Origin of the sequence: Caryophanon latum, from assembly GCF_001700325.1 — a bacterium.
GTDB lineage: Bacteria > Bacillota > Bacilli > Bacillales_A > Planococcaceae > Caryophanon > Caryophanon latum.
The window spans coordinates 1-115,343 of the sequence record NZ_MATO01000034.1 but is presented as its reverse complement, the minus strand read 5'-3'; the positions used below and the strand labels follow the sequence as shown (position 1 = coordinate 115,343).

Annotated in this window: 110 protein-coding genes, 2 pseudogenes, 2 riboswitches and 1 other annotated feature; of the genes and pseudogenes, 77 read left to right on the top strand and 35 right to left on the bottom strand. The window is 44.7% G+C overall.

All coding sequences use genetic code 11. The annotated features are described in order from the left end of the window. Window positions 1–90: 90 nt before the first annotated feature. Entirely contained in the window at window positions 91–510 is a 420-nt protein-coding gene (locus A6K76_RS08915; RefSeq protein ID WP_066464215.1) for a helix-turn-helix domain-containing protein, read from the bottom strand. Between the two features lie 280 nt (window positions 511–790). On the opposite strand from A6K76_RS08915, the gene A6K76_RS08910 reads away from it, so the two are divergent. The 6 genes from A6K76_RS08910 (at window position 791) to A6K76_RS08885 (ending at window position 5,253) form a co-directional block, all read left to right on the top strand. Beyond that, window positions 791–1,006 (top strand): helix-turn-helix domain-containing protein, encoded by a 216-nt coding sequence (locus A6K76_RS08910; RefSeq protein ID WP_066464213.1) that lies wholly within the window; start codon window positions 791–793, stop codon window positions 1,004–1,006. 94 nt (window positions 1,007–1,100) lie between these two features. Next, entirely contained in the window at window positions 1,101–1,943 is an 843-nt protein-coding gene (locus A6K76_RS08905; RefSeq protein WP_066464210.1) for a helix-turn-helix domain-containing protein, read from the top strand. After that, window positions 1,867–2,709, top strand: a complete 843-nt coding sequence (locus A6K76_RS08900) for an ATP-binding protein (protein ID WP_169818001.1) — start codon at window positions 1,867–1,869, stop codon at window positions 2,707–2,709. Before A6K76_RS08905 ends, A6K76_RS08900 begins: the two co-directional genes overlap by 77 nt. A 348-nt stretch (window positions 2,710–3,057) precedes the next feature. Next, the gene (locus A6K76_RS08895; RefSeq protein ID WP_066464209.1) at window positions 3,058–3,441 is read left to right on the top strand and encodes a hypothetical protein; all 384 of its coding nucleotides are present in this window, start codon (window positions 3,058–3,060) and stop codon (window positions 3,439–3,441) included. A 104-nt stretch (window positions 3,442–3,545) separates the two neighbouring features. After that, entirely contained in the window at window positions 3,546–4,331 is a 786-nt protein-coding gene (locus A6K76_RS08890) for an ImmA/IrrE family metallo-endopeptidase (RefSeq protein WP_066464208.1), read from the top strand. A 7-nt stretch (window positions 4,332–4,338) separates the two neighbouring features. Beyond that, on the top strand, window positions 4,339–5,253 hold the full coding sequence (locus A6K76_RS08885; protein ID WP_066464207.1) for a hypothetical protein: 915 nt from the start codon (window positions 4,339–4,341) through the stop codon (window positions 5,251–5,253). Between the two features lie 195 nt (window positions 5,254–5,448). On the opposite strand, the gene A6K76_RS08880 is transcribed toward A6K76_RS08885, so the two are convergent. Further along, window positions 5,449–7,053, bottom strand: a complete 1,605-nt coding sequence (locus A6K76_RS08880) for an ABC-F family ATP-binding cassette domain-containing protein (RefSeq protein ID WP_066464205.1) — start codon at window positions 7,051–7,053, stop codon at window positions 5,449–5,451. Between the two features lie 249 nt (window positions 7,054–7,302). Here A6K76_RS08880 and A6K76_RS08875 point away from each other — a divergent pair, with 249 nt between their 5' ends. Both A6K76_RS08875 and A6K76_RS08870 read left to right on the top strand, forming a co-directional pair. Further along, complete coding sequence (locus tag A6K76_RS08875) at window positions 7,303–8,304, top strand: SH3 domain-containing protein (protein ID WP_066464203.1); 1,002 nt, start codon at window positions 7,303–7,305, stop codon at window positions 8,302–8,304. Window positions 8,305–8,441: 137 nt separating this feature from the next. After that, a complete protein-coding gene (locus A6K76_RS08870; RefSeq protein ID WP_066464201.1) occupies window positions 8,442–9,611 on the top strand; it encodes an MFS transporter in 1,170 nt (389 codons plus the stop codon). Window positions 9,612–9,642: 31 nt separating this feature from the next. Here A6K76_RS08870 and A6K76_RS08865 read toward each other — a convergent pair whose 3' ends face one another. Next, complete coding sequence (locus tag A6K76_RS08865; protein ID WP_066464200.1) at window positions 9,643–10,191, bottom strand: hypothetical protein; 549 nt, start codon at window positions 10,189–10,191, stop codon at window positions 9,643–9,645. 137 nt (window positions 10,192–10,328) lie between these two features. Here A6K76_RS08865 and A6K76_RS08860 point away from each other — a divergent pair, with 137 nt between their 5' ends. After that, on the top strand, window positions 10,329–10,598 hold the full coding sequence (locus A6K76_RS08860) for a helix-turn-helix transcriptional regulator (protein ID WP_066464198.1): 270 nt from the start codon (window positions 10,329–10,331) through the stop codon (window positions 10,596–10,598). Here the strand turns inward: A6K76_RS08860 and A6K76_RS08855 are convergent. Beyond that, entirely contained in the window at window positions 10,595–11,392 is a 798-nt protein-coding gene (locus tag A6K76_RS08855; RefSeq protein ID WP_066464197.1) for a TIGR00266 family protein, read from the bottom strand. The two genes, A6K76_RS08860 and A6K76_RS08855, sit on opposite strands and share 4 nt — an antisense overlap. A gap of 97 nt (window positions 11,393–11,489) precedes the next feature. On the opposite strand from A6K76_RS08855, the gene A6K76_RS08850 reads away from it, so the two are divergent. Continuing rightward, window positions 11,490–12,044, top strand: a complete 555-nt coding sequence (locus A6K76_RS08850; RefSeq protein ID WP_245671972.1) for an NUDIX hydrolase — start codon at window positions 11,490–11,492, stop codon at window positions 12,042–12,044. 325 nt (window positions 12,045–12,369) lie between these two features. On the opposite strand, the gene msrA is transcribed toward A6K76_RS08850, so the two are convergent. Then, window positions 12,370–12,888 (bottom strand): peptide-methionine (S)-S-oxide reductase MsrA, encoded by a 519-nt coding sequence (gene msrA, locus A6K76_RS08845; protein WP_066464195.1) that lies wholly within the window; start codon window positions 12,886–12,888, stop codon window positions 12,370–12,372. A gap of 163 nt (window positions 12,889–13,051) precedes the next feature. Between msrA and A6K76_RS08840 the strand changes: the two genes are divergently transcribed. After that, entirely contained in the window at window positions 13,052–14,062 is a 1,011-nt protein-coding gene (locus tag A6K76_RS08840; RefSeq protein ID WP_245671971.1) for an LCP family protein, read from the top strand. Window positions 14,063–14,127: 65 nt separating this feature from the next. Continuing rightward, the gene (locus A6K76_RS08835) at window positions 14,128–15,372 is read left to right on the top strand and encodes an AI-2E family transporter (protein ID WP_066464194.1); all 1,245 of its coding nucleotides are present in this window, start codon (window positions 14,128–14,130) and stop codon (window positions 15,370–15,372) included. A gap of 53 nt (window positions 15,373–15,425) precedes the next feature. Here A6K76_RS08835 and A6K76_RS08830 read toward each other — a convergent pair whose 3' ends face one another. Then, window positions 15,426–15,755, bottom strand: coding sequence for a heme oxygenase (locus A6K76_RS08830; RefSeq protein WP_066464192.1), 330 nt, complete (start codon window positions 15,753–15,755; stop codon window positions 15,426–15,428). A 368-nt stretch (window positions 15,756–16,123) separates the two neighbouring features. Continuing rightward, complete coding sequence (locus A6K76_RS08825; protein WP_066464190.1) at window positions 16,124–17,281, bottom strand: aminotransferase class I/II-fold pyridoxal phosphate-dependent enzyme; 1,158 nt, start codon at window positions 17,279–17,281, stop codon at window positions 16,124–16,126. Window positions 17,282–17,631: 350 nt separating this feature from the next. Here A6K76_RS08825 and A6K76_RS08820 point away from each other — a divergent pair, with 350 nt between their 5' ends. Next, the gene (locus tag A6K76_RS08820; protein WP_066464188.1) at window positions 17,632–18,438 is read left to right on the top strand and encodes a nucleoside/nucleotide kinase family protein; all 807 of its coding nucleotides are present in this window, start codon (window positions 17,632–17,634) and stop codon (window positions 18,436–18,438) included. A 151-nt stretch (window positions 18,439–18,589) separates the two neighbouring features. Here the strand turns inward: A6K76_RS08820 and A6K76_RS08815 are convergent, their stop codons facing one another. Then, on the bottom strand, window positions 18,590–19,243 hold the full coding sequence (locus A6K76_RS08815; protein WP_066464186.1) for a hypothetical protein: 654 nt from the start codon (window positions 19,241–19,243) through the stop codon (window positions 18,590–18,592). A 137-nt stretch (window positions 19,244–19,380) separates the two neighbouring features. Then, entirely contained in the window at window positions 19,381–20,178 is a 798-nt protein-coding gene (locus A6K76_RS08810) for an enoyl-CoA hydratase/isomerase family protein (protein ID WP_066464184.1), read from the bottom strand. 413 nt (window positions 20,179–20,591) lie between these two features. On the opposite strand from A6K76_RS08810, the gene A6K76_RS08805 reads away from it, so the two are divergent. From A6K76_RS08805 to A6K76_RS08790, 4 genes are all read left to right on the top strand, one after another. Continuing rightward, the gene (locus tag A6K76_RS08805) at window positions 20,592–21,509 is read left to right on the top strand and encodes a tyrosine-type recombinase/integrase (RefSeq protein ID WP_066464183.1); all 918 of its coding nucleotides are present in this window, start codon (window positions 20,592–20,594) and stop codon (window positions 21,507–21,509) included. Between the two features lie 12 nt (window positions 21,510–21,521). Further along, window positions 21,522–21,713 (top strand): DUF4236 domain-containing protein, encoded by a 192-nt coding sequence (locus A6K76_RS08800; protein WP_066464182.1) that lies wholly within the window; start codon window positions 21,522–21,524, stop codon window positions 21,711–21,713. A gap of 125 nt (window positions 21,714–21,838) precedes the next feature. Beyond that, entirely contained in the window at window positions 21,839–22,879 is a 1,041-nt protein-coding gene (locus A6K76_RS08795) for a hypothetical protein (RefSeq protein WP_066464181.1), read from the top strand. Next, window positions 22,864–23,325, top strand: coding sequence for a ribbon-helix-helix domain-containing protein (locus A6K76_RS08790; RefSeq protein ID WP_066464180.1), 462 nt, complete (start codon window positions 22,864–22,866; stop codon window positions 23,323–23,325). The genes A6K76_RS08795 and A6K76_RS08790 overlap by 16 nt, the downstream gene beginning before the upstream one ends. Before the next feature lie 22 nt (window positions 23,326–23,347). Here A6K76_RS08790 and A6K76_RS08785 read toward each other — a convergent pair whose 3' ends face one another. Together A6K76_RS08785 and A6K76_RS08780 are read right to left on the bottom strand one after the other, a co-directional pair. After that, window positions 23,348–23,797 (bottom strand): DMT family transporter, encoded by a 450-nt coding sequence (locus tag A6K76_RS08785; RefSeq protein ID WP_066464179.1) that lies wholly within the window; start codon window positions 23,795–23,797, stop codon window positions 23,348–23,350. 15 nt (window positions 23,798–23,812) lie between these two features. Then, the gene (locus A6K76_RS08780; RefSeq protein WP_066464174.1) at window positions 23,813–24,238 is read right to left on the bottom strand and encodes a DMT family transporter; all 426 of its coding nucleotides are present in this window, start codon (window positions 24,236–24,238) and stop codon (window positions 23,813–23,815) included. A 191-nt stretch (window positions 24,239–24,429) separates the two neighbouring features. On the opposite strand from A6K76_RS08780, the gene A6K76_RS08775 reads away from it, so the two are divergent. Next, the gene (locus A6K76_RS08775) at window positions 24,430–25,242 is read left to right on the top strand and encodes an undecaprenyl-diphosphate phosphatase (protein WP_066464172.1); all 813 of its coding nucleotides are present in this window, start codon (window positions 24,430–24,432) and stop codon (window positions 25,240–25,242) included. Between the two features lie 89 nt (window positions 25,243–25,331). Here A6K76_RS08775 and A6K76_RS08770 read toward each other — a convergent pair whose 3' ends face one another. Then, on the bottom strand, window positions 25,332–25,676 hold the full coding sequence (locus tag A6K76_RS08770; protein WP_139108676.1) for a hypothetical protein: 345 nt from the start codon (window positions 25,674–25,676) through the stop codon (window positions 25,332–25,334). A gap of 529 nt (window positions 25,677–26,205) precedes the next feature. Between A6K76_RS08770 and A6K76_RS08765 the strand changes: the two genes are divergently transcribed. From A6K76_RS08765 to A6K76_RS08725, 9 genes are all read left to right on the top strand, one after another. Further along, window positions 26,206–27,201: a hypothetical protein gene (locus tag A6K76_RS08765; protein ID WP_066464167.1), complete on the top strand. Its 996-nt coding sequence runs from the start codon at window positions 26,206–26,208 to the stop codon at window positions 27,199–27,201. Between the two features lie 92 nt (window positions 27,202–27,293). Then, complete coding sequence (locus A6K76_RS08760; protein WP_066464165.1) at window positions 27,294–28,187, top strand: HNH endonuclease; 894 nt, start codon at window positions 27,294–27,296, stop codon at window positions 28,185–28,187. A 317-nt stretch (window positions 28,188–28,504) separates the two neighbouring features. Continuing rightward, complete coding sequence (locus tag A6K76_RS08755) at window positions 28,505–29,482, top strand: ring-cleaving dioxygenase (RefSeq protein ID WP_066464163.1); 978 nt, start codon at window positions 28,505–28,507, stop codon at window positions 29,480–29,482. A gap of 152 nt (window positions 29,483–29,634) precedes the next feature. Beyond that, complete coding sequence (locus A6K76_RS08750) at window positions 29,635–30,261, top strand: YczE/YyaS/YitT family protein (RefSeq protein WP_066464162.1); 627 nt, start codon at window positions 29,635–29,637, stop codon at window positions 30,259–30,261. A 111-nt stretch (window positions 30,262–30,372) separates the two neighbouring features. Next, window positions 30,373–30,804 (top strand): MarR family winged helix-turn-helix transcriptional regulator, encoded by a 432-nt coding sequence (locus A6K76_RS08745; RefSeq protein WP_066464160.1) that lies wholly within the window; start codon window positions 30,373–30,375, stop codon window positions 30,802–30,804. Window positions 30,805–30,825: 21 nt separating this feature from the next. Continuing rightward, complete coding sequence (locus tag A6K76_RS08740) at window positions 30,826–31,788, top strand: VOC family protein (protein ID WP_066464159.1); 963 nt, start codon at window positions 30,826–30,828, stop codon at window positions 31,786–31,788. After that, entirely contained in the window at window positions 31,769–32,380 is a 612-nt protein-coding gene (locus tag A6K76_RS08735) for a flavin reductase family protein (RefSeq protein WP_066464157.1), read from the top strand. The genes A6K76_RS08740 and A6K76_RS08735 overlap by 20 nt, the downstream gene beginning before the upstream one ends. Before the next feature lie 12 nt (window positions 32,381–32,392). Next, window positions 32,393–32,992, top strand: a complete 600-nt coding sequence (locus A6K76_RS08730) for an alpha/beta hydrolase (RefSeq protein WP_066464155.1) — start codon at window positions 32,393–32,395, stop codon at window positions 32,990–32,992. Window positions 32,993–33,231: 239 nt separating this feature from the next. After that, window positions 33,232–34,242, top strand: a complete 1,011-nt coding sequence (locus A6K76_RS08725) for a nucleoid-associated protein (RefSeq protein WP_066464153.1) — start codon at window positions 33,232–33,234, stop codon at window positions 34,240–34,242. A 161-nt stretch (window positions 34,243–34,403) separates the two neighbouring features. Here the strand turns inward: A6K76_RS08725 and A6K76_RS08720 are convergent, their stop codons facing one another. Together A6K76_RS08720 and A6K76_RS08715 are read right to left on the bottom strand one after the other, a co-directional pair. Next, entirely contained in the window at window positions 34,404–34,802 is a 399-nt protein-coding gene (locus tag A6K76_RS08720) for a pyrimidine dimer DNA glycosylase/endonuclease V (RefSeq protein ID WP_066464152.1), read from the bottom strand. Next, window positions 34,802–35,236 carry a GNAT family N-acetyltransferase gene (locus tag A6K76_RS08715; protein WP_066464150.1) on the bottom strand — a complete coding sequence of 145 codons (435 nt, stop codon included), beginning with the start codon at window positions 35,234–35,236 and terminating at the stop codon, window positions 34,802–34,804. The genes A6K76_RS08720 and A6K76_RS08715 overlap by 1 nt, the downstream gene beginning before the upstream one ends. A 57-nt stretch (window positions 35,237–35,293) precedes the next feature. Between A6K76_RS08715 and A6K76_RS08710 the strand changes: the two genes are divergently transcribed. The 20 genes from A6K76_RS08710 to A6K76_RS08620 all read left to right on the top strand — a co-directional run bounded on the left by A6K76_RS08710 (window position 35,294) and on the right by A6K76_RS08620 (window position 61,445). After that, window positions 35,294–35,869 (top strand): hypothetical protein, encoded by a 576-nt coding sequence (locus A6K76_RS08710; protein ID WP_066464148.1) that lies wholly within the window; start codon window positions 35,294–35,296, stop codon window positions 35,867–35,869. 32 nt (window positions 35,870–35,901) lie between these two features. After that, entirely contained in the window at window positions 35,902–36,033 is a 132-nt protein-coding gene (locus tag A6K76_RS17195; protein WP_281181441.1) for a hypothetical protein, read from the top strand. Between the two features lie 80 nt (window positions 36,034–36,113). Next, window positions 36,114–36,857, top strand: a complete 744-nt coding sequence (locus A6K76_RS08705) for a methionine ABC transporter ATP-binding protein (RefSeq protein ID WP_066464147.1) — start codon at window positions 36,114–36,116, stop codon at window positions 36,855–36,857. After that, window positions 36,850–37,512, top strand: coding sequence for a methionine ABC transporter permease (locus A6K76_RS08700; protein WP_066464145.1), 663 nt, complete (start codon window positions 36,850–36,852; stop codon window positions 37,510–37,512). The genes A6K76_RS08705 and A6K76_RS08700 overlap by 8 nt, the downstream gene beginning before the upstream one ends. 14 nt (window positions 37,513–37,526) lie before the next feature. Further along, complete coding sequence (locus tag A6K76_RS08695; RefSeq protein WP_066464142.1) at window positions 37,527–38,336, top strand: MetQ/NlpA family ABC transporter substrate-binding protein; 810 nt, start codon at window positions 37,527–37,529, stop codon at window positions 38,334–38,336. A 518-nt stretch (window positions 38,337–38,854) separates the two neighbouring features. Beyond that, the gene (acnA, locus tag A6K76_RS08690) at window positions 38,855–41,557 is read left to right on the top strand and encodes an aconitate hydratase AcnA (RefSeq protein ID WP_066464140.1); all 2,703 of its coding nucleotides are present in this window, start codon (window positions 38,855–38,857) and stop codon (window positions 41,555–41,557) included. Window positions 41,558–42,072: 515 nt separating this feature from the next. Then, window positions 42,073–44,475 (top strand): 5'-nucleotidase C-terminal domain-containing protein, encoded by a 2,403-nt coding sequence (locus A6K76_RS08685; protein ID WP_083995354.1) that lies wholly within the window; start codon window positions 42,073–42,075, stop codon window positions 44,473–44,475. A gap of 444 nt (window positions 44,476–44,919) precedes the next feature. After that, window positions 44,920–48,999, top strand: a complete 4,080-nt coding sequence (locus A6K76_RS16630; protein ID WP_139108675.1) for a 5'-nucleotidase C-terminal domain-containing protein — start codon at window positions 44,920–44,922, stop codon at window positions 48,997–48,999. A gap of 58 nt (window positions 49,000–49,057) precedes the next feature. Continuing rightward, entirely contained in the window at window positions 49,058–53,005 is a 3,948-nt protein-coding gene (locus A6K76_RS08675) for a chitobiase/beta-hexosaminidase C-terminal domain-containing protein (RefSeq protein WP_066464139.1), read from the top strand. Between the two features lie 389 nt (window positions 53,006–53,394). Then, complete coding sequence (locus A6K76_RS08670; RefSeq protein ID WP_139108674.1) at window positions 53,395–54,033, top strand: hypothetical protein; 639 nt, start codon at window positions 53,395–53,397, stop codon at window positions 54,031–54,033. Window positions 54,034–54,411: 378 nt separating this feature from the next. Continuing rightward, a complete protein-coding gene (locus tag A6K76_RS08665) occupies window positions 54,412–55,467 on the top strand; it encodes a 3'-5' exonuclease (protein ID WP_066464136.1) in 1,056 nt (351 codons plus the stop codon). 260 nt (window positions 55,468–55,727) lie between these two features. Further along, entirely contained in the window at window positions 55,728–56,432 is a 705-nt protein-coding gene (locus A6K76_RS08660; protein WP_066464135.1) for a hypothetical protein, read from the top strand. A gap of 97 nt (window positions 56,433–56,529) precedes the next feature. Next, window positions 56,530–57,180, top strand: a complete 651-nt coding sequence (locus A6K76_RS08655) for a lysophospholipid acyltransferase family protein (protein ID WP_066464134.1) — start codon at window positions 56,530–56,532, stop codon at window positions 57,178–57,180. Between the two features lie 635 nt (window positions 57,181–57,815). Then, window positions 57,816–57,998 (top strand): hypothetical protein, encoded by a 183-nt coding sequence (locus A6K76_RS08650; protein WP_066464133.1) that lies wholly within the window; start codon window positions 57,816–57,818, stop codon window positions 57,996–57,998. Window positions 57,999–58,152: 154 nt separating this feature from the next. Continuing rightward, window positions 58,153–58,686 carry a bifunctional adenosylcobinamide kinase/adenosylcobinamide-phosphate guanylyltransferase gene (locus A6K76_RS08645; RefSeq protein WP_066464129.1) on the top strand — a complete coding sequence of 178 codons (534 nt, stop codon included), beginning with the start codon at window positions 58,153–58,155 and terminating at the stop codon, window positions 58,684–58,686. Beyond that, the gene (locus tag A6K76_RS08640) at window positions 58,668–59,414 is read left to right on the top strand and encodes an adenosylcobinamide-GDP ribazoletransferase (protein WP_169818000.1); all 747 of its coding nucleotides are present in this window, start codon (window positions 58,668–58,670) and stop codon (window positions 59,412–59,414) included. The genes A6K76_RS08645 and A6K76_RS08640 overlap by 19 nt, the downstream gene beginning before the upstream one ends. Beyond that, complete coding sequence (locus A6K76_RS08635) at window positions 59,387–59,986, top strand: histidine phosphatase family protein (protein WP_066464125.1); 600 nt, start codon at window positions 59,387–59,389, stop codon at window positions 59,984–59,986. The genes A6K76_RS08640 and A6K76_RS08635 overlap by 28 nt, the downstream gene beginning before the upstream one ends. Next, entirely contained in the window at window positions 59,929–60,321 is a 393-nt protein-coding gene (locus A6K76_RS08630) for a bifunctional adenosylcobinamide kinase/adenosylcobinamide-phosphate guanylyltransferase (protein ID WP_066464123.1), read from the top strand. Before A6K76_RS08635 ends, A6K76_RS08630 begins: the two co-directional genes overlap by 58 nt. Beyond that, window positions 60,322–60,810 carry an ECF transporter S component gene (locus A6K76_RS08625; RefSeq protein WP_066464121.1) on the top strand — a complete coding sequence of 163 codons (489 nt, stop codon included), beginning with the start codon at window positions 60,322–60,324 and terminating at the stop codon, window positions 60,808–60,810. Beyond that, a complete protein-coding gene (locus A6K76_RS08620; RefSeq protein ID WP_066464120.1) occupies window positions 60,807–61,445 on the top strand; it encodes a hypothetical protein in 639 nt (212 codons plus the stop codon). The genes A6K76_RS08625 and A6K76_RS08620 overlap by 4 nt, the downstream gene beginning before the upstream one ends. 38 nt (window positions 61,446–61,483) lie before the next feature. Here the strand turns inward: A6K76_RS08620 and A6K76_RS08615 are convergent, their stop codons facing one another. Both A6K76_RS08615 and A6K76_RS08610 read right to left on the bottom strand, forming a co-directional pair. Next, window positions 61,484–62,824: a tetratricopeptide repeat protein gene (locus tag A6K76_RS08615; protein ID WP_139108672.1), complete on the bottom strand. Its 1,341-nt coding sequence runs from the start codon at window positions 62,822–62,824 to the stop codon at window positions 61,484–61,486. A 9-nt stretch (window positions 62,825–62,833) separates the two neighbouring features. After that, window positions 62,834–63,460: a hypothetical protein gene (locus A6K76_RS08610; RefSeq protein ID WP_066464116.1), complete on the bottom strand. Its 627-nt coding sequence runs from the start codon at window positions 63,458–63,460 to the stop codon at window positions 62,834–62,836. 143 nt (window positions 63,461–63,603) lie between these two features. Here A6K76_RS08610 and A6K76_RS08605 point away from each other — a divergent pair, with 143 nt between their 5' ends. From A6K76_RS08605 to A6K76_RS08595, 3 genes are all read left to right on the top strand, one after another. Beyond that, window positions 63,604–63,861: a YhdT family protein gene (locus A6K76_RS08605; RefSeq protein ID WP_066464114.1), complete on the top strand. Its 258-nt coding sequence runs from the start codon at window positions 63,604–63,606 to the stop codon at window positions 63,859–63,861. Further along, window positions 63,861–65,303 (top strand): sodium/pantothenate symporter, encoded by a 1,443-nt coding sequence (gene panF, locus A6K76_RS08600; protein ID WP_066464112.1) that lies wholly within the window; start codon window positions 63,861–63,863, stop codon window positions 65,301–65,303. Before A6K76_RS08605 ends, panF begins: the two co-directional genes overlap by 1 nt. A 125-nt stretch (window positions 65,304–65,428) precedes the next feature. Further along, window positions 65,429–66,751: a transglutaminase domain-containing protein gene (locus tag A6K76_RS08595; protein WP_066464108.1), complete on the top strand. Its 1,323-nt coding sequence runs from the start codon at window positions 65,429–65,431 to the stop codon at window positions 66,749–66,751. Window positions 66,752–66,951: 200 nt separating this feature from the next. On the opposite strand, the gene A6K76_RS08590 is transcribed toward A6K76_RS08595, so the two are convergent. Next, complete coding sequence (locus A6K76_RS08590; protein WP_066464107.1) at window positions 66,952–67,332, bottom strand: GIY-YIG nuclease family protein; 381 nt, start codon at window positions 67,330–67,332, stop codon at window positions 66,952–66,954. Window positions 67,333–67,517: 185 nt separating this feature from the next. Between A6K76_RS08590 and A6K76_RS08585 the strand changes: the two genes are divergently transcribed. The 5 genes from A6K76_RS08585 to A6K76_RS08570 all read left to right on the top strand — a co-directional run bounded on the left by A6K76_RS08585 (window position 67,518) and on the right by A6K76_RS08570 (window position 71,647). Next, the gene (locus A6K76_RS08585) at window positions 67,518–67,940 is read left to right on the top strand and encodes an acyl-CoA thioesterase (RefSeq protein WP_066464102.1); all 423 of its coding nucleotides are present in this window, start codon (window positions 67,518–67,520) and stop codon (window positions 67,938–67,940) included. A gap of 774 nt (window positions 67,941–68,714) precedes the next feature. Further along, window positions 68,715–68,804, top strand: a riboswitch (SAM riboswitch). A gap of 72 nt (window positions 68,805–68,876) precedes the next feature. After that, a complete protein-coding gene (gene metA, locus A6K76_RS08580) occupies window positions 68,877–69,815 on the top strand; it encodes a homoserine O-acetyltransferase MetA (RefSeq protein ID WP_066464101.1) in 939 nt (312 codons plus the stop codon). 110 nt (window positions 69,816–69,925) lie between these two features. Then, complete coding sequence (locus tag A6K76_RS16770; protein WP_169817998.1) at window positions 69,926–70,072, top strand: hypothetical protein; 147 nt, start codon at window positions 69,926–69,928, stop codon at window positions 70,070–70,072. Between the two features lie 12 nt (window positions 70,073–70,084). After that, window positions 70,085–70,708, top strand: a complete 624-nt coding sequence (locus tag A6K76_RS08575; protein ID WP_083995351.1) for a Bax inhibitor-1/YccA family protein — start codon at window positions 70,085–70,087, stop codon at window positions 70,706–70,708. 114 nt (window positions 70,709–70,822) lie between these two features. After that, the gene (locus tag A6K76_RS08570) at window positions 70,823–71,647 is read left to right on the top strand and encodes an undecaprenyl-diphosphate phosphatase (protein WP_066464100.1); all 825 of its coding nucleotides are present in this window, start codon (window positions 70,823–70,825) and stop codon (window positions 71,645–71,647) included. Window positions 71,648–71,908: 261 nt separating this feature from the next. Here A6K76_RS08570 and A6K76_RS08565 read toward each other — a convergent pair whose 3' ends face one another. Both A6K76_RS08565 and plsY read right to left on the bottom strand, forming a co-directional pair. Then, on the bottom strand, window positions 71,909–72,199 hold the full coding sequence (locus A6K76_RS08565) for a HesB/YadR/YfhF family protein (protein ID WP_066464098.1): 291 nt from the start codon (window positions 72,197–72,199) through the stop codon (window positions 71,909–71,911). Between the two features lie 77 nt (window positions 72,200–72,276). Then, the gene (plsY, locus tag A6K76_RS08560; RefSeq protein WP_066464094.1) at window positions 72,277–72,876 is read right to left on the bottom strand and encodes a glycerol-3-phosphate 1-O-acyltransferase PlsY; all 600 of its coding nucleotides are present in this window, start codon (window positions 72,874–72,876) and stop codon (window positions 72,277–72,279) included. A gap of 448 nt (window positions 72,877–73,324) precedes the next feature. Between plsY and parE the strand changes: the two genes are divergently transcribed. From parE to A6K76_RS08535, 6 genes and pseudogenes are all read left to right on the top strand, one after another. Further along, complete coding sequence (gene parE / locus A6K76_RS08555; RefSeq protein WP_066464093.1) at window positions 73,325–75,307, top strand: DNA topoisomerase IV subunit B; 1,983 nt, start codon at window positions 73,325–73,327, stop codon at window positions 75,305–75,307. After that, entirely contained in the window at window positions 75,307–77,724 is a 2,418-nt protein-coding gene (gene parC, locus A6K76_RS08550; RefSeq protein ID WP_066464092.1) for a DNA topoisomerase IV subunit A, read from the top strand. Before parE ends, parC begins: the two co-directional genes overlap by 1 nt. Window positions 77,725–77,829: 105 nt before the next feature. Then, window positions 77,830–78,390: pseudogene (locus A6K76_RS08545) on the top strand (DsbA family oxidoreductase); the annotation flags it as partial. A 603-nt stretch (window positions 78,391–78,993) separates the two neighbouring features. Next, window positions 78,994–79,896, top strand: coding sequence for a GGDEF domain-containing protein (locus A6K76_RS08540; RefSeq protein ID WP_066464091.1), 903 nt, complete (start codon window positions 78,994–78,996; stop codon window positions 79,894–79,896). Window positions 79,897–80,241: 345 nt separating this feature from the next. Continuing rightward, window positions 80,242–80,373 (top strand): hypothetical protein, encoded by a 132-nt coding sequence (locus A6K76_RS17190; protein WP_281181439.1) that lies wholly within the window; start codon window positions 80,242–80,244, stop codon window positions 80,371–80,373. Next, window positions 80,366–81,244 carry an S-layer homology domain-containing protein gene (locus A6K76_RS08535; RefSeq protein WP_066464090.1) on the top strand — a complete coding sequence of 293 codons (879 nt, stop codon included), beginning with the start codon at window positions 80,366–80,368 and terminating at the stop codon, window positions 81,242–81,244. The genes A6K76_RS17190 and A6K76_RS08535 overlap by 8 nt, the downstream gene beginning before the upstream one ends. A 48-nt stretch (window positions 81,245–81,292) precedes the next feature. Here A6K76_RS08535 and A6K76_RS08530 read toward each other — a convergent pair whose 3' ends face one another. Then, window positions 81,293–81,817 (bottom strand): tubby C-terminal domain-like protein, encoded by a 525-nt coding sequence (locus tag A6K76_RS08530; RefSeq protein WP_066464088.1) that lies wholly within the window; start codon window positions 81,815–81,817, stop codon window positions 81,293–81,295. 121 nt (window positions 81,818–81,938) lie between these two features. Between A6K76_RS08530 and A6K76_RS08525 the strand changes: the two genes are divergently transcribed. Beyond that, complete coding sequence (locus tag A6K76_RS08525; protein WP_066464087.1) at window positions 81,939–82,700, top strand: hypothetical protein; 762 nt, start codon at window positions 81,939–81,941, stop codon at window positions 82,698–82,700. Between the two features lie 21 nt (window positions 82,701–82,721). Continuing rightward, the gene (locus tag A6K76_RS08520; protein WP_066464086.1) at window positions 82,722–83,231 is read left to right on the top strand and encodes a hypothetical protein; all 510 of its coding nucleotides are present in this window, start codon (window positions 82,722–82,724) and stop codon (window positions 83,229–83,231) included. 212 nt (window positions 83,232–83,443) lie between these two features. On the opposite strand, the gene A6K76_RS08515 is transcribed toward A6K76_RS08520, so the two are convergent. Then, entirely contained in the window at window positions 83,444–84,949 is a 1,506-nt protein-coding gene (locus A6K76_RS08515; protein ID WP_066464085.1) for a hypothetical protein, read from the bottom strand. 182 nt (window positions 84,950–85,131) lie between these two features. Here A6K76_RS08515 and A6K76_RS08510 point away from each other — a divergent pair, with 182 nt between their 5' ends. Continuing rightward, complete coding sequence (locus A6K76_RS08510; RefSeq protein WP_066464084.1) at window positions 85,132–85,977, top strand: DegV family protein; 846 nt, start codon at window positions 85,132–85,134, stop codon at window positions 85,975–85,977. Between the two features lie 67 nt (window positions 85,978–86,044). Here A6K76_RS08510 and A6K76_RS08505 read toward each other — a convergent pair whose 3' ends face one another. After that, a complete protein-coding gene (locus A6K76_RS08505) occupies window positions 86,045–86,722 on the bottom strand; it encodes a type 1 glutamine amidotransferase (RefSeq protein WP_066464081.1) in 678 nt (225 codons plus the stop codon). A 160-nt stretch (window positions 86,723–86,882) separates the two neighbouring features. Between A6K76_RS08505 and A6K76_RS08500 the strand changes: the two genes are divergently transcribed. Beyond that, window positions 86,883–87,584, top strand: coding sequence for a YjjG family noncanonical pyrimidine nucleotidase (locus A6K76_RS08500; RefSeq protein WP_066464413.1), 702 nt, complete (start codon window positions 86,883–86,885; stop codon window positions 87,582–87,584). Window positions 87,585–87,807: 223 nt separating this feature from the next. Then, window positions 87,808–88,791, top strand: a complete 984-nt coding sequence (locus A6K76_RS08495; RefSeq protein WP_066464079.1) for a diaminopimelate dehydrogenase — start codon at window positions 87,808–87,810, stop codon at window positions 88,789–88,791. Between the two features lie 312 nt (window positions 88,792–89,103). Here the strand turns inward: A6K76_RS08495 and A6K76_RS08490 are convergent, their stop codons facing one another. From A6K76_RS08490 to A6K76_RS08480, 3 genes are all read right to left on the bottom strand, one after another. Then, entirely contained in the window at window positions 89,104–89,379 is a 276-nt protein-coding gene (locus A6K76_RS08490) for a GNAT family N-acetyltransferase (protein WP_066464077.1), read from the bottom strand. 62 nt (window positions 89,380–89,441) lie between these two features. Next, window positions 89,442–91,016, bottom strand: a complete 1,575-nt coding sequence (locus A6K76_RS08485) for a 2-isopropylmalate synthase (protein ID WP_066464075.1) — start codon at window positions 91,014–91,016, stop codon at window positions 89,442–89,444. Window positions 91,017–91,066: 50 nt separating this feature from the next. Then, window positions 91,067–91,278 (bottom strand) — a binding site (T-box leader). 58 nt (window positions 91,279–91,336) lie between these two features. After that, on the bottom strand, window positions 91,337–92,095 hold the full coding sequence (locus A6K76_RS08480; RefSeq protein WP_066464074.1) for an NRDE family protein: 759 nt from the start codon (window positions 92,093–92,095) through the stop codon (window positions 91,337–91,339). 687 nt (window positions 92,096–92,782) lie between these two features. Between A6K76_RS08480 and trhA the strand changes: the two genes are divergently transcribed. Then, window positions 92,783–93,424, top strand: coding sequence for a PAQR family membrane homeostasis protein TrhA (trhA, locus tag A6K76_RS08475; protein ID WP_066464072.1), 642 nt, complete (start codon window positions 92,783–92,785; stop codon window positions 93,422–93,424). Between the two features lie 67 nt (window positions 93,425–93,491). Here trhA and A6K76_RS08470 read toward each other — a convergent pair whose 3' ends face one another. Then, the gene (locus A6K76_RS08470) at window positions 93,492–94,883 is read right to left on the bottom strand and encodes a tetratricopeptide repeat-containing diguanylate cyclase (protein WP_066464070.1); all 1,392 of its coding nucleotides are present in this window, start codon (window positions 94,881–94,883) and stop codon (window positions 93,492–93,494) included. A gap of 228 nt (window positions 94,884–95,111) precedes the next feature. Here A6K76_RS08470 and A6K76_RS08465 point away from each other — a divergent pair, with 228 nt between their 5' ends. The 3 genes from A6K76_RS08465 to A6K76_RS08455 are packed head-to-tail and all read left to right on the top strand — an operon-like array spanning window position 95,112 to window position 97,505. Beyond that, entirely contained in the window at window positions 95,112–95,846 is a 735-nt protein-coding gene (locus A6K76_RS08465) for a GTP cyclohydrolase II (RefSeq protein ID WP_066464068.1), read from the top strand. 3 nt (window positions 95,847–95,849) lie between these two features. Continuing rightward, window positions 95,850–96,935, top strand: a complete 1,086-nt coding sequence (ribD, locus tag A6K76_RS08460; protein ID WP_066464066.1) for a bifunctional diaminohydroxyphosphoribosylaminopyrimidine deaminase/5-amino-6-(5-phosphoribosylamino)uracil reductase RibD — start codon at window positions 95,850–95,852, stop codon at window positions 96,933–96,935. After that, complete coding sequence (locus A6K76_RS08455; RefSeq protein ID WP_066464065.1) at window positions 96,936–97,505, top strand: 5' nucleotidase, NT5C type; 570 nt, start codon at window positions 96,936–96,938, stop codon at window positions 97,503–97,505. A 224-nt stretch (window positions 97,506–97,729) separates the two neighbouring features. Here the strand turns inward: A6K76_RS08455 and A6K76_RS08450 are convergent, their stop codons facing one another. Further along, window positions 97,730–98,722: an LLM class flavin-dependent oxidoreductase gene (locus A6K76_RS08450; protein WP_066464063.1), complete on the bottom strand. Its 993-nt coding sequence runs from the start codon at window positions 98,720–98,722 to the stop codon at window positions 97,730–97,732. 195 nt (window positions 98,723–98,917) lie between these two features. Between A6K76_RS08450 and A6K76_RS08445 the strand changes: the two genes are divergently transcribed. Then, window positions 98,918–99,448, top strand: a complete 531-nt coding sequence (locus tag A6K76_RS08445; protein ID WP_066464062.1) for a hypothetical protein — start codon at window positions 98,918–98,920, stop codon at window positions 99,446–99,448. Between the two features lie 48 nt (window positions 99,449–99,496). Here the strand turns inward: A6K76_RS08445 and A6K76_RS08440 are convergent, their stop codons facing one another. Continuing rightward, on the bottom strand, window positions 99,497–102,724 hold the full coding sequence (locus A6K76_RS08440; RefSeq protein ID WP_066464061.1) for an ATP-dependent helicase: 3,228 nt from the start codon (window positions 102,722–102,724) through the stop codon (window positions 99,497–99,499). Window positions 102,725–102,972: 248 nt separating this feature from the next. Continuing rightward, a riboswitch (cobalamin riboswitch) is annotated at window positions 102,973–103,160 on the top strand. A 153-nt stretch (window positions 103,161–103,313) separates the two neighbouring features. Between A6K76_RS08440 and A6K76_RS08435 the strand changes: the two genes are divergently transcribed. Both A6K76_RS08435 and A6K76_RS08430 read left to right on the top strand, forming a co-directional pair. After that, the gene (locus tag A6K76_RS08435) at window positions 103,314–103,514 is read left to right on the top strand and encodes a hypothetical protein (RefSeq protein WP_066464060.1); all 201 of its coding nucleotides are present in this window, start codon (window positions 103,314–103,316) and stop codon (window positions 103,512–103,514) included. A 711-nt stretch (window positions 103,515–104,225) separates the two neighbouring features. Further along, window positions 104,226–104,426 (top strand): cold-shock protein, encoded by a 201-nt coding sequence (locus A6K76_RS08430; RefSeq protein ID WP_066464059.1) that lies wholly within the window; start codon window positions 104,226–104,228, stop codon window positions 104,424–104,426. Window positions 104,427–104,728: 302 nt separating this feature from the next. Here A6K76_RS08430 and A6K76_RS08425 read toward each other — a convergent pair whose 3' ends face one another. The 4 genes and pseudogenes from A6K76_RS08425 to A6K76_RS08405 form a co-directional block, all read right to left on the bottom strand. After that, complete coding sequence (locus A6K76_RS08425; protein ID WP_066464058.1) at window positions 104,729–105,241, bottom strand: DUF1648 domain-containing protein; 513 nt, start codon at window positions 105,239–105,241, stop codon at window positions 104,729–104,731. 197 nt (window positions 105,242–105,438) lie between these two features. Further along, a complete protein-coding gene (locus A6K76_RS08415) occupies window positions 105,439–105,657 on the bottom strand; it encodes an ATP-binding cassette domain-containing protein (protein WP_066464056.1) in 219 nt (72 codons plus the stop codon). Between the two features lie 436 nt (window positions 105,658–106,093). Further along, a complete protein-coding gene (locus A6K76_RS08410) occupies window positions 106,094–106,450 on the bottom strand; it encodes an ATP-binding cassette domain-containing protein (RefSeq protein WP_066464054.1) in 357 nt (118 codons plus the stop codon). Between the two features lie 134 nt (window positions 106,451–106,584). Next, a pseudogene (locus A6K76_RS08405) lies at window positions 106,585–107,811 on the bottom strand (solute symporter family protein); the annotation flags it as partial. A gap of 44 nt (window positions 107,812–107,855) precedes the next feature. Here A6K76_RS08405 and A6K76_RS08400 point away from each other — a divergent pair. After that, window positions 107,856–108,380, top strand: a complete 525-nt coding sequence (locus A6K76_RS08400) for a hypothetical protein (protein WP_139108671.1) — start codon at window positions 107,856–107,858, stop codon at window positions 108,378–108,380. 211 nt (window positions 108,381–108,591) lie between these two features. Here the strand turns inward: A6K76_RS08400 and A6K76_RS08395 are convergent, their stop codons facing one another. The 3 genes from A6K76_RS08395 to A6K76_RS08385 form a co-directional block, all read right to left on the bottom strand. After that, window positions 108,592–109,296, bottom strand: a complete 705-nt coding sequence (locus A6K76_RS08395) for a hypothetical protein (RefSeq protein ID WP_066464050.1) — start codon at window positions 109,294–109,296, stop codon at window positions 108,592–108,594. After that, the gene (locus A6K76_RS08390; RefSeq protein WP_066464049.1) at window positions 109,289–111,004 is read right to left on the bottom strand and encodes a DEAD/DEAH box helicase; all 1,716 of its coding nucleotides are present in this window, start codon (window positions 111,002–111,004) and stop codon (window positions 109,289–109,291) included. The genes A6K76_RS08395 and A6K76_RS08390 overlap by 8 nt, the downstream gene beginning before the upstream one ends. A 104-nt stretch (window positions 111,005–111,108) precedes the next feature. Next, window positions 111,109–112,335, bottom strand: a complete 1,227-nt coding sequence (locus tag A6K76_RS08385; RefSeq protein WP_066464048.1) for a Fic family protein — start codon at window positions 112,333–112,335, stop codon at window positions 111,109–111,111. Between the two features lie 185 nt (window positions 112,336–112,520). On the opposite strand from A6K76_RS08385, the gene A6K76_RS08380 reads away from it, so the two are divergent. The 3 genes from A6K76_RS08380 to A6K76_RS08370 are packed head-to-tail and all read left to right on the top strand — an operon-like array spanning window position 112,521 to window position 115,184. Further along, entirely contained in the window at window positions 112,521–113,198 is a 678-nt protein-coding gene (locus tag A6K76_RS08380) for a LytR/AlgR family response regulator transcription factor (RefSeq protein ID WP_066464047.1), read from the top strand. After that, entirely contained in the window at window positions 113,195–114,487 is a 1,293-nt protein-coding gene (locus tag A6K76_RS08375) for a sensor histidine kinase (protein WP_066464046.1), read from the top strand. The genes A6K76_RS08380 and A6K76_RS08375 overlap by 4 nt, the downstream gene beginning before the upstream one ends. A gap of 55 nt (window positions 114,488–114,542) precedes the next feature. Next, window positions 114,543–115,184 carry a hypothetical protein gene (locus A6K76_RS08370; RefSeq protein ID WP_066464045.1) on the top strand — a complete coding sequence of 214 codons (642 nt, stop codon included), beginning with the start codon at window positions 114,543–114,545 and terminating at the stop codon, window positions 115,182–115,184. Window positions 115,185–115,343: the final 159 nt, after the last annotated feature.

Genomic DNA, 115,343 nt, shown 5'->3' with positions numbered 1-115,343 from the left:
TTTTGCTACTGAAAACAAGTAATTCAGCTGTATAAAAGTGGCTAATCAACAGACCTGATTTGTTGCACTAACTTTGAAAAAAATAAAAAGCTACAATTGCTTTTTCGCTTGCTGATCTTTATACAGCTTATAATACAACTCAAACTGTTCGAGCGCTGCTAGCATATCAGTTGGCTTGTCGTTGAACGCTGCATCGTCCAGTTTTAAAAAGAAATTCAGCACTTCCTGTTGTTGCTCGGATAAATTCGCTTGTGCCTCATTCGCAACACCTTCTTGCATCGTCGGCTTGTTCGAGCGTCCGAGAAGATAGTCAGCTGAAACGCGGTAATAGTCAGCGAACATGTTAATTTGCTCTGGTGTCGGTTTACTAGCGCCATTTTCATAACGAGATAGTTGATAGTTCGTTAATCCGAGAGCAGCACTAACTTCTTTTTGGTTTAATCGTTTCTGTTCGCGTAATTCCTTTAAACGTTCACCTAAAATATTTTCTTTCATTGTGAATGCCCCCATGATTCTTTCCTCCATTCTATCATTTTTGCACATGTTGCAAATTGTTTTCGCGGATAATGCAATAAATACATTGACTTTGCAAAAAACGCAAAATATAATCAATTTAGATTTATTGCAAAAAATGCAACTATGAATGCAGTCATCATCTTGATTTTTATGGAAATGCACAAAAATGTTTGTTTTGTAGTTGCGAAAAATGCGATTGTTAGTTGTCGATAGTATACGTCAATGAAGCGCTTTTGTTTATTCAATTTCAGCATACGAAAAGGAGGGAACGCGCATGTACGGCAAAATACTAAAAGCCGTTCGCAAGCAGGCGGGGCTGACGCAGGAGGAAATGGCGTGGCATTTGCATAGCAACCAAGCGTCAATTAGCAAATATGAAAATGATCGATTGCAGTTGGACGTGCAAAGCTTTGTGAAATGGATGCAAGTGACGAACGCAGAAGCAGTCGGAGCGGCGTTAATTTTTGGCGTGGAGCTGACGAGCGAATGAGGACAAATGACTAAAAAAAATTTTTATAAAAAGCACCCGAAGTCTGTCTTTTCCGCTATATAGGGGTGTAGGTGTAAACGAAGGAGGAATGATGATGAATCGAGGAGAACGTGATTTTAAAGGCGTATGGATTCCAAAAAATATTTGGTTAAATAATGAGCTTGGCTGGACGGAGAAAATGCTGCTCGTTGAAATTGAAAGCCTCGATAAAGAACAAGGGTGCTTTGCGAGAAATGAGCATTTTGCGTCGTTTTTTGGGCTGAGCAAAGATCGCATTTCGAAGCTAATTACGAGCTTGCACCGAAAAGGCTATATCGAAGTGACATTAATTTATAAAGAGGGGACAAAGGCGATTGAAAAACGCATTATTCGTGTCGTGAAAAACCGCTTTGGCACTATAGGCGAAAATGCCGAACCGTCTCGTTGTTCTCACCTAGACGGTATAGGTGAAAGTACAGACACCCCTATAGGTGAAAACGCCATCGTTAATAATACAAGTATTACGAATACAAGTAATAATACAAAAGAGAAGAACGTTGCCGACGCATCGCCAACGCCTGCAAAAAAGAGAAAGCGCACATATGAAGAGCATGAAGAGCCGCTAATCCTCGCGAAATATTTGTACGAGCTGATGAAGCGCAACAACCGTTATGCAAAAGCACCGAACTTTCAGGAATGGGCAAATTATATTCGGCTTATGCACGAGGTGGACGGCATTGAGTACAGCGTCGTTAAAAACTGTATAACGTGGTGTCAAAGTGATCCGTTTTGGTATAAACATATTTTGAGTACGAAAAAGCTACGCGAGAAATTCCAAACGCTTTATTTACAAGCGCAGCACAAAAAAGGAGGCAATGCATATGCAACAAATCGAAACGGTGTCAATGCCGGCGCAAATCCAACAAATCAAAGCTATGCTGATGGGCTCGACTTTTAGTACAAAGGTGTGTTCTGTGCATCATAAGCGACTGCAGCACGTAAACGGTGTCGACGTTTGTTGGCTATGCGAAGCGGACAAGCTAACAGCGGAAACGTCACGCCAAATGCATGAACAGCTCACGAAGCATCGCGCGAAAAAGCAGTACAACACGCTTTATCACGAGTCGGTGCTCACGGACGAAACGCTACGTCACGCAACGTTTGATACGTATACCGAAAACGTCTTCCAAGGCACTGAGGAGTTTATAAACAAGCAACAGGCAATGCAAGCGTGTGACGATTACCGACAAGGCGAAGTGTTTAATACATTTTTAACAGGTGACACCGGCGTTGGCAAGTCGCATTTAGCGATGGCGATGCTGCATGAGCTAAACGAAACGGACGGGCAGCACCGCTCATGTGTATTTATCGACATTGACGAGGCGCTGCGACGTGTTCGCGGCTCGTATAGCGATAAAGAAAGCACGTTTACTGAGCATTACGTCATTGATCTCATGAGCCGCGTCGATTTCCTCGTCATTGATGACATCGGGGCAGAAGTCGGTAACATTAAAACGGATAAAAGCGCGAGCGATTTCGTCAATCGTGTGCTGCGCGCCGTACTAAACGCACGACAAAACAAAAGCACGATCATTACGACGAATCTCACGCGCGCCCAGCTAGAAGCGATGTACGACAAGAAGCTCATCAGTCGCATGATGCGCAATGTGCAGTTAATTAAGTTTGAGCAGGCGAGCGATAAGCGAGTGCGGAGAAGGAAGTAGCGATGCTTCAAACAGTTACTAGCTCAAATGTTTCCTAAGTGTCATTTGGAACGTTATTTACTTTTTAAATGCAATTCTGCCAATTTTTTAGCGTATTAAGATGCTTGAATTAGCTTAACCCTTGTCATTGATGAGGTTGGGACAGCAGTCGGCAACATTAAAATGGCGAGTGATGGGAATTGTTTTTCTATTCATTATATAGTCTTTGATTTTGTACTATTTATGTAAATTTTAAGCGTTTTATAGATTTTTAGAAACATAATTCATCTTATAAGTATAAAATTTTAGACTTTATATTGTGTAATATGTTTCGAAGTCGCTATAATTATAGTAACTGGAGGTGTTTTAATGAATGAGTTTAATTTTGAAAAGATAGTTGCTAAAAATGTAAGGGATTATATAGAGGCAGTTGGGAAATCGCATAAATGGGTTTATGAACGTAGTGGTATACCTAAAGCGACATTCTACAATTTGCTTAAAGGAGAAGGGGATATTAACAAAAATATACCTAAATTGAATAAGTTATTTCGTATAGATGATCCATTTTACTTCTATAACGAAAATATTCAGTTACCTAGAACTTTAGACGAAATTGAATCAGACTCAATTGAAGTATATGCTGCGGCTAGCTTTGCAGGGAGTGATAGCAAAGAGTTTAAAGAGAGTATGCAAATATTAGAAGATGTCATTAATATGATTCATATTTTAAAAACAGCAAAAGAAATAGGTTAATCGATTCTTACACAACGTAATAAAAGAATATCGTTTATGTATCGTGAACGAGTGGAGACAATAATCAGATATGATTCTGATTGGTAGAAGGAAGTGATGCAAGTATGATTAACCGTAAAAATGTTAGAGACGTAATTAGCAAAAATGAGGAATTATTGCCACAGGTTCATAATTATGTTGAAAAGATACAGAACTTAGGCGTAGCTTTTCGCTATACACCGATTGACGCTATCAAAAATTATTTAGCAAAACATACAAATTTAATTATGTTCCCAAGTGATGAACTTGAATATGGTGGATTGGTGACATACCGAGACGGACGCTTTTACATTCATATCAATACAAGGCAGCCTAAGACGTATGAGAATTTTATATGGGCGCATGAGTTCTATCACTTTTATTTTGAAGCGGAACTTATAAAATCATCTAAGATTAATACATTTGTCGATGGGCGTGTTCCTAATGAGAGTGAGCGTTTAGCAAATCTTTTCGCGTCCGAACTATTAATCAATAGTATTTTGCTCAAGTCTCTATATAAGGATTTATTACAACATTATCAATATGATCGACTTGAAAATCACGTTATTCGATTGATTGAGGTATTCAAACTACCGTATAAATGCATTGTCATTAAGTTGGCACAAGATGGGCTAATTACAGTGGATGATGCTGTTGCAATTATTGATTATAAATATCAGGAAAATCTGCCAACGTATTTCGACCAATCGATATTACAGCCAAGCAATAGTATTCAATTTGATAGTGTTGGGGTTTTATTGGAGGATGCAACAGTTAAAAAAAATATTCGAGCCAGTGATTATGAAAGCATTAATACATTGTATTCAACGCACATGAGTAACTTTAAAATGCTCCGACATAAAGAGGAGTGAGGAAATATTGAGTTTAAGCATGGAACAAATCTATTCGCCTACAGTTAACATATACGTTACACAAGGAGCATTAAATGTTCCGAGTCATAAAGTATCTTTGATCGATACTAACGCATTAAGCGATTTAGCAGCTGCAAGCAAAAATCCAGCTATTTTTCAATATATTGTAGAACGTCTAAGTGATGAAGAGCAAGTGTTAGTTTTACCTGAAATCATTTTACGTGAGTGCGCAGGTAATGGTAGGCAGAATATGGACATAGATAAATTTCGCGATATATATAGTCCTTTATTAGCGCAATTATCACAGCGTATGCCGATATATACAGTTTCATTTTTGGATATTGAAACCATTATGTTATATAGCGCAGGAGGAAACAAAAGTGAAGTGTTAAGACGGGCGCTAATTATCGCTAGTGAGTTGTTTTCAAGTAATACAATGATTAAGAAAGCTTTGGAAGAAGTGAAGTCGTTTGGCGAGTTGGAAGCAGCTATAACATGCATATCAGAAGATGCAGGTGAGCGTGTTATCTTGTTTTTTACAATGATTTTTCTAAATGAGGCTTGGGACGTCGATGTAATCTCAAATGAAACGGCGGTCTTTACGGATCGCATTGTATTTGCACCGAAGGAAAGATTAAGGAGTGCATTAGGTAATCTATCAATCGATGCATATTATGAAGCGTTCGTTGTTCGATCTTATGACGTTCTATTATTTAGCGTTCTGATAGATAAAAAAGATATTTGGTCTAAAGAGGATATAATAACGTTCATTCAGCAAACTCGCAACAATAAAAGAAGGCGTTATTTGCGAATTATGTCAGATGCTGCTAAGTATGCAGAACAGTTTCATTGTGATAATAATGCGTCATTCATTCAGAAGTTTTACGAACTGGCAGAGAGTCGTATGGAGTTAGTTTTCTAAAGTAATATTCAATACAACGTAAAAAATTCAAACGATGCACTTGAATAACATCAAGTGGTTGTTTGAGTTTTTTTATTTCCTAGAATTCTGATATATATTTAAATAGGGACTAAGCACAGTTAACTATTTCACACACTATAGTACCTTAAAAAAGCACCGCTGCATTTACGCAACGGTGCTTCGGTTTTTTCTGTATTAGTCTAACCCTTGAGCGTCTTTCCACTCTAAGAATTCATCATACGTCGTTGATTTGTCTAAAATTGAGCCGTCTTCACGGATTTCGATGACACGGTTCGCAATTGTTTGGATGAACTGGTGGTCATGAGATGTGAACATCATTGCGCCTTTGAAGCGGATTAAGCCTTCATTTAGTGCTTGAATTGATTCAAGGTCTAAGTGGTTCGTTGGCTCGTCTAATAAGATGACGTTTGAGTTTGATAACATCATTTTAGATAGTAAGCAGCGAACTTTTTCTCCACCTGAAAGAACGGCAGGAGATTTTTTCACTTCTTCACCAGAGAATAACATACGACCTAAGAAGCCGCGTAGGAATGACTCTGTTTCGTCTTCTGGAGAGTATTGACGTAACCATTCGACTAATGTTTTTTCGCTACCTGTGAAGTATTTGTCGTGATCCATTTCGAAGTAGCCTTGAGAAGTCGTGACACCCCATTTGTATGTGCCAGCGTCTGCTTCTTTTGCACCCATTAATACGTCCATTAATAAAGATTTCGCGATTGGTGAACCTAAAAGGATGATTTTGTCCTCTTTGTTCATTGAGAAGCGGATGTCTTTAAACATTACTTGACCATCGTGAGAAGCTGTTAAGCCGTCTACTGTTAACACGTCGTTACCGATTTCGCGGTCGATGTTGAAGTTAATGAATGGGTATTTACGGCTTGATGGTTGGATGTCGTCAAGCTCGATTTTGTCTAACATTTTTTTACGAGACGTTGCTTGAGAAGATTTCGATGCGTTCGCAGAGAAGCGGGCGATGAATTCTTTTAACTCTTTAATTTTTTCTTCTTTTTTCGAGTTTTGGTCAGACATTAGCTTTTGTGCTAATTGAGAAGACTCGTACCAGAAGTCGTAGTTACCAACATATAATTTGATTTTTGAGAAGTCTAAATCAGCAATGTGCGTACATACTTTGTTTAAGAAGTGACGGTCATGCGATACAACGATTACTGTGTTTTCGAAGTTCATTAAGAAGTCTTCTAACCATTTGATCGCTTTTAAGTCTAAGTGGTTCGTAGGCTCGTCCAGTAATAGAACGTCCGGCTCACCGAATAACGCTTGCGCAAGTAATACTTTGACTTTGTCAGAACCTTCTAAGTCCGCCATTAACGTATAGTGTAGCTCGTCGCCAATACCTAAACCGTTTAATAACGTCGCAGCGTCAGATTCTGCTACCCAACCGTTCATTTCTGCGAATTCGCCTTCTAATTCAGCCGCGCGCATACCGTCTTCGTCAGACATTTCTGGTAACGCATAAATCGCGTCTTTTTCTGCTTTTACTTCCCAAAGACGTTTGTTACCCATAACAACTGTGTCTAATACTGTGTACTCATCGTATTCGAAGTGGTTTTGGCGTAAAACTGATAAACGCTCATCTTTACCCATTGATACGTGACCTTCTTGTGGCTCGATGTCACCTGCTAAAATTTTTAAGAACGTTGATTTACCAGCACCGTTTGCTCCGATTAGCCCGTAACAGTTACCTGGTGTGAATTTAATGTTTACATCTTCAAATAATTTACGATCGCCATAGCGAAGGCCTACACCTGAAACTTGAATCATGTAGAGATTCCTCCTTGAATTTTAAGGTTAATTTGTTTGGATTGTGAGTTGCGAAAACTTTTATGCACAATGCTTTATATTATAGCACATGTAGGCGCGACTTTTAAGCTAAATGTACGCAGTGACGAGCATACGCAATAATTGAAGGAGCGACGGAAAAGCTGTAACGAAAAAAACTTTTTTAAAAAGGAAAATACTACATATAATCTGATACGATAGAAGCATACAAATTGAAGGGGTGGAGAGAAGATGAAATACGGTCAAATTATACCATTTGCGCTTGCGGCGACGTTACTGACAGGCTGTGGGCAAGTGATGGAAAGTACGGCAAACTTAATCGACACAGCAGCGGAGAAAATTGAAAACAGCAATGACGACAATGCGCAAGCACCAGTTGTTGAAGTGGTGGAAGAGCCGCAAGTGGCAGAAGGTGTTGTGACGGAGGCGATCGAAGAGCCTGTGCAAACGGTAGCGCCAGTCGTGCAGCAACAAGCACCAGAACCAGCCGCGCCTGTGCAAAAGAAGCAACAAGCGGTGACGGAGAAGCATGATACGGTGATGGATTCAGTAATGATTACAGCAGATGAGGGGAATATACGTGCTGAGCCGTCGATTGATGCGAAAGTGGTCGCTTCTTCTACAAGTTTAGGCACAGGATATTTTGAATACTTAAAGGAGCGAGTAAAAACATCAGACGGTCGTACGTGGTATAAAGTCGATTACGGCAGTGGTACAGGCTATGTTAGTAGCGCAGTTGCCGAACTAACGATGTTTGGCGATCCACCACAAGTACCTGGGTTAGAAGCAGTGAAAATTACGGAAGCACAAGGCAATGTTCGCGAAGAGCCGTATTTGAATAGTGCTGTTATTTATACAGGGAAAAAGGGTGAACGTTTAGAAGCGACAAGTGCTACGTTTGATATGCCAGATGGACGTACATGGTATATGGTAAAAGTGAATGGGAAATATGGCTATATTAGCAATCGAGTAATCGAAGAAGTATATAGTAGCGAATGGACGGATGTTCAAGAAGCATTATCAGGTGGCGAAGTTTTTTATGTCACGAATGCAGAAGGTAACGTGCGCGCGAATGCGTCATTAAATAGTAGTGTCATTTACACAGCGAAAAAAGGAGCTAGTTTATTGTATATGGGCACGTACGAAAAAACATCGGACGGGCGCACGTGGTATAACGTAGAAGTAAACGGTCGTTATGGCTACATTAGCGGTGCAGTTGGCGAATTAAGATAATTGCACGTTAATGTAACGCGACATAGCAGAAAAATACTACAAACATACGTGAACTGGTTGTCAGACTTCTCGTTTTATGGTTTACTAAGTAGAAAATGCGCGGTGATTGTACATCGCATAAGTAAATGAGGTAAACGATGAAACAAAAAACAACATACGGTTTATTTGCGCTCGTGGCGATTTTTTTCGTATCGATTAACTTGCGACCTGCTGTGACGTCAGTAGGGCCGCTACTAAATACGATTGCGGACGATTTAGCGGTGACGAGCACGCAAATGAGCTTATTAACGTCCATTCCCGTCTTTTGTATGGGGCTATTCGCGTCACTGGCGATGCCGATGACGAAGCGTTTCGGTGACCGACTAGCAATTGCGCTGCTGATCGCATTAATCGGTGTCGCAACGATTGTGCGTATTTTCGTGCCAACGTACGGTGCACTGCTTGTAACGAGCTTTTTCGCAGGTGTCGGCATTGCGGCGATTGCACCGATTATGAGCGGTTTCATTAAAAAGCATTTCCCGCAAAAAACGGCGTCGGTGATCGGGCTGCATTCGTTTGGCATCGGCTTTGGTGCAACGATTTCAGCGGGCTTTACGACAGTATTTTATGATTGGTCGAACGGCTGGGCATTTGCGCTCGGCATTTGGGGTGTGCTCGCAGTCGTTGCGATTGTCATTTGGTTGATGGCGGTGAAAAAGGAGCCGTCGTTATCAGTTGTGCGACAAGCAGCAGGAGCGGTCGGACGCAATCCGTGGAAGACGAAGCGCGCATGGATATTACTGCTCTTTTTCGGTGTGCAAACGTCGCTCTTTTTCTCGATGACGACATGGCTTGCCCCGATTGCACAGGAGGCAGGCTTTAGCATCGCAGCAGCAGGGACGGTATTAACGGTTATGACGATTGTGCAGCTTGTCGGCAACTTAACGATTCCAGCGATGCTTGAAAAATACCCGAATCGTATGACGTGGATTGTGGGCTTAACGGCAGTTGCGTTTGTCGGTGGGGTGTTACTGCTCATTGGCGGCACGGCATTCATTTGGATTGGTGCGATGCTTATTGGGCTTGCGATGTCTGGTTTATTCCCGATCGGTATTTTATTGCCGCTTGATGAGGCACGTGACGACGAAGAGGCGAATACGTGGAGCTCGATGGTTATGTCAGGCGGCTTTATGATGAGTGCGATGATTCCGCTAGTCATCGGGGTGCTGTACGATGTAACGGGCACGCACACGACGTCTATTTGGATGATCGTGTTACAAATTGTATTGTTATTTGCATTAGTACCATCGATGAAGCAAAAAGGATAGAAAAAACGCGCAGCAATTGCTGTGCGTTTTTTTATTGCTCGCGTTTCTCGGTATACGGAATGTCATGCGAGCGGGCAGTGGCGTAAATGAAGCTTTTCGCCTCGTTTAATTGATTTGTGTTGGCGATTTGCACATCTAAGCCGTCGCTAAGTGTAAAAATGTATTGCTCACTACCGTCGTGTTCATTATACAACAGCGTAATACTCGTCATGTTTTGCCAGTAATACGTCTGTTCGTCAAAGGCGGTGCGCATAAACAGCTTATCCTCATCGATCGTCGTTAAGCCTAAAAACGACGAGTAGCCGAGAATGATGGCACTAACGGCGAGCAACGCAGCAACGATGTACGACGCGATGTGACGCACGAAGCCAAGTACGATGAGCGCTAGCACGATACAACCGAGTGCTGCGGCAAATAGCGCATAATTTTGAAACGGAATAAACCAATAGTCGACGTCGAGCCCGAAATATTTCGTCTCACCGTACGTTAACGGCACGAATAAGGCGAGCAGCGTAGAAATCATTGTAAACGCGATGGCGGCGATGAAGTAGCGCCCGCGAATCGATAATGTGCGATGCATGAAACATTCCCCCTTTCAGTTATTATACCGCAACGTAATATCATAACATGCCACGAAACGTAACATCGATGTTAGCGTTCGTTGGTAGATTTGCGCGTTACTGCTTGTTTATAATAGAGAAGGAGAGGATGAAAAGTATGATGAATATGAATTTATGCTCATTACGAAAACGACACAACTTAACGCAGGAGCAATTGGCGCACGAGTTAAACGTATCGCGCCAAGTCATTGCGAAATGGGAAAAAGGCGAATCGACACCCGACCTGCAACATAGTATGAACATTGCGAAGTTTTTTGATGTGACGCTCGATGCGTTAGTGCATCATAACGAAGAGGAAGCAGGCGTCGGCATTCCGCGAAAAGGGCACGGGAAGCATCCATCGCTTCTCGTGCCCTCATTGTATTAGCGGTTAAACATGTTGAACATACCACCAAGACCGCCTTCATCGCTGCTTTGGCCACCGCCACCTTGTGATACTGGTGCTGCTGCGAAGACGCGACTTGCTAAGCGGCTAAACGGCAATGATTGCACCCAAACGGTTCCTGGACCTTGTAGCGTTGCAAAAAACAGTCCTTCACCGCCAAATAGCGCCGTTTTCACACCGCTCACCATTTGAATATCATAATCAACGTTTGCGGTCATCGCCACTAAGCAGCCTGTGTCGATGCGCAGCTTTTCACCTGGTGCGAGCTCACGCTGACAAATCGTGCCGCCTGCGTGAATGAACGCCATGCCGTCTCCTTCGAGCTTTTGCATAATGAACCCTTCACCGCCGAAGAACCCTGCGCCGAGCTTGCGCTGAAACTCAATGCCCACCTCGACTCCTTTGGCCGCTGCTAAAAATGCATCCTTTTGACAAATGATTTTGCCGTTGAGCTCGCTTAAATCCATCGGCAAAATTTCACCAGGGTACGGTGAGGCGAAGTAGACGTGGCGTTTTTGATGCCCTTTGTTCGTAAACGTCGTCATAAATAAGCTTTCGCCTGTAATTAAACGCTTACCCGCACCGATTAAACGGCTCATAATGCCACCGCTGTCGTTTTTTGAGCCGTCTCCAAAAATCGTTTCCATTTCGATGTCGTCTTCCATCATCATGAGCGCGCCAGCTTCGGCAATGACCGTTTCGTTCGGATCAAGCTCCACCTCAACAAATTGCATGCTTTCGCCTAAAATTTGATAATCGATTTCGTGGTTGTTCATGTCATGCCCTCCTATTTTTGTCGTTAGTTATATATACGACGAAAATTGCACTTTGTTTCGTTTTATTTTAATGTAGTAGTGAAAAGGAAGTGGAAACATGATGGAACAATTCATTGCACAATATGAGCCGGCGAACGAGCAGGAGCGTGCCGATCAGCGCCAAATGCTCGCATGCATCGAGGCGTTTGACGATGTGCTCACGCGCAACAACACGATTGCGCACTTTACGTCGTCAGGTATGATTTTTAATGCGGCGCGCACGCACGTTTTAATGATTTATCATAACATTTACGATTCGTGGGGCTGGACGGGTGGTCACGCGGACGGGGAAGCAGACTTGCTTTCGGTTGCAACGCGCGAGGTGCTAGAGGAAACAGGCGTGCACGCAACGCCGATTACACGAGACATCATTTCGCTTGATGTGTTAAACGTCCCAGCACACGTCAAAAAAGGGCAGTTCATTTCGTCGCATTTACATTTGAACGTGACGTATGCGTTTGAGGCGGACGAAGCGGCGGCTGTGACGTTAAACGAGGAGGAGACGAGCGGTGTCGCGTGGCTAGCGATTGACGAGCTGCATGCGCACGTGAAAGAGGAGCATATGAAGCCGATTTACGATAAGCTCGTTGCCCGCGTGCGAGCGTTGTCATAACGTCTGAAATTCGTTCGCTTATCGAAGGCTACAAAAAGAAAATGCTATCAGGAAGTTTTCAGTCTCCTGATAGCATTTGTTTCATTTCATATTAGATGTGTTGATACGCTCTTTTATACCGCTAAATCGATTGTTTTGAGCAACAACCATGAAATACATGCAGCATCGTAAGGGCAGTGAACAGGCGGCGAGACTCCTTGGGGAAAAGCTCGTGTCTCAAGACCCCACAGCGTAGCGAGGAGGCTTGAGCCGAGCCCCAGGAAAGCGAGCCGCAACAAGTTCACTGCCTATTTACTGGTGTATCAACCTGCTTGATTTCATACGTTTACTTCTCCCAATGCGCCTCTAAAAACTCATCGCGCCCAGATTGCTTACGGTCTTGCTCGTAATGTGCTTTTTCACGCTTATAATAGTCTTGATGATACGCTTCTGCCTCATAAAACACGTCCGCCTCACGAATTTGTGTGACGATTGGCTTTTTGAAGCGCCCGCTCGCAGCTAGTGCGGCTTTTGAAGCTTCTGCTTGCTCGCGCTGCTGTTCGTCATGCACGAAAATGACCGTTTGATACGATTCGCCGCGGTCGTGAAATTGCCCGCCTGCATCGGTTGGATCGATTTGCATCCAGTAAATGTTGAGCAGCTCCTCGTACGAAAAGATTGTTTCATCAAACGTAATTTGCACAACTTCGACATGTCCAGACGTGCCAGACTTTACGTCCTCGTACGTCGGGTTTTGTAAATGCCCACCCATGTAGCCAGATACAACTTTTTCAATGCCGTCCCATTGATCGAATGGCTTGACCATACACCAAAAGCAGCCACCAGCAAATGTTGCGAATGCCATGTAAAACACCTCTATTACTATGTAAATTGTTTTTCATTGTAGCATGCTTTATGTGCGCTTACTAGTAAAATGATTTTTCAAATATACGAATAAACATGTATAATACAGCAAGGAACTCTTTTTGCCGCCGTGCGTCCTAGAACACAAGTAGGAGGATTTTTTTATGCCAGACAAATTATCTCGAACTGAGCGCTTAAAGAGTGAGCGCCAACAACGTATGAAACAAAAGGCGCCAACGCAAAAGCAGCCACCGAAAAAAAAGAATAACACATTCGTGTATCGTCGCCTCTTTTGGCTACTGCTGCTCATTATTTTCACAGTAGGAGGCTATTCATATTACCAATTCAAAGAAGGGCAAGGAATGGCGATTGAAGAGCGTGAATTAACAGAGGAAGAGCTGTTATTTACCGGCGCAAAAGTGACGAATAGAACCGAAAACTTTTTATTAATCGGAGTCGATAGCCGAGGCGAGGAGCAATCACGCTCAGACTCAATTATGGTCATTAGTTGGGATAAGGAAGCAAATAAGCTGCGCACCATTTCATTTATGCGCGACATTTATGCGGACATTCCAGGGCACGACCAGCAAAAGTTAAACGCTGCGTATTATCACGGGGGCGCACAGCTATTAGCAGATACGCTAGAGGAAATGTTTGAGTTACCAATTCACCATTACGCGATGATTGATTTTGTGTCATTTGAAAAAATGATTGATATAATCGCACCAGACGGCATTACAATTGATGTCGAAAAAGATATGTCTGAAAAAATTTATGTGCAGTTATACGAAGGTGTACATAACTTAAACGGTCAGGAGCTACTTGGCTATGCGAGATTCCGTGCCGATGCAGAAGGTGATTTCGGTCGCGTTCGTCGTCAGCAACAAGTCGTGACGGCGTTAAAAGAGCAATTGTTATCGACGACGACGTTAATGCAAGCACCGAAGCTTATTGGCGCAATGCAAGGCTACGTCAGCACAGACTTACAAACGTCGGAGCAAATTGGCTACTTAGTGAAGCTCATTACAGAAGGCTCGCTTGATGTGGAGGGCATGACTGTACCAGTAGAAGGCTCGTACGTCGATTACCGCGATCCAACATACGGCCTAGTACTTGACGTTAATGTCGATACAAATACACGAAAAATTAAAGAATTTATTGGAGCGTCTGAATAATGGCGCTCCTCTTTTCTTTCGTGATACACTAGCACTACTGTAATGTTTGAAAGGTGTTGATCAAGATGAAAGAAAATCCGCAAGAACCGCAAAAGCGGCAAGGGTTTTTAGAGACGAAATTCATTCGCTTTTTAGGCGGGCGCAACGTATTATTTACAGCGATTTTAATTTTATTATGCGGCTGTATTATTTTTATTTTTGATAAAATTTCATTTATTTTCCATCCGCTACAAGTGCTCGTAGAAGTCGTCATTTTACCTGGTGTGCTAGGTCTTATTTTGTACTACTTACTGCGACCGATTTTGCGCTTAATGATGAGATGGCGCATACCAAAAGGCTGGAGTATTTTAATCATCTTCATCGGAGGAATCGGGGCGCTTACGCTGCTCATTTTACTCGTATTCCCGTTTTTACGTGACCAGTTCACGGACTTAACGCAGGAGTTACCGAACTATTTAGGTAGCGTCATTAACAATACGGTCGACTACATAAAAAATTCGCGCTTTGATGAATATTTTGACCGCTATAATATCGACTATATGACGATTGCACAAGATATTTCAAACGACTTAATTACGACGGTGCGCGATACGTTCGCGTCACTTGCACAAAACTTAGCGTCCGGTATTACCGGCTTTGTCAGTGCGTTAACGGGCTTCGTTTTATCGCTTGTTATCGTGCCGTTTATTTTGTTTTATTTATTATGGGAAGGCGAGAAGTTGCCGAATTTCGTGCTGAACATTTTCCCAAAGCGTGGGCGTGAGGAAGTTGGCGAGATCATGTCTGACATGGACAAGCAAATTAGCTCATACGTCCAAGGACAAATTTTAGTAGCGATTTGTATCGGTGTGATGATTACGATTGGCTTTTTCATTATCGGCATGCCGTATGCGTTTTTACTCGGCTCGCTTGCGATGGTAACGTCTGTCGTACCATATTTAGGTCCGGTTATTGCGATTACGCCCGCGGTTATTATCGCGATCGTTTCGTCACCGTTCATGCTGATTAAATTAGCGATCGTGTGGACGATTGTGCAGCTCGTGGAAGGGAAGTTCATTTCACCACAAATTATGGGGCGCTCGTTAGCGATTCATCCAATTACGATTATTTTCGTGTTGTTAACAGCGGGCTCGCTATTTGGGGTACCAGGTGTTATTTTAGGTATTCCAGGATATGCGCTACTTAAAGTGCTCATTACGCATTTATTCCGCATGTTTAAAAAGCGATATAATCGTTTTGAAGATGAAGAGCAATATCGATACGAGCGACATGAAATTGAGACGCCGTTCGGTACAGAGGAAAATAACTAAAATGGAGCTGTGTTCAACGTCGACATCGACAACGAACACAGCTTTTTTTGAACTTAGTTCATTACTAATTCCGCTACAACGTCTGCATAAATGACAGTGTTGTCAATAATAGGTGACGCTTTTTTCGCTTCGCCGTCTTTTTGTTGCTCACGCTTATGTGAGTTTTTGAAGTGATCTGAGTTGTGCCATACGTCGAAGTCTTCGCGCGTATCCCAGTACATCATAACGTTCATTTCATCGTATTCTTCAAACTGCGTTGACACGTTAATTTCGATGCCGCGGAACCCTTTAAACTGCTCTAAGCCATTTTGTTGAACGAACGCAGGTGCCATGCGTGCTGCCATACCTTTTACTAATTTAAATCGATTTGTAACTGTCATCATAAGTAATCTAACTCCTTCAAATAGTAATGAGATTCATTTTCAATGATAATTGTTTTCAGTTAGAAAGCAATACTTTTGGCTCAAAATAAGGCGATAATACTTTTTTTAGACGCTTGTGTCGAATAAAAAGAGTGGATAATTAATAAAAAGTGGGCGAAATATCAATTTTTGAACGTTTTTTATATGTCGTGTAGTAAGAAGTAGTGAAATGCGCGGAACAATATTGGAAATGTTGCAGTGGCACATATTGGATAAAATTGTGTCATTGCTTGCGAATCGAGTTTGTATCGTTTATATTGAAAAAGAAGACGCATAAAGTAATAAAAAAGCACCTAGACCGGAATCTAGGTGCTTTTTGTTATTTACGGCTAAATCATTTTAAGACGTGCGACTGCTTCGTTTAGCTTCTCCTCGCTTTGTACGAGCGCTAAGCGTAAATAACCTTCTCCTGCTGTGCCAAACGCTGTGCCTGGTACCGTTACGACACCGACTTCGCGAATGCAGTGAAACGCCATTTCCTCGCTCGTGAAGCTTTGCGGATATTTCGCCCAGACGAACATGCCGCCGTTTGACGGAGCGACGTCCCAGCCAATTGCTTGCAAGCCGTTCATTAACGTACGATGACGCGCCGCAAACGTTTCGCGCAGTGACGCCGTAATGTCCTCGGCTAAATCAAGTGCTGTGACAGCAGCTGTTTGCACCGCCTCGAAAATACCGAAATCTAAGTTTGACTTTAATTGTTTTAATACGGCAATCATGTCCGCGTTGCCAGCGATGTACGCAATGCGTGTACCCGCTAAGCTAAAGCTTTTTGATAACGAGTTAATTTCAAGCCCGACTTCCATTGCACCAGGCGTTGATAAAAAGCTCAGCGGACGATCGCCCTCAAAATAAAACTCCGAATACGCCGCATCATGCAATACGATAATGTTGTGCTTTTTCGCAAATGCGACAACTTCTTCAAAATACGCCGTCGTCGGCATCGCAGGCACTGGGTTTCCTGGTAAGTTTAAAATGAGCAGGCGCGCTTTTTCTGCTACATCTTGTGGAATGGCCGATAAATCTGGCAAATAGTCATTTTCTTTCGTAAGTGGCATGTAGTAGCTCGTCGCACCAGCAAGCGCAATGCCGGCATCGTACGCGACATACGCAGGGTTCGTCGTTAGCACGATGTCACCTAGGTCACAAAATGCGACCGGTAAATGCACGAGCCCTTCTTGAGAGCCGATCGTTTGAATAATGTTCGTTGCTGGGTTTAGCTCGACATCGCTGCGGCGTTTATAGTAGCGTGCCACCGCTTCGTAAAAGTTCATCGTACCTGTTAATGTGTAGCCGTATGACGATGGCTTTGCGGCTTCCTCGCTTAGCACGCGGCGCACAGCCTCATGCGGTGGTAAATCAGGTGAGCCGAGGCTTAAATCGATAATCGTTTTACCTTGCTGCGTTGCTTCGATCGTTGCGGCTTTTAAATCACCGAAAATGGAATTTGGGAAACGCTGCATTTTTTTTGCAATATGAAAGTTCACGTGAAAACACTCCTAAGTAAGTTGTAAAACATACGTGTTAATTAGCCAGTTTATATAGCGAAATCGCTCGTTTACAAGAAGTAAATTAAAATAAACGTACTATCTGTAGTGGCAGATCGCATGCGACGAGACTCCTTTTAGAACAGCTTATGTGTCAAGGTCAATATCGTGTTCGCCGCCGAGCCCGAGGAACGCGAGCCGCCAACTTGTTAGCTAATCAATATGCTTGGTTGTAAAACATATTTTAGCACAAGCGGCGCACAATGCTTAGTTATTTTCTGAAAAAAGAGGGAGCTCTTATTTTTCAGTTAGTTCGTGGTATAATGTAGCATATTTAAGGGGTGAGAGGTTTGGACATTTATTCATTTACAGGACCAAGCGGCACAGGCAAAAGTACAGTAGCGCTTTACTTTGCAGATACATATAAAATTGATGCCATTATTGACGATGGGTTGCTGATCATTAATGGGCAAAAGCGTGCGGGCATTTCGGCGAAGTTTGAAAAAAATACGATGACGGCAGTGCACCGTGCGATTTTTAGTGACGATGCGCATTGTGAAAGCGTAAAAGCCGCCATTGCTGCTGCGCCGATTGAACGCATTATGCTCATTGGGACGAGCGATAAAATGACGCGAAAAATTGCGAAGCGGCTGGAGCTAGGGGATATTCAGCACTTCCATTACGTCAACGAGTTTCGTTCCGCAAACGAAATGGATTATGCGCGCTTTGTACGATTGACGGAAGGGCAGCACGTTATGCCAGTACCGCATGCGCAAGTGGAGCAAAACTTTTTTAAGCGACTTGTGAAAAAGGGCTGGGACATTATTTCACAGCGCGGCAAAATCGGGGAGACGACGATTGTACGACCGGATTTCCAACACGAGGTCATCGCCATTTCGCAAAAGGTGTATGAGGAGCTCATTCGTCATTCGTTTGAGCGATGTGACGCCATTGCGAAGGTAGAGCGCGTATTGAGCGATACGTCGTCGGTGCCGAAATTTACAGTCGTCGTAACGGTGCAATTTGATGGGCGCACGCATATTCCGAGCGCATTGTTAGATGTGCAGCGACGAGCGAGCGATGCATTTTTTACACATTTTACGTTTCGACCGGCAAACATACATATCGTAGTGCGCGACGTACGTTTTGCGGAATAGTTAGCTTTAACGAAAAAAGGAGCTGTCCGATAAGCCATTTTCGGGCAGCTTTTCTTTGTCTGTACACATCATATGTTGCGTATTATCCAAAGACTGTTGCAAAATGAAAGGGCTGTCCAAAAGTCGATTTCGACTTTTGAACAGCCCTTTTTTATAGTTTTGAAAATAGACGTTTAAAAAATCCTACTTCTACTTGTTGCTTTTGCTCTTCATGCTTTGCGATTTCTTGGTCGTGCAGCTGCGTATTGACGCGGTTTAATAAGTTCATAACGGCTGCGTTTTGTTGCTCTAAACGGTCGAGCTGACGCGTGTTTTTTTGCTGCTCGCCTTGGTCGCCAATCGAAGTTGATAATAGCTGAAGCTGTTGCTTTAAAATTTCGTTTTGCTCAAATAGCGCTTCTTGCTGTGTTTGCTGCGCTTCAATAATTTTAAGCAGCTGCTCGTTTTGAAGCTCTACTTTTGAAATATGTGTTGCCAGTAGCTCAATCGATTGAGATAAATGATGCACACTTTCGTCAGACTTCGGTAACGTTTGAAGACGTTTCTCAGGCTTTTCCAGCGTCGTTATATCAAATGTAGGTGACAATACAAGGCGAATTGCTTCGGTCGTTTGGAAACCATGCTCTCGCTCAAGCATTAAAACGGTTTGAAGAAATTTCACATCGTCAGCTGAAAACTGCTCGTTTTGCTCTGAATCAAAAAAAGTATAGCCTTGCTGTCGAACTAAATCGATATAATGAAGAATGGCTTGTTCTTCGATCTGAAGTAATGGCGCCAATTGATGTAGCGCATATGTAGCTGTCATTGCAAACGCTCCTTTTAAATTTTAGATGAAATGTTATATTTTAGTGTAGCATATTTTTAATACGTTGTCGTCGATTCGTAAACATAAACAAATGCCAGTGGGGAAGTATCCTACTGGCATTTGCTAATCATTATAAACTATAAACGTTGACGTGTAAACTGTGGCTGACGTTTTTCAACGAACGAGCGTACACCTTCAGGGAAATCAACAGCATCAACAAACGGCGTTGAGCCTTCCCATAAAGCTGGTGCTGAATCGATGCATTCGCGCACAGAGCGTTTTACCGCTGAGCAAGACGCTGGGCTCATGCCTGCAACGAGCTTACCCATGCGCAATGAGTAACGCGTTAAATCTTTTTCCGCCACTAAGTAGTTTAACATGCCTACTTTGAACGCTTCCTCGGCTTTGTACACGCGACCTGTAAATACGAAATCTTTCGTAGCAGATGGACCGACAAGATCGACTAAACGTTTTGCGAATTTATTGTTTAATGTAATGCCTAGCTTGCCGACTGGAATACCCATGCGCGCCTTTTCAGAGCCGATGCGAATATCGCAAGCGAGCGCTAATTCTAACCCAGCGCCCATCGCAGGTCCGTTAATGACACCAATCGTTGGAATCGGTAAGTTTTCGACAATTGAAATCGTACGCTCCATATGTAAAAATGCTTCCTCGGCTTTGTCTAATGAAATCGAGTTGAACTCTTTAATATCTGAGCCAGCTGTGAAGTTTTCGCCTGAGCCACGAATGATCAACACTTTGTTTTTCGGATTGTCTAACACTTGTGATGCGATGTTTGCGAGTTGCGTCCACATGTTCGCTGTTAACGCATTTTTTAGCTGTGGACGGTGAATTGTAATAATCGCAAGTCCTGCTGTTTCTTGATAAATGATTTTTGCTTCTTCTGCTTCAAGTCGCATTGTTTTTACTTGCATGTAGCCATCTCCCTTAATTATATCAATACGCTTATTATAGTACAGAAATGAATGACGGTCGCACGAAAAGGCAGAATTTTCTCGAAAGTTGAAGAAAGCGCGTCAAAAAAGTGATTAATATAGCGAAATATGCGCATGCAGTAAATAAAAAAACACGAAAATAGTTATTATCCGACCAAATTTGTTATAATACAGATACATCACCATAAGTGAAAGTCGCTTGAAACAACAAGCGGACTTCGCGGGGAAAAGTAACCGTAGCAGCGCGAGCCTCAAGACAATCGTAAGGAAGGTGATGGTCGCCACTACAAAAGTCCTCGCTTTTATGACGAACATCGTGTTAGTACCTGCGGAAAAGCGACTCGGCGTTATGGTGAAGAGCTATAAGAAAAAACGTAATAAGGAGAGATGCTATGCAAACGTTAACCGAAGCGTGGGCTGTTTTCATCATCCATTTACAAAAGATGGGGAAAGCACCGTTAACGCTTAAACAGTACAAAATCGACGGCAAGCAGTTCATTCAATATTGCTGGGATCAAGAGGAAGATTATTTGCGCGACGAAACGATTAAGCAGCTTGTGAAAGATTACCGCGAGCACGTGCAAGAGCGCTACGACAACACGCAAAGCATTAACCGAAAATTTGCCTCGCTGCGCACATTTTTACATTATGCGCATTTTCGCGAATGGATTCAAACGGTGCCAGAAGCATACGTTAAGCCGATTCCAAAAGTGCAAAAGGCGTTATCAGTGCTAAATGATGCCGATCGTGCGCAAGCAGTCGACGTATGGCTTCAAATTTACCGTGCGAGTGTAGAGGATGAATATCGCTGGATGGCGCTTCGGAACTTTTGTATTACGCGCCTCGTGTCAGAGCTTGCACTAAAGCCGTATGAAATTGTGAAAATGAAATGGTCACATATCGATTTTGACACGCGTATTGTGCGCATATTCGGTGCGAAAAGCTATCGTGATTTAGAGCTATCGGAATCGATGCTATCGTGGCTTGCGCTGTTTGAAAAGCGGACGCACGCATTATTCCCTGAGCTAGTCGAGGCGGAGCACATTTGGCTCGGCTTACATAACAAGCCAGGTCAGCCGATTACGGTGAAAACGATTGAGCGTTTAATGCTGCGAATTTCAAGCATCATCGGCAAAAAAGTAACGTGCACGAATTTACGCTACACGGCGATGCACAAAGAGCTGCTTGCAGAAGATCGTCAAAAGGTGAGAGAAATTTTTGATAAATACGGCTACGTCCATCATAATGTAATGGAGGAGCGTCGACGTAAAATTATCGAGGCACTCGCATTAAAGGAAAAAAACGACTAAGAGGTGATGAAGGTGAAATTTCATTTATCAAAAAGTAAAAAGATTTTGCCAGGCGTGACGGTGAACGTATCAACTGCTGGGCCGAGCGTGTCAATCGGTCCGCGTGCGGCGAAGTTGAAATTGTCTTCAAAAGGAATCGATGCGAGCATACGCATTCCGAAGCTCGGCTTGCACGTGTCAAAGCGTATTGTCGGTCGTAAATAACATAGTGGAGAACGGTGCAAGCGCGCTGTTCTCTTTTTATTTACAGAAATGTCGAAAAATTTAGCGAATATTACTGAAAAATATTGCTACGTTTTGTATACTAGAAGTAATAAGGGGGAATAGCGATGACGCATCACTTTATCAAAACGAAATGGTTATACGCTGCACTAGTTGTGTTGCTCGGTAATATGTGGCTGTATCATACATCAGCCGGTCAGCTTATTATTCCACATAATGATGCAGCAGGTGTCGTACTCGGCTCGCTCATTGATTTAGCGCTCGTTATACCGTTGCTAATCACGCTGCATGTGAAGGAGAAAAGCTGGAAGTTGTTTGCGCTGCTCATGATTTCAGGGCTTGTGCTTGCGCGCTTCGTCATTCCTGCACAGCTACTTACACCATTTAAAAGTATTACGAACGCTGCGTTAGTGGCAGAAGGTGTGCTCATTTTAATTGAGCTAAGTATTGTTGCGTATGCGTTATATTATGCACCGGCGATTTATCGCAAGCTAAAGGAGCGCATCGTACCGTTACCGTTTGCGCTAATCGAAGCGACGAATACATATATGAAAGAAAATGTATTACTCCACGCATTGCTGCAGGAAGTGCTCGTAATGTATTATGCATTGCTTGGGTGGAGAAAAAAGGCGCCAAGTGGTTACACTTTATATAAACAGTCGATGTATGTGCCGGTGATGATCATGATTTTACATGCCGTCGTGCTAGAGGCGGTCGCGTTCCATTGGCTGCTGCACGATTGGATGCCAATTGTTGCGTATATTTTGTTAGCGCTACATATTTATTCGGTTATTTTCGTGCTAGCCGATATGCAGGCGATGCGTTTGAATCCGACCGTGTATATGAATAATACGTGGTATGTGAGTTTCGGCTTGCTCAAGCGCATCGATATACATCGCGATAATATGAAGGCAATTCATGAAGGGATCACGGTCGACAAAGAGGACATCGTATATTTTGAAGCACCAACATTTGGCGAAGAAGCACCGCATTTCATCGTGGAGTTACATGAGCGACAGCCTGTGCAGTTCATGATGGGCATGAAAAAGACAGTACGCTATATCGGGATTCAAGCCGATGATGCATCGTTAAAAGAGGCGATGGAGCAAACTATTCAAAGGGGGAATATGGAATGTCAAAAGAATTAGCTTTTTATCAGGAACTCGTTGACTATATTATGCAAGAGCAAAACGGTGAGCTAAAAGGGATCAAGAAAAAGTTTGGTGTCTCAAAGAAAAAGGCACAGCAAGTATTAGAGGAGCAAGGCTATTCGTTTAACCAGCAAGTTGGCAAATGGACAGCTGCACATACAGAGCAATTTGTAGATGGCTTTTCCAATGCAGAAATCGATTTATTGCGCGAACTCATTTCAGACGTACAGCAAAAGAAAGATGCAGCAGCAAGCACGACAAAAAATACGTTAGATGAGCTGCTTCAAACGGTGGCAGACGATGCCGCACCGAAAGTTCGCCGCACGTTTACGGTAGACGAGCATATTATGCAGCAGTTCGATGAATTTTGCGAAGACAAAGGTTATACGAAAAGCCACATCATTACAATTGCATTAAAGCAGTTTTTAGATACGTATAAATAAACAAAAAGGAAACGTGCGCGTATTAAGCGTTCGTTTCCTTTTTTTGATAATTGAATAAATAAATACCGACAATCATAAGCAGTAAGCCAGCAATATGCGTCCACTCAAGCGTCACTTTTGGCAACACTAAAAAGCCAGTCATATCAAAAATCATCGACGTTGTAAGCTGTGCGATAACCCCGATGACGATCGTTTTCGTTGGACCGATTTTGCGCATCGCCGTCATCGTGCAAAAAATAACGCCAATGCCGACAAGCCCGAATAGCCAATACGCCGGCTTCATATCGCTAAAGTTAAAAATAGCGGTGCCGTCAAGCAGCAAGCCGACGACGAGCGAGGCAATGCTGCCGGTCGCTAAAATAAACGCGGTCGCAGCCCAACTACTCACCTTCATGTTCACATGGCGATTAAAAATACCTTGCACGCCGACAAATAACCCTGCGCACAAGGCGAATAAAATTCCTACAATCAAAATGTCGCGCTCCTTCTATAACGTAATTAACAATGCACCGACGACCATAACAGTAAGACCGAGCAGTTGATGACGTGCAATTGGCTGCTTTGGCATATCGAATAAGCCGAACATCTCAATAATAATGACTGTCGCAAGCTGAGCGAGCAGCATCGTCGCGTTCGTCATCGCAGCCCCGACGTACGTCACCGCAAAAACGCTCGTTGCGACGACGACCGCCCCGAACGAGCCCCCGAATAAATAACGTGTCTTCACTTGTTTAAGTGTGGAAAACGACGGCTCTCGAAACGCTACGTATAGCAGCAATGCTCCAGTAGCGCCGACCGCTTGTGTAATCATTGCTGTTGACCACGTGCTCACAACTGTACCGATTGTGGCGTTCAGGACGTTTTGTAATGAAATAAAAAAACCACTTAATATGGCAAATACGATTCCAGGCATAAAAACCTCTTTCTTATAATAAAATGATGTTGTCTTTATTTAACCATTTAAAGCGTGTATATAAAAGGAAATACGCTCGAAAAAAAGAAGAGTGCGCACTTTCTAATGTAGAAGATGATTTTAAACGAAACATATTGTATAATTGTTCGTCGTAGTACATGAAGTTTATTTGTAGATAGGGGACGAACAACTTGGATTTTGATATTTTATATACGTTAAAGCTGATCATCATTGGGCTTGTACAAGGGTTTACAGAGCCAATCCCAGTGTCATCAAGCGGGCACGTAATGATTGCGAGTGAAATTTTAGGTGTTGGAGAGCAAGGATTTACGTTTGCAATTTTAACGAATACGGCGTCGTTACTTGCCATTTTAATTATTTATCGCAACGATATTATTCGATTAGTGACGGGCTTTTTAAAGTACATACAGACGCGCGATCGTCGCTACAAAACAGACTTTAATTTCGCGTTATGCGTCATTATTGCGTCGATTCCAGCAGGTGTGCTAGGTGTGCTGTTAAGTGATGTCATTGCGGAATCTGTTAGTATGAACGTCATTGCGTCAATGTTAATTGTAACAGGTATCGCGCTTTGGTTAATTCGTAATTTAAAAGGACGCAAAACGGATAAAGACATTACGAAAAAAGATGCAATTTTAGTCGGTCTTGGGCAAGCGGTTGCGTTAACGCCGGGAATTAGCCGTTCAGGTGCGACCGTTATTACGGCAATTACGACGGGTATGCGTCAAGATACAGCGCTTCGTTTCTCCTTTATGATGTACATTCCCGTGAGCCTCGGTGGTGTTGTGCTCGGTTTATCAGACTTTTTAAATGAGCCAAATAAAGGTGACTTAGCAATTCCATACATCGCGGCATTTATTGCAACATTTGTGATGACGTACTTTGCGATGAAATGGTTCATGGGCATTATGCAAAAAGGAAAGCTCCACTTCTTTACGTATTACTGCTTTATCGTAGCTGCGTTATTATTTATTTTCTTCTAAACAGTAAGCTGTGCGACACGTCGTACAGCTTTTTTAATGCATCATAAAAAGAGTTGCTCGAGAACATGTCGAGCAACTCTTTTGTGCGTTTATCGTTTCGTTAATGCGTCGTCATCATCGTCATCGCCGGCGTAAAACTTCATGCCTTCAGGTGGTAGTGCAGCGTGGCGGTTTTTTAAATCGTCGACAGTTACTGTAAATTCAGATGTTACTTCCTCATCGATCGCGTCGACTACTTCACCGTGCATCATTTTATCTGTTGCAACGTCCTCATACATCGGTGCATCGTTCGGTGGTGCGTGCATATATGGCTCGTTCATTTTCATTTCAAAGTATTCGCCGGTCATGTTCACTTCATTTAAGCTTTTTGCTTCACAAATCGGGCAAGGCATCATCAGCATCGTCATTTCTCGTTTGCAAGTGTGACAGAACATATAGTAGACCCCCATTCGATTGAAGAAATTCATGTGTAGGCCGATTAGTCGGTGAAAATGAATGCGTTTCGTCTATTGCTAATCGCTACAGCTACTTTCTTATTTAAATAGTTCCCAGTTGTGCATTATTTAAAACGTCCGAAGCGGTGACGAAATCGTGAACGTTGATGAAAATGATGTATAGTATGTTGCGCATTGCAGTATGTTTGTTTTTACTAAGACGTGGCTAAAAACTTCAGAATTTCGTATACATAATAGCGAGAAATGAAATCGCGTTCTTTATCATAATAGGGGGTTGCTTTCCACGGGCTCGGCGGCGAACACGATGACTCGTGTAGTGGCGCTTATCGCCTTCCTTGAGCCTCCTCAACATTCGTTCCTCGTGTTTGCGGGGTTTTTCGACGCGAGCTATTCCCGCTGGAGTCCGCCTCTTGTTTCGAGCCTCGTTCGCATTCTACATTTCCATCACCTTGTATATAAAATATAACTTTCATGAAATTTAATTTTCGTATGAGTGATAGGCATATAAGTGGCGTGTTGTTACACTTTAAAAAAAGGGGGGATTTTCATCATAATCGAGGAAATTCAATCAACGTGGCAGCAGCGAGTAGAACGTCGCGCAAAGGAAATGCTGTCATTCATACAAGTAAAATACGGCACTTATTTTTTAACGGAAACGGTGAAGGAAATTGTCGATGATGATCATCCGTTTGACCGCAGTGGAACGTTAATCGATACAGGAGAGATTTATAAACATATATACAGTAGCTTTTTTCATTTTTTAGAGGAGGCACATAACGGTCAAACGAGTGCGACGTTTATTTCTGGCTGTGGCCTCCGCTATGATACGTATGTAGACGAAATAGAAGCATCGATTACGGATATGATTTTTTATGAGTTACATGAGACGGTAAAGCAATTTATCGCAACTGGCAAGCTAGAGAAAAGCCAACAAGAGGATGAATCAGACGTATTAGAGCGCGTAGATGATGAGAATGAGTTAGACATGCTTGTATGGGAGCTAGTGCATAATATAATGCATGAGTTAGAGCGTATTACGTTACATGAGGCGATTCATTTAGCGTATACGGAGATGAGCGAGGAACATCGAGCGCAATACGAACGTATACGAGATGCATATGCTCTCATGCAAGCGATTAAATCATTGCCGCAATTAAAAATCGTCACGATCCATTCATTGCAGCGAAAGCGTTTTGAAGTGAGTGCAGAAGGTGTCGTATATGGACAAATTAGAGCATCTCAATGGACGTTTCAAAAAGAGTTACTGGATGCATTATGTCAGCCGAATACAATAGTCATCGTCCGTAATGTGACGAACATAAAATATGATGAGCAGTTTATACACGTCATATACGGGTTTCGTAATGAGACAGGAATGTATGACTGTATTTCAAAAGAAACGGTACAAAGATCGTTTGACGAAATATTGCCAAACGAGCGGTTTAAGGAGCTACCGTTATCGACGTACCGTATGAAATTTCGTGAATGCTTTGTGAACGATTAAATGGAAATGTTTATTTTTTCGCTTACGTGGTATGGATATTCGCAAAGGTGAGCAAATTATGCTAATTTTAAAGAAAAGGGGAGGTATGTGAAATGGTATTAAAAAAAGTATTTCAAACAGCTTCAAATTTAACGGAATCAACCATTCATGCGGCTACGGACGTTGTGAGCTCGACAGTTGAAAAAGTAGGATTAAAAGGGGCAGCGACGTTTATTCGTGAAACAGGGGACATGACGAGCGAGGCGGCGAAAACGAGCATTCAGCTAACGTCGCACGTAGTAGACGGCACGACAAAAGCTGTACAAGGTACGATTCAAAAAGATGCGCAAAGTCGTCAAGAAGGTGTGGACGATTTAACGAAAACAGGCAAGTCGATTGTCACGAGCGTCAATGCGATGGTGAAGCACGGAGCGAGCAATACATACGAGGCAGTGGCAGGCGTCGTCGGTCGTGATCAACAGCGTGTCAAAGGGGCAGCGAAATCGCTTTTACAAACGCCGATCATCGGTAGTCGCGCGTTGAAGCTAAGCGACGTTATTGAAGCGGACGCAACGAACGTCGATACGATTCAGTCGATTAACGAGCTGTACGAAGGAACGGTGCATCCTGTGACAGGTGTTGCGTTTGAGCGCACAGAGTTGTTAGTTGGCGACGAAACGATTTCAGACGTATTCCCGGTATTCGAAGCGGCGTTTACTGCGCGCATCGAGCCAGAAGCGTATTTATTAACAGACGAAGAGCATCATGCGCTAGCGAACGAGCAACTATATAACGCGATTGAGCAGGACGCAGCGATTGGTGAAATTATCGGCTTGACGGACGAAGATCAAGCGGCGTTAAAGGACGGGCAAACGCCAGCAGGTTATACGTGGCATCACCATGAGCAGCCAGGTGTATTGCAGCTTGTGAACGCGCAAATTCACGCGCAAACGGAACATATCGGCGGACGCGTCATTTGGGGCGGCGGTTTGCAAAATCAATATTAATAGATGAAATGAGCGAGCTGTGCGATATGTCGAATGACAACGTCGCACAGCTTTTTTTATGCGATTTTATGAGAGGAAGGCATCGTTTTGACGTGTAAACGGCGACTTTTGCGGGACAAGCACGAGCCGAAAATCGAAGGAACAAAGGCTAAATTCGTCGCGTTTATACGACAACACCTCGTATCGCCCTTCAAAACAAGCGATTTTATTATTTTATCTCGAATTCGGAATAAAATGATTGACGGTGAAATAAGTCGTATGTTAAATTATATTTAATTCGAGATATTAGAAACTAAAATAAAGAGGAGCGAACAACTATGGTAGCAGTAAAAGGTATGCATCACGTAACAGCCATCACATCAAGCGCGGAGAAAAACTATGAATTTTTCACGTACACACTCGGCATGCGCCTTGTGAAAAAAACGGTGAACCAAGACGACATTCAAACGTATCATTTATTTTTCGCAGACGATCGCGGCAATGCAGGGACAGACATGACGTTTTTTGACTTCCCTGGCATTCCAAAAGGACAGCACGGCACAGATGAAATTTACCGTTCATCGTTCCGCGTACCGACGAACGAAGCATTAAACTATTGGGTAGCGCGCTTTGATCGCCTCGGCGTGAAGCATCACGGCATTACAGAGGAGTTCGGTGTGAAGACGCTTGCCTTTGAGGACTTTGATGAGCAGCAATACGCACTCGTTTCAGATGAAGGGCTAGACGGCATCGCAGCAGGAACGCCGTGGCAAGACGGTCCGATTCCGCTAGAGCATGCAATTACAGGGTTAGGTCCGATCACAATTCGCATTCAAGACTTCGATTACTTCAAAAAGGTGATGGAGCAGGCGATGTACTATACAGAAATCGCTGCTGAAGGCGCATTCCATTTATTCGAAGTTGGCGAAGGAGGCAACGGTGCGCGCGTCATCGTTGAGCATAACGACACGCTTCGTCCAGGGCGTCAAGGGTTCGGCACGATTCACCATGCGGCATTCCGCGTCAACAACCGCGAAGAAATCGAAGCGTGGAACGAGCATTTACGTCAAATTGGCTTTGGCACATCAGGCTTTGTTGACCGCTTCTTCTTCCAATCGCTTTATGCGCGCGTTGCAAACGGCATTTTATTTGAATGGGCGACGGACGGACCGGGTTTCATGGGCGATGAGCCGTACGAAACGCTTGGCGAGAAATTATCACTTCCGCCGTTTTTAGAGCCAAAGCGTGCACAAATCGAAGCGGCTGTTCGACCAATCGATACAGTACGCAGCACGAAAACATTAACGAAACAATAACACGAAGCGAGGCTGTTTGAATTGTCGACGATGACAATTCAAACAGCTTTTTCATTTCATTCATGATGTGAAATTTAAGTTTTCAGAAAAAAGAAGGTCATGCCATTTCGTTGCTATAATAAAGCTTTATGAAACAGCAAAGGACGAACAACATGACAGCAATGCAATTACGACTGCTCTTTTTTACAGCAGGTTTAACAATTTTAGCATTCGGCGTGACGCTGACGATTAAAGGAAGTGTTCTTGGCGTCGGCTCTTGGGATGTATTACATATCGGCTTAGCAAACTACGCGCTCACAATTGGGACGTGGTCGATCGTGACAGGATTTATTATTTTACTCATCGGCACATATTTCACAAAGCGCATGCCAAAGCTCGGCACGTGGGTCAATATGCTGTTTGTCGGCGTGCTCATTGACGTATTTAATGCGCTGCTGCCGAACGTGACGACGCAATCGATGCAAGTGCTATCTTTTGGCGTCGGCATCGTATTACTCGGCTTCGGCTGTGGCATGTACATCGTCGCAGATTTCGGTGCAGGGCCGCGCGATAGCTTAATGATGTTACTAACGGAGCGTCTCGGCTGGTCGGTTACCGCATCACGTACGACGATTGAAGTAACGGTTGCGTGCGTCGGCTTTATAATTGGTGGTCCAGTTGGCATCGGGACAGTATTCATGGCGTTTGGGCTCGGGCCAATCGTGAGCCGTTCATTGCAATTCAATCAAAAATTATTTCAGCAGCTATGTAAGGAAACGTACGCTGTGCAGTCGCATTAAAGCAAGGGAGCAATCACCTTGCTTTTTTATATGCATTCAGTTGCAAAATGATTGAAATGTGATACAATAAAATCAAATATCTCGAATTAAAGATAAAAGGAGGGGTGATCGATGGAACAGTTGAAGCTAAAGGCGATGATGACGATGCTGCGTGCGTCTCAACATATCGGGGAATATTCGCGCCAGCAAGTAAAAGCATATAACTTAAATATTACCGAGTTCGCGGTGCTTGAGCTACTTTATCATAAAGGAGAACAACCGATTCAAATGATCGGAAAAAAAATACTCATCGCAAGCAGCAGTATTACGTATGTCGTCGATAAGCTTGAGAAAAAAGGGTACGTGCAGCGCATTCATTGTCCGAGCGACCGCCGCGTCATTTATGCGTCGCTAACAGATGAAGGGCGTACGTTCATTGAAACGATTTTCCCACAGCACGCCGCTGCGATGACAGAGCTATTTGAAGGGCTAGATGAGGAACAGTTGCAGCAGCTCATCGACATTTCAAAGCAAGTCGGAAAAAAAGCAGAAGCGTCGTATTAATGATAGAAAGAAGGGCAAGCTATGCAATTTCAAGGGCATCATCACGTATCAATGGTCGTGAAAAATGCGAAGGCGACGGACGATTTTTATCGTCGCGTGTTAGGGTTACGCCGCGTGAAAAAAACGGTGAACCAAGATTCTCCATCGATGTATCATTTATTTTACGGTGACACGACCGGCACACCAGGAACGGAGCTCACATTTTTTGAAATTCCGATGGTCGGGCGCACGCATAAAGGAACAGATGCGATTACGAAAATTGCGCTCGTCGTACCGAACGTGGACGCGCTCGCATATTGGCAGCAGCGCTTTGAGCAATTTAACGTGCGTCACGATGCACAAACGACGTATGCAGACAAACCGGCGTTACCATTTTATGACCCGGACGGACTTGCGCTCGTGCTCGTAGCAGATGAAGCGTTCACACCGCCGAGCGCATGGAGTTATTGGGCGAAGTCGCCAGTGCCACAACACGTTGGCATTCAAGGCTTTGTGACGACGGAGCTAACGGTGGCGGACGTTGCGGAAATGGAGCGTATATTAACGGAGCTGTTTAGCTATACAGTTATTGCGCGCGACGACAACAGCATGCGCGTGCGTGGGGCAGGTGGCTTAGAAAGTGAGCTGTTCGTCGTAAAGCAAGACGGTGCGATCGAACGACCTGGTCGCGGCAGCATTCATCATATCGCACTGCGCGTAGCCGATGAATCGGAGCTGCGTGCGTGGCATGACAAAATTGTGCAATACGGACTTGTATCAAGCGGCATTGTCGACCGTTATTATTTTAAAAGTTTATACGTCAAGCTTGTCGGGCATATTATTTTCGAGCTTGCGACGGACGGGCCGGGCTTTTTGCGTGACGGCAACATTGAAACACTTGGACAAGCGCTTGATTTACCGGCATTTTTAGAGCCACACCGCGCAGACATTGAAGCGGATTTACACCCAATTGATGAGGAGGAAAATGATGATGAACCCAAATGAGCTAACGGAGCGCGAAAACTATAAATTATTAATTAGCACGATTATTCCACGACCGATTGCGTTTGTGACGACGGTAAACGAAGACGGGGTTGTGAATGCCGCACCGTTTTCATTTTTCAATATCGTATCATCCAACCCACCGATGATTAGCGTATCGGTGCAGCGTAAAGCGGGCGAGCAAAAAGATACAGCGCGTAATATCGTCACGAAGCAGCAATTCGTCGTCCATATTGTCGACGAACGCATCGTGGCAGAAGTGAACAAAACAGCGGCAAATTTAGCGCCAGATGAAAGTGAAATCGCGCTGACGAACTTCACGCTCGTCGACAGTGCCGTTGTAGACGTGCCAGCAGTTGCGGAGGCAAAAGTGCGCTTTGAATGTGAGCTCGTGCAGCACGTACCACTTGGTGGAGAAGACGGGCAATCGGGCTGTGATTTACTGATCGGTCGCGTCGTGCAATATTACGTGCAAGACGGGTTGCGCGATGAGGCAGGGCATATTGATCCGCATGAGCTAAACGCGATGAGCCGCCTAGCAGGAAATGATTATGCAAAAATTGGCGAGCTATTAACGATCGAGCGCCCACAATAAAGGAGGAATACGATGCAACACCTTTATAAACAAGGAACGAATGATTATACAATTTTATTGTTACACGGCACAGGTGGCGACGAAAATTCGCTGCTTCAACTAGCAAGCCTTGTCGATGAGCAGGCGAACGTGTTAAGCGTGCGCGGCAACGTACTTGAAAACGGCATGCCGCGATTTTTCAAACGTTTAGCAGAAGGAGTATTTGATTTTGAAGATTTAGCGCTGCGTACTGAGGAGCTGTATGCGTTTATCGGTGAGGCGAGTGAGCGTTATGCGTTTGACCGCACAAAAGTTATTGCACTCGGCTACTCAAACGGAGCAAACATTGCGGCGAACTTATTGTTTACGTACGCTGATGCATTAGCTGGTGCTGTGCTGCATCACCCGATGGTACCGCGCCGTGATGCAGACATGCCGAATTTACAAAACGTGCCGGTATTTATCGGAGCGGGAACGAACGACCCGTTATGTACGAAGGAAGAATCGGAAGAGCTAGCGGAACGTTTAATAGCAGCAGGTGCACAAGTGGACACGAGCTGGTTCCATTTCGGGCATCAGCTGACGATGGACGAGGTGCAAGCTGCAACAGCGTGGTATCAAAAGACGTTTTAATACAAAAAATCGGCTGTCGTACGAGACGAAGCCGATTTTTCTGTTTATACTGGAAGCAAATAAACAGGTCTGTTGATTAGCTATTTTTATACAGCTGAATTGCTTGAAGACGGAGATGAACGCTGCATTTTTGTGGCATGGAGCGGGTGGCGAGCCCCAGGAAAGCGAGCCACCATACGCGAAATGCCAGTTTAATGGCTAATCAACACGCTTGGCAAATAAAGAAACTAGGTGAAACAATGATTGAAGTAAGTGATAGTCAACTAAGCCGCTACGCCATCCACGTTGTCGGCAATGCAAACGAAGGAACGATGACGTTATCAAATGACGTGCTGCGCGCAACGACGCTTGAGCTAGAAGCGGCATGGACGGACGTCGCGTTTCAAAAGTTTGAGCAAATGGAGGAATACCGCTTCTTCCACGAAAGCAGTTTAACGCTGCACGACATGTATGCGTACGCGACCGAAATTTTCCGCAGCGAATCGGAATTTTTATTGCAGTCGCAGCTTATCGCGAAACATTTGCACAACGCCTCGACGCATCCGAACATTAAAGAAGGCGAGCTATTCGTCGGGCTGTTTGAAAACGTCGCTTGGGTCGATCGTGCTGTGCGCGTATTGGCGATTATGAAAATTGACGACAAGGAAACGTTCATTAACGTGTCGCAGCAAGACGGGCAACTGCACGTGAGCGACGTGGCGGGCATTAGTGTGAAGCGACCGAATAATACGGCGCTTATCGTACAGCTAGCAGAAGACGATGTGCGCGTATTCGTACGCACGCGCAAAAAGGACGAGACGCTATACTGGACGGAGCGCTTTTTGCAGGCGAAAATTGCGGACGAAAGCTACGCGAAAACGAACGAGGCGCTGAAGCTATGCAAAAAGCTCATTACGAAGGACGACACGTTTTCAAATACCGAAAAAATCGATTATTTAACGAAGACGCTTGATTATTTTTATGAATCGGAGCAGCTAAGCCCGACGAATTACGTGAATGCAGTGTTCGATGAGCCAGAAGACGTTTTGCGCGATACGGTCGTGACGATGTTAACACCGCTTGCAACACCGATTTCGTTAAGCGCGGTCGAAAAGGCAGAAAAAAGCTACAAGCGAAAAATTAAGCTGGACGAACACATTGAAATTCAAGTGACGATGAACAGTCAAGACGATGTGGCACACTTTATTGAAACGGGCATCGACGAGTCGGGGCGTAAGTATTACAAGCTATATTACAGCGAGGAATCGTAACGGCGATATTCGGCGAAGCTGCTGAAAAACTAAAAAAACGCGAAAATTCATGGTCATTACTTTTGAATTTCGCGTTTTTCTATGGAATAAAAGTCGATTCATACTAAAAATTTCGCGTGAATCGACTTTTTCAGTGCGCTCATATTCGGCAAGCCTCTTTTTTATAACGCCCCGCGCGCTGTAACGTACGCATGCAGCTGCTGAAACAATGCATCGTCGTAATCCTTTTGCCCGCGAATATATTTTTCGTATAAATTGTAATAACAAATGCGCAAATAGTCGTCGTCATGGTGCTTCGCGTACGGCTTACCGCTCGCCGCTTCGATCCCGTCAAAGTAGCGCTCCATTTTATCGAACGTGCGAATCGTATAGCCGCGGCTGCGCATTTGTGCAAGCACGCAATCTGTATACGTTTTGAGCTCTCGTTTATCGTATTCATAAATGTAATTAATGAGCACGTGCTTGTCTTCCTTCGCGAAAATGCTGTTGAGCTCACGCCACTGAGCGAGCAGCTGCGAGCGCGGTAAAAATGTGAGTATATCTACGTGCCATAAGCGCATTAGTGAAGCTCCTTCGTCATTTCAATGTGCGGAATGTTTTCCTCGATAAATTCTTCAGACGTCGCTACATAGCCAAGCTTTTCATAAAACGGCTTCGCGTGCATTTGGGCATGAAGCTTTAGCGTGTTATAGCCTTTATCGCGTGCTAGCTGCTCGATTGTTTCCATAATGATGTTACCGACACCTTGCCCACGCGCAGATTTTGCGACGCATACACGCTCCACTTTGCCCGCACCGTTTTTCATGCGGAAGCGCCCGGTGCCAACTGCTTCGTCACTGTTTAGTACAAGTATGTGCGTCGTTCCTTCACCAAGTGTATCGTACGCATCAATTTCTACTTCAGCTGGCACATTTTGCTCATGTACGAATACCGTCGTTCTCAGTGTAAGTGCTTGCTCAAGCTGTGTCTTTGTTGTAATTTCAATCGCTTTCATATGATCGCTCCTTTTTTCTTCTTATTGTAAAGCATTCATCATTCGTTTAAAAGAAATGTGCCACGTGACGATATTAACGGTAAAGGGGGCGTTCGTATCGTTTACACAGAGCAGTTAATCGAAGCAATACAAGCTTGGAGTAAGCAAGTAAATCATGACGTCGTAAAGGTGAACGCGATCGTCGGTTATTTAGCGATGACGATCGGTGGCGATATTTTTGCGCAAAATCCGTATGATGAGCTGATGAACCGCGTCGAGCGTCTCGTCGTATATGAGCGTGTGCGTGAAGAATTTTTAGTAGAAAGCTTGCTTATCGCCTTTACACATCGCATCGAGCAGTTAATTGACGGACATGCAGCACATCAAGCGCGGCTACAAGCACAGCTAGATGATGATACGCAGCAGTCATTTCACGCACATGCACGTACAGAGCTCGCCCGTTTAACGAGTGAGCAGCCAGCAATGCAAGCGCAAAAAACGATTTGGACAGCCGTATGCCAAGAGTACTTTGACGACGTTGCCCGCGTCGAGCTGCGCTTTAAACAGCTCGCGATGCTTCAGCCAGAAAACGAGGCGTATTATGAGCGCGCCATCGAGCAGCTAAAAAGCGGTAGTAACATACGCCATAAATAAGCTATACTAAATGAAGGAAGTAGGTGAACAATATGAAATGCAAATGGTTTATCGGTGCAATCGTCATCGCAGCGCTCGGCTTACTTGATTTAAAATGTAAAGGCACAGTGTACAAGCTATTACCAGAAGATGTGCAACAGCAAGTCGATCACTATTTACAGTAACGTCTCATGCATTTGAGGCGTTTTTTCTGTGCCAAACAAGCTATAATGAACAGTGTATCGGAAAAGGAGAGGGCGCATACATGATTACAGTTGCGCACGTATCGAAGCAATTTGCATCATTTGCGGCGTTACGTGATGTATCGTTATATATTGAAAAGGGCGCGATTCATGGCATTGTCGGTGCAAGCGGTGCAGGGAAGTCGACATTGTTGCGCATGATGAACTTGCTGGAGCGTCCGACGAGCGGTGACGTGCACGTAAATGGCGTCTGCTTAAGCGCCGCATCACCAAAAGCGTTGCGCGAAGCACGAAAATCAATCGGCATGATTTTTCAGCACTTTCATTTAGTGAGCAACAAAACGGTGTACGACAACATCGCCGTAGCACTACAGCTTGCGCGCATTCCGAAAAAGGAACATGCTGCACGCGTGCAAGAAGTGCTGCAATACGTCGGGCTTGAAGCGTACAAGGAGCAATACCCTGCGACGTTAAGCGGTGGGCAAAAGCAGCGCGTCGCCATTGCACGAGCACTTGTGACGAAGCCGAGCATATTGCTGTGCGATGAGCCGACGTCAGCGCTTGACCCGAACACGACGCTCGACATATTGCGCGTCCTTCAGCAAATTCATGCGGACTTTGGCGTCACGCTCGTCATCGTTAGCCACGAGCTGTCAGTCATTCAGCAAATTTGCACGAGCGCAACCGTCTTACAAGCAGGCGAAATTTACGACACGCTTACACTTGTGCCAACAGGTGTCCGAAGCGGCGAGCAAACAGCCGAAAGCTTCGTGCGTGCGTTAACAGGTGGTGATGCACATGCCTGATGTACTCGTGCAATACGAAGCGGAAATACTTCGCGCCATTTTGGAGACGCTGTACATGGTCGGTGCATCGATTGCAGCAGCGGTCATCGTCGGTTTACCAATTGGCACGCTGCTGTTTATGACGCAAAAGCATAAGCCGCTTGAGCAGCCGATTGTGTATCACGCGCTAAACTTCGTCGTCAACGTCGTGCGCTCGTTTCCATTTTTATTGCTCGTCGTCTTTTGCATTCCGTTAACGCGGCTCATCGTCGGCACCGCGATTGGTACGACAGCCGCGATCGTGCCACTCGCCATTATTGCAATTGCGCATTACGCACGGCTCGTCGAACAATCGCTACTCGACGTGCCACCAGGAATTATTGAAGCGGCGCAAGCGATGGGCGCATCAACGTACGAGCTCACGACGAAATTTTTATTTGTCGAAGCGCGCTCGACACTCATTCTTAGTTTAACGACGTCGATTGTTAGCTTCATTTCGTATTCAACGATTATGGGCGTCGTCGGTGGTGGTGGAATTGGAGACTTTGCGATTCGCTACGGCTACCAACAGTTTAAAACCGATTTAATGCTTTACATGATCATCATTATGATTGTGCTCGTGCAAGCGATTCAGCTGCTTGGCACATTCATCGCACGTTCACTCGACAAACGATAAAGGGGATATTACATATGAAAAAACGATTTTTAACAGTAGGGCTTGCGACGTTATTGCTTGCGGCATGCAGCGACGAACAGGCAACGACGAACGAAACGCCAGAAGCGACGACGTTAAAAGTAGCGTCACTCATTCCGCCGATGACTGAAATTTTAGAGCTTGTGGAGCCGACGCTTGAAGCAGAAGGAATTAATTTGGAAATCGTCGTGCTTGGCGATAACGTACAGCCAAACGCGGCGCTTGCAGCAAACGAAGTGGACGCAAACTTTTTCCAACATAAGCCGTACATGGAAGAATACAACCGCAACAACGACGCAAACTTAGTGCCGATTGAGGAGATTTATTTTGCAAACTACGGCGTGTACGCAAAAAACGTTGACACAATCGATGCATTGCCAGACGGTGCGACAGTGGCGATTGCAAACGACGTATCAAACATCGATCGTTCGCTTGCACTACTTGCACAGCATAACGTCATTACACTTGGTGACAAAAAGGACGTGTACTACACAGAGGCTGATATTACCGCTAATCCGAAAAATCTTCAGTTTGAAGCGGTCGATTTATTAATGCTTGCGCGTATGTACGACGATGCGGATGCGGTTGTCATGACGCCAGCATATGCATCACCACTTGGCTTAACACCAAAAAGCGATGCGCTGTTAACTGAAGGTATCGATAACGACTTTGCGATTACGCTTGTTGCGCGCGACGATAATAAGGACGACGGGGCAATTGAAGCGCTAGCAGAGGCGATGACGAGCGATGCGGTGCGCGAATTTTTAAAAACGAATTACGATGAAACAGCAATCGCTGCGTTTTAACAATTAAAAAATGAAGCTGTGCTACACGTTGAAACGAACGAGTAGCGCAGCTTTTTTTCGTGCGAATATGAAGGTAAAACGCACGTACGCTGCTTCTTTTTGTATAGAGCGTACACGAAATCGCATACGTACATCTGTTGAATGTTGAACATGTTCAGCTGTGCCAATTTTACATCATCGAAAACGTGGAAAAGCGATTGTATTTTTATTCATGAGAGCAATAAAAATAAATATTAAAATTATTTTGGAATAAAAAGAGCGAAATGATAGAACATTTTTATACAAAAACAAAAAATAAGCAGAAATATCGTTCGTTGCCGCGTTGAGAATGTTTTGCAATCGATGCCGTACAGTCCAACATTCGTAAACGCGATATCTTTTTTAAAAGGTGATAAGCAAAACTTATCAAGAAAGATAATATTAAAGTAATTTACTTATGTATAAAAGTAAGCTATCATTGGTGGTGGAGAAAAGCAGTACTAACTTGCCTTTCAGTTTAACTATATATTAGGGGGATTATGAACATGGCTAACTTACACAACAGCCGCGCGCAATTCGAAGTTAACGGCAAAACGTATAACTACTATCGTTTAGCTGCACTTGAAGAAGCGGGTATCGCAAAAGTATCAAACTTACCATATTCAATCAAAGTATTATTAGAATCAGTTTTACGTCAATATGACAACTACGTGATCAAAGAAGAGCACGTAAACGAATTAGCTAAATTCGGTTCTCACAACCCAGAAGCTGAAGTACCATTCAAGCCTTCACGCGTTGTATTACAAGACTTCACTGGTGTACCAGTAGTAGTAGACTTAGCTTCTTTACGTTCTGCAATGAAAGAAATGGGCGGTAACCCAGACAAAATCAACCCAGCTATCCCAGTTGATTTAGTAATCGACCACTCTGTAGTAGTAGACAAATACGGTAACGCAAACGCATTAAACGCTAACATGGACCTTGAGTTCGAGCGTAACGCTGAACGTTATAACTTCTTAAAATGGGCTCAAACTGCTTATGATAACTTCCGCGCTGTACCACCAGCAACTGGTATCGTACACCAAGTTAACTTAGAGTACTTAGCTCCAATCGTTCACGTTAACGAAACAGCTGACGGTTTAGTAGCATTCCCAGACTCAGTAGTTGGTACTGACTCACACACAACAATGATCAACGGTATCGGTGTTCTAGGTTGGGGTGTTGGTGGTATCGAAGCTGAAGCTGGTATGTTAGGTCAACCATCTTACTTCCCAATTCCTGATGTAATCGGTGTTAAATTAGTTGGCGAATTACCAAACGGTACGACTGCAACTGACTTAGCATTAAAAGTTACTCAAGTATTACGTGCTCGTGGCGTAGTAAACAAATTTGTAGAGTTCTTCGGTCCTGGTGTACAACAATTACCATTAGCTGACCGTGCTACAATTTCTAACATGGCTCCAGAATACGGTGCTACTTGTGGTTTCTTCGCAATCGACGAAGAATCAGTTAACTACATGCGTTTAACTGGTCGTGACGAAGAGCACATCGCTGTTGTAGAAGCTTACTTAAAAGCTAACGGCATGTGGTTCGATCCATCATTAGAGCCAGTTTACACTGACGTATTAGAAATCAACCTTTCAGATATCGAAGCAAACCTTTCTGGTCCTAAGCGTCCACAAGATTTAATTCCTTTAACTGAAATGAAAAAAGTTTACCGTGATTCTGTAGTAGCTCCTCAAGGTACTCAAGGTTTCGGTTTAACTGAAGCTGAATTCGACAAAACTTCTACAGCGGAATTCGCTGAAGGCGCTGTTGAAATTCCAGCAGGTGCTGTAGCAATCGCTGCAATCACTTCTTGTACAAACACATCTAACCCATACGTATTATTAGCTGCAGGTCTTGTTGCTAAAAAAGCGGTTGAGTTAGGTATTAAACCAGCGAAATGGGTTAAAACTTCTTTAGCTCCAGGTTCTAAAGTAGTAACAGGTTACTTAGAAGCTGCTGGCTTAGACAAATACTTCGATGCAATCGGATTCAACACAGTTGGTTACGGTTGTACAACATGTATCGGTAACTCTGGTCCATTATTACCAGAAATCGAAGACGCTATTAAACGTAACGACTTATTCGTAACATCTGTATTATCAGGTAACCGTAACTTCGAAGGTCGTGTACACCCATTAGTAAAAGCTAACTTCTTAGCTTCACCACCATTAGTTGTTGCTTACGCTTTAGCTGGTACTGTTGATATCGATCTTAAAACAGATGCGATCGCACAAACTCCAGACGGTAAAGATGTATTCTTCGCTGACATCTGGCCAACAACTGAAGAAGTTAACGAAGTATTAAACGCAGTAGTTACTCGTGAATTATTCCAAAAAGAATATGAAACAGTATTCACTGCTAACGAAAAATGGAATGCAATTGAAACTTCAACTGAATCTCTTTACACATTCGATGAAAAATCAACTTACATCCAAAACCCACCATTCTTCACTGGTCTTTCTAAAGATCCAGAGCCAATTAAAACGCTTGCAGGAATGCGCGTAATGGCGAAGTTCGGTGACTCAATTACAACTGACCACATTTCTCCAGCAGGTTCAATCGGTAAAGATACACCAGCTGCGAAATACTTAATCGAAAATGGCGTTGCAATTCGCGACTTCAACTCTTACGGATCTCGTCGTGGTAACCACGAAGTAATGATGCGCGGTACATTCGCTAACATCCGTATCCGTAACCAAATCGCTCCAGGTACAGAAGGTGGATTCACTACTTACTGGCCAACAGGCGAAGTTGAATACATTTACGATGCATGCATGAAGTACCAAGAAGCAGGCACTGGCTTAGTAGTATTAGCTGGTAACGACTACGGTATGGGTTCATCTCGTGACTGGGCTGCTAAAGGTACATTCTTACTAGGCGTTAAAACTGTAATCGCACAATCTTATGAGCGTATTCACCGTTCTAACTTAGTGATGATGGGTGTATTACCATTACAATATGTAGATGGTCAATCAGCAGAATCATTAGGCTTAAAAGGTGACGAAATCATCGACGTTAACTTAACTGACGATGTAAAACCACGCGACATCTTAACTGTTACTGCAACTTCTCCAGAAGGTAAAGTAACTGAGTTCAAAGCGTTAGCTCGTTTCGATTCAGAAGTAGAAGTAGACTACTACCGTCACGGTGGTATTTTACAAATGGTATTACGTGCGAAAGCTTTAGAAGCTTAATTCGTAAAGCCGAACAAGCTATAGGCAAATGCCTATAGCTTGTTTTTTTGTTTCCATATAGTCAAATAGGCGTCGCTAAGCGTCTTATAAATCCAAATCAATATAGATTAGATGGTGAAATGTATTTTCGGATTTTGTTAGTCGGCTCTAGACATCGAGGTGCATTTTTCACGAGCGTGGCGTATGTAATATCACGTTTATGCGATTACTCGTCGCACAGAACATTTTTCTTTTCTCGCTGGCGTCCGCATCTTGTTTCGAGATTCGTTCGCATGATACATTTCAATACTGCTCGATATATGTACTAAATTGTGAATACATTTGCTAGGACAATACTCATTTTGAACATTGTTTGAATTTTTTTCAATATCACGTTCTTTTTCCTACTAATCGCTTAATAGTTGTTTACATATAGGGCTAAAATCGTGATAATAGAGAACGGAAACACTTAATAGATTATACAATTACAAATTTATGTCATACAAATATATTTGTATGGTAGGAGGAAATTATTAATGAATCGTTCAATTTTTATAAAAGCAACAGCGGCAACAGCTGTATTAGCAGCAGTAGCAGCGCCAGTGCAAGCAGCAGATCAAGTAACATTTACAGACGTAAAAGAATCGTATACACATGCAGCAGCTGTTTATGAATTAGCAGAAGCAGGCATTATTTCAGGCTTTGGTGACGGTACATTCGGTCCTGGCCAAGACGTAACACGCGGACAAGTAGCAAAAATTATTGCGAACGCATTAGATTTAGATACGACAAACGTAGTAGACCCAGCGTTTACAGATGTGCCAGCAACGAACCAATATTACGGTGCAGTAGCAGCATTAAAAGCAGCAGGTATTATTTCAGGTTACGGTGACAATACATACGGTGTTGGCGATGCAGTAACACGTGGACAAATGGCGAAAATTTTAGCAACGGCATTTGACTTAACAGCAACAGGTGAAGCGGTGAACTTCACAGACGTAACGGCAACGAACCAATATAAAGAAGCGATCGATGCACTTTCAAGCAATGACGTAGCAGTTGGCTTTGAAGATGGCACATACGGCGTAGCGAAAAACGTAACACGCGGTCAGCTTGCATCATTCATTTCACGTGCGATGAAAGTAGAAGCGGTAGAAGAAGCACCAACAGTTGAAGAACCAACGACACCAGAAGTACCCGTAACACCAGAAGTGCCAGAAGAAACACCGGGCACAGAAGGAGAAGTAGCACCAGAAACGCCAGAAGAAACACCTGGTACAGAAGGAGAAGTAGCACCAGAAATGCCAGAAGAAACACCGGGTACAGAAGGAGAAGTAGCACCTGAAGCGCCAGAAGAAACACCAGAAGCAGCTGCATTTAACTTAACGGTTATGCACCAAAATGATATTCACGCAAACTTAGATAACATGCCAAAAACAGTAACAGCTGTTGAATCTGTGCGCGCTGAAAACGAAAACGCATTATTATTAAACGCAGGTGACTCGTTCAGTGGTACGTTATACTTCACTGAGTTTGAAGGGCAAGCGGATATCGCGATGTTAAACTTACTTGGCGTTGATGCGTTCACATTAGGTAACCATGAATTTGACTTAGGTGCATCTGAAAACGGTCACCAAGCGTTAGTGAACTTCATTAAAGCAGCGAACTTCCCAGTGTTAACGGCGAACATCGATTTCTCAAAAGATGCGAAATTTGACGGCTTATTTACAGATGGCGTAACAGAAAATGCAGAGAACGGTGAAATTTATAGCGCAATCGTAAAAGAAGTAGATGGCGAGAAAGTAGGTATTTTCGGCTTAACGACAGCGGAAACAGCAGACATTTCAAGCCCAGGCTCAATTGCGTTTGAAAACTACATCGAAGAAGCGCAAAAAGCAGTCGATGCATTAGAAGAGCAAGGCATTAATAAAATTATCGCATTAACGCACTTAGGTTATGACGATAACGCAACAGTGGATAATGATTTAGAGCTTGCAAAACACGTGGACGGCATCGACTTAATCGTTGGTGGTCACTCACATACACAATTAGATGAAGCGACAGTGATCGACACGAATGCAGCAGGCGAAGCGAAAGATGCAACGATCATTACGCAAGCTTACCAATACAATGAATTTTTAGGTACAGTGAACGTAGCGTTTGACGAAAACGGTGCTGTCATTGTTGAAGAAACATCTTCTGAACTGTTAAAAATTGCAGATTTCGAAGCGAACGAAGAAGCAGCGGCGATTTTAGCACCGTTTGCGGCGAAAATTGAAGAAATGCGCACGACATCAATCGGCGTAGAAACAACAGAAGCGTTAACGAACCCACGTTCATCAGATGAAGGGAACGAAGCAGGCATTTCAGTACGTAATAGCGAAACAGCGTTAGGTAACTACATTACAGAAGGGATGCTACAACGTGCTCAGCAATTAAATCAAAACGTTGTGATGGCATTCCAAAACGGTGGTGGTATCCGTGCTTCAATCGACGCGGGTGACGTAACAGTTGGTGAAGTGTTAACAGTATTACCATACGGCAACACGTTAGCGACGATGGACGTAACGGGCGAAGAGTTAAAGCTTGCATTCGAGCATAGCTTCAAAGAATACCCGAAAGAATCAGGTGGTTTTTTACACGTAGCGGGTGCACGCGTAACAGCAGATCCGGCACAGCCAGTTGGTGAGCGCATCGTATCAATCGAGTACAAAAATGCAGAGGGCGAATACGTAGCGATTACTGCTGAAGAAACGTATACAGTTGCAACGAACGCATTTACAGCTAAAGGTGGGGACGGCTTCGATATGTTCGCAACAGCATACGCAGAAGGTCGCGTAACGGATTTAGGTTTATCAGATTGGGAAAACTTCCGTGACTACTTACAGCAACAAACAGAAATTACGAACACACCAAAAGGCACAATCATTTTAAAGTAATGCATAACATAAACCCGTTTGAGGCATATTCGCTTCAAACGGGTTTTTTTGTAGTGAAATGGATGTGTTTGAGCAACTAAGCTGAAATGAAAGCTGTATATCAGTGGCATTTCCCGTGTCGCCACGGTTGAGGAAAAGCTCGTGCCTGCCGCGATGTAGGAGTGGTGCAGAGGCTTGAGGAAAGTAGTGAACGCCACGTCACCTTCAGAACAAACATCGTGTTTGCCCCTGAGCCCGAGGAACGCGAGCTGTCAGTTGAATGGCTAATGAACACGCTTGCCGCAATATAATATTAGAGAATAATATTGTATATTACTTCATAGTTCGTAATAATAAGAATAATGGGTGAAAACTTTTACAGAGCCTTTAAAGCATCTTTATATTCATTTGCTATGGTGAAAAGAGGTTGCATCACTCAATTCAAAATATGTAGGGGGTAGACAAGTGAAAAAACATCATCAATTGTTAACGGCGACATTTGCAGCTACGATTTTAGCGACAGCACCGATGCAAGTAACGACTGAGGCAGCTGTCGTCTTTCCAGATGTAAAGGCAAATAGCACGCATTTCGGTCCAGTTCATGCGCTTGCACAGGCAGGCATCGTATCGGGTTTTCCAGACGGTACATACCGACCGAGTGTAGCGGTAACGCGAGGACAAGCGGCGAAAATTTTAGCGGGCGTGCTACAGCTGAACACGCAAAATGTACAAAACCTACAATATACAGACGTAGCAACAACGAATGAATATTACGGTGCGATTGCAGCATTAACAGAAGCGGGCATTATTTCAGGCTTTGAAGATGGTACGTATCGCCCGAATGCGACGATTACGCGTGGGCATATGGCAAAAATGATTGTCGAAGGGCTGCGTTTACAATCGATAGGCGGGGAATCGAGCTTTACGGACGTGCCGGCGACGCATCAATATAAGGCGTATGTCGATGCATTGTTTGCGTACGGTATTACGAAAGGACAGCCAGATGGTTCGGCGACGTTTGGCGTGAACAATATGGTAACGCGCGGACAGCTTGCGACGTTTATTGCACGTGCAAAAGAGGCGATGGAGCAGCCACAACCAGAGCCGGAATCGTTTAGCTTAACGGTGCTTCATCAAAATGATCTTCATGCGAACTTAAACAATATTGCGCGTACGGTGACGGCTGTTAACGAGGAGCGTGCACAAAATGATAATACGCTGTTATTAAACGCAGGGGACGTATTTAGCGGCACGCTTTATTTTACCGAATATCGCGGGCAAGCGGATGTGACGTTTTTAAATATGATGGGCGTTGATGCGTTTACGTTCGGGAATCATGAGTTTGATTTAGGCTCGTCGTCTGATGGGCATCAAGCGTTAGCGGAGTTGATCGACAGTGCGCAATTTCCGATTGTAAGCAGCAACGTCGATTTCTCAAAGGACGAGGCGCTTGCGGATTTCCAAACGCGTACGATTTCCGATAATCCACAGGACGGTCGTGTATACGATGCGATCATTAAAACGATTGACGGTGAAAAAGTCGGAATTTTCGGATTAACGACAGCTGAAACAGTGGATATTTCAAGCCCAGGCTCTGTTGCGTTTGAAAATTATTTGCAAAAAGCAGAGGCGACGGTGAAGGCACTACAAGCACAAGGCATTAATAAAATTATTGCGCTGACGCATATTGGCTACGATGACAATCCAGCAGTAGATAACGATCAACAGTTGGCGATGCGCGTTGATGGCATCGATGTAATCGTCGGAGGACATTCGCATACGCAGCTTGATGAACCGGTAGTCATTGACGAGGACGAAGCGGGCGACGAAAAAGAGCCGACTGTAATTGTGCAAGCGTACCAATACAACGAATATTTAGGGAAGCTTAACGTATCGTTTGATGAAGACGGCGTTGTCGATACAGTGGCGGGCGAGCTGTTAGCGATTGCTGAGTACGACGAAGATGAAGAGGCGAAAGAAGCGCTTGCTGTATTTAAAGAGCGCATCGATGAAATTCAACAGCAACAAATTGGTGCAACGGCAACAGCAGCGTTTGTTAATCCGCGTACGTCCGATAGCGGTAATACAGCAGGAACGTCGGTGCGAAATAGCGAAACAGCGCTCGGCAACTTAATTACGGCTGGCATGCTTCAAAAGGCGAAGCAATTTGCGCCGAACGTTGTGATGGCACTGCAAAATGGTGGTGGTATTCGTCAACCGATTGATGCAGGGCCGATTACAGTCGGAGAAGTAATTAACGTGCTGCCGTTTGGGAATACGCTTGCGACGATGCAAGTAACAGGGGCAGAGTTGAAGGAAGCGTTTGAGCATAGCTTGAAGGAATACCCGAAAGAATCAGGTGGCTTTTTGCACGTAGCGGGTGGACGTATGACGGTTGATGTAGAAAAGCCAGTCGGAAGTCGCGTGCAAAAAATCGAGTATAACAATAACGGCACGTGGGTAGAAGTGCAGCCGAGCTCGACGTATACGATTGCGACGAATGCGTTTACGGCAAAAGGTGGAGACGGCTTTACGATGTTTGCAAAAGCGTATGAGGAAGGTCGCGTAACCGATTTAGGGTTATCGGACTGGGAGACGTTTGCGGAATATGTAGCGGCGCAAAAGACGGTGACGCCGACGTTGTACAATTATTATACGAAGCCACAGACGCAGCCAACACCAGTGCCAGTTCCACCCGTTACAGGTGGCGGTGGAGGGAATACGACACCACCAACGCCGACTGCAAAAGCGCTTGACGTGACGATCATGCACCAAAATGATACGCACGCACGACTCGATGCGGTAGCGAAAACGGTAACGACGGTGAAAGAAGTGCGCGCGGCGAAGAAAAATACGTTGCTATTACATGCAGGGGACGTCTTTAGCGGCACGTTGTATTTCAATGAATTTTACGGGCAGGCAGACGTGGCGTTTATGAATTTAATGGGCGTTGATGCGTTCGTGCTCGGAAACCATGAGTTTGACTTAGGCTCCTCGGCAACGGGGCATAAAGGGCTTGCGGACTTTTTAAAGGCGGCGAAATTTCCGACTGTTGCAGCAAACGTTGATGCATCAAAAGATGAGCATATCGCACCGCTTCAGTCACGCACAGTAAGCGCATCGCCGACAGATGGACGTATTTACGATGCGGTCATTCAAACAATCGGCAGCGAGAAAGTTGGCATTTTCGGCTTAACGACGGCGGAAACAGCAAACATTTCAAGCCCAGGATCGATTGCATTTGAAAACTACATCGAAGCGGCGAAAGCGACCGTGAAGAAGCTACAAGCACAAGGTGTGAACAAAATTATTGCGCTGACGCATATTGGCTACGATGACAATGCGAGCGTCGATAATGACCAGCAGCTCGCAAAGCTTGTCGCGGGCATCGATATTATCGTCGGTGGGCATACGCATACGCAGTTGGATGTGCCCGTTGCGGTGGCGGCTGAACATGATGCAGACGATGAGCCGACCATTATCGTGCAGGCGTATCAGCATAACGACTTTTTAGGCACGCTCGATGTGTCATTTGATGCAAAAGGTGTTATTACGAAGCATGACGGTCAGTTGCTGCCAATTGCCGAGCGCGCAGAAGATGAACAAGCGAAGGCGCTCCTTGAATCGTATCAAACACGCGTGAACGAAATTGCGAACGAGCCGATCGGAGTGACGCTTGCGAATGCGTTACCGAACCCGCGCTTATCGGACCCATCGCCTGAATCGGTACGCGCGAATGAAACGATTTTAGGGAACTTAATTACAGAAGGCATGCTGTTAAAGGCGCAATCGCTGAATCCAAATGTCGTGCTAGCATTCCAAAACGGTGGTGGTATTCGTCAACCGATTGATGCAGGCGAAGTAACGGTCGGTGAAGTCATTAGCGTGCTACCGTTTGGCAATACGCTTGCGTTTGCACAAGTAACCGGCACGGAGCTATATAAAACGTTTGAGCATGCATTAAAAGAAGTGCCGAAAGAGTCAGGAGGCTTCTTGCATGTTGCAGGTGGACGCGTGACGTACGATGCATCGAAGCCAGCCGGAAGCCGCGTCGTATCGATTGAGACGCTTGTAGACGGTGAATATGAGTTGCTACCAAATGGCGACGAAACATACATCGTAGCGACGAATGCATTTACGGCAAAAGGTGGAGACGGCTTTACCGATTTAGGTAATGTGTATGCGGACGGACGCGTGCAAGACCTCGGCTTATCGGATTGGGAAAACTTCCGCGATTACTTAGTACGCGAGAAAGACCGCATTCCGACTGAAGTACGTGGCACATTAGTTTCGGTAAAAGTCGTGACAGCAGAACAGCTCGCACAGCTTGGTGACTATAGCGGCGACGTCATTATTGAAGATACAGCGGCGGCTCTTGCGCAAATTGATGGGCTAACAGTTGATGGCAATGTGACGATTCGTACGACGACAGCAGGCAGCATGACGATCAATAACGCAACAATTAGCGGCGATTTGAATATTACAGCAGTTGACGGTGAAGTGACGTTAAACAACGTGGAAGTAGCAGGCGACACAATTCGATAATACGCTGTGCAATCCGTGCTTCGTCGCGGTTTGCATACAATAAAGGAGCTTGATCAGCATGGCGAACAACAGATGGCGCGTCGCAACAGCAGGCGCACTCGTATTGACGACCGTAACACCAGCAATGATTGCACAAGGCGCGACGATGTATATGGACGACGTAGTTATTTCGGAATATGTAGAAGGTTCAAGCAACAATAAAGCGCTTGAAATTTATAACGGCACAGGTGCGACGATTGATTTAAGCGCGTATACGATTGAGCTGTATGCGAATGAAAGGACGACGCCTGGCAATACGTTGTCGTTAAGCGGTACGTTAGCGCACGGTGAGACAAAAGTGTTTGTGCATGCAAGTGCAAACGATGTATTAAAGCCGCTCGGTGAAGTGGCATCGATTACGAACTTTAACGGCGACGATACGATTGTATTAAAAAAAGGTGATGCGATAATCGATTCGCTCGGTAAAATTGCCGCACAAGTCGATTATGCAAAAGATGTCACGTACGTGCGCAACGCCGACAATTTCGAGCGCGACACAGATCCGAACGATGCGGTTGATTTATCGGGCTGGACGAGCTACCCGACCGATACGTTTACCGATTTAGGCAAGCATGAGGCACATCACGGGCGCGACTTAGCGGAAGGCTCCGTATCGATTGCCGATGCGCTTGCGGCGGAAACCGATGCGTCGGTGCAAACGGAAGGGACGCTCATCGGCTTTACGAAAAATAGCGCGCACATTTACGACGGGGACAAAGCGATTACAATTTACCCAAAAAGTGCGCTCGCAGACGTTGCAGTTGGCTCGCACGTCGTCGTAGCAGGAAAGCGCGCAACGTTTAACGGCTTGCCACAGCTCTCAGGCGCGGAATTGATTCAATCAGAAGCGGGCGTAACGGTGAAGCCGAAAATCGTTGAGCTAACTGCGATCGGTGCGGACGTACTCGGGCAGCTCGTGACGATTGAAAACGTGACGATTGCAGAAGGTGCGACCGACGCAAACAAGGCGATTGACGGTGTGGACAATGTCGTCGTGCGCGATGAAATGAGCGTCGGCGTCACAGCAGGCACGACGTACGACAGCATGACAGGCATCGTCATCGTCTATAACGGTACGTATCAGCTCGTGCCACGCAGTAGCGAGGATATCGTTGCGAACGTGCCGCCACCAGTGCTCGAGACGATTACGATTGCACAAGCGCGCGAACAAAAGTCCGGCACGGCCCAAATTAAAGGGGTTGTGACAGCGGTCATCGGGCAAACAGTGCACATTCAAGACGACACAGCAGGCATCGTATTGTACGGCACACTACCGTTTACACCGACTGTAGGGCAGCAAGTCGAAGTGAGCGGCAACATTATCGAATATCGCAACTTGCTAGAGATGGACAGCATTAAGCTTGTGAACGACGGTGGCATGACGACTGTGCCAGCACCGAAAGTTGTTGACGCACTAGACGAATCGGTAGAAGGGCAGCTCGTTGAAATTCAAAACGTCGTCGTCGGTGAAGGAAGCAGTGGGAACTTTAACGCAATGATTGGCGACAAGGCGGTTGTTGTACGTGACTCAACGCAAGCAGGCATTGCAGCGAACAAAACGTACGACCGCATTATCGGTGTCGTGCAACAATATAACGACGCGTACCAAGTGATGCCGCGCAGTCGTGCTGACGTCATTGAAGATGCGTCGGTCGTGCAGCAAGTTGCAGCGTCTGCAAGCGGCTTAGTCACAAAAGGAACGGCTGTCACGCTTTCGACAACGACAGAAGGGGCAACGATTTATTACACAATCGATGGATCAGAGCCGACGACCGCGAGCACGCCATTTACAGCGCCGATTGTCGTCAATGACAACATGATGATTCGTGCGATTGCGGTGAAGGAAGGCTTGAGTGCGTCAGCGGTGAGCGACTTTACGTACGATGTGTTTGACGGGGCGCTTCAAATTCACCACATTCAAGGGCAGTCGCATACGTCACCGATGAAAGGACAGCAAGTGACGAACATCGAAGGCGTTGTAACGTATACGTTTAAAATCGGGAGCAGCCATTATGCGGTCATGCAAACACCTGACGACAAAGCGGACGACAACGTGAACACAGCGGAAGGGATTTTCGTTTATTTAGGCAACAATGTGCGCGGTGTGAAAGTAGGTGACCATTTACGCGTATCCGGTATCGTCGATGAATATAAAATCGAAGGCAATGAAGGCGATTTATTGTCGACGCAAATTAACGCAAGCAACGGTACAGTTGAAATAGTCGCAAGCGATGTCACGTTGCCAGCACCTGTTGCGGTAACGGAAGACAGCTTGCCACGCGACGTCATTGATAACGATAATTTTGCGAAATTTGACCCCGACGAAGATGCGATTGATTATTGGGAAAGCTTAGAAGGAATGCGCGTATCGTTTAGCGGCGTGAAGGCGACAGCACCGCAAGCGTACGGCGATATTTCGGGCGTGCTCGATACGCGTGTAACCGATACGGCAAACGGCGGCGTGCTCATTACAGCGAGCGATTACAACGCAGACCGCATTCATATAAAGGCGTTTAAAGCAAATGGCAACGCGGCGACCGATTTTGACGTTGCAACAGGGGATACGTTTAAAGGCGAGCTACCGCTAATTGGCATTGTCGGCTACGGCTTCTCGAACTACAAAGTGTATATGGACGAAGCGGATTTACGTGCTGTGTACAAATCAGGCGGCATCACACCGGAGAAGACGACGATTGTAAAGGACAACAACAAGCTGACGATTGCGAACTACAACATCGAAAACTTCTCAGCAAATGCGTCTGAAACGTCTGATGCGAAAGTGAAGCTCATTGCTGAAAGCTTCGTGAACAATATGGAATCACCAGACATTATTGGCATCGTGGAAATGCAAGATAACGACGGGGAGACGGCGAGCAATTCGGCAGCGGCAAACGAAAGTTACGCGCGTCTCATTGCGGCGATCGAAGCAGCAGGTGGACCGACATATGAATACGTCAACATCGACCCTGTATACAATCAAGACGGCGGCGCACCAGGAGCGAACATTCGCCCAGGTTTCTTATACAACTCTGAGCGCGTGACGTTGAAGGAAGGAACAGCAGGCGACGCGACGACAGCGGTTACGTATAAAGACGGCGAGCTATCGCACAATCCAGGGCTTGTCAATCCGACTGACCCGGCGTTTACCGCAAGTCGAAAGCCCATTGCGGCACAGTTTACGTTTAATGGAGAAGACGTGCTCGTAATCGGCAACCATTTCAATTCAAAAAGCGGTGATACGGCGCTGTTTAGTGGAACGCAGCCGCCAAACTTAGTGAGCGAGGCGCAGCGCATTGAAATTGCGAAACAGCTTGCTACGTTTGTGCAATCGGTGCAAGCGGACAATCCGAAAGCAAATATCGTCGCACTCGGTGACTTTAACGACTTTGAGTTTTCGGCGCCGCTTCAAGTGCTAGAAAAAGCAGGGCTTGTCAATATGATCAACGAGCTGCCACGTGCGGATCGTTACACGTATACGTATCAAGGTAACTCGCAAGTGCTTGACCACATTTTCGTGTCGGAGCATTTACGCAGTACAGCAAGCGTCGATGCATTACACATTAATGCTGATTATTCAAGCGTTTCTGGCAAGCGTGCGAGCGATCACGATCCGGTCATCGTACAGCTTGATTTACAAAACATCGTAAATATGCCGAAGCTAACACCATTTACACTAAACGGCAAGCAAACAGGCAAGCTCATCATTACGAAGCCGAACCAGCACGTACATGTGAGCGACGGCTTTACGATTAAACATGGCATCGTCGTCAAAGGCAACAAAGACGGCATGCACGTACGATTGACAGGGGCGTTGTCTACACAAACGATTACGCTTGAGGCGAAGTTCGATGCGCCGTTCGTTGTCGACTTTGCGAACGCCGCTGTAAAAGACGTAATCATTACAGGGGCTTATGCTGAGCGTGTAGAGCTACTGCGTCATAACAATGTTGTAAATGTACAGCGATAAGGAAGTAAACAGCATTCGGAATTAGTATGTTTCGAATGCTGTTTTTATTTTTTTGGCTCTTCACCATAACTTGGGGTTGCTTTTCACGTCGAGGCAGGTTTTCCGCGGACGCGGCTCAAGCAACTTTTATACGTCAACCCCAGCTTACAGTGATGAACCATTTTTTGGAAGGGATTTAGGTGGATGAAAAAACATTTACTTTTCGGTTGTATAGTCTTTTAGGCAGAACGATTTATCAAATGTACTATTAAACGATATATTCGTGCCATTTGGAGTATAGTATTGGTTATTTTTATATCGTATGACGCATTTTTGTAAATGGGTCGTTTTGTTCCTCAATTTTTCGTAGTATTTATGCGAGAATGAATGTAACGAGTTTAGAGGTGATAATGATGGTGGATTACACGTCAACATATGACGCAGAAATGAATACGTTGAATCAAAAAGAAGAAGCTTATCCGTTTCCAGTGCAATTCCCGAAAATTATGACGTATTCTAAAAGACAGCGTGAACAAATTTTACATGCCATATTATCGGAAGATCCGATGAGACAACAGGAGTTAACCGGATTGTTTAATGGACTGCGCTGGCTAAGTTACCGCGATCAATTGTTAGAGAAGTTTCAAATGGAAGAGCGCGAGTTAACGATGCCGCTGTCGACGATTGTGCAAGAACATAGCGCGATGTACGATTCATTAACGACGCTATTATCGTACCGTACGAATTTAGAATGTCCGCCAGAAGTGTATGACACGACAATGTATGAGGAATTATCGCCGCGAGCATACATGTTCTTTTTGCCGTCGATGATTGTCGCATGCTTGCAGCAAACAGAGCAATTGCCATCACCCCTTTTTGATAAAACGTTTGAGCGTCTTTGTACGTTAGATTCATTTCATGTAGAACGCTACGGTTATTGCTTTGATCGAACGTATATTAATGAATTTTTAAAGCTGTACAACAAAAATCCGTATTTTGAACGCTATCATCATTTAATTAGCTACAGTTTAACGAAATATTGGGATTAAGTATGTAGAAGGTGATTGAAATTTGTCATGTGAAAAGCTTGTCTCGATGTGGATAGCCGACTAACAAAACAGTAAAATAACTCACCGTCTATGTAGATGAAAGGCTGTGCTCCGCGTGAGTGCAGCCTTTTTTTGTTGCTATTATATTCGGTCTGTTGATTAGCGACTTTTATACAGCTGAATTAGTTGTTTTAAGTAGCAACGTTGAAATGAATGCAGCATGATCGTGGCAGGAACGCGAGCTGTAATGCGATTCTGCCAGTTCATTAACTAATCAATACGCTTGCTATTATATATCACTGTAAAATCAAAGATGTTCATTGCGAGCGACTTTCGTTATAATAAAAAGTATTACAGAGGAAGAAGCAGGTGCGCAGTATGAGACATACATATATTTTCGTAGACTTAGAGGCGACGAGCTTACGTGGTCGACATCACATTATTGAAATTGGAGCGGTTAAACTTTATCCAGATGGTCGCACGGAAAAGTTTACGCAGCTCGTAAAACCGTATTATTTCAAAAAGTTAAGCTATGGCATTGAGGCGCTAACAGGCATTACATCAGAGGACGTGCACGACGCACCGTTAATTTTGCATGGTCTGCAGCGATTTTTTGCATGGTGTGGACGCGATTATCATTTAGTGACGTACGGTAATTTAGATCGCAAAATGCTAGAGGAAGAATGCGAGGATAACAACATCGACCCAGCGTGCATTTATCCGCTCGTTGATTATCAGCAAAAATACATGATTGCGCACAATTTAAAGGAGCAGCCGAGTTTAGCGAAGTTGATGGAGGCGCACGACCTACAAGCGAGCATGGCACACCGCGCGCTAGCCGATGCCGATTCGCTGCGTCAAATTTTCGTTGCGAGTAACGGCGAACAGCTCATCGATGGACAGCGCGCGCGTTCATTTATCGGTATTTTTTCGGTGTATACGAAGCGCGAGCAAGATTTTTATGCGGAAGTGACGTTCGTCGAAGGGCATATTGCAAACGATGGTGTCGAATTACAGACGATCAAAACGGTGAAAAAAAGTTTATCGTTTCATGTAAAGGAAATCGAGCGCACGAAAAAAGACGGCGAGAAATATATCGAAAACGTCTACACTGTGCAGCAGGACGAGGAAATGCGCCAGTTTTTAACGATGATTGCGGCGAAAATGAACGGAGCCGTCGTCATTACGCGCATGAATTTACGCAACTTTATGCGCTTATGTCGCCTGCATAACGTCGTGACGTGCAAAGCGGAGACGATGAGCGTCGGGCAGCTGTATTCGGTTGAGCCTGCTGACTTATGGTATAGCTTAGAAGATGAAACAGAACAAGCACATCACGCACGTCTTGAGCAGCTGCTACAAGAGGCGGGGCATGCGATTACGCGCGAGTTTTATCGACGCGGCGTGCTAGATGAGACATGTATATTCGAATAAACGGGTATAGAGCGTCAAGGTGATTGTTTGCACATCTCGCTATGATATATTAGGATGAAGTATATATTTGGCGAAATATATAGATTGAACATTTGTATAGTACACGAAAAAAGTACCGTTTGGACGTGTCGGTGGCGATAGTTGCAAAATAGCGACGAGCCGAAAACGAAAGGACGGTTACGATTTTCCGTTCAATGTATATAGCATGTGACGCAAGCTTCATATATGAATCGAGAAATTGATGAAAGGGCGTGAGGAGTATGCAATTTCCAATTGTAAAAATTGATGAGCTGGAAGTATTTGAAACAGTAATTGGTCCTGGTGAGACGATGGGCACGTATAAAACAGAAGTCCACGTCGTATTTCAAAATTATTTAATTGTGAAAGGCACACACGACTTTGTACCGTCGCGTTACGAGCCTGTTCTCGTAACAGAAAAGTTTTCCACTGAAATTGATTTAATTGCATTAGAGCAACTCACGAAAAAGCTCGCGAATTATGTCGGGTTAAGCTTCCAATTTCGATTAGAAGAAGATTTACCATATGAGGATTATTTGCTAGAAGCGATTTTAGACGTCGCGTATTTTTATTATGCGTTTACCGGGCTGTTGCCGTACATGGAGGAGCAATTGGAGCATGAGGAAGCGGAGCACGAAAAAATTTATACGATTATGAATAGCGACGTGCCGCTCATTTGCTTTATGCGCGACGGTGACAACATGCTCGTGCGCTGTAGCAGCAGTGGCAGCAGCGGGCTATCGGGACAAATTTACTCGTTTGTGGAGCAATACATTTCGCAGTTTTCGCATTTTTTAACGGGTGAGGAGCTTATGCTGCTTGTATTTGAGGCAAAGCGAGGATTTCAAAAAAACTATTCTATTGATGAACTACAGCATGAAATGGTACGGCTTGTGTCGATTCCAATCACGTCGACTGGGGAAGAGCCACCCGCACAATGTCATTAAATATTGCATGCTTGTCCGAAAATTTTCGGGCAAGTTTTTTCAGTCAAATCGTGCTATGCTTAAAAGCAACATGCAGTTTTTAGAGGGGAGACAGCATATGGTTCGAGGAAGAAAAAATAGATGGACGCAGTTTCGCTTTCGTTTTTTGCAAAAGCAGCACGTACAAAAAACGTTTCAAGCGTTGTATGTGAAGTCCGGCTATATGCCAAATGAAGCAATTTTTATCGCGACGCATAGCAGCTGGTGGGATCCGCTTATTTTGTTTGAGCTAGAGCAAAAAAAGCAAACGCCGTCGATCTATACGATGATTAACGAAGCGTTATTTAAACAGTATAAAATATTTTCAAATAACGGCGCCTTTCCTGTGCAGCTAGCAAGTGATGACGAGGCGATTAAAGCGTTTCAATACGCGGACCTTTTATTAACGGAAGGGCAATCGGTAGCGCTTTTTCCACAAGGGCGCATTCAGCAGCAAGATGAGCGACCGATTACATTGCAGCCGTCACTACTGCGCTTATTGATGCTATGCCGCGACGTGCCGATCATTCCGACGACAATGTATTATACATACCGCGACAAACAAAAAGCAGAAGTTTGGGTATCGTTTGGCGATCCGATTTACCAGGAGCATACGCCCGTTCATAAGACGAGCATGCTTGAAAAAATTTTAACAGCACAGCTTGATGAACTGCGCTTAGACGCCATTCATAACGCAACAGACCGTTACAAAAATGTGCTGCACGTTTAATGCGAAAAAGCCTTTAGCGAAAATATTTCGTTAAAGGCTTTTTACGTTGGACGAAATTTGGCTCTTCACCATAACTTGGGGTTGCTTTTCACGTCGAGGCAGGCTTTCCGCGGGCGCGGCTCAAGCCTCCTCGTCGTTCGTGCCTCACGACTGCGGGGTCTTGAGGCTCGCGCTTTGGAGTCCGCCTCTCGTTTCAAGCAACTTTTATACGTCAACCCCAGTTTACGGTGATGAACCCGAAATTTGTTGGTTAGCCATTTATATACAGGGAAATCGGCTGTTTTTAGCAACCAATTGGAAATAAATGCTGCGTGTTAATGGCAGTAAGCGTGTTCGCCGCCGAGCCTCAGGAATGTATGTGCGACGAGTAATCGCAGAGACAAAGCGAGCCACCATACGCGAAATGCCAGTTTAATGGCTAATCAACACGTTTGTAAATTGTGTAAAGAAATGATTGTGTAATAACATAAAAATTCTATCATTGTAATGCATTTGAAACGAAAATGTAAAAATATGCTCGTTAACTTAACGATAAATTAACAAAAGTAAACGTATTTTTCTTTATAATATGGTAAAATTAAGTATATTTTCTTTTTCGCATGAACAAGCGTAAAAAATCGAAGGAGGTGGGAAAGATGTTCAACGTATACGTATTTAGCGCATTTATTTTACTCGTATTATTTACAGCATGGCTTTTATTCGTTCGTTACCCAGAGCGTTACAACAAGCACGTCGAAGCACCGGAGCGACGATATGAGCATAACGTACAGCTAGTGGAAAAGCATGTATTATTGCAGCAAACAAAACGAAGCGTATGAAAGGATCGTAACTGTACATGACTGAAGATGCCGTACACAAATAAGCTACGTAAACTACTCAGAGGAGTCGTTTACGTAGCTTATTTTTTATGGAATTTGTTCATGAACACGTGCTGCAAAATGTGATACACTAATGCAGTAAAGGAGGGAGCGTATGATTTTCATTACAGGTGGGGTGCGCAGTGGCAAAAGCGCGTTTGCCGAAAAAATAGCAATTGCGCGCGCGGAGCATATGAAACTGCCGCGTTTATATGCTGCGACATCTGTAGCATTTGATGCGGAAATGGCAAGTCGCATCGTGCATCATCAGCAAGACCGTGCAAACGATTGTTGGGAAACGATTGAAGTGCCGTACGATGTAACACCGCTATGTCATACAGAGCACGTCGTTTTATTCGAATGTGTGACGACGTGGTTAAATAATGTATTATATAAAGAGCCACAGCGCGTCGATGCGTACATTGCGACATTGAAGCGCATCGTACAATCGTTACGTGGACGCATCGTCATCGTGTCCAATGAAGTGTTGTATGAGCAGCTGTCACCGTACGAGGAGACCGAGCGTTACAAACGACTGTTAGGGGAGTTACACCAATGGCTCGTTGCGGAAAGTGAAGCGGCGTATGAATGTACGTTTTCACATGTGACGCAGTGGAAAGGAGCTTCAACGTGCAAGGATTTTTATTAGCGTTACAGTTTTTTACGATTGTGCCGATTACGCGGCAATTTGATTTACATACGAAAAATGCGACGATGATGTATAGCTGCTTTCCGGTGATCGGATTGCTCATTGGCTGTTTAGACGTAGCGTTTTTACAGCTGATGACGTATACGGAGTTTAGCGCGCTATTTGTCGCCATCTTCTTTATTTTACTGCATGCGACGTACACAGGTGGCTTACATATGGACGGCTTTGTCGATATGGGCGATGCATTTTTCTCGTACCGCGATATGGAAAAGCGCGTGGCCATTTTAGATGATCCGCGAGTTGGTGCATTCGGGGCAATGAGCTTAGTTGCGATTGTGCTCATGCAGCTAGCGATCGTACATGAGCTCGTGATCGGTGGGCAGTGGCTTGCACTCGTCATCGTTCCAATGCTCGTACGAATCGGGGCGCTTTATTGCTTTTCGGCGATGCCACTTGCGAAAGAAACAGGCATTGCGGCGTTTTTCCGCAAAGTTGTCGATGTGAAAAAGCTCGGTATTACAGTGGGCGTCATGGCGCTTCTAATCGTCGTGCTACTTTCGTTATGGCAGCTGGTGCTGTTAGCGGTGCCTGTTGTATTGTTAGTTGCAACGTTTGTGTATCGTGTATTTTGCGTGCGTAATTTCGGAGGGGTGTCAGGTGACTTAATCGGAGCGTACGTAACGAGTATGGAGGTGCTTTTATGGTTCGTCGTGTTGTTGTGCAATTAATGCGTCACGAAAAAACAGCAGGCAATGTGGAGCGAAAATACGTCGGGCAAACGGATGATCCGATTGTCCTGATCGATAGAGAACCGGTTACAGAAGCGGCGTTCACCGTATATGGCAGCACGCTACAGCGCTGTCGTCAAACGGCAAATCTTTATTTTCCGAACGCGGTGTACGTAGCCGATGCGCGTTTATGTGAGCTGCATTTTGGCGATTTTGAAATGAAGACGTATGAACAGTTAAAAGGTGATGCGTGCTACCGTGCGTGGATTGATGACCCGATGAACGTGACGCCGCCAAACGGAGAGCCATTTTCACAGTTTACAGCACGCGTTCGCCATGCAATATATGACATCGTGTCACAAAATGGGCAATACGTATTCGTCGTGCACGGTGGGGTCATTCGGTACATGCAGGAGCTTTGCGGCGTGGCGACGTTTCAGCAAGCAACGGCGACGCATAACACGCTGTACACATTTACGTGGGATACAATCGAACAGTTGAAGGAGGGAGCGCCATGCACTTCATTTTCGGAGGGGCGTATAACGGCAAAACAGCTTATGCAAAACAGCTAGCGCCAGATGCACGATTATTGACAGCGCATATTCCAGCTGTTGAAGAAGTGCGCGGGCAAACGATTATCGTTCGTCATATCGAGCAATGCGTGACGCTACAAGCAGATGAACGACTAGAGGCGATGCGTATCGTCGAGCAACTAGAGACGTTAGCAGCAGTTGCAAACGTCATCGTCATTGGCAACGACATATCAAGAGGGGTTGTGCCGCTACAAAAAGAGGCGCGTTTTCAGCGAGACTGTGCAGGACGACTGTATCAGCTACTCGTGCAGCGTGCAAAAAACGTCACGCAAATTTGGTACGGCTTGCCACAAACGATCAAAGGGGGAGAATAGATGCAACATACAAAACGATTAACATTAACAGCGATGGTCATGGCGCTTTGTGCAATTGGCGCGCTCATTAAAATTCCGGTATTTTCAACGACCGCTGCATTAGACGCAGCACCAGCGTTTATTAGTGCGGTGTTTTTACCGCCGCTTTACGCAGGAATTGCAGGGGGGATTGGGCATATGTTAACGGCGCTAACGTCGGGCATGCCGCTTGGACCGTTTCACTTCATTATTGCAGGTGCGATGTTTATCGTCGTATCGGTGTTTGCGCTGCTTCACCGTCGCGGACAGCATACGTTAAAATGGGTGTGGGCATTAATTAGTAACGGGATTTTATCGCCGCTTCCGTTTTATTTCCTCATTTCACCGGCATTTTACATTTCGGCTACACCAGGAATTGTGCTAGCGACTGTACTGAACTTAGTGCTAGCAGCGATCTTAATGCCGATTTTGCAAAAAGTATTTGCACGTAAAGGTGTGCATGCGGCGTGAGAAATGCGTACATTCAAAATGACCTTGTCGTAGCAGTCGATAACTCGGTTGCCATTGGGGAAAAGCCGCTTGATGTAGTGCGTGCACCAGACGCGTTAGTGGCGGCGTATACGATGCGCGTGCTGCTGCTTGAGCAAATGTGTGCCAATGCGCGCATTCAATGTATAACGGTCGGAAACGGCTCAGGGAAAGATGCGTTTACGCCGTACATCGAAGGCATTCGCAGCGTGTTTACCGAAGTTGAAGAAGCGATGCCACCGTACGTAGCGAGCACCGAGACGAACATGGAGACGCAGCAATCCGCGCTGACGATTACCGCAATTGGCACGCTGCAAGCACCGCGAACGCGTGGACAATATCGCTACGTCATCGGGCATCCACACGTCGGTCAAAGTATACTCGACCATCCGCATGAAGTGGCGCCGCTTGCTGGCATTTATGCGTTATGGCAGCAAGGTATCATTACGCACGTATGGCCGACTGGTTCAAAAGGGCTTGCGCACGAATGTCGCCGCTTCTTTCATGAAGTGCCAGCGCTTCCTGTTGCGCTCGACGTGACGTGTGGGCCTTCGTCTGTCGTATTAGTATGTGCAACGGAACGATTACAGCTAGACGTACCGCACTACAACGTATAAAAGGAGCTGCTCGAAAAATTTTCGGGCAACTCCTTTTTTTAATGAAATACGAGCTGATATAGCCTTGATTCCGTTAAATGATACATTTCTAAAAAGCTGTTCGAGCGGCTCGTTAACGTGCTCGTGTATGAAAAATAAAGCGGATAGTTTTGCGTTTTACCGAGCAGTTCCATCGACAACGTTTTTGGCAAATGTAAATGGGTTACATCAGCCGCGTCATATTCAAACAGCACAGCGAATTTATGCGGCGTTAAATGACAGCTAATGTAATGTTGCGTGTCAAATTGATGCATAAATTGGTCGAGTGCTTGCTGGAGCATATGAAACTGGAAATACGACCGTTTTTGCTCCGAGAAATCAGTTGTATCCATTTGGCATATTAATAGCAGCAGTGGCTTAGTTGCTAATTCAAATAGCGATTGCCCGCGGTCGAAAAATAGCGATTTTGGCAGCAACGTTTGCTCCTCGTGATCTTCGGATAAAAGCGTTTGCTGTTGCAAGGAAAACGCTTTTAAAATCGAGCGCGTTTCATTCGTGACGGCCAGCTGAAGCGTTTGCTCATAGTTTTCCCAAAAATCAAGCTCCTGTTGCAATGGGAGATGTTTAAGTGCATTTTTAATCGTCGGCACGAGCAGTTTCGCTACAACGTGATCATTTGTCGAAGCAACTGTTGCAATGAGCGTTTCGCGAAATGTTTGTGCCACGTCGAGCTGATTTGTTACGTATAAATAACGCATTTTTACGAATAAAAACTGTAAATAAAGCGTTTGGTGTTTGTCGAGCGTTTGCAACAGATCGATTGTGTCAATAATTTTGGCTGCTTGCTCAAAGGCATGGGCAGACGTCGCAATTTGCGCTAAACAAATTTCACATTGCAGCGTATAAAATGTTAAATTTGGGGCGAATGTGCGAATGTATGCTACACCTAACGTGCCGTAATCGAGCGCTTCATTATGCTGTTTTTTACGTGTATACAATGCGCCGATAAAGCAGTTCGCTAAGCCGACGATATGATGCGCCTGAATGGACGTGGCGATAGCGAGCGCTTTTTTCAGTGCATCAATGCCTGCATCGTATTGCTTCGTGACGTCATACAGCATGTACGACATGACGTAATGGTACATCACATCGGCGCGGTCGTTCGTCGTAATAAATAGTTTTTTATGTGCCTCGTATACTTGTAGTGCTTCCTCAAACAGCAGCTCGTTGAAGTAACAATAATACAAATCGACATACGCATCGAGCATATCGCGCACGTTCATATTCACTTTTGCTTTGACGAGCTGTGCTTGCGCGTGCTGAATCGCCTCTAAATATTTGCCATCTTGCTGCAATAAAAAGGCATCGGTTAACTTATCATTTTTGTGAACAATCATCATACGTGTCACCTACTTTCGTAATGATACATAATACTGTGTAAAGGATGCAATTGTTTGTAGCCGTTTTTGAAATTGCTGCTGTTGTTCGCGAATGGTCGAGCGAAATAAATTAGCGGTTACAGCCTGTGCTTTAGCTAGCTGCTTCGGATATGTATTTTGCAAGTCGCCTTGCTCGTCATATAAAAATAAAATGTCGAGCGACGGGAATTGGTTGATGAACGCAAAGCTTTCTTGAATGTGCGCTTCGGATTGATCCGTAACGAGCGTCGCAAGCTCCTCGTCAGCGGTCGTCGCAACGATAATCGCTATGAGCAACGATACGTGTGGCGTGCGTTTACAAATCGCTTGTAGCATTTGAAACTTTGGCAGCTGCGAAAGCTCGGTTACTAACGTGTAGCGCAGCACGTAAATCATGCTTAAATTCGGATTCGATAAAAATTGCTGCTCCGTGCGCAAGGCGAAATACAAATCACGAATTAAGTTCAGATGATGAATGCTATCTCGCAATGTTTCAGGTATTAAGTTTAAGTAATGTGGATATTGCTTACAGTCGTTAATAAAGCGTTCGTAATACGCATCCTCAACTAATAAAATACTCGTTTTCGTGTGCTGAATATAATGAAGCTGTTGAATCATATTAATCATCCTTTATTTTGTTTAAAATAAGTGGAATGTTGCAATGCATGTATATATAGTATACTACAGTGTACGTAGGAATGATGTGGAAAGTTTTAAGTGTTTCTTATACGTACAACAAATTAGAAAAAGGTGTGGTGAATATGGATTCACGGTTTAAAATTGCGCATAAGGAAGCATGGATTGGCGTCGGACTCGTCATCGTGAACTTTGCGCTTTGGTACGGCTTTGCGTATGGCTTAGGAAGCGGCGATCCGACACAGTATACATATGTATTCGGCTTCCCTGCATGGTTTTTTTATAGCTGTATTGTCACAACGATTGTAATGATTGTGTTAATTTGGCTTGTGATGAAGCTGTTCTTTACGGAAGTACCGCTAGATGGGGAGGATGAACAATAATGCATTGGCAAGTCATTTTACCACTCGTTGTATTTTTAGTGCTCATTTTTGGCATTGGCATTTGGGCGAACATGCGCGTGCGTCAATCGGAGTCGTTTTTATCGGAATATTTTTTAGGCGGGCGTGAGATGGGTGGCTTCCTGCTCGCAATGACGATGATGGCGACGTACGGCAGTGCCTCAAGCTTCATCGGTGGACCGGGCGTTGCATATAATACCGGACTTGGCTGGGTGCTACTTGCGATGGCTCAGCTACCAGCAGGTTATTTCGTCTTAATGATTTTAGGGAAAAAGTTTGCGATTATTTCGCGCAAATACGAAGCGATTACGCTCATCGACTTTTTAAAGGCGCGCTACAACTCGAATGCGATCGTGCTATTATCGGCGCTTGCAATTATGGTGTTTTTATTCGCAGCGATGACCGCACAATGGGTCGGTGGTGCGCGTTTAATTGAATCGTTAACAGGATTAAACTACCGTGCTGCGCTCATCATTTTCGCGGTGGCGGTGCTGTTATATGTCATTATCGGAGGCTTTGCGGCAGTTGCGCTAACGGATGCGCTGCAAGGAACGGTCATGGTCATCGGGACGGTCATTTTACTTGTGGCCGTTGTCATTGAAGGAGGCGGCGTGTCGGCCATTATGACGACGCTCGTTGCGGAAAACCCGCAGTTTGTGACACCGTTTGGGGCAGAAGGTAATTTAACGCCGCTTTACGTATCGACGTTTTGGATTTTAATCGGGATCGGGGTTATCGGGCTGCCGCAAATTGCAGTGCGTGCGATGAGCTACAAAGATTCAAAAGGGATGCACCGTGCGATTATTATTGGCACAATCGGCATTGCGACGGTTATGTTTGGCATGCACTTAATCGGTGTGTTCGGTCGTGCCGTCATGCCGGGCATTGAAATTGGCGATAAAGTCATGCCGACGTTAACGCTTGAAATTTTACCGCCGATTTTAGCAGGTATTGTGTTAGCTGCTCCAATGGCGGCCATTATGTCAACGGTGAACGCGCTCCTCATTTTAGTGAGCTCGACGGTCATTAAAGATGTGTACTTAAACTTCATTAAGCCGACTGCACAAGATGCGGAAATTAAACGTTTAAGCTTTATCGTGACGACGGTCGTTGGTGTATCGGTCGTATTATTTGCATTAAATCCACCAGAGTTTTTAATTTGGATTAACTTATTTGCGTTCGGTGGCTTAGAGGCCTCGTTTTTATGGGCAGTTGTGCTAGGACTTTATTGGAAGAAAGCAAATAAGTACGGCGCGTTTGCTTCGATGGCAACCGGCTTAGTGCTATACGTTTACATCGACCGCTTCCACCAGCACGTCTTTGGTATGCATACGGTGACGATTCCGGTTGTGGCATCATTTGTCATCTTCATTATCGTCAGCTTAATGACGCAAAAATATACGAAAAATGAGCAAGTATTTTAAGCTCGGGCGTGGTGTAGCACATACACCGCGCCTTTTTTCGTAAAGGTAATTGCTTTTAAAGTGCCATGCTTTTGCCTATAATAAGCTACAGAACTAAGAGTAAAGGCTGTGATTTTTTGAAACGAATGCTGTTATGCTTCGCGATGTTCGGCAGTTTGATGGCGCCGCACGCACAGGCGGAGGACATACAAGACCGCGATGGCAATGCGTACACGGTTATTGGCGGGCACGGTGAGCTGACGAATTTAATAACGCATCATTATAAACAAGGTATTTTTGAAACGCCGTACGCAGTGACGCTTCACGTAGACAATGCGGCACAGCTAACGGAGCGCGAAATTAACGAGGCGTTCCAAGGGTGGATCGACGGCTTTTACATGTCGTTTCAAACGAGCGGCGATTTAATTGGCGGTTACCCAGCGGAATACACGACGTATTACATTGACCAAAAAGAAAACGGCGAGTTCATTACGTACATGAACTTATTTGAGTTAAACGTCGATGTGCCGTATGAGGACGTCGAACAAGTATGGGCACTAGAAGATGACGTCGCGGCGCAAATTGCGAAAGTAGCGTATACCGATTTAGATAAAGTGCTGTACGTGACCGATTACGTGCAGCGATATTACGGCTATTCGTACGACACGATGACGACGCCGCACTCGCACGTTGCGTTTATGACGGATGGCTTCGGTGTATGTCAAGCGTATGCGCTCATGACCGGCGAGCTGCTAGAACGTCTTGGCATGAAAGTACATTACGTGCTTGGCTACATAACGCATGAAGACGGTACGACCGAGCAGCACGCTTGGAATTTAGTATACATGGACGGTGCGTGGGTCAACGTTGATACGACGTGGTCAGATCCGATCGAGCCGGTAAAAGGTGCCGCTTCGTACAATTACATGATGTCTGATGAGCTCATTCATGACGACCATGAGCGCGAAGCATACAGTTTACCGCAGGCGCACGGCATTAAATACGAGGTGCTTACAAGCTACAAAACGATGGCGCATGACGAACGCTACATTTATGCCGAGTCGCCAATTGGCACGATTCATCGCTTTTTAAAAAGCACGATGGAACAAGTCGATATGCCCGTTGACATTGCCGGGACGAATTTATATATGAGCGATGTTTATTTATATTACATCGATGCGGACACGGCCGCCGTAATGCGCTGGAACGTTACGACAAATGACGTCGAATATGTATTGCCAAACGTCACGAGCTTTTACGAGCAAAATGGTCATTTAGTGTACGAGCGCGATTTCGAGACGGGTGTGACGACGCATCCACTACAAAACGTGATCACGCCGTCATACAAGCGCATCGCCTTTTATTGGGATGCGCAACGAACAGAGCTTCAGCAGTTGCCAGTGACGATGCAAAACGTGCTCATGAGCAATTTAGCGACGAAGTATAACGGAAAGAAGTTTGTTAATTAGTCATTTGTATATAGCTGCATTGTTATGGCAAGGAGCGTGCGGCGAGTCACGATGGCGTATGAACATTAAAGTTTACAATGGGGAACAGGCGGACTTCAGCGGCGCATAAAATTTAAGCTCACGCCACGCCTGCCTCGATATGAAGAAATGATGAACGAAAAAAGCGCTAAAGGAATGAACTCCTCTAGCGCTTTTCAATATTATTCTGCTTCGAAAAATACTTTTTCTGTGTTGTATTTCGCACGGAATTTGTTGATCGCATACGTTTCGTAAATTTCGCGCTCCATTGGGTCTTCAATTTCGTACACTTCGATTTTGTGTACTTCGTGTTTATGGTTGTTTAACGGTGCTACGTTACCATCGAAATATTTTTTAATGCGCTGACGAACTTTGCGTGCTTTTCCTACGAATAATAATTCATTCGCTGCGTTGTATAGGAAAAATAAGCCGCCTTTTTCGCGCGTAATTTTATGGAAGTCGATAAATCCGTAATACGGTGGAATTTCTACATCGCCTGGTTTAATCACTTGCTCGCGTTGACGAATTACTACGTCTGGTTTTGGCATATCAATTTTAATCAAAACATTCACGTCCTCTTTTATAATCAACGTCCATCATACCATAGCTTCGAGCAAAAAAGAAGTAGCACGCCTATGAAAGTTTTCGTGTGTCGTGGCGCGAGAAAACGACCAATTTATGCGCGCTTTTACGAATCGTACTGCACGACGACGCAATTCGCGGTATGATACAGCAAGAGGTGAGGGAAATGGTAATAAACGAAACAACAATCGATGTGCGCTACGCTGAAACCGATCAAATGGGCGTCGTCTATCATGCAAATTACGTCATTTGGATGGAAGTAGGGCGCACGAAGCTAATCGAGCAGCTCGGCTATAAGTATGCCGATTTAGAAAAGGAAGGCTACTTATCGCCAGTACTCAACATTCACGTCGATTACAAAACGCCGGTGCGCTACGGACAAAAAGCGATCGTTCGTACGTGGGTGCAGGAGCATTCGCGCGTGCGCACAACATACGGCTACGAAATCGTGCACGAAGACGGCACAATTGCAGTAACAGGGCAATCTACGCACACCGTCGTGAAAAAAGATACGTTCCGCCCCGTCGCATTTTCAAAAATCGCACCGGAGTGGGATGCGCTGTATCATGAGATTAAAGCGGAGAAGTAAGCTTTAGAAACAGTAAATAATGAATATATACACAATGAACTTCACATGGTAACCGTTCTTTTGTTTCGGCGGACGCTTTTCGCGGGCGCTGCCTCAACTAATTTTTGTCGGACGAGCCGCCAAAAATGGATTTTCGGCTAGCGCTTGTCCCGCAGAAGTCGCCGCCTACACGTCAGAACGATACTGTCCTCATGTTATATTCAAGCGTTCAATTGCTATATTTATGAGTTAACTATTTGAATACTACGATACAGGTTGAATCATTAACGGATTTATTAATGGCTGGACGCGCGCGGCGAGACTCCTTGGGGAAAAGCTCGTGCCTCAAGACCCCGTAAGACACGACGTAGGAGCGGCGCGGAAGGCTTGAGGAAGGTGGAGAACGCCACGTCCATGTGGCACCCCTTCAGAACAAACATCGTGTTCGCCCCCGAGCCCCATGAAAGCGAGCCGCAATGCGCGGAAAGCCGATTACTACTGGACGACCTCCCCAAAGTGCTTATTTATTAGCTACTATATACAAGGTGATTGAAATTTAGAATGTGAACGAGGCTCGAAACGAGAGGCGGACTCCAGCGGGAAAAGCGTGAGACTTGAGACCCCGCAGTCGCGTATGCGGCGAGGAGGCTCAAGCCACGCCCGCGGAAAGCCTGCCTCGACGTGAAGAGCAACAGCAAGTTACTGAAAACGTTAGACTAATTTATTAGACAATTTTAAATGTTGTCAAAGTTGCATAAACATGATAGTATAAATGCATTATTATAAATAAATACGAGCTTATCAAGAGAAGTTGAGGGACTTGGCCCGGCGACGCTTCAGCAACCTCTACTATGTAGAAAGGTGCTAATTCCAGACAGATAAGAAAGAAGAAACGACCGCGTTCTTATCTTTCTTAGATAAGCGCTTTTTTTATTGTCATTTATGGGGGGAATTGTGATGCCAATTAATATTCCAAAGTCTTTGCCAGCAGGGGCTTTACTAAGAAAAGAGAAAATTTTCGTCATGGAGGAGGACCGTGCGAAAACACAACAAATTCGTCCTTTAAATATTTTAGTCGTGAACTTAATGCCCGAAAAGGAAAAGACGGAGCTACAGCTGCTTCGACTGCTCGGCAACACGCCGCTGCAAGTGAACGTGACGTTTTTAAACACGGCGACGTATCAATCAAAAAACGTTTCCAAAAACCATTTAGATGCGTTTTATAAAACGTTTGCGGACATTCGCACGCGTCGCTTTGACGGCATGATCGTCACAGGCGCACCAGTTGAAAAGTTGGAGTTTGAAGCGGTGAGCTATTGGCAGGAAATGACCGAAATTATGGATTGGGCGAAGGAAAATGTCACGTCGACGCTTTACATTTGTTGGGGCGCACAAGCAGCGCTACACTACCATTACGGCATCGGTAAGTACGAGCTACCGACGAAGTGCTCGGGCGTCTATTCGCACGTCATTACCGATTTAACGGTCGATTTAGTACGCGGCTTTAGCGATACGTACGTCGCACCGCATTCACGTCATACGTCGGTATCAATCGATGAAGTGCGCAATCATCCGTATTTAAACTTACTGTCGTATTCAGACGATGCAGGCGTATTTATCGTCATGTCAAAGGATACGCGCGACATTATGGTAACGGGGCATTTAGAATATGATGCGACGACGTTATCGGACGAATATTTCCGCGATATCGAAAAAGACCCGAACGTTGAAGTGCCGAAAAACTATTTCCCACAAGACGATCCGACGCAAGTGCCGCTCAACACATGGCGCGCGCATTCGCATTTATTATTTTCAAACTGGTTAAACTACTACGTATACCAAGAAACGCCGTACGAATGGGATTATGTAGACGAGCATGTCGAATATCATATTTAAATGTCGAAACTGTCCGAGCAACTAGCGGGCAGTTTTTTTGCGTAAATATGAAACTAACTGTCACATCGCCCGTATATAGTAGTACTTAATAAAAAGGGGAGTTATTACAGATGAAAGCAAAAACAATTATAGCGTATTCGGAAACGGGCTTTGACAAGAAAATGAATGAATTTTTATCGGACCCGTCGATTGAAGTAATGGAAATTCAATATAGTGCGACGATTTTGGCATTCACAGCACTCATTTTGTATAAATAAGGAGTGTTCGCGATGGAGCAACGGCAAAAACATATAATGCGCCGCGTCATGCGTACGTTTGCGCTCATGTGGGCATTAACGGCGGTCGGCTTATGGCTCGGCTCGATGTTGCCAGAGAGCGTGCGGTTACCTGTATCGATTGGTACGTTTATATTACTAATTATTATGATTTTTGTGCGAAAGGTGCGCATATTGAATGCGATGGCGTACGCAATACCGGTGTTAATTGGAATTACGCTATTTTGGACGACGCAGTTTTATATCGAGCAGCTAGGTACGCAGCTTGTGTTAACGGTGTTTGGCGCAACGATTGCGATGTTTGTGCTGCTTGGCGTTATCGGATGGGCGATGCCAGACATTCACCATATGGGGAGCTATTTATTTGCGGCGCTGCTTGTATTAATTGTTTTTATGTTTATTTTTATAAGCGTGCCAGTAAGCAATGTTGTTGCGCTCGGTTTTGCGTGTGCAGTCGTGTTATTGTTTGTGCTGTATACGATTTATGACTTTAATCAAATGCGCTACGGTCATATTGAAGAACAGGAAGTCGTCGTGCATGCATTAAACTTATATTTAGATTTCATTAATTTATTTGTGCGCGTATTAGAAATTGTTTGGCGCGCAAAAGATGCGTAACGAAATGGTGCTAAAGTGTAAATCTTTAGCGCTCTTTTTTTATATGTGCAACACTTTATGAACAGATGGCGTTATACTACATATGCACATATATAAAAGAAAGGAAGTAGCGTCATGGAGTGGTTTGAATTGTGGAAGGCGCTCATGCTTGGTATTGTTGAAGGACTAACCGAGTTTGCGCCTGTATCGTCAACAGGGCATATGATCATTTTTGATGATTTATGGCTAAAGACGGACGAATTTTTAGGTAGCTCGTCTGCTAATACGTTTAAAATTGTCATTCAGCTCGGCTCGATTTTAGCTGTTGTTGTCGTCATGTGGAAGCGTATTTTAAGCTTAATTGGATTGTATAAAATAGAGGGAGATTCGCCAACGAAATTTAACGTGCTGCACGTATTCGTCGGCATTTTACCGGCCGGTGTGTTCGGATTATTATTTGAGGATTTCATCGATACGCATTTATTTAGCATTGAAACGGTCATTATCGGCTTGCTTGTCGGAGCGGTATTAATGATCGTTGCGGATAAAATGGGTCCGAAAACACCTGCAGTTACGTCGCTAGATCATATTAGCTACATGAAGGCGTTAAAAATCGGTGCGATTCAATGCTTGTCGCTATGGCCAGGGTTTTCACGCTCAGGTGCGACGATTTCAGGTGGGGTACTGCTTGGGCTAGATCATAAAACGGCATCGGATTTCACGTTCATTATGGCAGTGCCGATTATGATGGGTGCTTCAGGTGTGTCGCTTCTTAAAAACTGGGAGCACATTTCGATGGATCATTTGTCGTTTTACGTTGTCGGCTTTGTGACAGCGTTTGTGTTCGCGCTCATTTCGATTAAGTTTTTCTTAAAGCTCATTTCGCGCATTAAGCTCGTGCCGTTTGCGATTTACCGCATCGTGCTTGCGCTTATATTAGCAGCGCTTGTGTTTTTATAAAAAAGAGTTTGGAATAGAAGTGAATTTTGAACGTTGAGCGGATGAAGTTCAGGGAAAGAATTTGATGACGTAGCGTGTGAAGCGGCGACTCCTATGGGAACAGAACGTGTCGAGAGACTTGCGCTAGCAAGGCTCGAGCCGTTCCTACAGAAATGCTGTCTCGAGTAATCGCAAAGACAAAGCGTCCGCGAAACGAAGCGTAGTCATAACGCAAACAAGTGCCATTAGGAAATTAATTGTTTCCTGATGACACTTGTTTTTTTATTTTTCGTAGCGGTACGTCAATTCGTCTAACTCGGCATCGACGGCGACGTGTAAATCATGGTCGTTAAAAAACCATTCGTCGCTTTTTTCGATAAAGAAATGAATGTTGTCACGCGTCGTTTGCACCCCGATTTCGTGCGGTGTTTCGCGGTTCATGCCGAGCGAAAAGCCTTCGTGAAACGGCGAGGAGCCACCGTATCGCGCGTAAAAGCGAATTGTATCGCCCGCTTCTACATCCATTTCGCGCACAAACCATGCAAATGCTTCGTCTGTTATAATGATGTTCATTCGCTCACCATCCTTTTCGTTTAAGCGTACGGAATTGCATGCAAAAAAGCAAGAGCGAGCTGCTCCTGCTTTGTGCGTTAAAAATTCACTTTTGATTCTGTGCCATTTTTAATGCGAGCGATGTTTTCGCGATGGCGATAAATGATGAACGTTGCTAGCACGGCAATCATGAGCATAAACACCCAATCGCCTGTGTAGAAGTACGAAATGACGCTATATACAAACGCGATGATTGCAATGCAAATCGATGTAAAGCTAACCATTTTGCTTAGCTTTAAAATGATTGCAAATGAAATGGCGAGTGAAATGAAAACGATCGGTGCGTAGCCTAGCACGACACCAGCACTCGTTGCGACCGCTTTACCACCGCGGAAGCTTGCGAAAATCGGGTACATATGACCGATAACAGCGACGATCCCGAGCAGTAGTGGATGAATGGCAACGTCTGCAAAAAACGGAATGAACACGAGTAGCACGGCGGCTGTCCCTTTTAAAATGTCCATGAGCATAACGACGATGCCGGGTTTTTTGCCTAAAACGCGGAACGTATTTGTCGTACCGAGGTTTCCGCTACCTTCTTGTCGAATATCTTTTTTGTAAAATAATTTGCCAATCCATAGCGCCGATGGAATGGAGCCGATTAAATACGCTGCAAGGAGTATGAGAAGTAACGTCATGTCTGCGAGCGCCTCACTTTCTTTGTGACTAGGTGCTAATAACTGATTATGTATAGTGTAACACTATCCGTATCATAGCACAATTTATTTTTCGAACAATGCAAAATGGAGAACTTTTTGCATGACGATACGTTTAACTAAAAAATGAACTGGAATGACGAATGAGAGAACCATTGCTTTTTTTTACGCGAGAACTTTGCTACAATGAGTTTTTGTTAACAATGACAGCTATGTGAAACATATAGTTGTATAAAAAAACACCGCTTGATACAGTATATGTGTAAAATAATTATCGAGAGCTACAGCTTGCTTGACAGTAGGGAACAAAACGAAGTAACGGTAATGCACCTAAACGTAACGAAAGAAATAGTCGACAATCGACATTGACAACGATGTTTCTGTTCGTATACGATAACAAAGATAGAACAGATGTTCGGAGGTTTTTAATTTGGCGAATAAACAAGTACAACATGCGTACAACGATGACGCAATACAAGTATTAGAAGGACTCGAGGCAGTTCGAAAACGCCCTGGGATGTATATTGGATCAACAGATGGGCGCGGCTTACATCACCTTGTGTATGAAATAGTCGATAACGCAGTCGATGAAGCATTAGCAGGCTACGGCACGCACATTATCGTCAAGCTGCATCGAGATAACAGTGTGAGCGTGCGCGATTTCGGTCGTGGTATGCCAACTGGAATGCATAAAATGGGCAAGCCGACGCCAGAAATTATTTTTACGGTGCTGCATGCAGGCGGTAAGTTCGGACAAGGCGGCTATAAAACGAGTGGCGGTTTACACGGAGTTGGTTCATCAGTTGTAAACGCGCTTTCGACATTTTTAGAAGTGACGATTTGTCGAGACGGCAAAAAGTTTCGTCAGCGCTTTGAAAATGGTGGTACGCCGGCAACGACGCTAGAGGAGCTAGGCAACACGCGCGAAACGGGCACAGAAGTACACTTTTTACCCGATGCGACAATTTTTTCGACGACGAAATACAATTTTGATACGTTAGCAGAGCGTCTGCGCGAATCCGCATTTTTATTAAAAGGCTTAAAAATTGAACTCATCGATGAGCGTCCAGAAGAACATGTGCATGAAACATACTTTTATGAAAATGGTATCGAGGCATTCGTTGAGTATTTAAACGAAGATAAAGATGTGTTACACCCGGTGAAATACGTAGAAGGTGTGCAAGATGATATCGAAGTAGAGTTTGCATTCCAGTTTAACGATGCGTATTCAGAGACGATTTTATCGTTCGTGAACAACGTGCGTACACGAGACGGCGGCACGCACGAAACAGGTGCAAAGGCAGCGATGACGCGCGTATTTAACGACTACGCACGCAAAACAGGCTTATTAAAAGACAAAGATAAAAATTTAGAAGGTACGGACATTCGTGAAGGATTGTCAGCGATTGTTTCGGTGCGCATTCCAGAGCACTTGCTTCAGTTTGAAGGGCAAACGAAAGGCAAGCTCGGCACATCTGAGGCGCGTTCAGCAGTGGACGGTGTCGTATCGGAAAAATTATTATATGTTTTAGAGGAAAACGCAGAGCTATCGGCAGGGCTTGTGCGTAAAGCAATTCGTGCGCAGCAAGTACGTGAAGCGGCGCGTAAAGCTCGTGAGGATGCGCGTAACGGCAAGAAAAACAAAAAATCGAGCACGTTGTTGTCAGGAAAGCTTACACCTGCACAGTCGCGCAACGCACAGAAAAATGAGCTATATTTAGTCGAAGGTGACTCAGCGGGCGGCTCGGCAAAGCAAGGGCGTGACCGTACGTTCCAAGCAATTTTGCCACTGCGCGGGAAAGTGTTAAATACCGAAAAAGCGAAACTGAGCGACATTATGAAAAACGAGGAAATCGCAACGATCATTCACGCAATTGGTGGTGGCGTCGGACCAGACTTCTCGGTTGCGGATGCGGCGTACGATAAAGTTGTCATTATGACCGATGCTGATACGGACGGTGCACATATTCAAGTGTTGCTGCTGACGTTCTTTTACCGCTACATGCGACCACTCATCGAAGCGGGCAAAGTGTACATTGCATTGCCACCGCTTTACAAAGTGTCAAAAGGTACCGGCAAAAAGCAAGTTGTCGAATATGCGTGGACGGAAAAAGAGCTGGATGAGACGATTAAAAAAGTCGGCAAAGGATACATGCTACAGCGCTATAAAGGGCTTGGTGAGATGAACGCCGATCAATTATGGGATACGACGATGAATCCTGAAACACGTACGCTCATTCGTGTGAAAATTGACGATGCGGTACGTGCAGAAAAAAGTATTAATACGTTAATGGGTGATAAAGTAGAGCCGCGACGTAAATGGATCGAAGCAAATGTCAACTTCAGCATGGAGGAAGATGCGAATATTTTAGACAACGACTATATTCACCATGACGAGGAGGAGACAAAGTAATGACAGCAGAAAAATTTCAAGATTTACCGTTAGAAGAAATTGTAGGCGACCGATTTGGACGCTACTCAAAATATATTATTCAAGACCGCGCATTGCCGGACGCTCGCGACGGATTAAAGCCGGTACAGCGCCGCATTTTGTACGCGATGTTTACAGAGGGCAACACGTTTGATAAGCCGTTTCGTAAGTCGGCAAAAACAGTCGGCCACGTTATCGGTAACTTCCATCCGCACGGCGATACGTCAGTGTATGAGGCAATGGTGCGCATGAGTCAAGATTGGAAGTCACGCCACGCGTTAATTGATATGCACGGCAATAACGGTTCGATTGACGGCGACCCAGCCGCTGCGATGCGTTACACAGAAGCGCGTTTATCAGGCATTGCCGCTGAGCTACTGCGCGACATTCAAAAGCAAACCGTTGACTTAGTGCCAAACTTTGATGACCAAGATATGGAGCCGACCGTATTACCAGCGCGGTTCCCGAACTTGCTTGTGAGCGGCTCGACAGGTATTTCAGCAGGGTATGCGACAGACATTCCACCACATAACTTAGCAGAAGTGCTTGACGGTGTACTGCATCGCTTAGACAACCCGGAGTCAACGGTTGATGAGCTCATGCAGTTTATTAAAGGACCGGATTTCCCGACTGGCTCGACGATTATGGGTGTAGATGGCATTAAAAAGGCATACGAAACAGGGCGCGGCAAAATTATTGTGCGTGCGAAAACGGCGATTGAGCCGTTAAAAGGTGGCAAGGAGCAAATCGTCATTACCGAAATTCCGTACGACGTCAACAAAGCGAACCTTGTGAAAAAAATGGACGAGCAGCGAAGCGACAAACGTTTAGAAGGTATTGCCGAAGTGCGCGATGAGTCTGACCGCGACGGCTTACGCATCGTTGTCGAGCTGAAAAAAGATGTAAACGCACAGGCGGTATTGCAATATTTACTCAAGGTGACGGATTTGCAAGTAGCATACAACTTTAACATGATTGCGATTCATAATCGCCGCCCGACGATGATGACGCTGCCGCTTATGCTAGATGCGTATATTGAGCATCAAAAGGAAGTTGTCACGCGTCGCTCGCAGTACGATTTACAACGTGCAAAGGACCGCATGCATATCGTCGAAGGGCTTGTGAAGGCGTTATCAGTGCTGGATCAACTCATTGAGACAATTCGTGCATCAAGCGATAAGCGCAGTGCAAAAGATAACATTATTGATAAGTTTGACTTTACAGAAGTGCAAGCAGAGGCGATCGTAAGTTTGCAGCTGTATCGTTTAACGAACACGGACATTACACAGCTAGAAGAAGAGCAAGAAGGGCTTCAGCAATTAATTGATAAGTTAGAAGGCATTTTAAGTAGCGACCGTCGTTTAACGAATGTATTAAAGGCGGAGTTAAAAGACGTGCGCAAGCGATTTGCGAAAGAGCGCGCATCGATCATTCAAGCTGAAATTGATGAAATTAAGCTGACGATGGACGTATTAATCCCGTCTGAGGAAACGATTGTTACTGTAACGAAGGACGGCTATGTGAAGCGCACGAGCCCACGCTCATACAACGCATCAAACGGTCAGGACTTTGCGATGAAGGAATCGGATTACTTATTACTTGAGGCGAACTTAAATACGCAGCACCATTTACTGTTATTTACGAGCAAAGGAAACTTCATATATCAGCCGGTATATGAGCTGCCAGACATTCGTTGGAAAGACTTAGGGCAGCACATTTCAAGCATTATCTCGCTCGACAAGGACGAGGAAATTATTCAAGCGATCGGGCTGCCGAACTTCGATGAAAAAGAGGCGTACGTTGTAACGGCGACGAAGCTTGGGCAAATGAAGCGCACAGCACTGAGTGAATACAAGCTTGCACGCTACAACAAGGCGGCAAAAACGATGAACGTCAAAGCAGGCGACGATATGATTTACGCAGCTGTTGTCGTTGAAGGGCAAGACATCGTACTATTTGCGAATACGAGCTATGCGATTCGCTTCCCGCTGTCAGAAATTCCGCCATCAGGGCTACGTACAGGCGGCGTGAAAGCATTTGCATTAAAAGAGGACGAATATATCGCATCGGTGCAAGCAGTCGATGCACAAAGCGACGAGGATATTGTTATCGTCACAAATCGTGGTCATGTAAAGCGCATGGCATTAACTGAAATTGAAGTCGGCTTACGTGCTAAGCGCGGCGTCGTGACGTTAAAAGAGTTAAAAGCAAACCCGCATCGTATTTTTGCGACGGTTATCGTACGTACAGGGCATACGATTGAGCTATGTACGACGAAAGGCATTAAAGAAACGATTAGTGTGATGAATTTAACGCGCACAGACCGTTACTCAAACGGCTCACCGAAAATCGATATTGCAACAGACGGCGAGCTCGTAACAGTGAAGCGATTATCATAAGAAAAAAGCGTGCGACGATCACCGTTGCACGCTTTTTTCATGCCGAGCGTGATTCGTCGCCATCACTTTATTTGTCGTATATAATAAGCGCGAAGGAGTGATGACATGATTACAGTACAAATTTGGTCTGACTACGTATGTCCGTTTTGCTATATCGGCAAACGTCAGCTAGAGCAGGCAATTGAGCAAACAGGATTAAGCGGCAACGTAAACGTACAGCTGCGCGCATTCGAGCTGGACGCAACGACACCGAAGGACGCGAACGAATCAACGTTTGAGACGCTATCTCGTAAGTACGGTACGAGCGTAGAAGAAGCGAAAAACATGACAGCCGGTGTAGCCGCACGTGCAGCAGAAGTCGGCTTAACGTATGATTTCGAATCAATGCGCACACAAAATACGCGCGATACACACCGCGTCATGAAGTTTGCCGAGACGAAGCAGCTTGACGGCGCACTTGGTGAGCGATTAATGAAGGCGTATTTCGTTGAAGGGCAATTGATCGGGCAGCGCGACGTATTAGCAACGCTTGCAGAAGAAGTGGGCTTAGTGCGCAGCGAAGTCGAAGCGGTCATTGATAATGAAGCACAATTTGTAGAGGAAGTCGAAAACGATCAATTAATGGCGCAGCAGCTACAAGTGCGCGGTGTTCCGTTTTTCGTTATCGACAACAAATACGGCATTGCCGGTGCGCAGCCACAGCAGCTATTTAACGACACGCTACAAAAAGCAGCAGCCGAAGCGGGCATTCGTCCAACGCTTCAGCAAGTAGGCGACAGCGGCAACGTTTGTGGCGACGACGGCTGTTCGATTTAACACGTTCACCGCCACAAGCTCATGTTGACACATATAGGTGGACTCCTGCGGGAAAAGCTTGTTTCGACGTGGGAAGCAACGTGAAGCGAACAAAAATGAAAACGCGACCATGAAACAGTGGTGGCGTTTTTTCGCGCTTTGTGAAGGAAATATGACTTTTTCAAAAACGGTAGAAGAAGCGGCGAATTATTCGTTATAATAAACGCACAGGCGTGTTGATTCGCGATTTGTAAACAGCACAATCGATGTGTTGTAACGTCTAAATAAAAAATATGCAGTATTCGATAGCTGAGCGTACGGCGAGACTCCTTGGGGAAAAGCGCGAGACTTGAGACCCCGCAACCGCTTGCGGTGAGGAGGCTCAAGCCGCGCCCCAGGAAAGCGAGCCGTAAAACGCGAACAGCCGTCGAAAATATAACATAAACGCATAACAGCAATGAGGGGGAACTTATTATGGGTAATACGAATGCAAACTTTTTACAGCATGAGCCGCATTTCCACATCATTGCGGAAAAAATTAAAGAAGCAATCATTATTGTGAACGAGCATCGTGAGCATTTATACATTTCGCCAGCGCTTTATACGACGTTTGGCTATGACGTGGAGCAAGTAAAGCGAGCGCGTGGCTTTAGCAACATTTACGAGGAAGATGCGGTCGTGTTTTCAAAATGGTTTGAAGCGACGATGGCAAGCGGGCAATCAAGCCAAGTGGAAGTGCGTTGTTTACATGCACAAAAAGGCTGGGTATGGACGCAATTCCACGGTACGCCGGTGTATGATGACAATCAGCAATTTTTACATATCGTGTTCGTCGTGCGCGACATTTCGGTTGAAAAAGAGCTAGAGGAGCAGCTATCACTTTACGCATACGTCGATCGTTTAAGCGCATTACCGAACCGCACTGCCTTGACGCAAGATTTAGACGTATTACTTGCGCGCAAAGAGGACGAGCGCGAGCCGTACGCTGTTTTAATGTTAAACATTGACGACTTTAAGCGCGTCAACGAAAAGTTCGGCTACACGTTCGGTGATGACGTCATTCGTTATGTCGGGGACGTGCTGCAATCGTTCGTAACAGCGGACGTAAAAGCATATCGTTTAGCAGGTGATGAGTTTGTTATTAAAGTCGCAAAGGCGAATGCACCAACTGTTCGTGATTTACTGCAGCGCATTACTGAAAAGCTCGAGCAGCCGGTAACGCTCGGTGACATTACGCTTACGATTCCAGCGAGCATGGGTGGCATCATTAGCCAGCATTACGATTATACGGTGACACAGCTACTGCTTGAAGTAGATGAAATGGTGCATAAAGTGAAGCTATCGAGCACGCATGAATATCAAATTGAGATGATTTAATCGAGCACACGAATGGTCGCGTACAGCCCATTCGTGTGTTTTTTAAGTCGCATTGCATAAGCTTTCATGTTTCAGTATACTTTTTTTAATGGATTTTTATAGGATCTTCACCATAACTTGGGGTTGCTTTCCACGTCGAGGCAGGCTTTCCGCGGGCGCGGCTCAAGCCTCCTCGTCGTTCGTGCCTCACGACTGCGGGGTCTCGAGGCTCGCGCTTTTCCCGCAGGAGTCCGCCTCTCGTTTCAAGCAACCTTTATGCGTCAACCCCAGCTTACGGTGATGAACCTTTTTATAGGAGCAAGTCATATGAAAAGCCCTTGCTACTTCAAACAAAGGGGGAAGAGGATGAAAAAAGTAATCGCGTTATTTGTTTGTATCATCGCATTCGTGGTGATGCCAAACAGCTCACAGGCATCTGCCTTTAACGATGTTTCCTACACGCATGCACAATATCCAGAAAATTATGTATTTGTATAAAAATAACGTGCTAGGCAACGATCGTTCTTCGTTTAATCCGAAACATGCGATGACGCGCCAAGATTTTGCGGTCATGATGGTGAAGGCGCTAGGGCATAGCGAAGTTGCACCGGTGAATACGCAATTTAAAGATGTGACAAAAAGCAATGCTTCATCTGGTTACATTCAAATTGCGGTAAACAAAGGGATTATTAAAGGATATGAGGATGGTACATTTCGTCCGAATACGACGTTAAACCGCGGGCATGCGGCGACGTTTTTAAGCCGCGCGTACAATTTTAAAGCAGGCTCGAAAACGTTTAAGGACGTTGGGAAATCACACACAGCATATAGTGCCGTTCAGCAGCTCGTGCAAGCGAACGTCGCAAACGGCTATGAGGACGGTACATTCCGCCCGAACAATACGTTAACACGCGCACATGCGGCGGCTTTTTTAGCGCGTACGATGAAATATTTTAGCGGCGAAAAATTCCCGTTAACAGAAGCGGACGTATTAAAGCGCTTGAAGCAAAAAGGGTATTGGCCAGACGGATTGTATGCGCATGTTGACGGTTGGCAAAGCGAAGGGGTATACCGTGTACAAGTGTATCAAGATACGCCATTTCAAACGTTTACGTACGATTGGTATGAAGTAGACCAACATACAGGCTTAATTGAGCCGATGTTTGGGGATAAAATTAAACACAATTTAACACAAGATCAAGCGCGTCGTTTATTATTCAACGAAGGGTATTTACCGAAAAACGCTACGTTAGATCAATCGTTCATCAGTGGAAGTAGCTATTTCTTCCGCTATTTTTTACCGCTACAACAAACGAGCATGACGTTCATCGTCGACCGTTATACGAGTGAAGTAGAGATGGATATGTAATGAAAAAACGTTAGAAAGAGCCGAAATGGTTCTCTCTAACGTTTTTCTTCACCCGCCGATAAAGAGCGTCGTTTGCGCAATGCCGATGTAGTGCGCATGTGTCATCATCGGGTGTTCCTTTACGATGTCGAGCGTCATATGAAACAGCTTCGATTCCTCGTCAAATTCGGCGTTCCAGCGCGCGTATTCCGTGTCGCCTTCTTTAAAAATCGACCAGTCGTCAATGTTTTTATGCAGCTCCATTTTTAAGCCGTCGTCGCGGTGAATGTGCAGCTCCGGAATCATGACGAACTGGCCGTCGTACGTAATCATAAAGTCGTGCGCCGCATCACTCGCCTTATACCAAATACGTCGTCTGCGCGCATATTTTTTAATTTGAAATAGCAGCTCACCGTTCATATCGTGTACGTGATATTCGACAAAATAGTGAAAGTCGAGCATCGCGTCAAAAAATTTTTTTAAGCGGTTGCTGTAGACGCGCGAAACCGTCAAGACGTTTTGTCCGTCACATACAATGGGTACAGGCTTTGTAGAATCAATTTCAGTCGTTTCGGTATACGTATAAATGGTCATGTTTTTCCCTCACTTTGAACATTTAGTATAGCAAAGAACGATTGCGTATGCACATGTGTAAATCGTGTATGCGCTCACTGAATGCGTTAAAGTGCAATTGAATTTGTGGAGGTTATGTAAAATGAAATGGTTTGAACAACAAACAGTGTTAGCGAATTTTTTTAGTGTGCTGTATAAAATCCCAACTGTGAAAATCGACCGCGATGCTTTTTTAGCGGAGCAGTTTGAAAAGTCGTCAATGAAGCATACGATCGTTGCGCAAGGTCCAATCGCAGCGGGCGTGACCGAGAAGGAATTAAACAAAATGGCAAAGCGTATCATTAATAAGCGCACGCGTCAGGCGACGACCGTTTCGTTTGCGGCAGGTTTACCAGGAGGCATTGCGATGGCGGCGACTGTGCCGACCGATACGATGCAATTTTTAGCAAACGCACTGAAAATGGCGCAGGAGCTTGCGTATTTGTACGGCTATCGCGATTTTTGGGCGCTGCAAGACGAGGCGCGAAAAAATGAGTTGCTTTTATTTTTAGGCACGATGCTTGAAGTAAAAGGTGGTGCGGCATCTATGCGCTTGTTGACGACGCAGCACGCAAATGACGTCGCGCAGCATATGTCGTTTTCGGAAGTGGAGCGCGCGATGTATTGGCCAATTTTAGGCGAAATTGCGACTGTCATCGTTGAAAAAATTACGAAAAAAACGATGGCAAGTGGCATTACGAAATTTATTCCGCTTGCAGGTGGCTTCATGTCAGGTGGCATTACGTATACGGCATTATCAAACATGGGCGAGCAACTGCATAACGCACTGCGCGACGGAATCGATTATACAGAAGGAAAAATGCAAGCGGACGTCGAATTAATTAAGCAAGCAATGCCGAAATGAACAGAAATGTAGGTGAATCGATTGGCTATTTTTTTAGCAGAAGCGGTCAAATTAAAAAGCATTTTATTAAAGAAGCAGCGTGATTTACAGTCGGAGCGTCATCGCGTCGCATTTAAAACGGTCGAAAAAGGCGAGCAACCAGTACGAGAAGGGCGCACGATGCAAGACGTTGAGCACGAGCTACAACTTGTGCGTGACGACATCCGCCTGCTCGATAAGCTCGTGTATGTCGCCAATACGGAAAATACCGTATCGTTTTTCGGCGAGGAGCTCATGCTTGTCGAGGCGATCGAGCTCGCAAAGCAAATGCGCGTCGAAGCGGAGACGTTGCGTGACTTTTCGATGCGCGACAAAGAGGAATTGCAGCACGGATTCGGGGAAACGCCGATGTATGAAGTGGCGCTATACGACCCACACGAATATTACGTGCGAGCAGAAGAAATGGAAAAGCGTGCGCATAAATTATCAAACGCCATTAACGCAAAAAACTTCCAAGTAACGGTCGATTTTGATGATTCGCGCTATATATAACCTAGGGCGGTGAGACTCCAAACTAGGCGTTTACAGCACACAAACTTTTCTAAACTACGACAAACCAATTTCTATTGACCATTTACACAGTGACCAATAACCAATGACCAACTATGGACAATGGACACTCTCAATTTAAAATGAGCAATACTTGCGTGGGCTGTAAACGAAAGGCTGTACGAACGTCGATTTGACGCGCGTACAGCCTTTTTTTACGCTAAATAACGATAATAAATTTCGTGTGCGATGCTGTCGACATTTTTCAGCTGCGTCACAAAGCACTTTTGCTTCGCTTGCTGGCGCTTTAAATAGTCGAACACGCGCTCATATAAGCTATGGTTGCAATAATGAATCGCTAAAATGACAACATCGTAATTGAGCAGCTTTTTCTCGTCGAAGTTCAGCTCATCTGGCCCGATAAACAAGCTAACAGATGGCAAACGTTTTTTCAGCTCTTGGTGGAAGTTTTGATGACCACCAACGACCGCGATTTTTAAATGAGCAAGGGCGTCGGCAATCGTTTGCTCCTGCTCTTCCTCCTCGGTCGTTTGGAGCTCGCGCTGCAGTTGCATCATCATCGTCTGCATGTTTTCAAGCAGCGTCAGCGCATTCGCATGAGGCTGTGTATTTTCGAGCAAAATGTCGCGCTCGAGCGTCAGTTCCTCGAGTTCGTTTTGTAGCTTCGATAACGCAAGCTTCGTATCCTTTACTTCCTTTTTCTCACGCGTTAACGCTTGTTCGAGCGATTCAATTTGCTTGGCGGCTTGTTGTAGCTGTTGCTTTAGTGCGGCAATTTCCTTCGGTGATTCCTTCATAGCAGGTGCGGCTTTTGCGGGCTTTTGTTTTTTCGGCTCCAGCTTTTGAGGGGCAGCTGCACGCATTTCGATTACCGGCATGTCCGCGCTCGCAAGCTGAAGCAGTGCCGCTTCGACGACGAGCTGCGCAAAATGCTGTGTGCCTTCATGCTCGCGAAGTGCTTGTGCCTCCTGTTCGCTCACATATGTCGTCGCAAGCAGCTGCTCAATGTGCATGCCGCTTTTACGAATGAGCTGAGCTGTTTCATTTGGGATGTCCGCGCTATCGCAAATCGTAATGAGTGCAACGTTTCGCTCATCAGCTGGCTGTTGTGCATCAAATTGCGTTAAGGCGATAAAGCGCTGCTGTAACGCCTGCTCCTCCTTTAACAGCGCGTTAATGCCGCGAATAGCGGTCAACGTTTCACCGTGTTGTGCAAGCGTAGCGAATGATTTTCCTCGGTCGAGTATGTAAATGAAATAATAAAGTAGCGCAATTTGCGTTTCCGTGTAGCGATTCCACGTCGGCAATAGCTCGCGTTCTTTTGCGAATTGAATCGCTTGCTCGCTCGATTCAATGCGGCGGTTTTTGCGCTCAATTTCTTTTGGGAACGATTTAAAGGCGTCGTTACATAATACGTTACGCAGCATGAATAAATAATTAGTCAGCGCCTTGTCGCGGTCGTGCATGGCGTAAAAACGTCGTAATAACAGCTCTAGCATCGTAAAGAGCGCTTTTCGTTTGCCAAGCCCGACTTGCAACGACTGAACGGCATATTGTACGTCAAGCGGCACAACGCCTTCCCCCGTATGCTCATATTTGCGCATTTGTTCGCGTATGTATTTTTCGGTATGTGGCATCGTGGCAGCTAAATACATACCTTGCTGAAGTGCGAGTAAAAAAAGATCTTGTTCGGTTTTCATAAAAAAATCCCCTTTATATAGAAAATTATGGATATAAATCTATTGTACGCGACGTCTATTCATTTGACAAACGATACAAAACAATGTAAAAATGAGTAGTTTTCGACAGTGTGCATATGACAAATATCAATTGTCGTTTTACAAAAAAGCGTTAAAATAAAACTGGAAGGGTGGAAATAACGATGAGAATTTTAACAGATAGTGCATGTGACTTACCATTAGCATATTTACAACAACACGAGGTGACATTTTTTTCATTGCGTGTCGAGCTAGACGGTCATGATTATGCCGACATTACAGACATTCAAGCCCCAAGCATTTACGAGGCGTTACGATTGGGGAAAGAGCCAAAAACTTCTCAAGTGTCACCAGATGCATTTTATGAAACGTTTGAACAAATGGCTAAAAATGGTGAAGAAGGCGTGTACATTGCTTTTTCATCTGCATTGTCAGGTACGTATGCGACAGCGGTCATGATGTATGAGCAAGTAAAAGAAAGCTATCCGCAATTTATTTTACATATAATTGATAGTAAAAGCGCTTCACTCGGACAAGGGCTTGTCGTGCAAGAGGCAGTGCGCGTGAAGGAAAGCGGTGCCACGTTAGACGAGCTTGTTGCGCACATAACAGCATTTGCGCCGCGTGTTGAGCACATTTTCGTTGTGGATGATTTGCAGCATTTAGCACGCGGTGGACGCATTTCAAAATCGACAGCGTTCGTCGGTGGCTTATTAAACATTAAGCCAATTTTAGAAATTTCAAAAGAAGGCAAAATCGAATCACTCGATAAAGCGCGTGGGCAAAAGCGTGCGATCAAGCAAATGATTGCGTACATGAAGGAGCGCGGCGTCAACTTACAGCAACAAATGATCGGCTTATTGCACTGTGCCGACGACGCGCTATTACAGGAGTTAAAACAAGCGATCGAAGCGGAGTTCCAGCCAAAAGGTTTCGTGGAATCAAACGTCGGTGCAGTCATTAGCTCACACGTTGGGCTTGGCACGTTTGCGGTATTTTTCCAAAGCTAAACAAAAGTGTAAGCTAAAGCGTTATTAGGAATGCATGTTCCCGATAACGCTTTATTTTGTGCCAATTTTACATAAATCGCAGTCGTGTTTGCAAGTGCCGCACGATGCGTTCAATTAAGGCGTGGTGGCTCGGATCAATCGGAGCGGCTGCAACTTGCTCCTTCGTCATCGTAAAGTAGCCGTCCACTGTGAAAAATGCGCCCTCGTGTTGAAGCAATGCATGACGTAGCGACTCGTCTAGCTCTAAATGAAACTGTAAGCCGATGACACGGTCTGTATGCAAAAACGCTTGTTGCTCGCAATAAACGGTGCGATAAAATACCATTGCCCCCGGAGGTAGCGTAAATGCTTGCTGATGGAAGTGAAACGGTCGAAGCGTCTCCGGGAATAACCCGAACGGAAGCGGCCGTATCGCAGGTTCAACAGGGAAGTAGCCAATTTCTTTACCGGCGTGATTTGGATAGACGATGCCACCGATAATGCTAGCGATGAGCTGTGCGCCGAGCCCGATTGCTAAAATCGGTCGCTTTGCATCGATCGCCTCTTTTAAAAATGCTTTTTCCCGATTGAGCCACGCTTCTTGCTCATTGGCGCTTTGTGGACCGCCGAGTACGATAATGAGCCCAACATCGTCTAAGTCAGGATAAATCGGATTGTCGTATGCATGAATGATGTCGCCATCGATGATCGTATGCAGTACACCGCCATGCCAATACGGTGCATGCTGTAAAAAAATTGTTTTCATTTTGTTCACCTCACAAGTAGTATAAAGGACGCGGAAATAAGGCGCTACTTTCATATGTTACGTATGATATACTACATAATTAGAAAAAGTATGTTAGCATAATGTTTACATGCTTTCTGAAAACGCCATATACAACATATTGAAAGAAGGAAATAACATGATGAAGCAATATACGACGCTTTTATTTGACGTCGATGATACGCTGCTAGACTTCGATGCAGCAGAGGCGGTTGCATTACCGCTCGTATGTAAGGAGTTTGGTTTAACGTATTCAGAGGAGGTGCGCAACTATTACCGCGCTGTAAACGATGAGCTTTGGCGTGCGCTAGAGCTCGGACATGTGACGCGCGATGAATTGCTCGGTACACGCTTTACGCGACTGTTTCAAGCGTTCGGGCATACAGTGGACGGCAGCGTAGTCGATGAGCGTTACCGCGATTATTTGGTCGTTGGTCAGCAATTCGTACCAGAGGCGGATGAAGTCATTCAAACGCTATCAAAGCAGCACGATTTATTTATCGTCACAAACGGCGTAACGATGACGCAGCATAAGCGATTAGAGCACGCGGGCATGAAGCATTTATTCCGCGACATTTTCGTGTCAGAAGAAACTGGTTCTCAAAAGCCGATGCGCGCATTTTTTGACTATGCTTTCACGCGCATTCCGCAATTTGATGCGACGAAAACGTTAATTGTTGGCGATTCGTTCGGCGCAGACATTGTCGGTGGCTACAACGCAGGCATCGATACGTGCTGGCTAAACGCAAAAGGAAAGCCAAAAACAGCGGACATTCCGGTGACATATGAAATTAAAGCGTTACGCGAGCTATATCGCATTTTAAATATTCCTCAAATCGTATAAATGTAAAATGAGTGACAGCTCGTCTGTCGCTCTTTTTTGTCGTTTTTGGCACGGTGCAATACGTTACAGTTATAATCGTTATATGTGCTATACATATTATTTATAGCACAAATCTTATTTTTTTGAAAAAAACAATTGTGGCTTTTTATACAAAAAGGTATGATAGAACATAAATTCGGTGTCAATTCAGAATTGAATGACAACTAACATGGAGGCATACATAATGACAAAAACACGTATTGGTATTATCGGCTACGGTAACTTAGGTCGCGGCGTTGAAGCAGCGATTACACAAAATGACGATATGGAGCTAGTGGCGGTATTTACTCGTCGTGCACCAGAGAGCGTTTCAATTCAAACAGCAGGCGTAAAAGTGGACCACGTTGATAACGCAGAAAGCTACAAAGATGCGATCGACGTAATGGTATTATGCGGCGGTTCAGCGACGGACTTACCAGAGCAAGTACCACACTTCGCACAATGGTTCAACACAGTCGATTCATTCGATACACACGCAAAAATCCCTGAATTTTTCGATGCAGCAGACGCAGTAGCATCTAAAAATGATACAGTCGCGATCATTTCAGTAGGTTGGGATCCAGGTTTATTCTCATTAAACCGCTTATTAGGTGAAACGGTATTACCAAAAGGCGAAACATACACGTTCTGGGGCGACGGCTTAAGCCAAGGTCACTCAGATGCCGTTCGTCGCATTGCAGGCGTGAAAAATGCAGTGCAATACACATTACCGATTACAGAAGCGGTTGATCGTGTACGCGCTGGTGAAAACCCACAATTAACAACTCGTGAAAAGCATGCGCGTGAATGCTTCGTCGTATTAGAAGAAGGCGCAGATGCAGCAGCGATCGAAAAAGAAATTAAAGAAATGCCAAACTACTTCGCAGACTACGACACGACTGTAAACTTCATTTCAGAAGACGAATTAAAAGCGAATCACTCTGGTATGCCACACGGTGGATTCGTCATCCGTTCAGGTGAATCAGGCGAGGGCGACAAACAAATTTTAGAGTTCTCGTTAAAATTAGAGTCAAACCCAATGTTTACATCAAGCGTATTAGTTGCATACGCTCGTGCAGCACACAAATTAGCAGCGAAAAAAGATTTCGGTGCAAAAACAGTATTCGACATTCCGTACGGCTTATTATCACCAAAATCAGCAGCGGAATTACGTAAAGAGTTACTATAAGACAAAAACGGTATCGGGGAATGGTCTCCGATGCCGTTTTTTCGTTATGGAGCTTCGCGCTTGCTTGCGGACGCTTTCCAGGGGGAACGGCTCGAGCCTTGTTAGCACAAGTCTCTCGGCACGTTCTTTTCCCCTAGGAGTCGCCGCTGCACGCGCTATGCTATTTTCGCTACTCAAATTGCGTATGGTGCTAGGGGAAATATTTTACGAGCGTATAAACTAGATGTAGAACATGCAACCATAAGCGATATGAATCATTTATAAAACGAAAAAGCGCTAGAGGACACAGTCACCTCTAACGCTTTTTGCTGTTTATACTTCTAAGTCGCTATATTTATCCGATGTGTTGAACTTTTTCACAACGTACGGGCATACGGCTTTCATTTTGTAACGATGCTCACGTGCGTATGTTGCCGCTTCGTCAAGTAGCTGCTCGCCCATATTTTGCCCGCGCAGTGAATCATCGACATATGTGCCGTTCATGATCATCACGTTATCGTCTAGTTGCCAAACGATGCGCCCAACTTGTTCACCGGCACTGTTTTTTACTTCAAAGCCGCGTTCGCTGTCCATTAATTGAATTGACATGCCAATTCCTCCTTCATATGTAATCACTCACATAATGATTACATTCCACGAAATGTGCTCGCTTAAACGTTCGTCGGCTGAAGCTGTGCGACGATAATGCTGTTAATGGCGTTAATGTAAGCAAGTGCAGAGGCGCGTAAAATGTCCGTATCGGCTGCTTTGCTCATATATTGTTCGCCGTTATGCTCTAATGTAATTTTTACTTTACCGAGCGCTTCCTTGCCACGCGAAACGCTTGAAATGTTGTACTCGACAAGCTTGACGTCAATTTTTGTGACGCTCGCAATGGCAGAGTATAGCGCATCGACTGGGCCTGTACCGCCAGCAGAAGCAGCAAACGTATCAGCACCGCGCTTCATGCGAACTGACGCAGAAGGGAACGTCGAGTTTGAAATGACTTGTAAATCGTCTAAATCGTAAAATGAATCGCTAAACTGTGTGCGTGACGTATTTTCCGCTTCATCTGTTGCCTCGTAGTAGCTCTCAACGATGACGTATAAGTCGTAATCGTACACTTCCTTTTTCGCGTCGGCAAGCTGTAAAAATCGCTCAAACACCGCTTCAAACTGCTCGTCCGTCTCTGGTAAAATGCCAAGCGTCGATAGCGCATTTTTCACCGCATGACGACCTGAGCGCGCCGTTAACACAAGCTCCATATCGTCTAAGCCGACATCTTCTGGGTGCACAATTTCGTACGCATCACGCGATTTTAATAAGCCATCTTGGTGAATGCCTGATGAGTGGGCGAATGCGTTGTCGCCAGTAATCGCCTTATTCACCTGCACGTCAAGCCCCATAAAGCTCGACACTAAGCGCGACGTATTCATAATTTCACGCGTGTTAATGTTCGTCGTCGCGTTAAACACATCTTGTCGCGTTTTCATCGCCATGACAACTTCCTCAAGTGCGGCGTTACCTGCACGCTCGCCAATACCGTTAATCGTCACCTCGACTTTGTCAGCACCGTTTTTCACAGCGGCAAGCGTGTTCGCCGTCGCCATGCCAAGGTCGTTATGGCAATGCACCGATAAAATAACGTCTGGGTTCGTATTTTTCATGCGGTCGTTGAGGCGGTAAATTAAATGTCCCCATTCGCCTGGGTCTGCGTAGCCAACTGTGTCTGGCACGTTGATCATCGTTGCGCCTGCTTTCATGACCGCTTCAATCGTTGACCATAAATATTCAAAGTCCGAGCGTGATGCGTCCTCCGTTGAATATTGAACTTGTGGGCAAAGCGTTTTTGCATATTTCACCGCGTCGACGCCGATTTGTAAAATTTGTTCCTTCGATTTACTGAATTTTTTCTCCACATGAATGTCAGACGTACCAAGCACCATATGGATCATTGGGTTTTGCGCATATTTCACCGCTTCGTACACGCGGTCGATGTCGTATTGCACCGCGCGAGCAAGTGCTGTAATCATGATGTCCGACGTGTTGCCGACGCGCTCCGCAACCGCTTTAACCGCCTCGAAATCACCTTGAGACGAAGCAGGGAAGCCAGCTTCAATAATATCGACGCCAAGCTTCTTTAACTGCTGCGCAATCTCTACTTTTTCATATAAATTGAGCTTTGCACCAGGCACTTGCTCACCGTCACGTAATGTCGTATCGAACACTAAAATATTTCTTGTCATTGGTCATTCCCCCTATAAAATAATAAAAAAAGCCCGCCGCTATCGATGACGATAGAGACGAGCTTGAACTCGCGGTACCACTCTATTTGAGCAAAATTGCTCCAACTTTGGCGTTTTGTAACGGGCACGACCCGATCGCCGCTATTTACTTCACGGCAATAGCTCCTGGACGAGTTCAAATTGTGTCACTGCTAGCTTCCACCAACCGCTAACTCTCTATAAGCTGACATGCAATTTTACTACTTCCAATCAACGCTTGTATATTTGTTCCTTAGTGTAGCCGATTGACTTTCAGTTTGTCAACAATATTTTGAAAATTTCTACAATAGGCACGTCGCAAAGAGTGTTTTTTCCTCTACATACGTCGTTGGCTGCCCGTTGTCGTACGTTTGCTCGATAAACGTAAAATGTTGTTCGTCACTTCGTATGTAAGTCGTGCAGCGCGTGCCATAACCTTCAAACGCAATGAAAATGGATGACAGCTTTTCTTCCATTTCAAGCGGAATACCAGTAGCAGGTAATTGGTCGATCGGTGCACGCTCAGGCTGCTGCATGAGGCGAATAAATGCTTCAGGTGCTGCGTCGCTTTTATATAGCGGAATGAACTGCTCACGGACGCGCACAACTTTTGGCCAAGGCGTGCCGAGCGTGTCGTTACAAAGCGTGTAATAGCCGGTCGCAAGCTTCGTCATATCGTTAAAAATATTATTGTAATGATAAAATTCGTCGCCATCAAACAGTAAAATGTTGAAGCCGCCGTACAGCTCGCGTTCTTCTTTTAACACGTCGATAAAGTCGCGAGCACGCACATCGCTCGTTAAAAACTTCGTCACGAGTTCACCGCGCGAACGGTCACCGAGTATGCGACTTTGCGGATGACGCACGTTCGTTACTGCAGCGAAGCGTCGATCTTTCGTTACGGCAAGCCACGCACCACCAGCTTGCGCGTCCTGACCGGCGAACAAGCCATTGTCCCAATAATGCGCCGCAATGGCAGGGCGATTCGTAAACTCGTCGCGGTTTGCGATCACCGTATAGCTTTTCGTCTCCTCGTGAAATGCTAGTTGAATTAAGCACATAAACATCCCTCCCTATAGTCATTATCGTAGCAAGTTGAACGCAAAAAAGCGAGCAGCTCCGTCTGAAAAATTCAGTGGAACGCTCGCTATATTAATGCACTATTGGACTGCACGTCACTTCCTCCTAGTAGTCGTTGTCGTCAAACTCTACGCCGAAATCTTCCTCTTCGTATAAGTATGCGTTGTCGTTGTCCTCGATTGCTTCGTACGTGTAAATAATGTTTGTCATGTTGTTTTGCCCCTCTCGTTTAAGTTAATTGTAGTGTAAGTTATTTTTAAGATTTTGTAAATGTCTAAATTGTTAGAAAAGTTTGAATAAGGAAAGTTTTGAAAACGTCACCATAGTTGATGCGACGCGAATGAAAGCGGTTGAAAACTTTTTGAAAATAATTTTTTAGCGATGTAGATTAGCGAGTCAGTTGGCAGTTTGCGCACGGAGAATTATGCTACACGTTTTATTAGTCGGCTCTTCACATCGAGGCACGCTTTCCGCGAAATGTGTCCGCCGAAACAAAAGAACGGTTACAGCATTACATTCAACGAAAAAACAAATTTCGCACAAACTGTTCAACAACGACATGATACATGTCATATGACAAGAAGTGACAAATACGTCTATGGGCTAGCGATAAAACGCGACATAATAAGAGTAACAAAAGACGAACGATTAAAAGGATGTGGCGAGACATGGCACAAATTGTGACGATGCAAGCAAATTATTCAAAGAAACAAGAACTATGGAACACGATTACACACGGACTCGGATTCGTTTTAGCAATTCCAGCGACGTGGGCACTCGTTGACAAAGCACAAGCAAACGGATCGATGACAGAGCTAGCGAGCTATCTCATTTTCGGTATTGCGATGATGGTGCTGTACTTATCATCAACGTTGTACCACGCATTACCTGTATATAAAGACTTCTTCAAAAAGATGGATCACGGCGCAATCTTTTTACTGATCGCCGGCACGTACGCACCGATTTCATTAATTGCAGTTGGCGGCACGCTCGGCTGGACGATTTTAATTGTCGAGCTAACGTTAGCAGTCGTTGGGATCGTACTAAAGTTTTACTTCGTGCATCGCTTTAAGCGCGCATCACTGATCGTGTACATTGCGATGGGCTGGCTCATCATTTTCGCATATAAGCCACTGCTTGCAGTCATCGGTGTAGAAGGCTTTTTATGGTTACTTGCAGGTGGTTTAAGCTACACAGTAGGTACGTATTTTTATCGAAATGACAACATTCCTTACAACCATGCGATTTGGCACTTATTCGTATTAGGCGGAAGTGCATGCATGTACGTAACGGTGCTGAACTACTTATAAACAGCTTTCAAACGCACATTAATAGAATAAAAACCCGTTGGAGCGAACGTGCCTCAACGGGTTTTTATTATAAGCCGACGATGTTGTTACGTCCGCGGTCTTTTGCTTTGTATAAGTTGTCATCTGCAAGCTTTGTAGCGGTTGTTAGTTCGCTTGCTTGTGAAACGGAAGCAACCCCGATACTGCACGTAATGTGAAGCGTTTCATCGTTTAAATGAAGCGGCGTACTTTGAATCGTTTCGTGCAAGCGCTCCACCCACGCTGCTGCTTGGTCGAGTGGTCGATACATGACGATAATGAACTCATCACCACCGAAGCGGACGCAGTGGTGCTGAGCATGGTGCATCGTGCGCTGAATGATGTGCGCCATTTCAATAATTAAATCGTCACCGACTGCGTGCCCGTACGTATCGTTAATTTTTTTGAAATGGTCGATGTCGAGTACCGCAACAGTCACCGTTTGTGGTGCGTCCGCGAGCTCTTTTTCTAGCTTCGTGAGCAGACGGCGGTTGTTTAACGATGTGAGTGGATCTTCAAACGCTAAGTTGCGCAAGTCTTTCGTTTTGAGCTCGGCTGCATATTTGCTTGAGCGGTCGAGCAGCGCCTCTTCTAAGTTTGCCTCAAGCGATTCGTTTAGCACGGTCGCAAACTCATACGCCTCCTTGTAACGTCCCTCTTTCGCTGCGTAATCAATCCAAATTTTTAAATGCACTTTATGCAGGCGATAGTCCCCTTGATTTTTCATCACTTTAAATTGTGAATCAAACAGTGTGAACGCTTCGTCGATTAATCCTTTTTCATACAAAATAATAGCTTTCCAGCGCTTGAACGTATTCATTTGTGCCGCTTGTGGCTGTAAATAGTTGAGCGCCTCCAGCTCCTGTAAATACGCATCGGCTTTGTCGAACTGCTTCGTTAAACAGTAGTTTGCAATGTAGCCTAAATATACTTCAGCTGTACTATATTGCACGTACGAGTTCGTCGGGTCGAGCTGCTTTGCCTTTGCCATGCCGCGCTCAAGTACAGCGAAGCCTTCGTCGTAGCGCTCTAAATCACGGTAAATCGAGGCGAAGTTCGAAGCGGTCGTTAACATCGCCGTGTTTGGCAGCTGCTCGGCAATTTTAATACATTTTTCATACATTTCGATGCATTGGTCAAAGTCATGCCAAAAATAAAAGAGCGTCGCCTGCGCCATATAGAAGCGGTGACGATCCGCAATCGTTAAAAATGCCTCGTACGGCTCGATGTCTGAAATGTGCTCGTCGACAAATCGCACGCGTTCTAAATTGAAGTAGCACACGATCATTAACACTTTAATGCGCACGTAATTTTCGTAATCCTCACACGCTTTATAATATGCCGCTAATTCACGGAATAACGGTAAAACTTGCTCGTATTGCCCGATTTTTAATAGACGCTCAGCTTCTTCACGCAATTGTTCATTTAAATTAATGCTCATACATGTTCACACCTTTTGATTATAAGTTATACGTATATTTGTTAATACATTAAGCTAAAAGGACTAAATGGGCAAGAGCTATTTGCATAGTCGGAATAAACAAATAACATGAAGTAAAATAAAGTGATATGAGCGTTTTATTTGAAAAACTATATCGTTTGCGATTTAATTTACTTACGAAAAGTAATTGAGGTTATACATTATAAAGGAATTAGGTGAGCGACATTGATGAATACGAAACAGACGCTACATATTTTGCAGAAAAAAATACAATTTACGCCAATGCATAACGAGCAGCTGGCAATTGTCGGCCCAGTGAAGCTGCCGGTCGTGCAACGTGAGCTTGAAGCGACATTTCAGTGGTATAGCTGGATGCGTATGCCGAAGCATTTTACAGCAGAGGACGTGATCGACGCATTGCCAGCGATGGAGCTTGCACAGCAGCAGCAATCATCGGTGCTCGTGTACGGCGATTTTGAGGCAGCTAGCAATCCGCTCGTGCGCTTCCATAGCATTTGCCATACAGGGGATATTTTCGGCTCTCAGCGCTGTGACTGCGGCTTCCAGCTACACGAGTCGATGAAGATGATTGTCGAGCACGGCGCAGGGGCGATTTTTTACATTGCCAATCATGAAGGGCGCGGCATTGGCTTATTTTCAAAGTCACTTGCGTACGTGTTGCAGCAAGAAGGCTTCGACACAGTGGAGGCAAACGAGGCGCTCGGCTTTGACGACGATACGCGCGACTATAGCGAGGCGTTAACGGTGCTACAGGCGCTACGTCAACAACCGGTCACACTCATTACGAACAACCCGAAAAAGCTCGCAGCACTGCAAGCAGCGGGGCTCTCAGCGCACGGACACGTTCCGCTATGGGGCGGCGTTACCGAGACGAATCGCTTTTATTTAGAAACGAAAATCGCTAAGTCTGGTCATGCACGAGACGGCAGTTGGATGGTGTAGCACATGATGACGCATACAGATTATATGAAACTGGCATTACAGCTAGCCGCAAGCGCACGCGGCAACACAAATCCGAACCCACTCGTTGGGGCGGTCATCGTGAAAGACGGCATTATTGTCGGCACCGGCATGCACCGAAAAGCGGGCGAGCCACATGCCGAAGTACACGCCTTTAATATGGCAGGTGAGCAAGCAAAGGGCGCAACGCTTTACGTGACGCTTGAGCCGTGCTCGCATTATGGCAAAACGCCACCGTGTGCACTGCGCGTCAAGGAATCGGGCGTTTCGCGTGTGTTCGTGGCGATGCAAGACCCGAACCCGAGCGTGGCAGGTCGCGGCATTCAGCTGCTTCGTGATGCTGGCATTGAAGTCGAAGTTGGGCTTTTAGAGGACGAGGCGCGCTTATTAAACGAGCGCTTCATTCACAATATGCTGACGAATCGCCCGTTCATTCGCACGAAATATGCGATGACACTCGATGGTAAAATCGCAACGCATACAGGCGATTCAAAGTGGATTACAGCAGACGCAGCACGCGAGGACGTACACCGCATTCGCCATGAAGTCGACGGCATTTTAGTCGGCATTCAAACAGTGCTTGCCGACAACCCGAGCTTAACGACGCGCCTGCCTGAAAACTACGGCAAAAACCCGACGCGCATTATTTTTGATACGCAGTTACGCACGCCGCTTGACGCAAACGTATGTAACGACGAAGCACCGACGATTTTCGTTGTCGGCAGCGACGTAACGGAAGCGCAAAAAGCACCGTTTGAAGCGCTCGGCAAAACGATCATTACAGCAGGCACAACGCTAGAAGAAACGCTTGAAACATTACATACACACGGCATCACAGACATTTTAGTTGAAGGTGGCGGGGCGATTCATAGCTCGTTCATTCGCGAGCAACTTGTCAATCAATACATCATTTACGTCGCGCCGAAAATACTTGGCGGGGCAAATGCGCTATCGCCAGTAACAGGAGCGGACGTTGATTTCATGCGTGAAGCGGTCGATGTGAAGTTTTCATCGTTTGAAGCGATTGGCGAGGATTTGAAAATAATCGCGTATCCAAAGGGGGATAACTAAATGCGCTTAGGCTTTGATATTGATGATACGCTCATTCAACTACGTGAGCATGCGTTTGTGCTCTATAAGCAGGAGCTACAGCAGCACGTAACGGACGATGCATTTCGCGCCATTAAACGGGTGGAAATTCACGAACCATTTGGCTTAACCGATGAAGAGGGTAGTGCGTTATGGCAGCGCATGAACGAGCAAGTGTATTTCACCAACTGTCCGGCGTACGAAGGGGCAAAGGAGCTTCTTTGGCAGTTGAAGCAGGACGGGCATGACATTTTTTACATTACAGCGCGCCCGGTCGATAGCTGCATGCGCACGCGCCAATGGATGATCGATGCAGGATTTCCGGTAGACGAAGGGCATTTTTATTGCGGCATGGCAGATGATGAGAAGCTTGCGATTATTGCGGAGCTTGATTTAGATGTGTACGTCGACGACAAGCCGAAAATTTTGCATTCATTAAAGGCGCTGCGTACGATTTCGGTGCTGCGCGATCAGCCATACAACCGCGAAGAGCCGTTTGAGCGCATCGTACATTGGTCGGAGTTTATGAAGTACGTGACGGTTGAAAAATAACTAAAAAAAGATGCTACATGTCGAAGTGGACGAGTAGCATCTTTTTTTGTCTTGGATTTCGAATTTACACTTTAATCGTGTAATAGATGATACTAAGCGTGAAAACGGGATTGTCGTCGTGAAGCGGAGAGCGGACTTCTAGCGGAACAGTACGAGCGGGAGACTACAGGCTCGAGCCGTACCCGCAGAAAAGCCTGCTCGAAGCAAGAGACGACATCATCGCATTATAACAACGCCTTTGCAAGCAACGTATACGTATCGACGCGGTGCGCAAACTCGCTTTGGTTCGCGTTAATCATCGCCTCATCAAACCCGAACTGCTCAGCATCGTCGCGTAACTTTTCGGCAACGACTTCCGCTGTGCCGACGAGATGCAGCTTGCGACTGTCTTGAATCATCGCCTCGTCCATCTCCGTTAACACGACGTTCATCGCTTCTTCGTTCGTATAAAACGACGGCATTTGTCCGCGCATAAGCTGCAAGCGATATAAGTCGATTGCACGCGCACGATATTCCGCTTCATCTGCAGTTGGTGCTACTGTAGCGGCGTACGTTACGGCAACTTGTGGCTGCTGTAAAAAATCGTTTGGCACGAAATTTTTACGGTAATGATCGAAAATATCGCGTGATGCTTGCCCGTTGAAAAATTGTGCAAACGAATAGCCGAGCCCGAGCTGACCTGCACGCAATGCGCTATTGCCAGTGGAGCCGAGCAGCCACGGTGTTGCAAGTGGCACGTTTGCCGGTGTGACGCGCACAGGACGGTATTCTGCCAGTTCGGATTGTTCGCCGTTCATAAGTTGTAAAATCGCTTTAATTTTATCGTATTGATCTTCCATATAGACGCGGCGACCTTGTGCAAGCGCAGCAATCGATGGGTGATCGCCACCTGGTGCGCGCCCGATACCGAGGTCGATACGCCCAGGGAAATAACCGCTTAGCGTGTTGAACACTTCAGCAATTTTAAGCGCTGAGTAATGCATCGACATGACACCACCGCTACCGACGCGGATATTTTTCGTCTGTGCGGCAATCGCGGCAATTGAAATTTCAGGCGCCGAGCTAGCAAGTGACAGCGTGTTGTGATGCTCCGCTAACCAAAAGCGCGTATAGCCGAGCTCATCGCCAAGCTGTGCAAGCGCTAAGCTGTTTGCGAGTGCTTGCTGCGCGTTCATGTTCGATGGAATAGGAATTTGGTCTAATATGCTAAGTTTCATAAATATCAACCTCTCTATATTGTTTACTAGTGTAACTATAACGTATTTCACTCAAATATGTTGAAATAAAGCTTACGAGTGGTCGTTTATGTCTAATTTGTGAGAGAATTCAAATAATATTGCAATTTGAATCGGATTCGTTTAGTATTTTTGAGTACGTAGAAAGAAGCGGTATAGCATAAATGGGAGGGCAACATGGTACTATTGAAACTGTTAATAGTAGAAGATGAGTGTTATACGAAGGCAAGTCAATTGCAATATCGACCGTACATATGGCGAGTTTTTCATGAAGCGGATGCGCATAATTTAATTGTAAACAGCTATATCGCAATGTGCTTACCCGCATCAAAATGGTTCATTAATCCGTATATCGAGTCCGTTTTTCCAGTGCAATGTGCATACATACGAAAAGTGAGTTTATTGTTAGAGCGTTCCGTAACGATGATGACGGCGAGTGACGAGGAAAAATACGAGTTCGCAAATTTATTGTTACAGCGTTTAGATACAGAGGCAGTGCGACGCGGCTTAACGTTTGAAAGCTGTGCGTTTAGCAAAAAAAATGCGCTGCTAGAGCAAGTGAAGCAGCAAACGTGGGACGACATCGACCGCACATTTTTACAAGCACAAAAGGATGATTTATTAAAGTTGTTTCATTTAATGAACGCACAGTGCTTTTTAGAGCGTGTCGTCGAGGAATTGCTCGTTCAGCTGCAAGTGAAAAAATAAAAAACACTTACATCGAAGTCATAAAGATTTCGGCTGTAAGTGTTTTTTTTAATATAAGCCGTCGCGTATGAAGCGAGAAATTTTGCGCGGCTTGTTGTGATAAAGGCGCACGCTGCTGACGTACAATCGTTCCTTCGCGCGCGTTGCACAAACGTAGGCGAGGCGACGTTCTTCAGCGAGCGCTTCATCTGGCGTTAACAGCTCGTCGCTTAGCTCATTTTGCTTGCCTAACGCTTTAAAGTGAGGCAGCATTTCCTCAAACCAACCGATCGCAAATACGGCCTCAAATTCCAATCCTTTTGCGCTATGAATCGTCATAATCGGCACCGCATCAATCGTCGGGTCATTTTTCATCCGTTCCATGTCGCGCTTTTTTTGTTGAAGGCGTTCAAAAAAGCGTAAAAACTCCTCAATCGTACGAAAGCGTGTAATCGACACTTCAAATTCATCAAACAGCTCGCGCAACTCCTCTTTATGCAGCGTTTTCGTACGTGCAGCATCGATCTCTAGCTGGCGCTCACAGTTCACGGAGCCAGTGCGCAAATCTTGTAGCACTTCTTTTGGCGACTGGTGACGATAGCGCAAAATGGCGTTCATTTGGCGAATGATCGCATCTTGCTGGAAGCGCTGTGCTTTTTGTGATGCCGCCTGTAGCATGACGCGTTCAAACAACGACTTGTCATCAATGATAAACTGCGCGTGCTCAATGATGCTTTGCCACGTGTGCTGCTGCATATATAGTAGCTTACCGAGCAATACGATGGCGTCCGCGTCGTTCGGGTTGAGCGAAATGCGCATTGCAGCGATAAATCGTTTAATGTAGTCGTGGTCATAAAACGATTCGCCTTGCTTCGTATAGTCAATGACTGGAATTTCTTTTAACACGAAATGCTCAAACAGCGTGCGAATGTACGTCGTTGAACGTGTTAGCACCGCCATTTGTCGATACGGTAAGCCGTTATAGTGCAGCTGTTGAATTTCATCAAGTACGAGTGCCGCCTCCTGCTCAGGGGTAAGCGCCACTTCGAAATAAACAGGGTGACGCTTCGCAGCTGGCACGTTTAACACCTTTTTAATTTGCTTTTTATTTTTCGCAATGATGGCGTTACCGAAGCCGACAATGTCAGCGGTCGAGCGGTAATTCGTCTCGAGCTTAATTTGCTTTGCGTCGGGGTAGCACTTATGAAAATCGAGCATAAAGCTACTCGAAGCAGCCCGCCACGTATAAATTGTTTGATTGTCGTCCCCAACGATGCATAAGTTGTCGTGCGGTGCCGCAAGTAGTCGCGTCAGCTCATATTGCACAGTCGACACGTCTTGAAACTCGTCGCATAGCACGTAGCGGAATCGCTCCTGATACATCGCGCGCGCCTCATCGTCATACAGCAGTAAATAATACACTTCAAGCAAAAAATCATCGAAATCGAGCTCGTTACGCGCCTCTTTATCTTGCTCGTATAGCTCATACACTTTATGCAGCGTAAACATTTCGGTTTTTTCGCTCACATTTTTTACATTTTGCGCCTGCGTTTTAATGTCGATTGGGCGAAGCATGCGGTTTTTCCATTTCGAAATGATGTTAATCACCGCTTCTGGTGTGTAGTCGTCAGCAAGCCCGAGCTTTTTTAAAATCATTTTAAAGCGAAAATGCTTCGACGCCTCAGACGATAACACTTGAAAATCGCGTCCTTGCTCGCGTAAAATGCGCAAACAAATGGCGTGGTACGTGCCGACTGTAATATTGGCATATAGCGCGCTACTCGATAGCTTTGCGAGGCGTTCAGTCATTTCCGTTGCCGCCTTTTTCGTAAACGTTACGAGCAAAATGTGCGACGACGGAATACGCTGTTCTTCCACCATGTACGCAATGCGGCTAATGAGCGTCGTCGTTTTTCCACTACCAGCCCCCGCTAAAATCATGACTGGTCCATCGACGCATTCGACTGCTCGGCGCTGTGCCTCGTTTAGCTGAATGTTTGCGTCTACTAGTCGCTCATAAAACGGTGTTTGCGGCAAGTTTGTCCGTGCGCTAATGCTCGCAATCGGCGGCGTTTCTTGAATGAAAGCAGCGAGCGTATCGTAATACATCGATTGACGAAGCGGCAGCTGTGTCGCAATTTGTGCTTCAAGTTCGTCGCGCATTGTGTCGTCATACGTTTGCAGCTGCGCGTAATACGGCATATACAACGTTTGCGGCAATAGCACGACGTTATCGGCAATAGGGAAGCGGCTTTTTACACGCTGAACGCGGGAAATCGCTTGAATGTGCGTGCTATTAATGTAGGCGACGTCGTAGTTGCACGCAATTTCGTTTTCCTTCACAGACGCCAACATCGTGTTGAAACATGGATCAATAATGCCATACGTCGTCTTTTGTGCATTGACGAAATGTACGTCCATTTGCGCGTTAGCTTGAAGCGGCAATGCACTATCTACATGGAAGCACGCTTGCAGCTTCGTACCGTCACCGAACAGCACAAGCTTATTCGCAAACGGTCCTGTATGTCGCTCGATTGCATCATGAATATGCTTTTGGTCGTTTTGATAGCGACGTGCATCGACGATATCGGGCTTTTGTAGCGCAAGAAAATCGAGCAGCTGCTTTTCTGATACGAGCAGCGCGTTACTCGTCGCATAGCCGTTGACGACAATTTCACAGCCTGTTGCTACATCAATTGGTCGCACAATATACGACGCATGGTGCGCATATTTTCGAAAATCTAAAAGATAATGATGCATCGTTTCAGCGAATGTCGTTTCTTTTTTCAGCAGCTTTTGCAAAAGGGATGCATCGATAACATGACTTAGCGGCTGTTTCGTCACGCGCTCAAACGCCTCCACAAAAATTGGCTCATCGTCCTCAAGAAGCGGGGCAGCGTAAAACCAGCCTTCTAAATCGGTTAACGACTCATCAAGCGGCTCATATAATGTCGGCTGTACAAATTCCTTCGTGTAGCGCTTGTTAGACTTTAACGTATACGGCGCAAACTTACCGCTATCGAGGAACTGCAGCGTACAAACGAGCCGCTTCTTTTTGTCAATTTGATCGATGATGACGCCGTTTTGTAATTGCTGAAGCTGCTTGTAATCGTCTGCTACAACGTAAAGCAACTGCGGCACGAATTTGTAGCGCAGCACGACTTTGCCATCTTTTTTTCGAACGCGCCCGACACTCATCGGTTGAAGCGCGTCAAAAAAGGCATTTCCGTCATGAAAAGCAGTATGTAAAGTATAATCACCGTCTTTTAACGAACAAACGGTATACCCAAATGTCATAAAAAACACCTCCACAATCATTATACGCCAATGTCCTTTTGCTAGTCAGTACATACGATATAACAGTGAATCGCATTATGAAAAAATGAACAGGAGAATATCCGACGATAAAATATTACAAAAATTAAAAATAGCTATTAAGGAAAACGTGAAATGCTTATGAATTTACCGTAAAACGCCTCCTTTTCGCTCACATTTAAAAAATAATTTGACAATTTTCTTCAATTTGATTACGATGAAAGCAATTACATAACGTGTTACGACGAGGTGTTCGCTTTAAACGCGAACTTAAAAGGGAAGCTTGGTGCGAATCCAACACTGTCCCGCAACTGTAATTTCGGAGCTTACTTCTACACGGTGCCACTGATTTAATCGGGAAGGCGAGAAGCGAGCGTTGATGATAAGTCAGGAGACCTGCCTCGATCGAGTACACACCAGTATACCTACGTGGAAATAGGTGGTGTTTTGTGCGAACGATAAAAAGAAATTTTTACTGTTTACATGCGACCACTTATTCGACTATGAATAAGTGGCTTTTTTTATGCCCGTCGCCAAAACAGTTATGTAAAAATTTTTTGGAGGCGTAATGATGAAAAAGCGAAAAAAATTGGAGGACGAATCAATGGAGAAATTTGTACTTTATATTCAACAAAGCATTATGGAAAATTACAGCGCAGCAAAGCCCGTGTCACTCGACCGCATTCAGCAAAAGCTGGAGGCACTATATCCGTACGAGCATAACAGCATTGCATACGCGATCGACTACATGAAAGACGAAATTTTAGGTTAACATCTATATACAAGGTGATTGAAATTTAGAATGTGAACGAGGCTGAGAGACTACAGGCTCGAGCCACGCCCGCGGAAAGCCTGCCTCGATGTGGAGAACCGACGAACAAAACGCTAAAATACATTCACCGTCTATATAGTTGAAACGAGAGGCGCAAAAAATTGCCTCAACTAAGTTAAATAGCTGGGCGTTGCTTGCTCGTTGCATTGTCAAAATTCCCCTACGACACCCTTTAGTGCAGCAGAAGTAACGCCCAATTTATACTATATTTACTATTATGAAAGTTTTTCAGTGCACTTGAGTTTTCGTAAGTTTTTTTAGGCTCTTAACCATAAATTAGGATTGCTTTCCACGCCGAGGCAGGCTTGTCCTCAAATACGTATAAACGAGCTACATTCGCCCGAAAACACGAAATATTCACAATAGCGAGAATATGTGTTGATTCGTTACTTTTAAATAATATGTAACGTGGAAATGTATGCGAAAGCGCAAGCAATCGCTCGTTAAACAAAAAATTTCATTTATTACTTGCTAAATGACAGAATATCATATACAATAAAGGAAATAATACGAACAACGCATACAAGATTGAAGAAGTTAGCTATTACAAAGGGTAATCGGGTACTTATTCGATGCATTTTGTAATAGTTAGCTTTTTTTATTCAACATGAAAAAGCCTATTATTTAATAATTTATTTGGAGGTCATTCAAATGACACAAGGTACAGTAAAATGGTTTAACGCAGAAAAAGGTTTCGGTTTCATCGAAGTTGAAGGCGGAGCAGACGTATTCGCACACTTCTCAGCGATCCAAGGCGACGGTTTCAAAACTTTAGAAGAAGGCCAAAAAGTTGAGTTCGAAATCGAGCAAGGCGCACGTGGTCCACAAGCTTCTAACATCGTAAAACTTTAATTTTTAATTAATGATTTACACGACCCGTTAAGGTTTATCCTTAGCGGGTTTTTTCGTGCGCAAAAATCTAGCTATTGCTGATTACTTGTGGTTGGCGTTCCACGTCGAGGCAGGCTTTTTCCACGGGCGTGGGGCAAACGCGATCGATGTTTGCGTGGCGTTTTTACTGCCTTCCTTGATCTTTTCGGGTCACGCTGGAGTCCGCCTCTTGTTTCAAGCAATCGTTATACGTCAATCTCAGCTGACGGTAATAAAATATACATAAAAAAAGTCGCGCTCATTGTAAGCACGACCTTCAGCGATTATCGCTGCAGCACGTTTAGCTGTAGCAACACAGAATAGACGTAGCCGATCACAGCAGGCAGTAGCACGAAGCCGAGCAAGCTACCGAACACCCACATGTTGAGCGATGATGTACCGTGCATTGCGCTTTCTACGAGTGAAACCATCGCATAGCTCAGCAACAGCATCGTTAAATTTTTGACGATATGCGCAAGCAAACTACGCGTTTTATATAATGTCGGCGCAATTCGATCTGTCAGCGCGAAATAATTGTGTAAATACGGGCGTTTTTCAATATTATGAAAAAAAGCATACAGTGCAGCGGCAATTGTCGGAATTAAAAACAGTGCATAGCGCGAACCGTAGCTTTCTGTTTGTCCGATCGCTTTAAAATGAATCGGCACCGCTTCTGGTAGCTGTGACCAATGAATTAACGTATACACAATCGCCAGCGCAACCGATGATAAGCCGATTAAATCAAATGCATGTCGCCACCACGTTTTATGAAGTGTAAATTCGATGTTTTTTTGCATATATGTTCACCTCAAGTTTATTATACGACGATTTTTTCGAAAAAGCCGCTTTTTCTTTATGGCGCTTTGCCGAAATAAACGAGCTCGTCCACGTCCAGCAAGCGGAAACGCCACAACGTAAAACATCATTGTCAAATCGACATGTTGCTTACATAAGCCGATATACGTTCGCCGTTTCAACCTCTCAACAAATAGACTCATACGTGCATGGCCTCCGCTCGTGCAGCTCGTGCAATGACGTCATCAAACACATCGAGCAGCGTATCGCTTGGATCGCGCTGCAACTCGTGTAACGTTCCTTGTGCGATTAAGCGCCCTTCATGCACATATAAAAACGTATCGCATAGACGCTCTGCTGTGTCGAGTGCATGCGTGGACATTAAAATCGTCGCGCCGTCATCACGACAAGCGCACAATAGTTGAAGCAGCGCTCATATTGCTTGTGGATCAAGTCCCATAAACGGCTCGTCGACAATATAAAACGGATACGTCGGCGTAAATGCAAGCACAAGCATCACTTTTTGCTGCATCCCTTTTGAAAATTGAACCGGGTAGTCATCTAATTTATCATGTCAGGTCTGTTGATTAGCCATTTATATACAGTGAAATCGGTTGTTTTTAGCAACCATCTGGAAATAAATGCTGCATATTAATGGCAGTAAGCGTGCGGCGAGACTCCTTGGGGAAAAGCTCGTGCCTCAAGACCCCGTAAAGCGCGACGCAGGAGCGGTGCGGAGGCTTGAGGAAGGCGATTAGCGCCACGTCCATGTGGCATCGCCTTCATGACCAACATCGTGTTCGCCGCCGAGCCCCAGGAAAGCGAGCCGCAATACGCTTCTGCCAATTGATTGGCTAATCAACACGCTTGTTATCATGTAGTTTAAACGTTTTACATAAGTCGAGCGCACGTTGCCACAATGCCGCTTCGTTCTCGCTAAACATTTGAATGAGCAAATGAATGTGCTCACGTAACGTGTAGTACTCATATAGTATCGGACGCTCTGGCACGTAGCCAAGGTAATTTGGTAAATTATGTGTCACTTCAGCGTATGGCAACGTTTGAAGCAATGCTTGAATCGTCGTGCTTTTACCAGCGCCGTTTCCTCCAATTAATCTAATAATCGCATGCGCAGGCAATGAAAATTGAACGTCTTGAAGAACTGGTTTGTTTTGTATGTAACCGCCATGTTGGATAGGTATAGGATACATAAAAAAATTCCTCCTTTATCAATGACTATATATATGGAGGAATAGACAGAAAGTTTCGACAAAAAAAGCGTAGGTGCTACTTGTTCGGCAAAAATAACAAGTAACCCCTACGCATAAAGGCAATTTATTCAATTTTAGTGAGATACGTCTTGTACTGAAATACCAGTGTTCGCTTTTACGTCAACTTCGCGGTATTTCTTTTCGTCCTCAGCTGTTTGTTTACCACCGATTAATGTACCGATGTAACCACCTAAGAAGCCAAGTGGTACTGAAATTAATGCTGGGTTACCTAGTGGGAATAGTGCTTCACCAACGAAGATAGCGGCACCTTCTACTGGATTCCATACATTTGGCGATACGGCTACTAATACTAATGCTGAAATTAAACCTGTTAACATACCTACGATTACACCAGTTGAATTGAATTTCTTCCAGTAAATTGTGTAAATAATGACAGGTAAGTTTGCGGATGCTGCAATACAGAACGCAAGAGATACTAAGAACGCTACGTTTAACGTTTGTGCGCCTAATGCAAGTGCGATTGACACAACTGAAATTGTGATTGAACCGATACGAGCTGCAAGTACTTGCTCTTTTTCTGTAATTTTGCCTTTTTTAATGATTTCTGCATAAATGTCATGTGATAGGGCAGAGGCACCTGATAATACAAGACCTGCTACTACTGCTAAAATTGTTGCGAATGCGACTGCGCAAACGAATGAGAATAAAATGTCGCCACCAAGTGCTTCTGCAAGTAATGGAGCGGCCATGTTACCAGCTGGGTTCGCTGCGATAATTGCATCTGAACCTACGAACGCTGCTGCACCAAATCCTAAGAAAATTGTTAATACGTAGAAAATCCCTACAATCCAAGTTGCCCAAATAACAGAAGAGCGAGCTGTTTGTGCATCTTTAACTGTGAAGAAACGCATTAAAATATGAGGTAAACCTGCTGTACCAAGTACAAGTGCGATCATCATTGAGATTGTATCTAAACCATTTGTATATTTAATACCTGGGTTTAAATATGCTGCACCATGTTCAGTTGCTGTAGACATATGGCTGAACATCGTGACAATGTTGAAGTCGAACTTTGCAAGTACTAAGAATGAGATGATAACGGTACCAATCATTAAAAGACCCGCTTTAATAATTTGTACCCAAGATGTTGCTGTCATACCACCGAATAATACGTATGTAGTCATCATGAAACCTACTAGTAATACGGCAACCCAGTAGTCAATGCCAAGTAATAATTGAATAAGTGCCCCTGCACCTACTAATTGCGCGATCATGTAGAATAATACGATTGTAATTGTCGATAACGCTGCTGTTCCACGTACTTTTGGTGTATTGAATTGAATTAAACATTCCTGAAAAGCAGCTTGTTAGCGCGAAAAAGCTTGTGGAAGTAATGGATGAAGGGGAATTAGACTACTTCATTAGCTTCATTAGCGAATCATACACAATGCAGCATGAAGATTATTTCGTATATGTAGAAGGGCAATATAAACACCAATATAACGAAGGAGACAGCTACACGCATTCAGAGGAAGTGCATGTGTGGAATACGTTAACGAATACAGAAGCGGTATTTGAGCTACCAGAGCGTTTACAAGCAGAAGAACGACGCATCGTTACAAAAGGTAAATTATTATTAATTAATATTATTCGAGACGGAAATATCGTAACAGAACGCTACGATTTAGATGCACAAAAATGGCTTGAGCCAATTGTCGTAAATGTATCAAGCGACATTTACGCACAGCCATATTTCTCAGTCACTACTTCAGAACAGTACATGTACACTTCAATTATGACTGACGAAGGTACGATGCTTGCTATTATCGATCCGAACACTGGCAACACTGTTTACACAGGTATGCTGAACGAATCATTATCGATTTTCTACGCAATGGAACAACAATAACGATAAAAAAACATCATTCATGACGAATGATGTTTTTTGCTGTTTCATCTCATTTTGGATATCTTGTCTCACTATTACTAGTAAACTTATTTATGAGATAAAAGTTCTGATAATGTGTATTAAGGCGGTGTCCTATTTTTGTTTACATGTAAGTTGTGCTTCCCTAGAAAAACTAAAGTCGCGAGCTGCAATTAAAGCTCGCGACTTTAGTTTATGATTTATGTAGTTCTTTGTAGTCTGCGCGTAAATAAATTTTAAAATCCGTTGTTTTCAAATTATATTGTTGCAACATCGATCTCACAATATTGCGGAAAAAATTACTATTGCAATTCGTTTCTACGTACCATTTGCTAACTTGTATTGGAGAATGCATCGTCTCGTTTGTAGTTGCAAAGAATTTGCGCTTTCGTCCATTCATTTTAGGGTTTCCTATAAACGTTTCAAAAATGCTTGCATCGCGATCAATTAAAAATTTACACGTTTCAACGAACATCTCTTTCCAAAGATTAATTTCTTTGACACCTGAATTTAAAATTTCAAACCCTGCTGGTCGTGTATGTGTGAAATCTTCGTATAAATTATGAGAAATGGTTGTATCTAATTTGTAATCATCATAGTTTGGGATGGCGTTTTTCCCATTTGCTTTGTTATCCGCTTCTTCTGTAGATTCTGTAACCATTTGCATTTGAATATCTTTAATATGATTATCGTAAGTTAACAAAATCTTCGCTAATTTCATTACTTCCATTGGATATTCATAATCCCGATTTTTCATAGCCTCAGCAGATTCCTCGTTAATTGCATCGATAATAACGTTGATCGTATCGCTTAAAATGTCTAAACTATCTGCAATATCTACGGCATAGTTTGGGAATTTTTCTACAATTGATTCAACAGTTTTCTTTAATTCATTCATTTGAAAGCTCCTTCCACTCTGTTGTAAATCGTTCATACGCTAATGGTTGTCCGTGTGTTTGAATGTTCGATGAGAAATCGACAATTTGACAATGCTCCGTTCCGCCAAATCGAGGTCCACGTAAGCCGCGCCCGACCATTTGCTCATACAGCACATGACTAGATGTTGGACGACAAATGAGTAAATGGTCGACTTTCGGTGCATCAAAGCCTGTCGTTAAGACGCCGTAATTGAACAAGTATTGAATTTCTTTTCGTTTAAATGCTTGAATGTGCATGCGGCGTAAAGCTTTCGATGTTTTGGATGAAATACAGGCAGCTTTCTTGCCAATTGAATTAAAAACCGTCGTTAAAAACTCCGCATGTTCCACAGTACATGCATAAACGAGTACAGAGCTTGCTTCAGGTAGTCCGAGCATATAGTCAATGATTTTCATGTTGCGTGAATGATTGTTTGCTAAATCGAGCAAAAACGCTGTTGAAATATCTCCATCTATAAATAATTCCCCATCCCATTCAATCGGTTCATCTTTATAAAGTAAATAAGTAGGCTTAGCTAAGTAGCCTTCTTGTTGGAAATATAGAAGCGGATTTTGTATATATTCAGGCTTTTGTGGTAATGTTGGTTGAATTAAATTAGCTTGGAACTGCTCAACTAAACGTCCTGTCTGATCCATTGCACGCCCAGGCGTTGCAGTTAGCCCGCAAATTGGAAATAGTTGCTCACCTACTACTAATTTGGCACGCTCAATCAGTTTATGATAGCTTGCTGCTGTTGCGTGGTGAGCTTCATCGATAATCATGGCACCGCATTGACGAAGTATTTCTTCGATGACGGGATCATGTCGATCAATACGAGAAACGATTTGTTGAATACTCGCTACAACAACCCCTCCAATTAAATCATCTACATCTAAGCTAGACGCGCCAAAATAACGATATACACGTAAGGCTGATGTAAATTCACGCTCCTGCCACATATCCGCAATACAGCTAATCGCCTGCTCGCATAATTCCTCTCCTTGTGCAATCCAAATCATATACTTCCCTTGCGCAAAACGTGGCTGCAACCAATCAATAAAGCTTTCGACCGCAATACGTGTTTTCCCGCCGCCTGTAGGCAATGTGACAATGCAGCGTGTACGTTCTTGCTCTTTATTCAATACTTCAAGCATACGTGTTTTTAAATCTTCTTGGTATGCAACGAGCGGTGGAATGCGTTTATGAGGTTCAATATCAATAACCGCTTCGATACGCTCTGCTCGATCTCGTGGGATGCCTGCAAAAATAAACGGAAACGCTAATGTTGTCACAAAATCTCGCGCCCATTTGTTTCCTGCTATCCATTTCTTTTTTGCAAGTGGACGTGCCATATGGGTGATTGACGTAATGTTTTGTGTCGATGAAGGATTACGTTCGTACAATGCTTGTAGCTGCTCCTTTGTTAATTGCCTTAACAAATATAAACGTAACTCGCGCGTAGACTCTTTTGAACCTACAAAAAGCTCAGAGCCACGTTGGATGATTAAAAGACGTGCTAAGCTTTGAGATGACAATGCCTCTTCCCCAAATGCTTGTAACGTCGTATGCAATTGTTCAAAGTGACTTTTCCCAACTAAGTTTTGCAACATCGCATACGGTACTTTATAGCGATAAACTAACAATTGTACAGCTTGCTGAATTTCATGTTCGACTGGAAATCTTGCCATCGTATCACTTCCTTATGTTTATAGTTTGTCTCTATAATAATTACGATACGCGAATTAACTCTTTTATTCCATATTTAATTTTGAAATGGATAAATAACCTATTTTTATAACGACATCATTTCTTCCAAACATCCATCACAAACTTTATACGCTTTCGGATTTTTGCTTTGTAGCTCTACAAATTCAGCATGTTGTAGTTCGTTCATAATGTGACCTAATTTATATCTTGATAGTTTAGATAACGTCATTACGTCTTGTAATGTGAGCTGAAGATCTTCACTGACAAACACATGAATAGTTACGATGATATATAGCACGTTTTTTGCTTCTTCAGAAAGTGACTCCATATTGTGTAAATAGCTGTTGATCTTTTCTAATTTCATTAAATTAATCTCTAAATCCTCTATTATTCCTTTTTGACCGTTCGAAAGTAGTTTTAACATATCGATTAAATAGAAGGTCATCTCTCCTCTGTTCGTTGGGAAAGGAATTTCTTCTAACGCTTTATAGTACGTGCTTTTATTTTCGTTAATGGCATATGAAAATGTAATGGCTGAATACTTCTCTAAATATCGTGCTAAGTAGCTTCCTACTAGCAATCGCCCTGTTCTACCGTTGCCATCATAAAATGGATGAATGTATTCATAAAAATAATGCGCGACCATATATTGATACAACTGTGGCTGCTTACTTGCGCGTAAATACGTAATTAACTCGTTTAGCTGTACGGCAATATTGTCCTCACCGATGACGCCGATATGTGTCGTCTGATTCCCATCGTTAATTTCAACATATCCTTCTCTAAACAACTTTCCATCAAGTTTATTATTTAGTGAAATTTCTTCAGATACGAGTTCATCATATAAATGTCTAAAGTGTTCAAGCTTCTCAAATGGATCAATATGTTCGATGTGTAAATACGTTTTCATTAAGCCGATAAATTTTTTGTCCTTAGGTTCGGATTTTTCAAGCTCCTTTAACGCTTCACTTAGCTCTTTTTTTGTGCTTTTCACACCTTCAATTTCATTATTACTTTGTGCTTCATTAATAATTAATTTATTGAAATATGGCTTTATTACGAATTCTGGTAATAAATGCACTAACGATTTAATTTTCGAGCTGTTCATTAACACTTCATTATTTAAATGCATTAAATCCGGTATGTTAACGTAAAAAAGCTCAAATTCATCGTTCGTAACGTGACCTTTTCTGAAGCCTTTAATTGTTAAATTCGTTTTATAAGAACCGTAACTATGGAATCTTTTTTCATATTCAGCCGCATATGCAGCTTGATCTAATTTATAAAAAAGTTTGGATAGTTTCTCATACATTTAAAAATCCTCCATTCAAATTTCAAAAAATCGATATTTTTTAAAAGTATATTTGAAGTATATCCTTTTTACAACTTAAATAGCCCTATTTGAATAAGCTCCCTTCCGCTTCGTTATTTTTTATCTCATATTGACTCCCTCTCCGCTCTCCTTTACGCTGTTACGTGACAGAAAGGGTGACGTATATGCTAATAACAATTTGTGAAGATGAGCCGCTTGTTGCGGAACAGTTGCAGCGCATGATCGAGGACATGTTCCCTGCGCTGCGCGTGCAATTGGTCACATGTCGTGCAGAGTTAGAGGCGGCTGAGCAGGCGGCGATTTATTTGTTCGATATTGAGTTGGAGCAGGACAATGGCTTGGCGCTTGCAAAGGACATTCGTAGTGCGCAGCCGAACGCGCAAATTGTGTTCGTGACAGCACATGCGCAGTACGTATTTGAAGCATTCGATGCCGAGCCGCTTCACTATTTAGTAAAGCCTGTGGAGCAAAAGAAGCTTCAAAGTGTGCTGCAGCGGGCAATCGACAAATGCGAGGAGCCAGTGCGAACGTTTACGGTTACAATTGGGACAGAGACAAATGTGTTTGACGAAGCGGCGTTGTATTTTGCGGAGGCGCATGGACGGAAAGTGTCGCTTCATTTCGCCGATGAGGTCGTAACGTATTACGGGCAGCTATCACAGCTAGAGCAACAGCTACAAGGCGCATTTTTCCGCAGTCATCGCTCGTACATTGTGAACTTTGCGCACATGAAGCGCTACGATCATACGACGATTACGTTTACGAATGGAAAAGTGGCGTACGTATCGCGCCATCGCTATAAAGCGTTCGTGCAGGCGTTTTGCCAGCGAGGTGTGCGATGAATAGTTACGTTATTGTCGATGCGGTATATTCGGTCGTTTATTTACTTTGCTTAGCGACCGTGCTGTATGTATTTACACGTCCTCTCTTTACATCGAAGTGGGCGCGTGTATTCGTCGCGGCAAGCTACGTCGTGACGATGCTAATACTACAGCACGTAACGTGGGAGCTGTCGAACTTTACGGCGTACTTCATCGGCAGCTGCGTGTCGCTCGTCGTTATGCTTATAGTAGAACGAGGCAATGCGGCGGCGAAATGGCTATATGCGAGCTTCTTTTTTGCGATTCGTTGGCTGTTGCCGAGCATCGTTAGTACAGTCGAGCGCTATACGGTGTACGACTGGCTCGTGCAAACGACGTCGGCTTTTTATTTGGCGCTCGTCTGGACGATTGAATATGCGATATTAACGGCGGTATTTTGTACGATTGGCTATACGCTAAACCGCTTCTTAACGCGCATTTCGATTTCGTGGCGCAGTGCTGTTATTCTTTGTATTCCGGCTGTTGTGAGCAGCATTAGTTTCTTTTTAGTGAAAGTGCTTCAGCAACAAGAGCTATCGCTGACTGTGGAAGGGATGCTTGCGCTTTATTACGTCGCGCTGCTATGCATTATGCTTGTCTTTGTGCGACTGTACGTGCAGCAAGAGCAAGCAAAATACGCCCTCGCCCAGCAAGCGACGTTACACGCACAAATGCAGCACGTCGAACAGATGGAGCGTGCCTATGCGGAAATGGCGACGTTTAAGCACGACTTACACAATCATTTTAACGTCATTGAGCAATTGATTGAAAAGCAACACGTGGCGGATGCGCGGAGCTATATGAACGAGCTACAGCAAGCAGTTCAGCTACCAGAGCTTCTAACGGGGCATGCGGTAACGGACGTCATTTTACAGGAGAAAATGCAGCGCGCTAAACAGCTTGGCATTGAGCTTTATGCGGACTTTTACGTGCCGAAGCGGCTGCACATTGAGCTGTTTGATTTAAGCGTCGTGCTCAACAACTTACTTGATAATGCGATTGAAGCGACGCAGCATTGTGAGGAAAAAACGATCGCGCTTTCTTGTACACGTCAGCACGATGTATTTGTCGTCCATGTGAAAAATCCACTCACTGCCCCGCTTCTGCTTCAAAACGGCTTGCCGCGCTCGACAAAAGGCTCTGGCATCGGCTTGTTAAACGTGCAGGCGACGCTCGAAAAATACGGCGGGCACGTGCAGTTTCATGAGGAGGACGGCTTCGTTACAGTTAGCGCACCATTCATAGCACGAAATGAACCGTTCGTGACATGACGCTCGAAAAAAAGCGACGTCGGACGAAGCATATAGTGAAACGGAGGGAATTTACATGAAAATCCAAGCAGCATTTACGCCGACTGTGTCATTTTCTACGACTGGAAAGCAGCACGCACCGATAACGAAGGAGCCGCGCGATACGGTATCAATCGGTGCACAAGCTAAGCAGCTGTTTCAGCAAAATAAACGCGGCATGTCAGTCGTTGAGCAACTGATGAAACAGCGTGAAAGCTTATTAGACATGAAGCAAAGCGTGACCGAACGTGCAACTGAAAAAGGCAATACGACCGATGTACAGGAGCAGTTAAAGGCATTAGAGGAACAATTAGCGGCGATTGAGGCGAAAATTGCGGAGGAGCAAAAGAAAAAGCAAGAAAACGAAGAGCAACGTGACAACAAGCCACGAACGATCGATGAAGCCATCATTTCACAATCAGGCTCGCTGCAACACGCTAAAACGTTACAACGCATTGATCGTTCGTTAACACGTGAGAAAGCATCGCTCGAAACAGAAATGAAGCTCGATGCACAGCGCGGCTTTACGAGCGAACGGAAAGCGGAGCGCTTAACAGACATCGATGAGCAAATGACGTTCGTGCAAGAGAAGCTGACGGAAGCGGCTCAAACAGAAACAGACGAAGTAGTGACGTTACAGGAGCAGGTCGAGCAGCAGCGTGAGGAAGAACGCGAATAAAAATGGGGCTGCCCCAAAAGTCAAAATAGACATTTGGGACAGCCTTTTCATTTTGTACAAATCTTAGCGTATCAATTTAAGTCGTTAGAGAAGAGCTGCCCGAAAATTACTTATCGGACAGCTCCATTTAATTTTACTAATTTTCTTGTAACAGTGGCG

Coding starts and splice junctions, on each gene's coding strand:
- A6K76_RS08915 (WP_066464215.1), bottom strand. CDS start 510: ATGGGGGCATTCACAATGAAAGAAAATATTTTAGGTGAACGTTTAAAG.
- A6K76_RS08910 (WP_066464213.1), top strand. CDS start 791: ATGTACGGCAAAATACTAAAAGCCGTTCGCAAGCAGGCGGGGCTGACG.
- A6K76_RS08905 (WP_066464210.1), top strand. CDS start 1,101: ATGAATCGAGGAGAACGTGATTTTAAAGGCGTATGGATTCCAAAAAAT.
- A6K76_RS08900 (WP_169818001.1), top strand. CDS start 1,867: ATGCAACAAATCGAAACGGTGTCAATGCCGGCGCAAATCCAACAAATC.
- A6K76_RS08895 (WP_066464209.1), top strand. CDS start 3,058: ATGAATGAGTTTAATTTTGAAAAGATAGTTGCTAAAAATGTAAGGGAT.
- A6K76_RS08890 (WP_066464208.1), top strand. CDS start 3,546: ATGATTAACCGTAAAAATGTTAGAGACGTAATTAGCAAAAATGAGGAA.
- A6K76_RS08880 (WP_066464205.1), bottom strand. CDS start 7,053: ATGATTCAAGTTTCAGGTGTAGGCCTTCGCTATGGCGATCGTAAATTA.
- A6K76_RS08875 (WP_066464203.1), top strand. CDS start 7,303: ATGAAATACGGTCAAATTATACCATTTGCGCTTGCGGCGACGTTACTG.
- A6K76_RS08870 (WP_066464201.1), top strand. CDS start 8,442: ATGAAACAAAAAACAACATACGGTTTATTTGCGCTCGTGGCGATTTTT.
- A6K76_RS08865 (WP_066464200.1), bottom strand. CDS start 10,191: ATGCATCGCACATTATCGATTCGCGGGCGCTACTTCATCGCCGCCATC.
- A6K76_RS08860 (WP_066464198.1), top strand. CDS start 10,329: ATGATGAATATGAATTTATGCTCATTACGAAAACGACACAACTTAACG.
- A6K76_RS08855 (WP_066464197.1), bottom strand. CDS start 11,392: ATGAACAACCACGAAATCGATTATCAAATTTTAGGCGAAAGCATGCAA.
- A6K76_RS08850 (WP_245671972.1), top strand. CDS start 11,490: ATGATGGAACAATTCATTGCACAATATGAGCCGGCGAACGAGCAGGAG.
- msrA (WP_066464195.1), bottom strand. CDS start 12,888: ATGGCATTCGCAACATTTGCTGGTGGCTGCTTTTGGTGTATGGTCAAG.
- A6K76_RS08840 (WP_245671971.1), top strand. CDS start 13,052: ATGCCAGACAAATTATCTCGAACTGAGCGCTTAAAGAGTGAGCGCCAA.
- A6K76_RS08835 (WP_066464194.1), top strand. CDS start 14,128: ATGAAAGAAAATCCGCAAGAACCGCAAAAGCGGCAAGGGTTTTTAGAG.
- A6K76_RS08830 (WP_066464192.1), bottom strand. CDS start 15,755: ATGATGACAGTTACAAATCGATTTAAATTAGTAAAAGGTATGGCAGCA.
- A6K76_RS08815 (WP_066464186.1), bottom strand. CDS start 19,243: ATGACAGCTACATATGCGCTACATCAATTGGCGCCATTACTTCAGATC.
- A6K76_RS08810 (WP_066464184.1), bottom strand. CDS start 20,178: ATGCAAGTAAAAACAATGCGACTTGAAGCAGAAGAAGCAAAAATCATT.
- A6K76_RS08805 (WP_066464183.1), top strand. CDS start 20,592: ATGCAAACGTTAACCGAAGCGTGGGCTGTTTTCATCATCCATTTACAA.
- A6K76_RS08795 (WP_066464181.1), top strand. CDS start 21,839: ATGACGCATCACTTTATCAAAACGAAATGGTTATACGCTGCACTAGTT.
- A6K76_RS08790 (WP_066464180.1), top strand. CDS start 22,864: ATGTCAAAAGAATTAGCTTTTTATCAGGAACTCGTTGACTATATTATG.
- A6K76_RS08780 (WP_066464174.1), bottom strand. CDS start 24,238: ATGCCTGGAATCGTATTTGCCATATTAAGTGGTTTTTTTATTTCATTA.
- A6K76_RS08770 (WP_139108676.1), bottom strand. CDS start 25,676: ATGTTCTGTCACACTTGCAAACGAGAAATGACGATGCTGATGATGCCT.
- A6K76_RS08760 (WP_066464165.1), top strand. CDS start 27,294: ATGGTATTAAAAAAAGTATTTCAAACAGCTTCAAATTTAACGGAATCA.
- A6K76_RS08755 (WP_066464163.1), top strand. CDS start 28,505: ATGGTAGCAGTAAAAGGTATGCATCACGTAACAGCCATCACATCAAGC.
- A6K76_RS08750 (WP_066464162.1), top strand. CDS start 29,635: ATGACAGCAATGCAATTACGACTGCTCTTTTTTACAGCAGGTTTAACA.
- A6K76_RS08745 (WP_066464160.1), top strand. CDS start 30,373: ATGGAACAGTTGAAGCTAAAGGCGATGATGACGATGCTGCGTGCGTCT.
- A6K76_RS08740 (WP_066464159.1), top strand. CDS start 30,826: ATGCAATTTCAAGGGCATCATCACGTATCAATGGTCGTGAAAAATGCG.
- A6K76_RS08735 (WP_066464157.1), top strand. CDS start 31,769: ATGATGATGAACCCAAATGAGCTAACGGAGCGCGAAAACTATAAATTA.
- A6K76_RS08730 (WP_066464155.1), top strand. CDS start 32,393: ATGCAACACCTTTATAAACAAGGAACGAATGATTATACAATTTTATTG.
- A6K76_RS08725 (WP_066464153.1), top strand. CDS start 33,232: ATGATTGAAGTAAGTGATAGTCAACTAAGCCGCTACGCCATCCACGTT.
- A6K76_RS08720 (WP_066464152.1), bottom strand. CDS start 34,802: ATGCGCTTATGGCACGTAGATATACTCACATTTTTACCGCGCTCGCAG.
- A6K76_RS08715 (WP_066464150.1), bottom strand. CDS start 35,236: ATGAAAGCGATTGAAATTACAACAAAGACACAGCTTGAGCAAGCACTT.
- A6K76_RS17195 (WP_281181441.1), top strand. CDS start 35,902: ATGAAATGCAAATGGTTTATCGGTGCAATCGTCATCGCAGCGCTCGGC.
- A6K76_RS08705 (WP_066464147.1), top strand. CDS start 36,114: ATGATTACAGTTGCGCACGTATCGAAGCAATTTGCATCATTTGCGGCG.
- A6K76_RS08700 (WP_066464145.1), top strand. CDS start 36,850: ATGCCTGATGTACTCGTGCAATACGAAGCGGAAATACTTCGCGCCATT.
- A6K76_RS08695 (WP_066464142.1), top strand. CDS start 37,527: ATGAAAAAACGATTTTTAACAGTAGGGCTTGCGACGTTATTGCTTGCG.
- acnA (WP_066464140.1), top strand. CDS start 38,855: ATGAACATGGCTAACTTACACAACAGCCGCGCGCAATTCGAAGTTAAC.
- A6K76_RS08685 (WP_083995354.1), top strand. CDS start 42,073: ATGAATCGTTCAATTTTTATAAAAGCAACAGCGGCAACAGCTGTATTA.
- A6K76_RS08675 (WP_066464139.1), top strand. CDS start 49,058: ATGGCGAACAACAGATGGCGCGTCGCAACAGCAGGCGCACTCGTATTG.
- A6K76_RS08670 (WP_139108674.1), top strand. CDS start 53,395: ATGATGGTGGATTACACGTCAACATATGACGCAGAAATGAATACGTTG.
- A6K76_RS08665 (WP_066464136.1), top strand. CDS start 54,412: ATGAGACATACATATATTTTCGTAGACTTAGAGGCGACGAGCTTACGT.
- A6K76_RS08660 (WP_066464135.1), top strand. CDS start 55,728: ATGCAATTTCCAATTGTAAAAATTGATGAGCTGGAAGTATTTGAAACA.
- A6K76_RS08655 (WP_066464134.1), top strand. CDS start 56,530: ATGGTTCGAGGAAGAAAAAATAGATGGACGCAGTTTCGCTTTCGTTTT.
- A6K76_RS08650 (WP_066464133.1), top strand. CDS start 57,816: ATGTTCAACGTATACGTATTTAGCGCATTTATTTTACTCGTATTATTT.
- A6K76_RS08645 (WP_066464129.1), top strand. CDS start 58,153: ATGATTTTCATTACAGGTGGGGTGCGCAGTGGCAAAAGCGCGTTTGCC.
- A6K76_RS08635 (WP_066464125.1), top strand. CDS start 59,387: ATGGTTCGTCGTGTTGTTGTGCAATTAATGCGTCACGAAAAAACAGCA.
- A6K76_RS08630 (WP_066464123.1), top strand. CDS start 59,929: ATGCACTTCATTTTCGGAGGGGCGTATAACGGCAAAACAGCTTATGCA.
- A6K76_RS08625 (WP_066464121.1), top strand. CDS start 60,322: ATGCAACATACAAAACGATTAACATTAACAGCGATGGTCATGGCGCTT.
- A6K76_RS08615 (WP_139108672.1), bottom strand. CDS start 62,824: ATGATGATTGTTCACAAAAATGATAAGTTAACCGATGCCTTTTTATTG.
- A6K76_RS08610 (WP_066464116.1), bottom strand. CDS start 63,460: ATGATTCAACAGCTTCATTATATTCAGCACACGAAAACGAGTATTTTA.
- A6K76_RS08605 (WP_066464114.1), top strand. CDS start 63,604: ATGGATTCACGGTTTAAAATTGCGCATAAGGAAGCATGGATTGGCGTC.
- panF (WP_066464112.1), top strand. CDS start 63,861: ATGCATTGGCAAGTCATTTTACCACTCGTTGTATTTTTAGTGCTCATT.
- A6K76_RS08595 (WP_066464108.1), top strand. CDS start 65,429: ATGCTGTTATGCTTCGCGATGTTCGGCAGTTTGATGGCGCCGCACGCA.
- A6K76_RS08585 (WP_066464102.1), top strand. CDS start 67,518: ATGGTAATAAACGAAACAACAATCGATGTGCGCTACGCTGAAACCGAT.
- metA (WP_066464101.1), top strand. CDS start 68,877: ATGCCAATTAATATTCCAAAGTCTTTGCCAGCAGGGGCTTTACTAAGA.
- A6K76_RS16770 (WP_169817998.1), top strand. CDS start 69,926: ATGAAAGCAAAAACAATTATAGCGTATTCGGAAACGGGCTTTGACAAG.
- A6K76_RS08575 (WP_083995351.1), top strand. CDS start 70,085: ATGGAGCAACGGCAAAAACATATAATGCGCCGCGTCATGCGTACGTTT.
- A6K76_RS08570 (WP_066464100.1), top strand. CDS start 70,823: ATGGAGTGGTTTGAATTGTGGAAGGCGCTCATGCTTGGTATTGTTGAA.
- A6K76_RS08565 (WP_066464098.1), bottom strand. CDS start 72,199: ATGAACATCATTATAACAGACGAAGCATTTGCATGGTTTGTGCGCGAA.
- plsY (WP_066464094.1), bottom strand. CDS start 72,876: ATGACGTTACTTCTCATACTCCTTGCAGCGTATTTAATCGGCTCCATT.
- parC (WP_066464092.1), top strand. CDS start 75,307: ATGACAGCAGAAAAATTTCAAGATTTACCGTTAGAAGAAATTGTAGGC.
- A6K76_RS08540 (WP_066464091.1), top strand. CDS start 78,994: ATGGGTAATACGAATGCAAACTTTTTACAGCATGAGCCGCATTTCCAC.
- A6K76_RS17190 (WP_281181439.1), top strand. CDS start 80,242: ATGAAAAAAGTAATCGCGTTATTTGTTTGTATCATCGCATTCGTGGTG.
- A6K76_RS08530 (WP_066464088.1), bottom strand. CDS start 81,817: ATGACCATTTATACGTATACCGAAACGACTGAAATTGATTCTACAAAG.
- A6K76_RS08525 (WP_066464087.1), top strand. CDS start 81,939: ATGAAATGGTTTGAACAACAAACAGTGTTAGCGAATTTTTTTAGTGTG.
- A6K76_RS08515 (WP_066464085.1), bottom strand. CDS start 84,949: ATGAAAACCGAACAAGATCTTTTTTTACTCGCACTTCAGCAAGGTATG.
- A6K76_RS08510 (WP_066464084.1), top strand. CDS start 85,132: ATGAGAATTTTAACAGATAGTGCATGTGACTTACCATTAGCATATTTA.
- A6K76_RS08505 (WP_066464081.1), bottom strand. CDS start 86,722: ATGAAAACAATTTTTTTACAGCATGCACCGTATTGGCATGGCGGTGTA.
- A6K76_RS08500 (WP_066464413.1), top strand. CDS start 86,883: ATGAAGCAATATACGACGCTTTTATTTGACGTCGATGATACGCTGCTA.
- A6K76_RS08495 (WP_066464079.1), top strand. CDS start 87,808: ATGACAAAAACACGTATTGGTATTATCGGCTACGGTAACTTAGGTCGC.
- A6K76_RS08490 (WP_066464077.1), bottom strand. CDS start 89,379: ATGTCAATTCAATTAATGGACAGCGAACGCGGCTTTGAAGTAAAAAAC.
- A6K76_RS08485 (WP_066464075.1), bottom strand. CDS start 91,016: ATGACAAGAAATATTTTAGTGTTCGATACGACATTACGTGACGGTGAG.
- A6K76_RS08480 (WP_066464074.1), bottom strand. CDS start 92,095: ATGTGCTTAATTCAACTAGCATTTCACGAGGAGACGAAAAGCTATACG.
- trhA (WP_066464072.1), top strand. CDS start 92,783: ATGGCACAAATTGTGACGATGCAAGCAAATTATTCAAAGAAACAAGAA.
- A6K76_RS08470 (WP_066464070.1), bottom strand. CDS start 94,883: ATGAGCATTAATTTAAATGAACAATTGCGTGAAGAAGCTGAGCGTCTA.
- A6K76_RS08465 (WP_066464068.1), top strand. CDS start 95,112: ATGAATACGAAACAGACGCTACATATTTTGCAGAAAAAAATACAATTT.
- ribD (WP_066464066.1), top strand. CDS start 95,850: ATGATGACGCATACAGATTATATGAAACTGGCATTACAGCTAGCCGCA.
- A6K76_RS08455 (WP_066464065.1), top strand. CDS start 96,936: ATGCGCTTAGGCTTTGATATTGATGATACGCTCATTCAACTACGTGAG.
- A6K76_RS08450 (WP_066464063.1), bottom strand. CDS start 98,722: ATGAAACTTAGCATATTAGACCAAATTCCTATTCCATCGAACATGAAC.
- A6K76_RS08445 (WP_066464062.1), top strand. CDS start 98,918: ATGGTACTATTGAAACTGTTAATAGTAGAAGATGAGTGTTATACGAAG.
- A6K76_RS08440 (WP_066464061.1), bottom strand. CDS start 102,724: ATGACATTTGGGTATACCGTTTGTTCGTTAAAAGACGGTGATTATACT.
- A6K76_RS08435 (WP_066464060.1), top strand. CDS start 103,314: ATGAAAAAGCGAAAAAAATTGGAGGACGAATCAATGGAGAAATTTGTA.
- A6K76_RS08430 (WP_066464059.1), top strand. CDS start 104,226: ATGACACAAGGTACAGTAAAATGGTTTAACGCAGAAAAAGGTTTCGGT.
- A6K76_RS08425 (WP_066464058.1), bottom strand. CDS start 105,241: ATGCAAAAAAACATCGAATTTACACTTCATAAAACGTGGTGGCGACAT.
- A6K76_RS08410 (WP_066464054.1), bottom strand. CDS start 106,450: ATGTATCCTATACCTATCCAACATGGCGGTTACATACAAAACAAACCA.
- A6K76_RS08395 (WP_066464050.1), bottom strand. CDS start 109,296: ATGAATGAATTAAAGAAAACTGTTGAATCAATTGTAGAAAAATTCCCA.
- A6K76_RS08390 (WP_066464049.1), bottom strand. CDS start 111,004: ATGGCAAGATTTCCAGTCGAACATGAAATTCAGCAAGCTGTACAATTG.
- A6K76_RS08385 (WP_066464048.1), bottom strand. CDS start 112,335: ATGTATGAGAAACTATCCAAACTTTTTTATAAATTAGATCAAGCTGCA.
- A6K76_RS08380 (WP_066464047.1), top strand. CDS start 112,521: ATGCTAATAACAATTTGTGAAGATGAGCCGCTTGTTGCGGAACAGTTG.
- A6K76_RS08375 (WP_066464046.1), top strand. CDS start 113,195: ATGAATAGTTACGTTATTGTCGATGCGGTATATTCGGTCGTTTATTTA.
- A6K76_RS08370 (WP_066464045.1), top strand. CDS start 114,543: ATGAAAATCCAAGCAGCATTTACGCCGACTGTGTCATTTTCTACGACT.